The sequence below is a fragment of the Streptomyces sp. NPDC006476 genome (assembly GCF_040612015.1).
In the GTDB taxonomy this organism is placed as follows: domain Bacteria; phylum Actinomycetota; class Actinomycetes; order Streptomycetales; family Streptomycetaceae; genus Streptomyces; species Streptomyces griseorubiginosus_B.
This window is the reverse complement of the sequence record NZ_JBEXPK010000006.1, coordinates 1-112,945: the sequence shown is the minus strand read 5'-3', so window position 1 is coordinate 112,945 and position 112,945 is coordinate 1. Positions and strand designations below refer to the sequence as shown.

Genomic DNA, 112,945 nt, shown 5'->3' with positions numbered 1-112,945 from the left:
CATGTCGCCCTCCCGGTGCTGCTGCCGTCGCTGCTGGGCGGGCTGGTGCTGCTGTTCGGCAGCGCCTTCGCCGCGTACGCCACCGCCGCGGCCATGGTGGGCAGTTCGGTGCCGCTGGTGACCCTGCAGATCGCCGACGCCATCTCCGGGAACGTGCTGGTCGGCCAGGAAAATGTGGCGCTCGCCCTCAGCCTCGACATGGTCCTAGTCGCCGGTCTGGTCATGGCCGTGTATCTGCCCCTGCAACGACGGAGTGCGCGATGGCTCGACGCCTGAACGTGTGGCGGTGGGTCGTCCTCGGCCTGGCCGCGCTGTACTTCCTGGTCCCGCTCGCCGCGTCGGTGGTGTTCACGGTCGACGTGCCGGGGCAGGGCGTCACCTTCGACGCCTACTCGCAGATCGTCTCCACCGCCGGCTTCGGCTCCAGCCTGCTGCTCTCGCTGGAACTCGCGCTGGCCACCATCGCGATCGTCCTGCTGCTGATGGTGCCCGCGATGGTCGCGCTGCGCCTGGGCGCGCCCCGGCTGCGGCCGGTGGTGGAGGTGGTGTGCTCGCTGCCGCTGGTCGTGCCGCCGATCGCGTTCGTCGCCGGGATCGCCACGGTGCTCAAGTGGGGCCCCGATCATCTGTCCCGTACCCCGCTCTTCGAGACGTTCGTGGCCATCCAGAACCCGACTTTCCCGTTCGTGCTGGTCCTGGCGTACGTGGTGATGGCGCTGCCGTTCGTGTACCGGGCGCTGGATTCCGGGCTGCGGGCCGTCGACGTGCGCACGCTGGTCGAGGCCGCCCGCAGCTGCGGGGCGGGCTGGCCGCAGGCGCTGGTGCGGGCGGTGCTGCCCAATCTGCGCGGGGCGCTGCTGAACGCGGCCTTCCTCACGCTCGCCCTGGTGCTGGGCGAGTTCACGGTCGCCCAGCTGCTGGGGTTCCAGCCGTTCGCCGTGTGGATCTACAGCGTCGGCGGATCGCAGGCCCAGCTGTCCGTCGCCGTGTCCGTGCTCAGTCTCCTGGTGACCTGGGCCCTGCTCCTCGCGCTCGCCGGTGTCGGTGGGCGCACCCGTACCGCTTCGTCCCGAGGGTGAACCATGACCGCCACCACGCTTGAGCAGACCACGGTCGGCAAGGCCGCCACCGTCGAATTCCAGGGGCTGCGCCGGGAGTTCGGGGCGACCGTCGCCCTGGACGGGCTCGATCTGACCGTGCAACCCGGGGAGTTCCTGGCGCTGCTCGGCCCCTCCGGCTGCGGCAAGACGACCGCGCTCCGCATGCTCGCCGGGTTCGAACACCCCGACTCCGGCGCGGTGCTGGTAGACGGCGAGGACGTCACCCGGGTCCCGGCCCACCGCCGGGACGCCGGGATGGTCTTCCAGTCGTACAGCCTCTTCCCGCATCTCAACGCGCTCGACAACGTCGCCTTCGGGCTGCGGATGCGCAAGGTGCGCACGGCCGAACGGCGGTCGCGGGCCGCCGAGTTGCTGGAGCTGGTCGGTCTCGCCGACAAGGGCGACCGGTTCCCGCACCAGCTCTCCGGCGGCCAGCAGCAGCGCATCGCGCTCGCCCGGGCCCTCGCCCTGCGTCCGCGTGTCCTGCTGCTCGACGAGCCGCTCTCGGCGCTGGACGCCAAGGTGCGGCTCACGCTGCGCGAGGAGATCCGCCGGCTGCAGCAGGAACTCGGCATCACCACCCTGTTCGTGACGCACGACCAGGAGGAGGCGCTGTCGATCGCCGACCGGGTCGCCGTGATGCGAGCCGGGCGGCTCGAACAGTGCGCCGAGCCCGGCGAGTTGTACGGGCGGCCGGCCACCGCGTTCGTCGCCGAGTTCGTCGGCACGATGAGCCGGATCCCCGGGCGGCTGTCCGGGGAGAGCGTGGAGGTGCTCGGACTGCGGCTGCCCGCCGAGGGAACGCTGCCCACCGCGGCGGAGGTCGACGTCCTGGTACGGCCCGAGGCCGTGCACGTGACGGCAGACGAGGGCGGCGACGCCCAGGTGATCGCCACCGCGTTCCTCGGCGCGACCACCCGGCTCACCGTGCGCCTGGCGGACGGCACCGAAGTGAAGGCCGACCTGCCCACGCACGAGGCGACCGCCCTCGGCGCGGGAGCCGCCGTACGGGTCTCGCTGCCGCAACGCCCGGTGCTGGTGGCCGAACGAGCGGCCTGAGCCCCGACCCGCCATCGATTCCCGGCGTCCCGGCGTCCTTGGACTGCGGACGCCGGTACCTGTCCCCCCCACCGAAAGATGAGACCGTGACCCAACCCCCGCTCCAGGCTGTCCTGTTCGACATGGACGGCACGCTCGTCGACACCGAGCGGCTGTGGTGGGAGGCGGTGCAGGACATCGCCACGGGCCTCGGCCGCCCGCTGACCGAGGCCGACCAGCCGGAGGTGCTGGGCAGACCGGTCGAGCACACCGCCGCCTGGCTGACCGCGCTCACCGGCGCGCCGGGGCTCGCCGACCGGCTGCACCGCGAGTTCACCGAGCGGGTGCGCACCGGCATCGTGCCCCGCCCCGGCGCGCTGGACCTCCTCGACGCCCTCGCCCGCGAAGGCGTACCGACCGCGTTGGTCACCGCCTCGCCGCGCGCCGTCACCGACAGCGTGCTGGCGGTGCTCGGCGCCGACCGCTTCCGGGTGTCCGTCACCGCCGACGACACCGCGCGCACCAAGCCCGACCCGGAGCCCTATCTGACCGCCTGCCGCGCCCTCGGCGTCGACCCGGCCGGCTGTGTGGCGGTCGAGGACACGCCGACCGGTGTCCGCTCCGCCGAGGCCGCCGGATGCGCCGTGCTGGCGGTACCGTCGCTCGCGCCCATCGAGACCGTGCCCGGGCGGACGGTCGTGGCCAGTCTGGAGGAGACGAGCGTGAGCCGGTTGCGCGGTCTGCTGGGAACGCGGCTGCGGGTGATGAGCTGGAACCTCTGGCACGGCGGTGCGAAGGTCGACGACCACCGGGCCAAGCAGCTGAAGGTCGTCCTGGACACCGAGGCCGATGTCGTGGGCCTGCAGGAGACGGCCGGTACGGCGGCCCGGGAACTCGCCGAGGCGCTGGGCTGGCACCACCATCAGGCGGGCGAGAACCTCGGCATCATCAGCCGCCACCCGATCACGGCAGGTCACGGCGATCTCGAGGTCGGCTTCTACGGGGCCACCGGCGCCCGTATCCGGGTCGACGGCACGCACGAGGTCGACGTGTGGACGGCCCACCTCCACTACACGCCGTACGGCCCCTACGAAGCCGCCTTCGACGGGCTCCCGGCGGCCGAGCTGATCGCCCACGAGGACATGCGGCTCGCCCAGATGAGGGACGCGCTGCGGCAGATCGCCGAGGCCGCCGGGCCGACCACGCCCGTCGTCCTGACCGGCGACTTCAACTGCCCCTCCCACCTGGACTGGCCGCAGGTCGCCTGGCCGGTCACCCGGGCCGCCGAGGAGGCGGGACTGCGCGACTCCTACCGCGAGGCCCACCCCGACCCGGTGCGCGCCCCCGGACACACCTGGTCGCCGATCCACGCCCGGCACGAGAACGATCCCGCGCGCGAGGAGCCGCAGGACCGGATCGACTACGTCCTGCACAACGGGCGCGGCCTCACGGTCACCGACTCCCGCACGGTCGTCACGGGCGTGCCGCGCGCCTGGCCCGACATCGCCGGCAACGACTGGCCGTCGGACCACGCGGCGGTGCTGACGACGTTCACGGTGCACCGGGTGGAGTGACGGGTCAGGGGCTGTCGCCGTGCCAGTCGAAGCGGCGGGCGTCCTCGGGGCGCGGTACGTACAGGGCCCGGCCGCCGGTGCCGTACCGGCCTATCTCCGTGCGCAGGGGTATCCCCTCGCGCAGATCGCCCTCGCTGCGGCCGGTGATGTCCAGCAGCAGGCCGTCCAGCGGGCCGCCGATGAGCTCGGCGTAGGTGCGGCCGGGGCGGGGTGCGGCGTCCTCGTGGTCGGCGCCGTAGACCCGGCCCCGCATGAACTCTGTCTCGTCCATGGCCTCAGCGTCGCATCCGGCACTGACAACGCGGGGCCGGGCGTCAGCCGGCGGCGTTGTCGACGCGCATCCGCACCTGTTCCTCGAGGCGCTCGAGGCTGGTGTCGAGGGCTTGCCGGACCGCCGCCTCGCCGGGGTCGTGGGTGTCGTCGGCGAAGGACAGGTGCACGGTCACCCGGCTGGTCGCGCTGTCGGTGCCGTCCACCTTCAGCCAGCCGGCGTAGCCGCTGTCGTCGCTCGTGCCCCATTCGAGCCGCATGTCGTCGGGGTGCGGCCGCAGGACGGCGGGCGTGTCCTGGTCGGCGTGTTCCTCGTGGACGGTGACGGCCGGCAGCCGCTCGGGCCGCACATGGAGCGTGTTCGGCAGCCAGCCGTCCAGCTGGCCGACGTTGGCCGCCTGGTCGAAGACGTGCTCGGGCAGGGCCGGCATGGCGCGGGAACGCTCGTACTCGGTCATCACTCATCACCTCCGGTTGGGTGGCGCACAGCCGACGCGTGCCCTTTTTGCGGTGGTTGAACCGACGATCAGGGGGGTGACCGCCCGGGCCGCGGGGCGGAGCGCCAACTTCGCGGCCGGTCGGGGCAGTTCCCGCCGCGGAAACGGACCGTGGGCGCATCTGTTCGGCCATCATCCGTCAGTCCCGGAGACACCGGCCCGCGGCCACCGCGCCACGCCTACGGTCCGTGCATCGGACGGAACGGCGGACGCCGGTCCGCCGCAGCCGACGGACAAGGGGAGGCGCTATGGCGAGTGTGGAAGTGTCGCTGAAGGAGATGATGACCGCGGTCGAGGGGTCGGTGGGAGCCGCGGTCGTCGACTACACCAGTGGCATGGCCCTGGGCACCCTGGGCGGGGGCAAGGACCTGGACCTGACCATCGCCGCGGCCGGCAACACGGACGTGATCCGGGCCAAGGTGCGCACGATGGAGCAGCTGGGCCTCAAGAGCAGGATCGAGGACATCCTGATCACGCTGGAGAAGCAGTACCACCTGATCCGGCTGATCACCGGACGTACGGGGAACGGGCTGTTCCTGTACCTCGTGCTCGACAAGGAGCGCTCCAACCTGGCGATGGCCCGCCACCAGCTCAAGCGGGTCGAGGAACAGCTGGAGATCTAGACCGGGCCGAAGTCCCTGGCCGTCGTGCGCCCATGATGTGAAGACTTCTTCAAGTCACCACATCAGCATGGTCCCAATTCGTGTCTGCACGCTGCCCGGGGGGACGAGGATCGGCGCGACAGAGAGTGTGCGGCGGCGCCCCGGGGCGCCGCCGCACCCCGGCACCCCACCCGACCCGGCAGGGAGCGAGCACTCATGCAGGTCCCCCTCTACCAGGCCAAGGCGGACTTCTTCCGCATGCTCGGGCACCCCGTGCGCATCCGGGTCCTGGAACTGCTCCAGCACGGGCCCGTGCCGGTGCGGGACCTGCTCGCCGACATCGAGATCGAGCCGTCCAGCCTCTCCCAGCAGCTGGCCGTGCTGCGCCGCTCCGGCATCGTGGTGTCCATCCGGGAGGGCTCCACCGTCCGCTACGCGCTGGCCGGCGGTGACGTCGCCGACCTGCTGCGCGCCGCCCGTCGTATCCTCACCGAACTGCTGGCCGGGCAGAACGAGCTGCTCGCCGAGTTGCGGCAGGCCGACTCCGCTCCCCCGGTACCACCACCGGCGGCGCACATCGGCGGGCAACTGGCTCGTTACTCCGCCGGAGTGGTGGAACCCGGCGGCCGGTCGTAGCGTCGGATGCAGTACTACTGCTGGGCGCCGGGAGCCGACATGCGCCGTCACGCACTCACCATCGTGGTCACCCTCTGTGCCGTCGCGTCCCTGGCCGCCGCGGCCGGGGCGCCCTCGGCCGCCCGTACGACATCCGTGCCGGCCGTCCAGGCCACCCGGCACGTCAGGGCGCCGGTGCTCGTGGACTGTCTCTTCCATCCCAAGGTCCGGCCGGCCGACTTCGTGCTCGCCTGCGGCGACGGCAACAGCCGTCTGACGTCGCTGCGTTGGTTCCACTGGGGAACCGCGTCGGCGCGCGCCGTGGGCGTGAACTGGGTCAACGACTGCAAGCCGTACTGCGCGGCGGGCCGCTTCCACGCCTACCCCGTGGTCGTACGGCTGGATCATCCGCGGCCCTGGAAGAAGCGGCCGCAGCTGTCGCACTACGGCCGGATGACCCTGAAGTACACCAACGGCCACCCGGAGGGGTTCTCACGGACGGTGTCCTACCCGCTGTGGGACTGATCCCGCCGGTCCTGAGCGTCCCGCGCGGCCCGCAGCTGGGGTGACTCCCCCGCGGCCAGGTGTTCGAGCACCTCGACCAGCTCCTGACAGGCCTGCTGCACCGAGCGTCTGGTGTTGAGCTGCTCGGTGATCACCGCTGACAGCAGCAGCGCCGTCAGTGCCATCGCGCCGTTGAAGGCCTGAAGCTTGATCATGATCTCGATGCGGGACAGCCGCGCGAACGGGCCGGTCTCCTCGGTCGCCGCGACCGTGGCCAGGACGGAGGCGGCCAGCGCGCACAGCATGCTGCCGGCGAGCTGGAAGCGCAGAGCCGCCCAGATCACCAGCGGATAGACGAGGAAGAGCAGGCTGTCGGAGCTGCGGGTTACGAAGGGCAGGAGGGCGCAGGCGACCACGGTCAGGCCGACGGCCTCCGTCCAGCGGGGCCGGTGCGGCGGCCAGTGCGCGCGGGGCAGCAGAAGCAGGACCGGGGTCACGATCAGCACCCCCATCGCGTCGCCGACCCACCACGCCGACCACACGAGCCAGAAGCTGTGCGCGGCGAGCTTCCCGGTGAACACGAGGCAGCCGGCGCCCGCGGTCGCGCTGATCAGCATGGACGCCAGCGCGCCCAGGAACACCAGCGCCACGCCGTCCCGCAGCCGGGCGAGGTCGGTGCGGAAGCCCACCCTGCACAGCAGGTAGTAGGCGCAGACGGGGGCGGCGGTGTTGCCCACGAGGGTGCCGATCACATCGGGCTGGACGGACGTGATGGACATGACGACGAGGAGGGCCCCCAGGACGATGCCGGGCCAGGCGCGCAGGCCGAACAGCAGCAGACAGGCCAGCGCCACCCCGGTGGGCGGCCAGATGGGGGTGACCACGGCGTTCTCGACGACCAGCTGGCGCAGCAGGCCCAGCCGCCCCGCTCCGACATAGACGGCGGCGACGCCCGCCGTCAGGAAGGCGAGGTCGAGAGGGCGGCGCAGACCCTGGTTACCCACCACAGATGCCATCAGACACCGTCACCGCCCGCTCGGCGAGGCGAGCCGGTCCTACCTCGTCGCGGCCGGGTCGTCGTGGGTGACGACCAGGACGGCCGCGTCGTCCTCGTGCCCGACCCGTTCGGCCACCTTCATCACGGCGGCGGCCAGCGGGTCGGCCGGCATGCCTGCCACGGCGGCGATGCCGGCGAGCCGGGCGACCTGGTCGAGACCCTCGTCGACGCTCAGCGAGGGGCCCTCCACGACGCCGTCGGTGACCAGGACCAACACTCCGCCGGGGGTGATCCGGTGCCGGGTCACGGGATAGCGGACGCCGTCCAGGATGCCGAGCGGCGGGCCGCCCTCGTCCTCGGCGACGCCGGACTTTCCGTCGGCGGTGGCCCAGATGTGGGGGACGTGTCCGGCGCGGGCGCTCTCCAGGGCGCCGGTGGCCGGGTCGAGCCGTATGAAGGTGCAGGTGGCGAAGAGGTCGGTGCCCAGGGACAGGAGCAGGTCGTTGGTGCGGGCCAGCAGCTCCCCGGGCTCGCTCGCCACGGAGGCGAGGGCCCGCAGGGTGACCCGGACCTGGCCCATGAACGCGGCCGCCTCGATGTTGTGGCCCTGGACGTCGCCGATGGACAGTCCGATGCGGCCGTCGGGCATGGTGAAGGCGTCGTACCAGTCGCCTCCGACGTTGAGGCCGTGGTAGGCGGGGGCGTAGCGGACGGCCAGGCGGAGGTGGTGTGCGGACGGCAGGTCCCTGGGCAGCATGCCGCGCTGCAGGGCGACGGCCAGCTCGACCCGGGAGCGCTGCAGCTCGGCCAGCTCGCGCGCCCGGGCGGTCAGCGACCCGAGACGGGCGAGCAGTTCGTCGCCGTCCTCCGTAGGGCGTGTGAGGGACATTGATCACTCCGGCGGGGCCGTGGGCCGTCGCCCCTTCAGGGCAAACCCCCGATTTCGGGTTTAAGAGGATCATAACGACAGAGTCAGGGCGAAGCGGGGTTCCGCCCTGACTCCACCACCACGGTGATCAGCCGCCCAGGGCGGCCATGACGACGTCCTTCGCCTCCTCCTGCACCTGGCGCAGGTGGTCGGGACCGTGGAAGGACTCGGCGTAGATCTTGTACACGTCCTCGGTGCCCGACGGGCGGGCCGCGAACCAGGCGTTCTCGGTACTGACCTTGATACCGCCGATCGCGGCGCCGTTGCCCGGTGCCTCGGTGAGCACCCCGGTGACCGGCTCGCCGGCCAGGGTGTCGGCGGTGACCTGGGCCGATGAGAGCTTGGCCAGCAGTGCCTTCTCCTCGCGGGTCGCGGGGGCGTCGATACGTGCGTAGGCCGGGGTCCCGAAGCGCTCGGTCAGGGCCGCGTAGTGCTCCGAGGGGGTCCTTCCGGTGACGGCGGTGATCTCCGAGGCGAGCAGCGCCAGGATGATGCCGTCCTTGTCGGTGGTCCACACCGAGCCGTCCCGGCGCAGGAAGGAGGCGCCCGCCGACTCCTCGCCGCCGAAGCCGATCGAGCCGTCGACGAGACCGTCCACGAACCACTTGAACCCGACCGGCACCTCGACCAGCCGGCGTCCGAGGTCCGCGGCGACCCGGTCGATCATGGTCGACGACACCAGGGTCTTGCCGATACCGGTGTCGGCGGGCCACTGGTCGCGGTGGCCGTAGAGGTAGGCGATGGCGGCGGCCAGGTAGTGGTTGGGGTTCATCAGACCGGCGTCCGGGGTGACGATGCCGTGCCGGTCGGAGTCGGCGTCATTGCCCGTGGCGATGGTGAAACGGTCCCGCTGTTCGATCAGCGAGGCCATCGCGTACGGCGAGGAGCAGTCCATCCGGATCTTGCCGTCCCAGTCCAGCGTCATGAACCGCCAGGTGGGATCGGTGAGCGGGTTGACCACGGTCAGGTCGAGCCGGTGCTGCTCGGCGATCCGGCCCCAGTAGGCCACCGAGGCCCCGCCCAGCGGGTCGGCGCCGATGCGGACGCCGGCGGAGCGGATGGCGTCGAGGTCCAGCACCTGGGGCAGGTCGGCGACGTACGCGCCCAGGTAGTCGTGGCGCCGAGTGGTCTCGGCGGCGAGCGCCCGGGCATAGGTGACGCGCTGTACGTCCTTCAGACCGCCGGCGATGATCTCGTTGGCCCGGTCCTGGATCCAGGACGTGGCCTCCGAGCCGGCCGGTCCCCCGCTCGGCGGGTTGTACTTGAAGCCTCCGTCGGCGGGCGGGTTGTGGGAGGGGGTGACCACGACGCCGTCGGCGAGGCCGGAGGCGCGGCCGCGGTTGTGGGTGAGGATGGCGTGCGAGACCGCCGGGGTGGGCGTGTAGCCGTCGGCGCTGTCGATGAGCACCGTCACGCCGTTGGCCGCGAACACCTCGAGCGCGGTGACCTGCGCCGGCTCGGACAGGGCATGGCTGTCGGCGCCGAGGAAGAGGGGCCCGTCGGTGCCCTGCCGGGCCCGGTACTCGCAGATCGCCTGGCTGGTGGCGGCGATGTGGTCCTCGTTGAACGCGGTCGCCAGGGACGACCCGCGGTGCCCCGAGGTACCGAACGCCACCCGCTGCCCCGGGTCCGCGGGGTCCGGGTGCAGCGCGTAGTACGCGGTGACCAGCCGGGCGACGTCGACGAGGTCCTCGGGGCCCGCCGGCTGACCCGCTCGCTCGTGCTGCATGTGCCCGCTCCTCCACATCGGTTGACCAAAACGCCTGCCGCCCCCCATCTTCCCTCGTCAAGGGGGCGGCAAGCGAGAGCGGGTCAGTGTCCGGGCCGCCCCAGCAGCGCGCACACGAAGTTCTCCTGGACGGTGCGCAGGCGTTGCAGCAGCTGCGGGTTGGTGGACTGGGTGATCTGTGAGGTGACGGAGAAGGTCAGCGACCGGCGGCCGTCGGGGGTGGCGGCGGCCAGCTGGGTGTAGCCGGCGGTGTTTCCGGTGTGCCCCAGCACGACACCGCACCGGGTCTCGTAGCGGAACAGCGCCAGCCCGGCGGAGTTGCGGCCGGGACCCGCGGGCTCGGACGCCCCGGGGATCCAGCGCCGTTGCTGGCGTACGACGTCCGGGCCGAAGAGGGCGCCGCCCACGTAGCCGCGGATGAAGCGGGTCAGGTCGGCGGGCGTGGAGACGATGCCTCCCGATGCCCATGAGGCGGAGGCGCTGAAGAGTTCGCTGACGTCCTCCGGGGGCGCGGGCGGGGCGACGGCATAGCCGTGCAGATAGGGCCGGGGCATGAGGTAGCCCTGGGGCAGGCTGGTGTCGCGCAGGTGCAGCGGCCGGTAGACGAGCTCGCGCAGCAGTTGCTCGTACGGCGTCCCGGTGACCGCCTCCGCCATCAGGGCGACGGCGATGTTGTCGGAGTTGGAGTAGTGGTACTGGCTGCCGGGACGGAACAGCAGGGGCTCGTCGGCCACGAAGTCGAGCAGGTGATGGGGATCGAAGATGTGGTGCGGGTCGGCCGTGATGATCTGCCGGAACTCCGGGTCGTCCGAGTAGTCGGGCAGGCCGCTGGTGTGGTTCAGGAGTTGACGCAGGGTCACCTGGTACCAGGCTTTGGGAAGCTGGGGCAGTCTGCGGCCGATGGTGTCGTCCAGGCGGAGCGCGTGCCGGTCGACGAGGCTGAGAGCGACCGCGCCGCTGAACGCCTTCGCCACGCTGGCGATGCGCATGTGGTCGTTGATCTGCGGCTTGCGGCCGGTGGCGAGGTCGGCGACGCCGGCTGTGACGACACGCCGGTGACCGTCCTGCTGCAGGACCGCGATGGCACCGGGCGGGCCGCCCGGGGTGTCCACCAGGGCTTCGAGCTGCCGGCGCAGGTCGGTGTCGCGGGGGCCGGGGGTGGCGGCGGTGCTCGCGGTGGCCGGGGTCAGTGCGGCCAGGCAGAGCGCGGCGACACAGGCCGCGCGCAGTCGGAGTCGGCGGGTGCGGGGCTGGGATGAAGGCATGGGGGCTCCGGGGGGGCGGTCGACAGGCCCACCTTTCCCCGCGTCGGCGACGGGAGCGTCCCGGGCTGCTGCATACGGCGCAACGGCGCGGCCATCAGGACTGATCGAATCCGACGAGAGTGCGCACCTCGAACTCGTCGTACGCCTGGGTCTCCTGGCGTCCGCTCAGGAGCGAGCCGAGCCGGCCGAGGAGGACGCCGACCGGGACGGAGACGATGCCGGGGTTCTGCTGGCGGTGTTGGCGCCCCAGGACACCAGGGCCCCAGGACATGCCGAGGACGCCCATGACGACGGCTGCGAGCCGCGCCACCCCACAGCCTGCGAAAGGCACGGATCTCCGCAATGGTCCATGGAGGAAGTGATCAGTCCAATAGTCCGGCTGCGAGCGTCGCGCCCAGTTCCCAGCACGCCTCGACGTCCGCCTTGCGGGGCTCGCCGGTGACCGTGACGGGCCGCGCGGTACGACGCCAGCCGAGTCCGGTGGTGATCGCGTCGATACCGCGCACCGCGCCGGTGACGTCGCTGCCGCCGTGCACGTAGTAGCCGAAGGGACGGCCCTGGGTGGCGTCCAGGCACGGGTAGTAGATCTGGTCGAAGAAGTGCTTGAGGGCCCCCGACATGTACCCGATGTTGGCCGGGGTGCCCAGCAGATACGCGTCGGCCGCGAGCACGTCGGACGCCGAGGCCGACAGGGCCGGGCGGCGGACCACCTCGACACCATCGATCTCCGGCGCGGTGGCACCGGAGACGACGGCTTCCAGCAGCGTCTGGCAGTTGGGCGACGGCGTGTGATGCACGATCAGCAAGGTGGGCACACCGGCACACTGCCGTCGCCTGCCCGCCTCGCGCAAGGCGACGCCGCGCCGGGGCGGGGCGCACGGAGCCGGTGGCTGGTCCGTGCGCCCCGCGAGGTCAGCGCAGGAAGCTGCGCTTGGAGCGGGCCAGCAGGATCAGGCCGCCGATCAGCAGCACGGTGCCGGCCGCGGCGGGCCACAGCGAGGTACCGGTCTCGGCGAGGTTCCCGCCCTGGACGGCCTGGGGCTCGGTCTGGTTCGCGGCGATCGGGGCGTTGCCGCCGGTGGCCTGGGACTGGGCGGAGCCGTCACCGGAGTTGCCGCCGCCGTTGGCCGGGGCGGCCGCTGCGCTGCGGGAGGGCGAGGGCTTCGCGTAGACCTTGGGCACCGACGTGCTGGAGATGGTCGGCTGGTCGTCGTTCGCCGGCTGGGTCTGCGGCGCGGTGGTCGCGGGCTGCGTCTGCTGCTCGCCCGATCCGGAGCCGGAGTTGCCGTTGTCGCCGGAGCCGGAACCCTGGTTGCCGTTGTTCCCTGAGCCGGACGCCCCACCCTGGTCGCCCTTGCCGCCGGAACCGCCCTGGTCTCCCTTGTCGCCGCCGTTGCCCTGGTCGCCCCCGGCGGGCGGGGTGGTGACGGTCTGCGTCGGCTCGGCTGTCGGGTTCTGGGACTGCTGCCCGCCGGGCTGGTCCGTCGGCTGCTCGCTCGGCTGCTGGGTCGCTCCGTCGTCGCCGCCCGGGTCCTCACCGGTGCCGGAGCCACACTGACGGCCGCCGTTGATGCAGGACACCATCTCCTTCATCAGGTTCTCGTCGAAGACGTTGATGAAGTCGCCGTGGTCGGTGACCGGCTTGTGCAGCTGTTCCGGGAAGGAGTCCACCGCGAACAGCGGTGTCGTACGGCCGCCGTCCTGGAGGCTGGGCGCCTTGACGTCGTAGACGATCCGCTGCACCAGCTGGGGTATCGCCTTGAACCCGTTCGCGCAGTTGCCGGAGGCGTCGGCGAAGGCCACGTGGGTGCGGTGGTTGGCGCTGTCGATGTTGCGGCCGTCCCAGCAGCTCTGGAAGCGGAAGGTGCGCACCACGTCGCTGCCCTGCGGGCACAGCGGGTACTTGTCCTTGAGCTGCCGGTCCTCGAACCCGGTGCAGCTCCAGGAGGCGTTGGCGTTGGCCGGACCGTTGACGAAGGCCTTCGCGTCACCGGTGATGATGCGCAGCAGCCGAGGCATTTCCGTGACCTGGCTGCGCGGGCTGCCGATGAACGTCATCGTGACCTGCTTGGGCGTGACGATCTGGCCGGCGTTGCCCTCGATGCCGCCACCGGGCGAGCCCGCGTCCTTCTCCTGTGTGCCGTTCTGCAGACGCAGCACCGGCCAGTAGTACGTGGACTTGTCGCCCTGGTTCTCGCAGCTGGTGTCGGCCTTCGCGAGGTCGTCGTCGCTGGCGAAGGCGTTGTTGGACTGGTTGCCGATGTAGTCGTGGAAGTGGTGGGCGCCGTTGGTGACACCGGGGGCGACGATCACGTTGTCCGAGTTGCGCAGCCCGCCCGCGTTGACACCGCAGCTGGTGGTGAAGGTGCCCTTGGAGACGAAGGAGTTCAGATCCGGCGCCGGGGCGTTGGGCTGGACGGTGTTGATGTCCTGGTAGTCCGCGGTGACCGGCCCGTTTCCGGCCTGACCCCCGTTGCCCGACTGCTGGTTGCCCTGACCCTGACCCTGGCCCTGACCCTGGCCTTGGCCCTGACCTTGCCCCTGGTCCTGTCCCTGGTTCTGGCCGTTCTGCGGGCTGCTGCTCGCGCCCTGCCCGCCGTCCTGCTGATTCCAGGTGCGCAGGGAGCAGCCGGCGAGGTCGTCGAGACCCGAGGGGCGGTCACCGGCGTTGTCGATGGCGTCGGTGATCCGCCCGATGGTCTCGGTCCGCTTCTCCTTCAGCGGGTTCATCACGGTGCCGTCGGTGAACCCGCTGTCCTGCCGCTGTTCCGGGGTCGCCGCCTGCAGCCGCTGGTAGGCCTCCGCGATCTGCTGGTCCAGCTGGGCCAGTTGCTGGTCGACGTCCGGCCGTGCCTGGTCGGGTACCTGCGTCAGCTTGCTGCCGACGTCCGGACAGTCGATCGTGCCGGACATGGCGCTGCGCGTGGTGGCCTGTTCCCCGTCCGAACCGCCCTCGGTGGCGGAGGCGTAGACGTTGGCCGCGACGAGCCCGCCGCCACCCAGGATCAGCGCGAAGGCCGCGAAGGTGGCGCGGCGTGGGCCTGTCGGGCGTCTGCGAGTGCTGCGTCCCACGAGAGTTCTCCTACGTCATGGCGGTCAGGCATGGAAATCCCTCGCCCCATACGGACCGCGGGGCCCGTCCGTTCAATCGCCCCTCGGATTCATAGAAGATTCTCAGTGGAGATCTCACGCCCCTCTTCCTCAGGCCCGTGCCGGCGCCGTGACCTGGTCGGCCGTCAGAGTCCTGCCGTACACGCGGAAGTCGTCGACGGAGGCCTTCAGGTACGGGTCGGCGTACTGGGCCCTGCCCAGGTACTCGGCCCGGGTGAGGTTGCCGAAGTACCCCGGCTCGACGGTGACCCGGGAGTTGCGGCCGACCTCCGCCGCGTCGACGCAGAACACGGCCGTGCCGCTGCCGTAGGTGACGGCCACGTGCACCCAGCGGTAGGTCGGCATCGGATCGGCGTCGATGCGCTGTTCGGCTCCGCCGCCGCCCGCGGTGATCGCGTACCGGAGGGTCCCGGCGTCGCTGCGCGGGGTGAGGGACATGTTGGCGGTGACGCCGGTGCCGAAGTCGAAGATCCGGTCCAGTGGTCGGGTTGGCCGTCGAGCCTCACCCATGTGGCCACCGAGTCTGCCGTTTCCGGTGGCTCGGCGGCGGTCGTGCCGGTGGTCCCGTCGAAGCGGTACCAGGCGGCGAACTCCGGCGGCGGGGCACGCCGACGGCGGCAGCTGGGTCGACAACAGTCACCGGCAACGCCCGGATCGAGGGTCTGGCCTGGGTCAACTCCGGTGCCGGCGTGAGCGGGAACGTGGTGGATCAGGCGCTGCTCCGGCACCTACCTGCCGCACAACCCGGACCGCGGCCCGGCGGGGGCGGCGAGAGCGACGTCGATCCGGCGTACTCGGCGTGACGGACGCGGAGCCGGCGATCGCCGTCCAGCCGGACACGCGGCGGGGCGCAACCGTGAGTCGGTGCGCCCCGCAAGGTCGTTGTCGCCGACAGCGGCGCCTCGGTCCTCGGATCCGGTGTGGTCAGCCGAGAGGGTCGAGGAAGGTCAGTACGGACGCGTCCTCCTCGATCAGCGGGGCGAGGGCGGTGTTGAACGGGGCACCGTAGGGAGCCTTGAGGTGTGCCTGGAAGGCGTCCTCGTCCTGGTACACCTCGAAGATCCAGAAGGCGCGCGGGTCGGCTGCCCTGGTGTAGGCCTCGAAGGCGAGGTTGCCCTCCTCCTCGCGCACCTTCCGGGTGTAGTCCCGCAGCAGGCCGGCGACCTCGTCCTCAGCCCCCTCGCGGGCGGTGAACTCGGCGAACAGGGTCTTTTTCACGATGGGGTGTCCTTGTGTGGGGTGCGGTGCGGCTGTCCGACGCCGGGCGTCAGAGACGTGGCGGCCATCCGGCCGGAGTTGTCAACCGGCCTTCGGGAGGAGCTTTTTGGCCCCGGTCATGATGGCGACCGCGTCCTCCATGGAGTGGGACTGCGGGGTGATGACGCCGGCGCAGCCGCCGAGACGCTGGATGTGGATGCGATCGGCGACGTCGAAGACGTTCGGCATGTTGTGGCTGATGAGGATGACGCCGAGGCCCTGGTCGCGCAGGTCGCGGACGAGCTTGAGGACCTGGCCGGTCTCCCGGACGCCCAGGGCGGCGGTGGGCTCGTCGAGGATGACGACCCGGCCGCCGAAGGCGCCCGCGCGGGCGACGGCCACCGACTGGCGCTGGCCCCCGGAGAGGGTCTCCACGGCCTGGTTGATGTTCTGCAGGGTGCTGATACCGAGTCGCTTGATGTGCTCGGACGCCTGCTTCTTCATCTCGCCGGTGTCGAGCATGCGGAACACCGAACCGAGCACGCCCTTGCGGCGGATCTCGCGAGCGAGGAACAGATTGCTGGCGATGTCCAGTGCCGGGGCGACGGCCAGGGTCTGGTAGACGGTCTCGATGCCGGCGTCGCGGGCGTCCTGAGGGCGCTTGAAGCCGACCTCCTTGCCGTCCACGAGGATGCTGCCCTGGTCCGGAACAAGGGCTCCGGACAGGCATTTGATCAGGGTGGACTTGCCGGCGCCGTTGTCGCCGATGACGGCGAGGACCTCGCCGGGGTACAGGGTGAGGTCGACGTCGTTGAGACCGACGACCCTGCCGAAGACCTTGACCAGGCCCTTGGCTTCGAGGACGGGGGCGGTGGGGGTTGTCACGACTTCACGCTCCGGATCCACTGGTCGACGGAGACGGCCGCGATCACCAGGATGCCGACCGCGAGGACTTGGTAGTTGGGGTCGATGCCGGCCAGCGCGAGGCCGTTGACGAAGACCTGGACGATGAGCGCGCCGATCAGTGAGCCGATCACCACGCCGCGTCCGCCGAAGAGGCTGGTTCCGCCGATGACGACGGCGGTGATGGACTGCAGATTGGCGTTGAGACCGCTGTTGGGGTCGCCGCCGCCGACCCGGCCGACCAGGATCCAGGCACCGACGGCGATGGCGAAGCCACCGACGACGTAGGCGCTCAGCAGGACCCGGTTGACGGAGATGCCGGCCAGTCGGGCGGCCTCGATGTCGTCTCCCACGGCGTACAGGTGCCGGCCCCAGGCGGTGTACCGCAGGGCATAGCCGATCACCACGTACAAGGCGATCATGAGCAGGACACCGTAGGTCAGGTTCAGCTGGCCGATGGAGATCGTCTCGCCGCTCCACATCAGGATGTTCCCCGGCTGCAGGGAGACGGTCTGCCCCTTGGCGTAGATGAGCGTGATCGCCGTGAAGACGCTCAGCGTGCCGAGGGTGACGATGAAGGGCGGCAGCTTGATCTTGGTGACCAGCAGTCCGTTGACGGCCTGGGCGGCGATGGCGACGACCGCCCCGGCGAGCAGGGCCGTCACACCCGGCCAGTGGTTGTCGGCGACGAGCTTCGACATCAGCAGCGAGGCGAGCACCATGACCGCGCCGATGGACAGGTCGATGCCGGCGGTGAGGATGATGACGGTCTGGCCGACGGCGAGCGAGCCGATGACAGCGACCTGCTGGGCCACCAGCGACAGGTTCTGCAGGGCGTAGAAGCGGTCGTTGACCAGGGAGAACACGATCGCGGCGAGTACCAGGACGATCGCCGGGCTGAGGGCCGGCTGGCGGTGCAGCACGGAGTGGATGCGCTGGGCCGGGGTGGCGGGCCGGTTGAGGAACTCCTCCGCCGGTGCCGGTGTGGCTTGACTGTCCACGTGGGTGGTCACAGGGGGTCCTTCCGGATTGTCCTCGTGCGGGCCTTCATTCGGGCGCCGGGGCTCATGACGTGCGGGTGCGCCGCCGGGGGTCGGGGGCCGGCGGCGCACCGGCTCGGAGGGGATCAGCTGCCCCAGCAGGCGGATGCGGCCTGCGACGGGGACTGGACGGTCAGACCGTCGAGGGCCTTGGCGGCGACCAGCGCGGTGCCGGTGTCGTAGAACGACTTGCCGTTGGTCACGCTGGGCTTGCTGCCGCCGCGGGCCAGCTTGGCGATGGAGCTGACGCCGAGAGCGGCCATCTTGCCGGGGTACTGCACGGCGTCGGCCGCGAACTTCCCGCTGGTGACGTTCTTCAGGCCGGAGCAGCTGCCGTCGATCGCGTAGATCGCGACGTTCTTCTCCTTGCCGGCCGCCTTCAGGGCGTTGTAGGCGCCCTCGCCGGCGGGCTCGTTGATGGCGTATACGACGTTGATGTCCGGGTTGGACGACAGGCAGTTCTCCATCGCGGTGCGTCCGCCGTCGATGGCACCCTGGGTGGGCTGGTGGCAGGCGATCTTGTACGTGCCGCCCTTGCCGCCGGTGTACTTGCCGGACTTGGCCTCCTTGCCGTTCTCCGTCTTGCTGCCCGGGTCGATGCCCATGCCCTCCAGGAAGCCGTGGTCCCGGTCGATGTCGACGGAGACGACCTGGTTGTTGAACAGGTCGAGCATGGCGATGACCGCGGGCTTGCCGTTCAGGGCCGCCGCGGCGTACTGGCCGTCGAGCTTGCCGGCCTGCTCGTTGTCGGTGGCGTAGGTGATGTCGGCGACGTCGGCCGGGTTGGGCGCGGTGTCCAGGGCGATCACGAACAGGCCGGCCTGCTTGGCGCGCTTGAGCGCGGCGTTCACCGCGTCGCCGTTGGTGGTGATCAGGATGCCCTTGTCGCCGCGTGAGATGGCGTTGTCGATGGCCGTGATCTGCGTCTGGGTGTCGCCGTCGGTGGTGCCCGCCGCCACGGTGAGGCTCACCTTGTCCTTGGCGGCCTGGGTCTTGGCGTCCTTCTCCATGCTCACGAAGTAGGGGTTGGTGAGCGTCTTGAGGATCAGCGAGACGCCCACCTTGCCGCCGCCGCCCGACCCGGACGCGGAGCTGCTCGAGTCCGAGGAACCGCAGGCGGTGAGGGTGACACCGAGGCACACGGTGATGCCGACGGCTGCCGCCCGGATGCGCCGACTGCGAAGGCTCGATGCCTGGCTGGTGGAGAAGTTCATGGCTTGATCCCTTTCGGAGCCGTCCCGTGGTCGACGCTGAGACAACGTTGACTGGGCGAGATACTGGGCCTGTATGGACGAGCCCGTCAAGACGCTGATAGACATGCGTGGGCAACGAGTAGGTAACGCGGAATTGGTTGGAGACAACGATGACTCAGGGTGAGGCGCCGCCCCGGACCCCTCGCAGCCGCCCCACCATGCGTGAGGTGGCCGCGTTGGCCGGCGTGGCCATCAAGACGGTCTCGCGCGTCTTCAACGGCGTCCCCACCGTCGATCCGGCGATCGTCACCCGAGTCCGCGAGGCCGCCGACAAACTGGGCTACCGGCCCAACCTCACCGCCAGCAGTCTGCGCCGGGGGGACGGCCGTACGGCCACCATCGGGATGCTCGTCGAGGACGCGGCCAACCCCTTCTCTGCGGCCCTGACCCGCACCGTGGAGAACGTGGCCCGCGAGCGCGGAAGTCTGGTGCTGGTCGGCAGCCTGGACGAGGACCCGGCCAGGGAACGCGAGTTGGCCCAGGCCCTGATCGACCGCCGGGTCGACGGGCTGGTGATCGTGCCGGCCGGCCGCGACCACAGCTACCTGATCAGCGAACAGCGCTCGGGCACCTGCATGGTCTTCGTCGACCGCGAGCCCAGCCTGCTCGATGCGGACGCCGTCGTCTCCGACAACCGGCAGGGCGCCGTCACCGCCGTCGACCACCTACTCAAGGCCGGCCACCGCCGCATCGCCTACCTCGGCGACCGGGCGACCATCTCCACCGCGGCCCAGCGCTTCGACGGCTACCGGCACGCCCTGGAAGTCGCGCACATCGCGTATGACGACGAACTCGTGCACCACACCGGGGCCAGCGAGGAGGCGGCCATCGACGCGACCAGGCACGTCCTTGCGCTGCCGGACCCGCCCACGGCGCTGTTCACCAGTCAGAACCTGGTCACCATCGGTGCCGTTCGCGCGCTGCGCGCCCTCGGCCGGCAGCACTCGGTCGCCCATGTGGGCTTCGACGACTTCCCTCTGGCCGACATCCTCAGCCCGGGGATCTCCGTCATCGCCCAGAACATCGAGCAGGTGGGCAAGACGGCCGCCGAGATGCTCTTCCGCAGGCTGGACGGCGACGAGTCGGCCGCGACCACCATCACTGTGCCGACCCGGCTGATCGAGCGGGGCTCCGGCGAGATCCGAGCCGGAGGACATCATGACTGAGGCGACGCACGGCACGGGCCGGGGGCCGGCCGTGACCGTGATCGGCGAGGCCCTCGTCGACATGGTCCAGCTGGAGGCGCCCGGCGACTACCGCGCCCACCCCGGCGGCAGTCCGTTCAACGTGGCCGTCGGTCTCGCCCGTCTGGGCCACCACACCGCCCTCATGGCGCGGCTGGCCGACAACGCCTTCGGCCGGATGCTGCGCGCCCACGCCGTGGCCGAGGGCATCGACCTGGCCTTCTCCCCGTACGCCGCCGAACCGACCACGCTGGCCGTGGTCTCCATGGACCCGCAGGGACGGGCCAGTTACGACTTCTATCTGGACGGCACGGCGGACTGGCAGTGGACCGAGGCGGAGACCGCCCGCGTGCCCGCGGGCACCGGCGTACTGCACTTCGGCTCCGTCGCGTCCTGGACACCACCGGGCGGCGAGCACATCCACGCCGCCGCCGAGCGGCTGCGGGCCGACGGCAGGACGCTGATCAGCTACGACCCCAACATCCGCCCGGCCCTGCTGGGTGACCCGCAACGCGGCCGGCACGCCGTCGAGCGCAGCGTCGGTGTGGCCCACATCGTCAAGGCCAGCCGCGAGGACGTGGAGTGGCTCTACCCGGATGCGCCGATCGAGCGGATCGCCGCCCGCTGGCTGGACCTCGGTCCGCTCCTGGTCGTGATCACCGACGGCCCCGACGGCGCCCACGCCTTCCACGCCGGCGCGGGAAGCTTCAGCCGCGCGGGCCGGAAGGTCGCCGTGGTGGACACCGTCGGTGCGGGCGACGCCTTCACCGCAGGCCTCCTCGGCGCCCTGCTCCGCCGCGGGCTGCACACCCCGCACAGCCTCGCCGCCGCGGCGGCCGCCTCCCTGGCCGCCGCCGTGGACGACGCGGTCCTCGTCTCCGCCCTCACCTGCGAACGCATGGGCGCCGACCCGCCCACCGCGCTGCCGCGCCCCGACCGACCCGCCGACGCGCCGCTCACCCCGGGAGACTTCGCCCGCACCGACGACGGCGCCCGCACGGTGGGGCGGGACCGGACACCGGACGCGGTGCAGACGCCCGAGCCGATCCGCACCTGACACAGACGCCCCGAGCCTGTGACCGGGCCCGCGGCGAACCGTGGACCCGGCAGACATGCCCGGGCACGCTCACTTCCAGATGGACTCCAGTCGCCACGCCTGCAGACGGGTGAGGGTGGCGCTCCCGTCCTCGGCGAAGACGTCGACGCCGGTGCTGGAGGGGTCGGGGAAGATCTGGTCGGTGAGCACGACCTGTTCACCGCGTGCGTTGTCGGCGTAGACCTCCACGGACGACGCGTCGACGAGGACGTGCAGGCGCAGCTGCTTGCCGTGGAGGGCGAGCGGGGCGCGGTCGACACTGGAGAAGGTGGGGTCGAAGCCGGTCGCGCCGGAGCCGGTGCGGTCCAGGTAGACCTCGCCGGTGGTGGTGTCGTAGCCGATCCGGGTGCGCTGTCCGGCCCCGGTGCGCACGTCGAGGCCGAAGCGGGCGGCGGTGCGTGGGGCCAGTTCCGCCTGCAGCTCCAGGGGGCTGCCGTCGACGCCGAGCGCGGTGACGCCGCCGGTGACGGTCGTGGCCGGAACGGTGGTGCCGGCCTGACGCAGGGTCTTCAGCTCGCCCACCGGCTGCTGGGCCAGCTGGATCGTGCCGTCGACGGTCCTCAGGGTGAGCCCGCGGGGGAAGGTGTCGGCGCTGCGCCAGGGGCTGGTGGGGATGCTCTGGCCGTAGTTCCAGCTGTTCATCCAGGCGATCATGACGCGCCGTCCACCGGGGACGTCGTTGAAGGTGTTGGCGGCGTAGAAGTCCTGACCGTAGTCGAACCAGTGGGCGCGCCGGGTGGCGGACAGAGCGGGCTTGTCGGCGGCCGTGAACTGGTCGGCCAGTACGTGCCCCCAGCCGCCGGTGTTGGCGTCCACGAGCTGGATCCTGGCCTGCTTGCCCTGGTAGGCGGTGGTGTTGAAGGAGGCCCAGTCCAGGTTCTCGGAGTCGGCGCCGGTGGCACTCTGCACGACCTTGCCGTCCACCAGCAGGTTGACGCCGGTCTCCTGGGAGCGGGGCTGGGCCTGGGTGTCGGACAGGACGACCTGATCGAGGTTGATGTGTCCCCAGCCGCCGGTGTTGGCGTCCACCACCTTGATCCGGGCCTGCTTGCCCCGCAGATCCGACAGGTCCCAGGAGGCCCAGTTCAGGGCCTCGGCGTTGGCGCCGGTGGCGGAGCGCACCACCTTGCCGTCGACGACGAGTTCCACGGCCGTGGGAGCGTCGGAGCCGGCGGCGTGGTAGCCGCCGCCGATGAGGAAGTCCAGATACCTCTTGTCGATGGTGAAGCTCGGTGAGATCAGGGTGCCGGTGGAGGCGTCGCCGTTGAGATAGCTGTTGACGAGGCCGTGGCCGAGGAAACCGGAGACCTGCTGCTGATCGGGCAGGGTGCCCTGGGCGGGACCGGTCCCGAAGGCGTCACCGGTGGCGGTCCAGTCGCCGATGGGGCTGGCGTAGGTACCGCCTTCGAAGTCGGCGAGGGTCTCGCCGGCCGGCGTGGGCTCGTCGCCCACCACGGAGCCGGGCTGGTGGGGGTGGTTGCCGCCGCCGACCTTGAAGTTGATGTAGTCGCTGGTCACCGTGAACGCGGGCGACGTCAGAGTGCCGGTGGAGGCGTCGCCGCCGTGGAAGCTGTTGGCGAAGTCCTTGCCCTCGAAGCCGGTGACCGGGCTCTGGCCGTCGAGGGCTCCGGTTGCCGGCGCGTCGGCGAAGGCACTTCCGGCGGCGGTCCAGTCGCCGAACGTGCCGGACTCGAAGTCCTGCACCACCGGGCCGCCGGGCGGGGTGTAGGTGCCGTCGTCGTCCGCGGTGAAGTGCGTGCCGTCGAAGTCGCCGACGAAGTACTGGGCGCCGGAACCTCCGGCGACGGCACCGGGGTTGAGGTTGACGGCCAGCACCCACTTGGTCCTGTCCGGGTTGCCGTCCACGGGCAGCGGGAACAGGTCCGGGCACTCCCACACCCCGCCGGTGGCGCCGGCCGGGCCGAAGTCGCTCAGGTGACTCCAGTGCTTGAGGTCGGCAGAGCCGTAGAAGGAGATCTTGTGCTGGTCGGAGAGCGCGACGGCCATCAGCCAGCTCCTCGTGGGGGCGTACCAGAAGACCTTCGGGTCACGGAAGTTGACCGAGTCGAGGTCGAGGACCGGATTGCCGGAGTACCTGGTCCAGGTGGTGCCGCCGTCGGTGCTGTAGGCCAGCGACTGCCGCTGGATCCCGGTGGACTTCACCAGGCTCGTGTAGACAGCGACCAGCGGCGGGTTCTTCCTGCTGCCCAGGCCGGAGGTGTTGTCCTTGTCCAGCACCACACTGCCGGAGAAGACCATCTCGTCGTCGTCCTGCGGAATGGCAACCGGCAGTTGTTTCCAGTGGACCAGGTCGGTGCTGACCGCGTGCCCCCAGGACATGTTGCCCCAGGTGTCACCGGACGGGTTGTACTGGAAGAACAGGTGGTATCGGCCCTTGTACCAGATCAGGCCGTTGGGGTCGTTCATCCAGTTCCGGGCCGGGCTGAAGTGGACCTGAGGGCGGTACTGCTCGTGGTACAGCGAGTCGGCCGAAGCCGGCGCGGCGGCGACCAGACCGAGCCCGGACAGAACGGCGAGGGCGGCGACAAGTCTGCGGCGGGGACGAGACGTTGAGGACATGACGCTCCTTCACAGGCGTGCGAGCTTCGGCGCAGCCGTGGGGCCGGGAGACCCGCGTGGGAGGCGGGCGCGGGCGGGGCTGTGCCCCGGCCTCGTCCAAGGCCGTGAGCAACCCCTGCCCGGCGGGAAAGGTGCGGCGCCGAGCGTCTCCAGTCAGCGTTTGGAAACGTTTCGCCGCAACGTACGGCGGCCGTCTCGGCCGTGTCCAGACGCTGTACGGCAAAACGGTTGCGTGCAAGGATCGTTGGAGTCGACGACAGGCCACAGCAGGAGGTGGAAACGTTGCCCAGCCCGGAGCGCGACACCGGTCGGCGGTCGGCCACCATGCGTGACGTCGCCACGGTGGCCGGCGTGGGCATCGCCACCGTCTCCCGGGTCGTCAACGGCAAGCCCGGCGTCACCACGGACCTGGCCGAGCGGGTGACGCGCGCGGCCGAACTGCTCGGCTACCGCCACGATCTGACGGCCAGCAGCCTGCGGCGGGCCGACCGCCGCACCAACACCATCGGGCTGATCCTGGAGGACGCGGCCAACCCCTTCTCCGCCGCGTTGCACCGCGCCGTGGAGGACACCGCCGCCGACCGCGGCCTCCTGGTCCTGGCCGGCTCCACCGACGAGGACCCCGTCCGCGAACGCGGCCTGGTGAAGACCTTCACCGCACGCCGAGTCGACGGCCTCGTCGTCGTACCCACCGGACGCACCGACACCGAACTCGACGCGGCCCGCCGCGCCGGCACCCCCGTCGTCTGCGTGGACCGCCCCACCACCGCGCCGGGAGTGGACACCGTCACGGTGGACAACCGCACCGGGATACGGGCCGCGGTGACGGCGCTGCACGCGGCAGGCCATCGGCGCATCGCCTTCCTCGGCGATCTCCCCACCATCTGGACCGCGGAAGAACGCTACGCCGGATTCGTCGAAGGACTGGCCACCACCGGGTGCGTCCTGCACGCCCCCCTCGTACGCCGAGGTCTGCACGGCACACACGCCGCCGAGCAGGCCGCCCTCGACCTCCTCACCCTCCCCCAGCCGCCCACCGCACTCGTCTCCGGACAGAACCTCCTGACCGTCGGCGCTCGCCGGGCCCTGCAGGAACTCCGGCTGCAGCACCGCGTCGCACTGATCGGCTTCGACGACCTGCCGCTGGCCGAGCTCCTCGAACCCGGCGTCTCCGTGATCGCCCAGGACCACGCCGCCATCGGCCGGGAAGCCGCGACCCTGCTCTGCGACCGCCTCGACGGGGAGCAGGGCCCCGCCCGCCACCGCGTCCTCGCCACCCGCTACCTCGCCCGCGGCTCCGGCGAACTCCCCGCCGTCGACGACGGCTGAGCCGGGCGTTCGTCATGGACGCGCAGGGTGTTCCCCGACCGGCCCGGCGCAGGGAGACAGCTCCTCACACCTCCAGCCAGAAGCCGGTGCGCGTCCGCCAGAGGTCGAGCAGCGCCTGGTCGCCGTGGGTCTGGACGGCGGGCGCGGGGCGGCGGTACAGGAACAGGAGCAGGTCCGTCACCGGGCCGCGGGCCGACGCGGAGGCCGCTCCGCTGCCGGTGCGCCAGACGGGGCGGTCGCCGCGCAGATCGACGAACCACTCCCCGACGCCGGGCGCTTCGAACCGCAGCGCACGATCGGGCCCGAGCAGACCCGGCGCGTCCGGCCGCTCCTCGTACGCCTCGGGAACCGTGGCGAACTCCAGCCACTCCAGCACCGCGCCGACCGCGAGATCCTCGTCGAGGGTGAACTCGGCGCCGGTCGCCAGCGCCGCGTCGGCGCGGTGGACGACCGTCTCGTACGTCATCCTCCGCGCCCAGAACATCGCCGACTGCTCGATGGACTCCTCGTCGCTCGGGGTCCATACGGCGGTGTCGGGCCCGGCGCCGCGCAGGGTCGCGGCGAGTGCCCGGGCGCCCTCGCCGAGCCAGGCGCCCAGCGCGTCGCCGTCCAAGTGGGCATACACGGCCGGGTCGTTGACCGAGTCGTCCGGCACGGGTGCGATCGCCCGGGTCCGTACGACCTCCTCCGCCCACCGGTGGTCCCCGCCCACGTGCCGCAGCAGCCGGGCCAGGTCCCAGCCGGGGCAGGTGGGCACCGGGGTGGTCGTGTCCGCCCCGGCGACCCGGGCTCTGAGCAGGTCCGTCTTACGGACGATCTCGTGACAGAAGCGTTCGAAGGTCGGCGAGGTCACCCGATCAATCATGCACCAGCCGCTCCCGCCACCGCCCTTGGTCGCCGCGGTCCGCGACCGCCATGAGTCACGGGGCGACCCGCACGGGCGTTCCCTACGATGAACCGGTGACGAGTGACACCCCCACACGGACCGCCACCGACGACGACGCCGGCCGGAGCGCCGAGGCCACCGCCTGGTCGCAACGCCTGCGCCGGTTCGGGTACCCGGGAGGTCCTCGGACCGGTCCGCGCGAGCGCCTGGTTCCGCCCTTCCCCCAACCGGGCGTCCGCGTCTGGCAGTTCGTCGGCATCGGCCCCGATCTCTCGTCCCGCCTCGCCCGGTCGACGGGGTGGGCCGCTCCCCTGCTCGTCGCCGTGTTCGCCGGTGTCCTGCGGTTCTGGCGGCTGGGGCAGCCCCGCGCGGTGATCTTCGACGAGACGTACTACGCCAAGGACGCCTGGTCGTTGCTGCGGCTCGGCTACGAGGGCACCTGGCCCGACCGCAAGATCGCCGATCCCGAGATCCTCGCCCATCCGCAGGTCGTCCCGCTCTCCGATCCCGGCAGCTTTGTCGCGCATCCGCCCATGGGCAAGTGGGTGATCTCCGTCGGTGAGGGGCTGTTCGGTCTCGATCCGTTCGGCTGGCGGTTCATGACGGCGCTGCTCGGTACGGTCTCGGTGCTCATGCTGTGCCGGATAGGCCGCAGGCTGTTCCGCTCGACGGCGCTGGGCTGTCTGGCCGGGGTCCTGCTCGCCGTGGACGGCCTGCACCTGGTGATGAGCCGTACCGCGCTGCTGGACCTGGTCGTGATGTTCTTCGCCCTGGCGGCGTTCGGCTGCCTCCTCGTCGACCGGGACCGGACACGGGCCCGCCTCGCGGCCGCCCTGCCCCTCGCCGCGGACGGCTTCGCGCGCCCCGACCACGACGCCGGTTCCCGCACGAGCACCGGCCCGCGTCCCTGGCGCCTGGCGGCGGGCGTCTTCCTGGGACTGGCGGCCGCCAGCAAGTGGAACGGCCTGTACTTCCTGGTCTTCTTCACGGCCCTGACCGTCCTGTGGGACGTCGGCTCCCGCCGTGTGGCCGGGGCGCACCGCCCGTACCGCGCGGTGCTCCGCAGGGACCTGGGCTGGTCCGTGCTCTCCCTCGTGCCGGTCGCCGTGGTGACGTATCTGCTCACCTGGACCGGATGGTTCCTGTCCGACCAGGGCTACGGCCGGCACTGGGCGGACGGCCGCGGTGGCACCTGGGCGTGGATCCCGGCGCCGCTGCGCAGCCTGTGGCACTACGAGTACCTGGTCTACCAGTTCAACGTCGGCCTGCACACCCCGCACAAGTACCAGTCCAACCCCTGGAGTTGGCTGGTCATGGGACGGCCCGTGGCCTTCTCCTACGAGTCGCCGAGGTTCGGGCAGGAGGGCTGCCGTGCCACCGCCGGCTGCTCCCAGGAGATCCTCGCCCTGGGCACACCGCTGCTGTGGTGGACGGCGTGCGCGGCGCTCGTCTATCTGCTGTTCCGGTGGGCGCTGCGCCGGGACTGGCGGGCGGGCGCGGTGCTGTGCGCGGTGGGAGCCGGCTATCTGCCGTGGTTCCACTACCAGGACCGTACGGTCTTCTCCTTCTACGCCGTCGCGTTCGTGCCGTACCTCTGTCTGGCCGTGGCCATGCTCATCGGCGCCCTGCTCGGGCCACGGTCGGCGCCGGAGAGGCGCAGGGTCGCGGGCGCGGTGGGCGCCGGGGCGCTGGTGCTGCTGATCGTCTGGAACTTCATCTACTTCTTCCCGATCTACACCGGCCTGACGATCCCCTACACCGGCTGGCAGTCCCGGATGTGGCTGGACACCTGGATCTGACGCCGGCCGTCACGCGTCGGCCCAGTCGCCCGTCGACCGCCCGAGATAGGTGACCGGTCCCGGGTCGGGCACGTCGATCTCGTGGAAGCCGAGGCGGTCGTAGAAGGCCCTGGCCCCGGTGTTGGCGGTGACCATGCACAGGTGCACGGCCTTCGTGCCCCGCTCGTGCAGCGCCCGCAGGAAGGTGCGCATCAGGGCGCGGCCGTGGCCCTGTCCCTGCCGGTCGGGGAGCAGATCGATGTGCAGATGGGCGGGGTAGGCGGCGACTTCGGGGACGAGCATGCGCTCGGGGTCGTGCAGCAGCGCGATCATGGCCGCGTCCGGGGTGGTCGCCGGGCCGGCGGGCTCGGGGTAGCGGTCGGCGACCAGGGGCAGCCACGCGGCGCGGAACTCCTGGACGAAACGCGGGGTGTCGGCGGTGCCCAGGACGTAGCCGACGGCCTGCCCCCGGCCGTCGTCGAGGACGAAGGCCAGCTCCGGCTCCAGGTGGACGTAGGGAGCGGCGAAGTTGACCGGGAAGATCGTGGGATCGGCGTACACGGGCCGGCTGTCTCCGCCGTTGTGTGCGGTGCGTACGCAGATGTCGTCGAGGGCCTCTCGGTCCTCGGGGCGGTAGGAACGTACGAAGGCAGCCTCGGTCACCGCAGCATCCTGACCCCTTGGGAGCGCTCCCACAAGTCCTTGTCCCCGAAGAGCGCACTTCGGCCATGATCATTGCCATGCCTTGGCGTGCCCGCACATCCCCCACATGCGGAACAGGGATTGTTCGTGATGGTCTGGTCCGCCCAGGTGCGCCACAGGCCCCTTGTGGCGCATTCTTGCTGTGTCACCCCGCTGGGCGGGCACGGACGAGGTAGGGCCGATGACTGGGAGCGCGGAGGACGCACGGCACACGCCCGGACAGCTGGCCGCGCTGCTGCTGGACACCTCGACGGAGGCGATCGGGGCAGCGGGAGGCTACGCGGGAGGGGTCTATCTGCGGTCCGGCACGCCCGGACTGCTGCGGCTCGCCGCGCTCGCCGGACTCCCCGGCCCGCTGTTCCGGCCCTGGTGGCGGATGCACGTGGACCGGCCGTTCCCGGTGGCCGACGCCTACCGGCTCGGTGTCCAGGTCGTCCTGCCGAACGCCACCGAGACGATGCGCCGCTACCCGCAGTTCGCGGCCGGGCTGCCCTTCCAGTTCGGCTCCCTGTACGTGCCGGTGGTGGCCGGGTCCACCACGTACGGGGTACTGACCGTGTTGCGTCCCTCCTCCGCCGACGCCGCCGAGCTTCAGCACCACCGTGATCGCATGGTGCGCCTGGCGGAGGAACTCGGCGCGGCCCTGCTGCGGCTCGAGGACGGTGGTGCGCGCACCCCGGTGGCCTGGGACGGTGAACCGGTGTGCGTACGGCCGCCGGGCGCGCGTCCGTCGGCAGGGCGGACCGGGGGCTTCGCCTGGGACCCGGTGACGGACATCGTGACCGCCGACGAACGTCTGCCCGCCATGCTGGGCGCGCCGGCGGAGGAGTTCGCTGCCTGTGTCGAGACGCTGGCCCGGGCCGTGGCGCCGTCCGATCCGCAGCGGCTGCTGGCCGCCCTGCGGGAGACGGCCACGGGCAGACCTCCGGCCCTGCCGCTGTACGTGGCAGCACAGGACGGCGCGCCCCGGCTGGTGGAGCTGTGGAGCCCCTACGCCGCCCCCGCCCCGCCCGGCGCCCCCTCGGGCGCGCACCCGGTCCGCGGCTTCGTCGTCGACCCCGGACCCGGCGGGCTCGCCGACGCCGCGGCCGACCTGCTGCCCGACGGCGTGCTGTGCCTGGACCGGCTCGGCATGATCCTCTACGCCAATCCGCGCGCCGCCCAGCTGCTGCGCTGCCCACGGTCGCGGCTGCTGGGCCGGTCGCTGTGGGAGGGCGTGCCGTGGCTGAGCCAGCCGGCCTTCGAAGACCATCTGCGCGGCGCGCTGCTCTCCCCGGACCCGGTGCGCTTCCACGTCGGCAGGCCGGCCCCGGAGACCGACGACGATGACACGGCGCCGTACGACGGTGCGTGGCTCGACGTGTCCGTCTACCCCGGTCCGTCCATCCTGACGTGCACGTTCCGGCCGGCGACCCGGGTGGCGGACTCGGCCGCCGACCTCGCGCCCGAACCCGAGGTGCGGCCCGGGACATCCTCGGCCCGGATGCCGTCAATGGCGCCGCTGTACCGGCCCATCGTCCTCGCGATCGCGCTGACCGAGGCGGTCACGGCGCGGCAGGTCTCGGCGGTGGTGATGCGGGAGCTGCTGCCCGCCTTCGGCGGCCGGCGACTCGCCATCTACCTGCTGCAGGACCGGCATCTCTACCTGGCCTGGGAGAGCGGTTTCCCCACCGGGTTCCTCACCCCGTTCGAGGGCGTGGGGCTGGACGCCCATCTGCCCGGTGTGGAGACGCTCACCAGCGGCCGGCCGCTCTTCTTCGACTCCATGGACCAGCTCGCCGCGGCCTATCCCGGCATCGCCCTGGACGCCAAGGAAGGCGCCCGTGCCTTTCTGCCGCTGATCGCGTCGGGGCGGCCGGTCGGCTCCTGCATCCTGGGCTTCGACGGGCCCCGGAGCTTCAGCACCGAGGAGCGCACGGTGCTCACGGCGCTGGCCGGGCTGATCGCCCACGCCATGGAGAAGGCGCAGCGCTACGAGAGCGAGGCCGCGCTCGCGCGGGGGCTGCAGCAGGCCCTGCTGCCGCGCCGGCTGTCCGCACATCCGCTGGTGGAGACCACGGGGCGCTATCTGCCCGGCACCCAGGGCATGGAGGTGGGCGGGGACTGGTACGACGTGGTGGAGGCCGGGGACGGGCTGGCACTGGTGATCGGGGACGTGCAGGGGCACGGTGTGCAGGCCGCCGCCACGATGGGGCAACTGCGCAGCGCCGTACGGGCGTTCGCGCTCGGCGACCGTCCGCCCGACGAGGTGCTCAGCGGGACGAACCATCTGCTGATCGACCTCGACCCGGGTCAGTTCGCGAGCTGCTGCTACATCCGGCTGGATCCCGAGACGGGGCTGGCCCGGGCGGCCCGCGCGGGACATCCGCCGCCTCTGCTGCGCCGTCCCGACGGTCACACGGAGGTCGTGGACCTGCCCGGCGGGGTCGTGCTCGGCGTGGACCCGCAGGCGCAGTACCCGGTCGCGGAACTGCGCATCGAGCCCGGTGCCGTGCTGGCCCTGTACACGGACGGACTGGTGGAGCGCCCCGGACTGGACATCGACGAGGGCATCTCCGCCCTGCGGGTCGCCCTGGCCCGAGCCGGCGCCCCGGCCGCCCGCCCGGGCCGCCGCCCCCTCGCCGGCGTCGCCGACCGCCTCACCGCGACGGCTCGCCACACGGCCGACCGCCCCGACGACATCGCCCTCCTGCTCGCCACACGACGGATGGTGCGGCGAAACGGGCGGTGAGCCGGGGCGGGGTCGTCCGCACAGCCCGAGACGCCGCCGAGCCTCTGACCCGCACCCACCCGAGATCGGCGGGCGCCAGGCGGCGCGGTCAGGTCGAGCAGACGCGGGCCCACGGCACACGGGAGGACCGGTGGTGCCCGGACCTCACCGGCCCGGGATCGGCCCCAGCCGTCCGCGCCCCACACCATCGGTAGGTGCCGCGCGGCCCGGCGAGCCGAACCGACGAGGGGCCCCCAGCAGCAGTCGGACCCGCGCCGCCCCCAGCCCCCGGCCCGACCCCGACCCGCCGGGCCGACCGCACACAACCCGCGCGACACGCGCCGGGCAGACCGCCGCCCTGCCTCCCGGGCCGCCGCGCCCCGTCCGGGGGCTGACGGGGTGTGACATCGCGGTGCTCGTGCGGCGGGCCCGTCCTGTGGCGGGGTGGAGTCGGCGGCGGGCGCGGTGGCCGCGTCCGCGGCCGGACGTGGGCTGTCACCCTCTGTGACGCCTCTCGCCTCCTGGGGCGCGGCAGTGTAGACATGGGCACATGGTCCGACTTCTGGGCCGTCACGGGGCGCGCTCTGCCGGTCGTCCCGGCGGTGCCCCTGCCCGACGCGCGGCCGAGCGCGCCCGCGCGGCGCACGAACGGCGCAGGGCGGCCCGGCCGGGCGGGCAGCCGGAGGCTCGGGAGCCGGGGCGGCTGCGGTCCGCGCTGACCGGTCGCAGCGTCGCCGGGCAGGTGTTCCTGCTGCAGGTCGTGATCGTGCTGCTGCTGGTGGTCGCCGCGGTGGTCTCGCTGTATCTGCAGGTACGGCACGACAGCACGCAGGAGGCCCGCAAGCGCTCGGTCGCGGTCGCCGAGGCGTTCGCCAACGCGCCCGGCACCCGTGAGGCGCTGAGCGCCCCGAACCCCACGGCGGTGCTCCAGCCGAGGGCGGAGGCGGCTCGCAAGGCGACCGGCGTGGACTTCATCGTCGTCATGAACACCGACGGCATCCGCTACACCCACCCCAAGCCGAACCGTATCGGCAAGAAGTTCGTCGGCACGATCGCCCCCGCGCTGGCCGGGAAGACCGTGGTCGAGGAGGTCAACGGCACGATCGGGCGGCTGGTGCAGGCGGTCGTACCGGTCACGGCACCGGACGGCAAGGTCGTGGGCCTGGTGTCGGCCGGAGTCACCCTGAACAACATCGACGTCGCCGCGAACCGGCAGCTGCCGCTCGTCCTGATGGCGGCGGCGGTCGGCCTGGGCCTCGCCACCGCGGGTACGGCGCTCGTCAGCCGCCGTCTGCTGAGGCAGACGCACGGTCTGGGCCCGCACGAGATGACCCGGATGTACGAGCACCACGACGCGGTGCTGCACTCCGTCCGCGAGGGCGTCCTGATCACCGACGACGACGGCCGGCTGCTGCTCGCCAACGACGAGGCGCACCGTCTGCTGGACCTGCCCGAGGACGCGGAGGGCCGGCACGTCCTCGACCTCGGGCTGCCCGACGACACCGCCGACCTGCTGGCGTCCGGGCGCATGGCCACGGACGAGGTGCACCTGGTCAAGGACCGGCTGCTGGCGGTCAACCAGCGCCCCACCAACGTCGAGGGCGGCCCCGCGGGCAGCGTCGCCACCCTGCGCGACTCCACGGAGCTGCGGGCCCTGTCCGGCCGGGCGGAGGCGGCCCGGGAGCGGCTGAACATGCTCTACGACGCCGGGGTGGGCATCGGCACCAGCCTGGACGTGGCCCGTACCGCGCAGGAGCTGGCGGAGCTCGCTGTGCCCCGGTTCGCCGACTTCGCGACGGTCGACCTGTTCGACTCGGTGCTGGGCGGGGGGCAGCCGGAGGCGGTGACGCCGTTGCGCCGCACCGCCTTGAGCGGCATCCGCGAGGACGCCCCGCTGTATCCGGTGGGCCGGCAGATCCGGTTCGTCGACTCCTCGCCGCAGGCCCGCAGCCTGCGCTCGGGGCAGGCGGTGCTGGAGCCGGACCTGGACGTGGCGCCGGGCTGGCACGCCCAGGACCTGGAGCGGACCGCGCAGGTCGTCGACTACGGCATCCACTCGCTGATCACGGTGCCGCTGCGGGCGGGGTCGCTGGTCCTGGGCGTGGTCAGCTTCTGGCGCTCGCAGAAGCCGCAGCCCTTCGACGTGGAGGAGCTGGCCCTCGCCGAGGAGCTGGTGGCCCGGGCCGCGGTCTCCATCGACAACGCGCGCCGCTACACGCGCGAGCACAGCATGGCCGTGACACTCCAGCGCAGTCTGCTGCCGCGCAGGCTGCCCGAGCAGTCGGCGCTGGACATCGCCTACCGGTATCTGCCGGCGCAGGCGGGGGTCGGCGGGGACTGGTTCGACGTGCTGCCGCTGTCGGGAGCGCGGGTCGCGCTGGTGGTGGGCGACGTGGTCGGGCACGGGCTGCACGCGGCGGCCACCATGGGACGCCTGCGGACGGCGGTGCACAACTTCTCGTCGCTCGACCTGCCGCCCGACGAACTGGTCGCGCTGCTGGACGAGTTGGTCGGCAGGATCGACCAGGACGAGGCGGCGGAGGACGGCAGCGCCCCGGTCACCGGCGCGACCTGTCTGTACGCCATCTACGACCCGGTGTCCCGCAGGTGCACCGTCGCGCGGGCCGGTCATCCCCCGCCGGCGCTGGTGCGGCCCGACGGCAGTGTGACGTTCCCGGACGTGCCCGCCGGGCCCCCGCTGGGCCTGGGCGGTCTGCCGTTCGAGACGGCCGAGCTGGAGCTGGCGGAGGGCAGCCGGCTCGTGCTGTACACCGACGGGCTGGTGGAGGACCGGGAGCGGGACATCGACGAGGGTCTGGAGCTGCTGCGCGGGGCGCTGGAGGGGGCCGGTGAGTCACCGGAGGAGACCTGCCGGGCGGTGCTCGAGTCGCAGTTGCCGGCGAAGCCCAGCGACGACGTGGCCCTGATCGTGGCCCGCACGCGGGCGCTGTCGGCCGACCGGGTCGCGGAGTGGGAGGTGCCGTCCGATCCGGCGGCGGTCGGCAAGACCCGCGCCGCGGTCACCCGGCAGCTCACCGGCTGGGGCCTGGAGGAGCTGACCTTCGCCACGGAGCTCATCCTGAGCGAGCTGGTCACCAACGCCATGCGGTACGGCGCCGATCCCATCCAGGTACGGGTGCTGTTCGACCGCACGCTGATCTGCGAGGTCTTCGACAGCAGCAGCACCTCCCCGCATCTGCGGTACGCGGCGATGACGGACGAGGGCGGGCGCGGTCTGTTCCTGGTGGCGCAGCTCGCCGAGCGCTGGGGCACGCGCTACACGCCGGAGGGCAAGGTCATCTGGGCCGAGCAGTCGCTGCCCTGAGTCGCCCCCTTTTGGTCCGGACCTTCTTCGTGCGACCGTACGAACTTTTTCCGCAACGGGTGTTCGACGCCGTCCAGTTCTGATAGGAAACCTTCCTATCAGAGTGACGCACGGCCCAACTCCCCACCCCCCACCCCTCTTTGGAGCACCCGTGAGGCACCCCTCCAGCGATTCCGCACCCACCGTCACCTCGCGCCGCACCCTCCTGACCCTGATCGGCGCCTCCCTGGTCGCCGCCCCGCTCCTGCGGCCCTCGCACGCCTCGGCGACCGTGAGCGCCGCGGGCTGTGTCGGGCTCGACGACCCGGCGAAGAAGGAGATCGCCATGCAGCTGGTGTCGAGCGCGGAGAACTCCTCGCTCGACTGGAAGGCGCAGTACAAGTACATCGAGGACATCGGTGACGGCCGCGGCTACACGGCCGGCATCATCGGATTCTGTTCCGGCACCGGCGACATGCTCGACCTCGTCCAGCTCTACACCGACCGCAAGCCCGGCAACGTCCTCGCCAAGTACCTGCCGGCCCTGAAGCGGGTCAACGGCAGCGACTCGCACGACGGCCTCGACCCGAACTTCCCCAAGGACTGGCGCAAGGCGGCCCAGGACAGTGCGTTCCAGCAGGCGCAGAACGACGAGCGCGACCGGGTGTACTTCAACCCGGCGGTCAAGCAGGGCAAGGCGGACGGCCTCGGGACGCTGGGCCAGTTCACCTACTACGACGCCATCGTGATGCACGGCGACGGCGACGACCCGACCAGCTTCCGCAACATCCGCAAGCGGGCCCTGAACAAGGCGAAGCCGCCGTCCCAGGGCGGCAACGAGACGACGTACCTCAACGCCTTCCTCGACGCCCGGGTGTGGGCGATGAAGCAGGAGGAGGCCCACAGCGACACCACGCGGGTCGACACGGAGCAGCGGGTCTTCCTGCGCAACGGCAACCTGTGCCTGAACACACCCCTCAACTGGAAGGTGTACGGGGACAGTTACCACATCGGGTGACGCGTCCGGTGAGCACCTGTGGGCTCATAAAGCTGATTTATGAGCCCATAGACCGGACCCGTGTACCGACTTAGGCTTGCCTTAGCTTAGGCTTCCCGTTCGAGTCGATCTGTCGCCGCTCGAAGGGAACCTGATCATGCCCCGCCCCCTGCGGGTAGCCATCGTCGGAGCCGGCCCCGCCGGGATCTACGCCGCCGACGCGTTGCTCAAGTCCGACGTGGCCACCGAGCCCGGTGTGTCCATCGACCTCTTCGAGCGCATGCCCGCGCCGTTCGGACTGATCCGCTACGGCGTCGCCCCCGACCACCCCCGCATCAAGGGCATCATCACGGCCCTGCACCAGGTGCTCGACAAGCCGCAGATCCGGCTGTTCGGCAACGTGGACTACCCGAACGACATCAGCCTGGACGACCTGCGCGCGTTCTACGACGCGGTCATCTTCTCCACCGGAGCGACGGCCGACCGCGAGCTGCGCATACCCGGCATCGACCTGGACGGCTCCTACGGCGCCGCCGACTTCGTCTCCTGGTACGACGGCCACCCGGACGTGCCGCGCACCTGGCCGCTGGAGGCCGAGAAGGTCGCCGTGCTCGGCGTCGGCAACGTCGCCCTCGACGTGGCCCGCATCCTCGCCAAGACGGCGGACGAACTGCTGCCGACGGAGATCCCGCCGAACGTCCACGAGGGCCTGAAGGCCAACAAGGCGCTGGAGGTCCACGTCTTCGGCCGCCGCGGCCCGGCGCAGGCGAAGTTCTCACCGATGGAGCTGCGCGAGCTGGACCACTCCCCCAACATCGAGGTCATCGTCGACCCGGAGGACATCGACTACGACGAGGGCTCGATCGAGACCCGACGCGGCAACAAGCAGGCCGACATGGTCGCCAAGACCCTGGAGAACTGGGCGATCCGCGACGTCGGCGACCGCCCGCACAAGCTGTTCCTGCACTTCTTCGAGTCCCCGGCGGAGATCCTCGGCGAGGACGGCCGCGTCGTCGGCCTGCGCACCGAGCGCACCGCCCTGGACGGCACCGGCAACGTCAAGGGCACCGGCGAGTTCAAGGACTGGGACGTCACCGCCGTCTACCGCGCGGTCGGCTACCTCTCCGACAAGCTCCCCAAGCTCCCCTGGGACATCGACTCGGGCACCGTCCCGGACGAGGGTGGCCGGGTCATCCAGGAGAGCGGCGAGCACCTGCAGTCGACGTACGTCACCGGCTGGATCCGGCGCGGCCCGGTGGGCCTGATCGGCCACACCAAGGGCGACGCCAACGAGACGGTCGCCAACCTGCTGGACGACCACGCGAACGGACGTCTGCGCACCCCGGCCTCGCCCGAGCCCGAGGCCGTGGACGCCTTCCTCGCCGAGCACCAGGTCCGTTTCACCACCTGGGACGGCTGGTACCGGCTCGATGCCGCCGAGAAGGCACTGGGCGAGCCGCAGGGCCGGGAGCGCGTGAAGATCGTCGAGCGTGAGGACATGCTCCGCGCCAGCGGCGCCTGACCGCCCCTCAGGCGGGCTTCCAGGACGACAGGCCCGAGACGGTACGCCGTACCGTCTGCGCGTGGCCGAACAGTCCCGGAAGCCCGCCCGTGTGCAGGAACACCGTGCGCCGCCCCGGCCGGATGTCACCGTCCTCCACCGCCGCCAGCAGCCCGGCCATGGCCCGCCCCGTGTACACGGGGTCCAGCACGATGCCCTCGGTGCTCGCGGCACGCCGCATCGCCGCCAGGACCGGTGCGTGCAGGATGCCGTATCCCGCGCCGACCTGATCGCTACGCACCCGCAGCCCGCGCGGCTCAATGCCGGAGCCGAGGAGTGCGGCCACGGTGGCGGCCGGATCCGGCACCGCCCCGCAGTGCACGCCGAGCACCCGCCGCTCCCCCAGCGCGCCGACCAGTCCGGCCATGGTGCCGCCGGAGCCCAGCGCCACCACCACGTGCTCCACGTCGGGCAGTTGGGCCAGGATCTCCTCGCCTCCTTCGACATACCCCCGCGCGCCGAGCGGGCTGGAGCCGCCGAACGGGATGAGGAAGGGACGCGCCCCCTCCCCGCGCAGCCGGTCGCAGACCTCCTCGGCGATGTCACCCAGGGCGTTCGGATCCGCGTCTCCGGCCCAGTGGACACGGGCTCCGAAGAGGCTGTCGAGGACGAGATTGCCGGAGGCGTCGGCCGCGCCGTCGGGCGCACCCGGAAAGACGAGGACGACGTCCAACCCCAGGCGGGCGCCGGCGGCGGCGGTGAGGCGGGCGTGGTTGCTCTGCGCGGCGCCGGTCGTGACCAGGGTGTCGGCACCCTCGGCGAGGGCGGCACCGGTGAACCACTCCAGTTTGCGGACCTTGTTGCCGCCGCCCCCGAGACCGATCAGATCGTCCCGCTTGACCCACAGGTCGTCCTCGCCCAGGCCCAGCGCGGCGGCCAGCCGGGGCATGCGCTCCAGAGGCGTGGGCCAGGCGGCCAGGGTGATCTTTCCGGTCACGGTGTCTCCTCGAACTGGAACCGTCGCTGCCGGTGAGACGTTCCCACAGACGCGGGTACGGTCACGGGGGCCGTACCGACACGGACGGGGCGAGCGTGACACGCGTACTGGTCATCGGCGGCGGGATCGCGGGCACGGCGACGGCGCTGGCCCTGCACAAGGCGGGGTTCGGCGTCGAGGTGCGCGAGGCGCATCCCGGTTCGGCCGAGGACATCGGCGCCTTCCTCACTCTCGCGAGCAACGGCATGCGCGCGCTCGCGCAGTTCGACGCCTCCGCCGCCGTCACCGCCCTGGGCTTCCCGCTGACCTCGATGCGGGTGCTGGACCACACCGGCACGGAGCTGGCGCACGTGCCGCTCGGCGAGGCGGGCGATCCGCTGCTGCGCTACCGGTGCCTGCGGCGCGGGGACCTCAACTCCGGGCTGCAGGAAGAGGCGGCGCGCCGGGGCATCGGCTTCCGGCACGGCGCCCGGCTGACCTCCGTGGAGCAGGGCGCGGACGGCGTCACCGCGCACTTCGCGGACGGCGGCACCGCCACGGCCGACCTCCTCATCGGCGCCGACGGCCTCAACTCCACCGTTCGGCAGGCGATCGCCCCCGGCGTCCGGCCCTTCCACGCCGGCGAGCGCGTCTTCTACGGCTACACCGATGCCGGGCCCCGCTCCGCCGACGACGCGTGCATCACCATGATCCGCGGCAGCCGCGCGGCCTTCGGCCATGCCGTCTCGCCGGGCGGGGAGACGTACTGGTTCGCGCGCGTGGCCGGCGATCCGCTGCCCGCCGAGGAACTCGCCGACGGCACACCGGACCGTTGGCGCGAACTGCTGCTCCCCCTGCTGCGCGAGGACGCCACGCCCGCCGCGGACATCGTCGCGGCCACCACCGACGACGCCCTGGTCACCAACGCCACCGAGATCCCGACCGGCACCGCCTGGCGCTCGGGCCGGATCCTGCTCGTCGGCGACGCCGCCCACGCGGCCTCCCCCGCGACCGGCCAGGGCGCGTCGATGGCTCTGGAGGACGCCGTGATCCTCGCCAAGTGCCTGCGCGACACCCCGGACCCGGACTCCGCGCTCTCGCTCTACGAGGAACTGCGCCGCCCGCGCGTGGAGCACAACGTCACCGTGAGCGGCAACATCTCCCGGGGCGTTCGGTCCACGTCCCCGGCGCGCGGGGGCCGGGCTCCTTCGCGGCCCGGAGAGGAAGAGCTGATCCGGCTCCTGGACTGGGAGTCGGACATCCGGTCGACAGGGCAGGAGCCTCGCGAATCCGTGGGCCAGGAGCCGCGAAAAGGCCTCTGACCGCAATCCGTCGGGGCTCCCGGTTCGGCGTTGGACAGACCGCGGGCCAGCAGCCGCAGGGCCTCCACCTCGCGGGCGGTCAGGATCTCCAGGTGCTGCGGGGTGGCCGAGGCGGCGGACTCCTCCCGGCGGCGCGGGACGACGTCCGCGACCAGGCGCCGGGTCACCGTGGGCGCGAGCAGGCAGTCGCCGGCCGCGACCACGCGCACGGCGCCTCGTACCCGTGCTCGTCGATTACGGTCCCTCGGCATTCTCCCGCGCCGGCGGCGCTGACCGGGCATCTCGGCGGTGTGGACGCCCTGTTGCTGGTGGACACCACATTTGAGCGAAGACGGCCCTCGAAAGCCCCGAGTTGTATACGCTCCAGACTCTTCACCGAAAATCCACATCGGGGGGTCATTGCTCCATGCGTATACGTTTCTTCGCCGCCGCCACCACCGCCGGCGCACTCGCCGTGCTGGCCGCCGTCCCGGCCCACGCCACCGAGTACTCGTCCGCGCTGAAGATCAAGGGCGTTCAGTACGACGCGCCCGGCCGGGACTCCAACAACTGCGCGACCGGGAACACCAAGGACGAGTATCTGACGATCAAGAACTACTCGTCCCACACGACGGTGAACCTCAAGGGGTACGTGGTCAAGGACAAGGCCGGCAACCGGTTCACCTTCTCCAAGAACCACTATCTGCAGCCCGGTGACTACGTGAAGCTGCGCGGCGGCCACGGCACCGACTCCGACGCAAAGAACGTCGTCTACCGCCAGAACTGCAACTTCATCTGGAACAACGACAAGGACACGATCTACGTGTACAAGCCGTCCGGCGCGGGCGCCGACTCGCACGCGTACACCAAGAGCGGCAACGACCCGGACGGCAACGGGTACATCACGTTCCACGGGTGAGCCCGGGTGCGAACAGGACCCGCCCCTAAGCGGATGGTGGGCGGGCCCCGTTCGCGGGCGCCATTGTGGCGGGCGCGCCGAACGCGGGACACGTGTGAAGCGGTGTGTCCTGGAGCGTGTCGCGCGCACCCCGAGTGCGCCGCGCGCATCCCGTGCGCCCACCCCGCGTGATCTCCGCAGCCGCCCGCGGACGATACTGGTACATACACGTGCCCCGTCTGCAGATGGACCCCATGCGCATCCCACCGACCGCCCGCCCCACCCCGTCCCCCACCCTGTGGCTGGCCCGCGGCCGCTACACCGGCACCGACGCGCCGGACGTCGTGCGCCGGACCCTGAAACGCCTGCGGGTCGGCGAGGTCCTCGACGACGAGCACGAGCTGCCCGGTGCCGAGGGCGTCCTGGAGCAGGTCTTCGAGGTGCGCTGGACCGTCGCCGCGACGGTGACGGTGCGGGCGCGGCTGACCCTCCGTCCCCTTGCCGACGACGCGCAGGAGTGGGTGCTGGCGGCGGAGGCGGAGCGCGCCTGGGACCAGGAGTGGCCGTCTCCGGCAACCATGTTCTGGCCCGACGACGCCGATGCCGCCTGGGACCACGAGCCCGGAACGGGACTGCGCCTGCGCGGGGTGAACCGGCTGCCCACGGAGGACAAGGACATCCGGCGGCTGCTGCGCGCGTCGGTGCGCGGCGGCTGGTGCGTCAACCTCGTGGTGCACGAGGCGATGACGCCGGACGAGCGCGGCAGCGGGCCGCTCGGTCCGCTGCTGCCGCCCGCTCTGCGCGACCGCGTCCTGGAGCACCGCGCGGCCCCGGACCAGCTGCGCATCGTCAACAGGGCGCTGCGCGAGTTCGACGTACAGGTTCCGCGCGGCGGCGCCGTGCTGCTGCCCACCCATCCGGCGCCGGACGGCTTCGACGGGGACGACTTCGCGGTACGGACCGTCTTCCTCGACGGTTCACGGCCGGCCGAGCTGGTCGACGCCCTCACGCGTTTCGTGGCGCTGCCCCTGCCGCTGCCGGACGGCGCCGAGGAGGCCGTGGCGGCGCTGCGGGACGACTGGCAGCTGATGACCCTCGAGGAGGAGCTGGCCCGGGAGCGCAGGCTGGTGGCGATGTACGCCGAGGCCCTGGAGGCGATGACGAAGTCCCGGGACCTGTACCGGGAGGCCGCCGAGCGCGCGCACGAGGCGCTGACCGCCTACCGCGAGGCCGACACCGGTGCGCCCGCCCCGCCGCAGCAGCAGCCCGCCGCGCCTGCCGCCTCCCCGTTCCAGCAGCTGACCCGGACTCTGGAGCGCCTCAAGGGCTCGGCCCGCACCCGGCGCCCCGAAACCGACGGCAAGCAGGACGGGGACACGCCCGAGGACTGAGACGCCCGTCGCCGCGCGTGGCGGACGTGTCAGCTGGCGCAGGCTGGATACGCGGTGGGGACGGCACATCAGCCCGTCCGGAAGGGCCCCGCCATGGACAGCAGTCAGCACCCGCACAGCGACCGTCACCGCTCCGACACGACCCTGCGGGTCAACGGCAAGCCGCACACGCTCACCGTCGACCACCGACGGGTCCTGCTGGACCTGCTGCGCGAGGACCTGGGCCTGTTCGGCGCCAAGAAGGGCTGCGACCACGGGCAGTGCGGTGCGTGCACGGTGCTGGTGGACGGGCGGCGCGTCAACAGCTGTCTGCTGCTCGCGGTGTCCCTGGACGGCCGCGAGGTCACGACCGTCGAGGGGCTGACCGGCGACGCGGAGCGCCTTCACCCGCTGCAGCAGGCCTTCCTGGACCGGGACGCCTTCCAGTGCGGGTACTGCACACCCGGCCAGATCTGCTCCGCCCTGGGAGCGATCGCCGAGGCCGCCGCAGGCCATCCCTCCCACGTCACCGGCCCGGACACGCCCTCGGGGCGGCCGGTGCCCCTGGACCGGGCCGAGATCCGGGAGCGACTCAGCGGGAACCTGTGCCGCTGCGGGGCCTACCCGCGCATCGTCGAGGCGGTCGAGGACGTGATCCCGTGAGGCCCTTCGCCTACGTCCGCGCCACCGGCGTCGAGGACGCCTGTGCCGCCCTCGCCTCCCTGCCCGGCGCCCGCCCTCTGGGCGGTGGCACCAACCTCGTCGACCTGATGAAGCTCGGCGTCGAGGAGGCCACCACCCTGGTCGACGTCAGCCGGCTGCCCCTGGACACGGTGGAGGAGCTGCCCGACGGCTCGCTGCGCGTCGGAGCCACGGTCCGCAACAGCGACCTCGCGGGGCATCCCGCCGTGCGCGACCGGTACCCCGCCCTCTCCCAGGCACTGCTCGCGGGTGCCTCGGGCCAGCTGCGGAACGTGGCCACCACCGGCGGCAACCTGCTGCAGCGCACCCGCTGCCCCTACTTCCAGGACGTCTCGAAACCGTGCAACAAGCGTGCGCCGGGCAGCGGTTGCGGCGCGCGCGAGGGCGTTCACCGCGACCACGCGGTGCTCGGACACTCCGAGCAGTGCATCGCCACCCACCCCTCGGACATGGCGGTGGCCCTGGCGGCCCTCGACGCGCGGATCGAGCTGTACGGCCCCGCGGGCGCCCGTGACGTCGCTGCCGACGAGTTCCACCGGCTGCCGGGCGACCATCCGGAGCGGGACACGGTGATCCGGCCCGACGAGCTGGTCACGGCCGTGGTGCTGCCGCCGGTCACGGCGGGGCTGCCGTCGCTGTACCGCAAGGCGCGCGACCGGGCCTCGTACGCCTTCGCCCTGGCCTCCGTAGCCGGGGTGCTGCGGATCGCGGACGGTGTCGTCGCCCACGCCGGTCTCGCCTTCGGGGCGCTGGCCCACCGGCCCTGGCGGGCGCAGGCGGCCGAGGAGGCGCTGCTCGGTGCCGCGCCCACCCCGGCCGCGTTCGAACACGCCGTCGACCTGGAACTGTCCGCCGCCCGGCCGCTGCGGGACAACGCCTACAAGGTGCCGCTTGCCCGCGGCCTCGCCGTGGACGTCCTGACCCGGCTCGCCGGGATGTGAACCGTCAGCCGAGGAGGACCACATGGCCGCCGCCCTGGGCGCCCCCGCCGAGCGCCGGGAAGGTCTGCAGAAGATCACCGGCAGTGCCCGCTACGCCGCCGAACACGTGCCGGACGGCCGGGCGTACGCCTGGCCGGTGCCGGCCACGGTCCCACGCGGCACGGTGACCGCCGTCGACGCCTCGGCCGCGCTGCGGCAGCCCGGGGTCCTGGCCGTGCTCACGCCCGAGAACGCGCCCCGCCTGGCCGAGCCCGACGACCCCACGCTCGCCGTGCTGCAGAACCCCCGCGTTCCGCACCGGGGTTGGTTCGTGGCCCTGGTCGTCGCCGAGACACTGGAGGACGCACGGGCGGGTGCCTCGGCGGTGCGGGTCTCCTACGACGTCGAGGAGCACGACGTCTCCCTCGCCGAGGACCACCCGGCGGCGTACGCCCCCGAGAAGGCCAACGCCGGATATCCCGGCAGCACTCGACGCGGGGATCCCGACGGTGCCTTCGGCACGGCGGCCGTGCGCGTGGACACCCGTTACCGCGTTCCGCCGCTGCACAACCACCCCATGGAACCGCACACGAGCACCGCGCACTGGGACGGCGAACGGCTCCTCGCGCACACCTCCAGCCAGGGCTCGACAGCGGTACGGGCCACGCTCGCCGAGCTCTTCGGCCTGCCCGAGGAGCGGATCGTCGTCGTCGCCGAGCACGTCGGCGGCGGCTTCGGCTCCAAGGGCACCCCTCGTGCCGACGTGGTGCTGGCCGCGATGGCGGCCCGGCACACCGGCCGGCCCGTCACCCTCGCCCTGCCCCGCCGTCAGCTGCCGGCGGTGGTCGGGCACCGGGCGCCGACCCTGCACCGGATCCGGCTCGGCGCCGGAGCCGACGGCCGTCTGACGTGCCTGGTCCACGAGGTCACCACCCACACCTCCCGCGTCAAGGAGTTCGTGGAGCAGGCCGCCGTACCCGCCCGGGTCATGTACGCCGCGCCCCACAGCCGTACCGTCCACCGGGTGGCGGCCCTGGACGTGCCCACGCCGTCGTGGATGCGGGCGCCCGGCGAGGCGCCCGGCATGTACGCGCTGGAGTCCGCCATGGACGAGCTGGCCTGCGAACTCGACATGGATCCCGTCGAGTTGCGGATCCTCAACGAGCCGGAGACGGAGCCCGACAGCGGCAAGCCGTTCAGCAGCCGGCATCTCGTGGAGTGCCTGCGCGAGGGCGCGCGCCGCTTCGACTGGTCCCGGCGCGATCCACGGCCGCGGACCCGGCGCGACGGCGCTGTGCTGATCGGGACGGGGGTGGCTGCGGCCATGTATCCCGTCAACGTCTGGCCGTCGACCGCGGCGGCGCGAGCGCTGCCCGACGGGACGTTCCTGGTCCGGGTCAACGCCACGGACATCGGCACGGGCGCGCGTACGGTCCTCGCGCAGGTCGCTGCCGACGCCCTCGGGGTGCCGCTGGAACGGGTGCGTACGGAGGTGGGCCGCAGCGATCTGCCGTCGGCCTCGCTGGCGGGCGGTTCGTCCGGCACGGCCTCCTGGGGCTGGGCGGTCCACGAGGCTTGCGTCCGGCTGACGGCGCGTCTGGCCGAGCGCACGGGTCCGCTGCCCGCCGAGGGGGTCGAGACCCGCGCCGACACGGCGGGAGAGGCCGACTCCGACAGCCCGTGGGCGCGCCACGCCTTCGGCGCCCACTTCGCCGAGGTGGCCGTCGACACGGTGACCGGTGAGACGCGGGTACGGCGGCTGCTGGGCGTCTACGCCGCCGGGCACATCCTCAACGCCCGTACCGCGCGCTCCCAGTTCATCGGCGGCATGACCATGGGCCTGGGCATGGCGCTGACCGAGGGAAGCACCATGGACGCCGCGTTCGGCGACTTCACCGAGTCCGACCTGGCCTCCTACCACGTGCCGGCGCACGCCGACGTGCCGGAGGTCGAGGCGCACTGGATCGACGAGGACGATCCGCATCTCAACCCCATGGGCAGCAAGGGCATCGGCGAGATCGGCATCGTCGGCACGGCGGCCGCGATCGGCAACGCCGTCCACCACGCCACCGGCGTCCGTCTGCGCGAGCTGCCGCTCACCCCGGACCGGGTGCTGACCGCCCTGACCTCGGTCTGACGCCCCGGGATCAGTCCGGGATGCGGCGGGCGGCGGCCGGCGGGCGCGGCGGCGCCGCGGCCTTCGGCTGCTGTGCCGCCAGCCCTACGAGCACGCCCGTCAGCGCGGCGAGTGCCGCGCACACGGCGGCGACGCCGGCGATCCAGCTCGGTGCGAGCGTCAGGTCGAGCGCCCTTGACAGCGGTTCCGAGTGGAACCGCCCCTCGTACAGCTGGCCCGCCGCGAGCACCGACGGCACCACGGCGGCGACCGCGAAGGCGGGGAGCGTGGGCCGCAGGGTCAGCAGTACGGCCAGGAGGGTGCACAGTGCCGACGCGCCGAGCGTGAGGCCGTACGGCTGCGGGGGCGCGCCGTCGCGGTGGAGCGGGAACCAGAGCATCCCGCACAGGAGGAGGACGGCGGCGGCGAGGACGCCGAGCCACGAGTGCTGTACGGGGCGGTGGTTCGGCGTACGCGGGAGTATGCGGGGTGTGAGGTCGACTTGGGCGGCGGCCTGGGCGTCGGATTCGGGCTCGGGCTCGGGCTCCTCAGGCATGGCCGGGACGCCGTGCGGCTGTTGCTGAGCCTCCGCCGTCAACCGGTCGGCGTGTGCGTCCCGTTCCTCGCTGAGGCGGCCGATGAGCTCCACGAGTTCCTCCACGGGCCGCGCGGCGGCGGCCCGGGCGGCCTCCTGACCGCAGTGGGCCTCCAGCGGGGCCTGGTGCAGCAGGGCCATCAGCCGGGTCACGTCCTCCACGGGGCGGCTCTCGGCGGCGGCGCGGATCGCCTCGTCCGCGCAGTCGGCGTCGCGCGGCGGCCGGGTCAGCAGCGACACGAGTCGGGTCACGTCCTCCACGGACCGGTCCGTGCCGACCGCGCGCAGCGCGTCGACCGTGGCCCGCGCGTACTGCGGAGACTGCTCCAAAAGCGTGATCAGGCCGGCCACCTCCTCCAGCGGACGGTCGGCGAGCGCCGCGTGCACCAGGGCGCTGACCGGCGCGGCTATGGAGGTGTCGTCGGGTTGGGGTGATGAAGAGCGGATGCTCACTTTCTGCTCCAGGGGAGAGGTGGGAGTGCGGCAGCTCTCGCCGCCCCGCGACGCGATGCACGTGACGTTACCTTGCCATTACTAAGCGCTATGGGCACGCGGAGCCACTCGGCGTGCGCCACCGGTATGAGCCCCCTGTCGCAAGCCTGTGGACGTACCGGCGGCGGATGGGGGAATCCGTGAAGAAGGGCGCGCCGTTCGGCACGCCGGACGGAGGAAGGTCCGTGGATACGACCACAACGGTGATCGTCGTCGCCGCAGTCCTGGCGGCACTCCTGCTCGCTGCGGCCGTAGTCGTTCTGGTGCGGCTGGTACGCACCCGGCGCGATCTGCGCCGGGCCGGTCTGCCGACCGGGCCGCGCTGGGTCTTCTGGGGCGCCGTCCTGTACTTCGTACTGCCGACGGACCTGCTGCCCGATCCGGTCTACCTGGACGACATCGGCGTTCTTCTTCTCGCACTGCACAGCCTTCGGGGACCTCTGCGTGGGGCGTATGGGCACAAAATCCCCACGATTACGCAGAGTAAGGAAACCAATCACTCGTTCGATTCGTATAAGTGACTGGAAGGGCAAGGCAGTCGGCGGACCAAACGGCGCCCGAGGGGGGCGCAGCGCTTGGTCGGCGCAGACCGACGAGGGAGACACGATGCAACCGTTCGCGCTCAACTACGCACGTCCGGCGGTGGAGTTGGAGGCCACGACTCCGTATGTCTACGACACCGGACTGCAGTTGAACGTAACCATGGACGGCCGGATCGCCGCCGGTGACTCGGCACTGCTCAGAGAACTGGCGACCACGACGTCGACCGCGGGCTCCAAGACTCACTTCGACGACTGAACGCGGAACCGCCCACAATGACCGTACTGATCCTGACCTGTGAAGAGGATGTGACGGCCGACATGGTGGTCGTCCACCTCAACGCCTCCGGGGTCCCTGTGGTCCGTCTCGACCCGGCCGACCTGCCGGGTGCCGTCGCACTGTCCGGCGAGTACGTCCACGGCGCCTTCCGCGGGCATCTGCAGTCCGCGGGGCGCCTGGTGAGCATCTCCGGCCTGCGCTCCATCTGGGTCCGCAGGCCGGGCACCCCCGCCACCCGGGCGCCCGAACCCTCGGACTGGCTCACCGAGGAGTCCTCGCAGGCCCTGTACGGCATGCTGCGCGGCAGCGACGCCCGCTGGATGAACCACCCCGACGCGGCCCGGCGCGCCCGCCACAAGCCCTGGCAGCTGCGGCTCGCCCAGCGCTGCGGGCTGCCGGTCCCCGCGACATTGATCACATCGTTCCCGCAGGCGGCGCGGGAGTTCGCCGAGCGGTATCCGGACCTGGTGGTCAAACCGGTCTCCGGGGCGCATCCGCAGGACCCCCCTCGGGCGGTGCCGACCAGCCGGGTCGCACCGGACACGGACTTCTCCGCCGTCGCCTTCGGCCCCACCCTGCTGCAGCGACGCGTGGCCAAACGCGCCGACATCCGGCTGACCGTGGTCGGTGAGCGGATGCTGGCGGCCCGCAAGACGGCCGACGAAGCCGACGAGGTCGACGTGCGGTTCGCCGCTCCGGACGTCCCGTGGCAGGCCACCGAGGTGCCGCCGCGCATCGCCACCGCCGTCAGCGCCTATCTGCGCGCCGCCGAACTGGCCTACGGAGCCTTCGACTTCGCCGAGGACGCGGACGGGACGTGGTGGTTCCTGGAGTGCAACCAGTCCGGACAGTTCGGCTTCATCGAGATCGAGACCGGCCAGCCCATCGCGCGGGCTGTCGCGGACTGGCTGGCGAGCCCCGGCACCGAGCCGTCGTCCCAGGTCAACGGGGCGAGCAGCACGGTGCGTTGAGTACGGTCAGTGGGGCAGCGTGCCGGGCAGCAGCGCGGTCCGCTGCCACCCGGTACCCGGGGAGGCCTGGCGGTCGGGGGTCGGGCCGGCACCGAAGGACTGCAGCGGTCGCATGACGTACTCCAGTTCCCGGCTGACGCGCTCGGCCTCTCGGCGGGTCTGAGTGGGGACGTCGCCGCGTTCGGCGACGAGTCGGTCGTAGATGGGGGAATCCTGGAACACCCGTCAACGCGCCTTTCGTGTGGTGGCCCATCACTTGGGCACAGCTGACGAGTGTATGCGCCCCCGCATACCAGGGTGTGAATTCACCAAGAGCGCTTGACGCTCGGAAGGGCGGTGTGAGCGACCGGTCAGGCCCCTGTGGTGGATCCGGGACGCACGATCATCAGAACGGTGACGGTCGCCCACAACAGGTTGAACAGGCCGGTGAACATGGCGAGTCGGACGGTGCCCGACCGCTCCACCGTCTGCCCGCCGTCCAGTTGGCCGAGGATCTCGTCCTGACGGGGCAGGACGAAGGCGATCAGGAGGCCGGCGGCCACGGCCGTCAGCGTGATGGACGCGATCAGCCAACCGCTGCCCAGCACCCCCATCGCCGCCGCGGTCGCGAAACCGAAGGCCGGAACCACCGCGCCGACAGCCGAATAGAGCCGGCAGATCCGGTGCAGCAGCCGCAGGGTGCCGACCGCGGACTCCTCCTCACCGGCCCGGCGGGCCGCGGCCGGGAACATGCTCGCCGCGACGGTGACGGGGCCCACGGCCACGATGGCCGCCAGGACATGGAGGGTGAGCAGGAGCTTGGTCATGGGGAGCCTTCCGCAACGCGATCGATCAGTCGAGCGCGGCTCACGCTAGGGATCTTCGAGACGACCGGAACAGGGGCTGAAACGACAGCTTCCAACGGATTCCCGCCAATGACCTCACCTGTGGCTTTGCACGGAGACCCAGCTGACGGCACTGGCAGGAATCCGCCTATCGTGGCGCCATGCACACAGTGGCGATCCTGGTTCTGGACCATGTGGTGCCGTTCGACATGGCGGCACCCCTGGAGGTGTTCGGCCGCACCCGGCTGCCCGACGGACGCCGGCCCTACCGGCTGCGGGTGTGCGCGGAATCACCCGAGGTCAGGACGGACGGCTTCACCATCCGGGTCGACCAGGGCCTCGAAGCGGTGGCCGACGCCGACACCGTGATCGTGCCGGGATGCTCGGAGGCGGCCGGAGCGCCCTCGCCCCAGGCCCTCGACGCCCTGCGCCGGGCGGCCCGGGCCGGCGCCCGGATCGCCTCCGTCTGCTCCGGCGCCTTCGTCCTCGCGGAGGCGGGACTGCTGGACGGCCTGCGCGCCACCACGCACTGGGTGGCCGCCGCCCAACTGGCCCGGCGATACCCACGGATCACGGTGGACCCGGACGTGCTCTACGTCGACAACGGCCGCATCCTCACCTCGGCCGGCGCCGCCGCCTCCCTGGACATGTGCCTGCACATGATCCGTACCGACCTTGGCTCGGCCGTCGCCGCCGACGCCGCCCGCATGTCCGTCATGCCCCTCGAACGCGAAGGCGGCCAGGCCCAGTTCATCGTGCACGAGCAGCCACCCGTACCGCGCGGCTCGACCCTGGAGCCGGTGCTGGAGTGGATCGAGGACAACCTGGGCGGCGAGATCACCCTCGGCGCGATGGCGGCCCGTTCCGGCATGAGCGAACGGACCTTCAGCCGCCGCTTCCGTGAGCAGACCGGCACGACCCCACTGCAGTGGCTGCTGCGCGCCCGGGTGCGCCGGGCACAGTACCTGCTGGAGAACAGCGACCATCCCGTCGAACGGATCGCGCGCCAGGCGGGGTTCGGGTCCCCGACGGCGTTCCGGGAGCGGTTCCGCCGCGTGGTCGGCACCACCCCGCAGGCCTATCGCGGCTCCTTCCAGGGTGGCGCGGCCATGGCCGCCGTACGGGCCTGAAACCGACGGCCGGTCAGGCGGCGGACTTCACGCCGTCCTCGCCGCGCCACTGCCCACGGGTCATCCCCCGCGCGGCACGCAACAGGGCGTCGGCCCGGGCGATCGCCTCGTGCAGGTCCGTGGTTCCCATCGTGTCGCACAGTTCGCGGCTGACCTCCGCCAACGCGCGCGCCGTGTGCGGCCGGTCCCGCTCCGCCTGCGCGATGCGCAGCGATGCGTACGTGGTGAGCAACGTTCTGACGACCTTCGGGTCCGGAACGAGCACGAAGCGCCCCTCTCTCGATTTTCGCCTCGTATTCCCGGACAGGGCCGGACCATTCCCGTCTTCCTCCACGGCGCCCGGAATTGACGCAATACCGTCGCTCGACCCGATTCCCTCACGCCCTCCCACGCGTTGAACAGAGTGCAACCATCCCTGCACGAACGGTGACCATCATGAACCGATCCGGCCGCCTCCTCTGCGCCCTCTATCTCGTCACCACCGGCGGGCTCGCCGCGACGGCGGTGCTCGACCTCGCTCATGGCCCGCTCTGGGTGGCGTTCCTGTTCGCGGCCGCGAGCGTGGTCCCGGTCATCGCCGTCGTGCGCGAGACACTGATCCGCGATCTGCTGGCAGCGGGCAGCGGGCCGCGTCGGCCGGTGCGCTCGGCGGCCGACCAGTTCGTCCGGGAGGAGCTGTACGCGGCCTGCTGCGAGCGGTGGTGGACGAGCCTCGGGACCGACCACGACGACGGCTGCCCGCACCGGATCCCGCGCAGCAGCGCCGCCTGACCGGTAGCGGACCGGGGTCAGACGGCGTCGAGCTGGGCGAGTTCCTCGGTGCTGAGTTCGAGGTCGGTGGCGGCGAGGGAGTCGCGGATCGTCTCCGGGCGGCTGGAGCCGGGGATGGGCACGACCACCGGGGACTTGGCGAGCATCCAGGCCAGGCACACCTGCTGCGGGCTCACCCCGTGGGCCTCGGCGATGCGGGCGAACGGCGCGTAGGTGGAGCCCAGTTCACTCGCCCGGGAGATGCCGCCGAGCGGGCTCCAGGGCAGGAAGGCGATGCCGAGTTCGTCGCAGAGGTCGAGTTCGGGCTCGCTGGAGCGGAAGGCCGGGGAGAACTGGTTCTGCACGGAGACCAGGCGCCCGCCGAGGATGTCGTTCGCCTGCCGGATCTGGTCGGGGTTGGCGTTGGAGATGCCGGCCATCCGGATCTTGCCCTCGTCGAGCAGGTCCCGCACGGCGCCGACGGACTCGGCGTAGGGCACCTTCGGGTCGGGGCGGTGGAACTGGTAGAGCCCGATCGCCTCGACGCCGAGACGGCGCAGGGACGCCTCGCAGGCCTCCTTCAGGTGACGGGGGCTGCCGTCGAGGGTCCAGCTGCCGTCGCCGGGGCGCAGATGGCCGCCCTTGGTGGCGACCAGGACGTCCTTGCCGCGGTCGTGGGAGGCGAGGGCCTTGGCGATGAGGGTCTCGTTGTGGCCGACCTCGTGGGCGTCACGGTGGTAGGCGTCGGCGGTGTCGATGAGGGTGACGCCGGCGTCGAGGGCGGCGTGGATGGTGGCCAGGGAGCGCGCCTCGTCCGGTCGCCCCTCGATGGACATGGGCATCCCGCCCAGTCCGATCGCGCTGACGTCGACGTCCCCGATGCGGCGGGTGTGCATGGGCTGGTGACCTCTCTCGGCTGTCGCGGGACCGGATGACGTCCGGCCCGTCGGACATGGACCACGACGGTGTCGGACCGTCCTCCAGCCTGACCCGGCCGGGGCCGAAGGTCCAATAGAGGAAAGCGAACGCATTCAGCAGCGGGTCCGCTGAATCGCGCGGCACCGGCGACCGCCTCGTGCGACGGTCCGGTCGGTGTGCGAGGCTCGCTGCCGTACAGCGGTGTTGTGGAGAGGTGGCGGCATGCGGATCGGACTGCTCGGTACCGGCCCCTGGGCGGAGATGGCTCACGCCCCCGCCCTGAGCGAGCACTCGGGGCTGGACTTCGTCGGCGTGTGGGGCCGGCGCCCTGAGGCGGCCAAGGCACTGGCCGATCGGTACGGCACGCGGGCGTACGACGACGTGGACGCGTTGCTGGTGGACGTGGAGGCGGTCGCCGTGGCGCTGCCGCCGGCGGTGCAGGCGGAGCTCGCGGTGCGGGCCGCGCGGGCGGGGCGGCATCTGCTGCTGGACAAGCCGCTGGCGACGACGGTGGAGCAGGGGCGGGCCGTGGTCGACGCCGTGCGGGAGGCCGGGGTGGCGTCGGTGGTCTTCTTCACCAGCCGCTTCGTCACGGACACGGAGGCGTGGATCACCGAACAGGCCGCTGCCGGGGGCTGGTTCACCGGTCGGGCGGCGTGGCTGGGGTCGCTGTTCGGCAGCGACAGCAGCAGTCCGTTCGCCGACTCGCCATGGCGGCAGGAGAAGGGCGCGCTGTGGGACGTGGGGCCGCACGCGCTGTCCGTGCTGTTGCCGGTCCTGGGCGACGCCCGTCGGGTGGCCGCGGCCGCGCCCGGTCCCGGCGACACGGTCCACCTCGTCCTCGATCACGCGGGCGGGGCGTCCAGCACGCTCACCCTCAGCCTGTCGGCGCCGTCCGCGGCGGCGGGCGCGACGGTCGAGCTGCGCGGCGAGACGGGGGTGGCCGTGCTGCCGGACAGCACCGAGGGAGCCGTCACCGCCCTCCTCCACGCCGCGGACGCCCTGATCGACGCCGCCGCGACCGGACGCCCGCATCCCTGCGACGCGGCCTTCGCCCTGCGCGTCACGGAGATCCTGACGGAGGCGGAGGCGTCGCTGGACCGCACAGCGGACTGACACCCCGTCACGTCCGGTGGACGTCCTCGAAGGGCTCGTCGCTCCAGCGGAACCAGGCCCGGTCGTTCTCGATGTGCAGCAGGAACTCGGGGACCGGGCCGTCCGGTGAGGACAGGGACACGCGGCGTCGGATCTCGTCGTACGCCGCTTCCCACTCCTCCCAGTCGTCGTCCTGTTCGGCGAGGGCGAGTTCGCGGAGGAACAGGTCTCTGACGGCGTCGTACGCCTCGCCTGCTGTGAAGCGGCCGGACAGCCAGGGGAAGTCCGCGTCGTCGATCAGGATCTCCCCCACCGGGCCCGCCTCGCTGCCCACCCGCCAGACTCCTCCCGCCCAGCCCATCGCGCCTCCCCACCACGTTGATCAGGTCTGCGGCCAGCATGCCAGTCGGCACTGACAGGGCGTGGTCGGCATGCGGGGCGCGCCCCGGCGTAGGAGCGTGGTGGTGTGGGAAGAACGATCGTGCTGTGGCCGCACCGGGACCAGGCCCGGCGGAGCTGGCTGCGGGGTGCGCCGCCGCCGTGGTGGGTGAAGGCGCTGCCGGTCGCGCTGATCGCGGGCGTGTGCGTGGCGACGCTGGTGAGCCCGAACCGGCTCGACATCGGTTTCCTGCTGGGCGCGATCCCGCCGCTGGCCGTCCTGTCGTACGGTCCCTGGGCGACCGCGCTCCTGGGCGCCGGCGTGGTCGTCGTGCTCAACGTCCCCGCCTTCCAGCTCAACCGGCCCGGCAACACCGACCTGTTGACCATCGCCTTCGTGGCGGTGCTGAGCGTGTTCGTGTCGTATGTGCGCAGTCACCGCGACGCCCAGCTGGACCTGGAACGGACCGTGGCCGAGGCCGCGCAGCGGGCGGTCGTGCCGCCGCTGCCCGAGCGGGTCGGCCACGTCCACTGCGTGGGCCTGTACCGGGCCGCCCAGCGCGGGACGCTGGTGGGCGGCGACTTCTTCGACGTGCGGGAGGGGCCGTACGGCGTCCGGGCCGTGCTGGGCGACGTCCAGGGGCACGGGCTGTCGGCGGTCGCCACGGTCGCCTCACTGCTGGGCGCCTTCCGGGAGGCGGTGCTGGACCAGCCGGACCTGGAGTCGGTCGCCGCCCGGCTGGACCGCAGGCTGGCGGTCGACTCGGCGTCCTCCCGCTATGCGGAGCTGTTCGCGACGGCCGTCCTGGTGGAGTTCTCGCCCGACGCCCGGTCCGTGCGCCTGGTGTCCTGCGGGCATCCGGCGCCGCTGCTGCTGCGCGGCGGTCACGTCAGCGAGGTCGAGCTGACCGCGTGGACGCCGCTCGGGCTCGGTCTGGCCGACACCGGTCCGTCCGCCGGGCCGGCGCTGCGGCTGGAGCCGGGCCACACCCTGTTCCTCGCCTCGGACGGGGTGAGCGAGGCCCGTGACACCTCGGGCACCTTCTACCCGCTGCCCGACCGCCTCGCCGCCCTCGCCGACGGCGACCCGGCCCTGCTGGCCGACCGGGTCTGGGGCGACCTCGTACGGTACTGCCCCGACGTCGTCGACGACGTGACGATGCTCGTGCTCACCTCCGCGTCACCGGACGCTCGCTGACGTCCTCCTGGACGCTCTCCTCGTGGTCTCCCTCGGCGTCGATGTGCGGCAGCACCCGGTCCAGCCAGCGCGGTGTCCACCAGGCGCGCGGGCCCAGCAGCGTCATCACGGCGGGCACCATCAGCAGCCGTACCACCGTCGCGTCGATCAGCACGCTCACCGCGAGGCCGAGTCCGAGCATCTTGACCACGATGTTGTCGCTGACGATGAAGGCCGCGAACACGCTCACCATGATCAGTGCGGCGCAGGTGATGACCCGGGCGGTGATCTCCAGGGCGTGCGCGACCGAGGCCTTGGCGTCCCCGGTGCGCAGCCAGGCCTCGTGGACGCGGGAGAGCAGGAAGATCTCGTAGTCCATGCTCAGGCCGAAGATGATGGCGAACATCATCATCGGCACATAGCTCTCGATGGGCACCTTCCCGTTCACCCCCAGCGCGGGCCCGCCCCAGCCCCACTGGAAGACGGCGACCACGACACCGTACGAGGCCCCGATGGACAGGACGTTGAGGACGGCCGCCTTGACGGCGACGAGCAGCCCGCGGAAGACGGCGAGGATGATCAGGAAGGCGAGGCCGACCACGACACCGATGATCAGGGGCAGCCGGCTCGCGACGATGTCACGGAAGTCCACCTGGGCCGCGGTGGTGCCGGTGACGTATCCCTGGGCGCTCGTACCGGAGACCGCGTCCGGGAGGGTGTGGTGGACCAGCCGGTTGCTCAGGTCCGTGGTGGTGGCGTTCTGCGGGGAGTCCTTCGAGTAGACCGTGCCGATCAGGACATCCCCGTCCTGGGTGGGTTTCAGCGGGGTGACGGTGGAGGCGCCCGCGACCCCGTTGAGGGCCTTCTGTGCCTGGTCGGACAGGGAGGAGCGCTGGGAGGAGGGAACGGTGGTCTGGTCGATGACGACGGTCAGGGGGCCGTTGGAGCCGGGCCCGAAGGCGTCGGTCATCAGGTCGAAGGCGCGCCGGTCGGTGAAGGAGGTGGGGTCGGCGCCGTCGCCGATGTGGCCGAGCTGGATGGAGAACACCGGGATGGCGAGGACGACGACGGTCACGACTCCGGCCGCGAGGAACTGCCAGGGCCGGTGCTCCACGCGCTGGGCGTAGCGGTGCCAGGTGCCCTGCGGCTCGGCCCCCGGCTCGGCGTTCGTCTCTGCGACGGGACGGCGGACGTGGTAGCGGTCGATGCGTCTGCCGACGAGCCCCAGCAGTGCCGGTACGAGGGTCAGCGCGCCGATGACCGCCGAGACGACCGTCATCGCGGCGGCGAGACCGAGCTTGCCGATGAAGCTCACGCCGGAGGCGTAGAGACCGGTCAGCGCGATGATCACGGTACAGCCGGAGACAAGGACGGCCCGGCCGCTGGTGGCGGTGGCGTGACCGGCGGAGTGCACCGGATCGGCGCCGTTCATGAGGTTCTGGCGGTGCCGGGTGATCTGGAACAGGGCGTAGTCGATGCCGACGCCGAGACCGATCATCGTGGCCAGGGTCGGGGAGACGGTGGCGAAGGTGAACGCGGCGGCGAACAGTCCGAGGATCGCCAGTCCGCCGACCACGCTGACCAGGGCCGTCAGCAGCGGCATACCGGCGGCGATGATGCTGCCGAAGCCGATCAGCAGGACGACGATGGCGACGCCGAAGCCGATCAGCTCGCTGACCCGGTCGTCGGCGGCGGGCCGGGCGAGTTCGCCCAGCGGTCCGCCGTACTCGACCTGGGCGCCGGCCGACCGCAGCGGCTGGACCGCCGTGTCGACGCCGTGCAGATAGCCGTCGCCCAGGGTGGAGGGCTGGACGTTGAAGCGGACCGTGATGTAGGCCGTCTTCCCGTCGGAGGACAGGGGTCCGACCTTGGAGGCCTGTACGGACAGCGGGTTCTGGGCGGACAGCACGTGCGGGAGCTTCTGCAGGTCCCCGACGGTGGTGGACATCTGGGAGCTGAGCGAGGTCAGCGACTTCTGGCCGTCGTGCATGACGATCTGGCTGCTGTAACCGCCGGCCGCCGGGTCGTGCTTCTTCAGTACCTCCAGGCCCTTCTGGGACTGCGTTCCGGGCAGGGAGAAGTTGTCGGAGTAGTCGCCGCCGAAGGAGCGGTTGAGGACCTGCAGCGCCACGATGGCGACCAGCCAGGCGACGATGACGATCACGAAGTGGTGGGCGCACCACTCTCCCAGGCGTCGCAGGAGACCACCGCGGCTGGTGCTCTTCCCCCCTGTGCTGGTGCCGGTGGTATGTGACATAGCACTGGCCCTCTCCCGCGGCAGGGTCGCTCGTCCTCCCCATTAGACGCCCGTTGGATCACGTCGGCATCTCCGCCGGGACGGCCGATGCCCGCCCCTCCGGGTGCGGCGCAGGCTCGGGCATTGAATGGTATTTACAGAAGCGTTCCGGACCCGAGGAGCACTGATGGAGATGTCACAGCCCGATGCGTCCGGGCCGTCCGAGGACCGCTGCACCCCGGACGCCCTGCTCCACACCAGCACCGGCACCGAGGTGTCCCCGGAGGATCTCGTCCTTGCCACGGGCAGGGACATCACCCCGCACAGCCTGGAATGGGCCAGGCGCAAGCTGGAGACGGAGGGCCCCGTCGCCCTGGAGAAGCTGCTGCCCTAATCGCCACTGTCCGCTTCGAGGCACAGCACCGGTACCCGCTGGACCAGGTTGACGGCGAAGCCGCCGCGGTTCCAGGGCTGCGTCAGCGGCTGGGTGCGGCCCTCGGCGTCGGCGGCCCGGGCCGTCAGTTCGTGCTCGCCGGGTGTGGCCGTCCAGTCGAGGTGCCAGCGGCGCCATGCCCAGCGGCGGCCGCCGTCGGGCTCCAGTTCGGCCTCGCGCCAGGTGTGCCCGGCGTCGGTGCTGACCTCGACGCGCGTGACGGGCGCCCGTCCCGACCAGGCTCGCCCTTCCAACGTCACCGGTCCGGGCCGTACCACCCGGGCCCGTGACATGAAGTCCGGGAAGCCGGGCGGCAGGAGCAGGGCGCGTGGTTCGATCCGGGTGACGGGCTCGCCCTCCTCACCGGACTCCTGCCGCAGCCGGTAGGCGACGCTCTGCTGGAAGCCGGTGAACGGCTCGTCCAGGACGTCGACTTGGCGCAGCCACTTCACATGCGCCATGCCGTACCAGCCCGGCACGACCAGCCGCAGCGGATGTCCGTGCTGCGGCGGCAGCGGGGCCCCGTTCATCGCGTACGCCAGCAGCACCTCGGGCTCGGTGCCCGTGGCCACGTCCATGGGGAGGGAGCGCTGGTAGTCCTGTTCGACTCCGCGTTCCACGCCGTGGTCGGCGCCGGTGAACAGCACGTCGACGGCGTCCGCCTCGACACCGGCCTCGGCGAGGACCAGGCGCAGCGGCACGCCCGTCCACTCGGCGGTGCCGACGGCCTCGACGAGCCAGGGCTGGCTGACCGGGCGGGGTGTGAGCAGGGCCCGTCCGTTGCCCGCGCACTCCAGCGTCACCCGGGTGGTGACCTGGGGGAACGCGCGCAGATCGGCCAGGCTCAGCTGCAGTTCACGGCGGACGCGGCCTGCGACGGTCAGCTGCCAGGGCGTGCCGTCGGGGACGTACGGGATGTCGTAGTGCGTCAGTACGTAGTGCAGGCCGGGCGGGGTGACGTCGTAGCGCAGGGCCTCCAGCGGGAGGCCGTGGTTGCGGGTGGCCAGCGCGAGTTCGTCGCGGCCGATGCCCTCGTCGGGGGCGGCCAGCCGGGCGGGAGTGCTCGTGTCGGCGAGTCGATGACCCATGGGCGCATTATCACGCCGGGTGGCCGCTCGGGCACCTGGTTCACGACGGCGGGCAACCGGCCGCCGGTCGAGGGGAGTTCGATTCGATCAGCGGGCGCCCTGTTGCCCGTTCACCCTTTCGAAGAGGGCCTTCGTGCTGACAGACTTCCGAGGGTGCCCGACTTCGACATGCTCGTCATCGGATCCGGCCCGGGCGGCCAGAAGGCCGCCATCGCCGCGGCCAAGCTCGGCCGCCGGGTCGCCGTCGTCGACCGCCCCGACATGGTCGGCGGGGTCTCCATCCACACCGGGACCATTCCCTCCAAGACCCTGCGCGAGGCGGTGCTGTACCTGACCGGCCTCACCCAGCGGGATCTGTACGGCCAGAGCTACCGGCTGAAGGAGGACATCACCGTCGCCGACCTGACCGCGCGCACCCAGCACGTGGTCAACCGCGAGGTCGACGTCATCCGCAGCCAGCTCTCCCGCAACCAGGTGGCCCTGTACGCCGGCACCGGCCGCTTCGTCGACCCGCACACCGTCGCGCTGCGCGAGGTCACCGGCAACGAACGGCTGCTGAGCGCGGAGAACATCGTCATCGCCACCGGCACCCGGCCGGCCCGGCCGGACAGCGTCGAGTTCGACGGCCGTACGATCATGGACTCCGACAACGTCCTCGCACTGGAACGCGTCCCGCGCTCCATGGTCATCGTCGGCGCCGGCGTCATCGGCATGGAGTACGCCTCCATGTTCGCCGCGCTCGGCAGCAAGGTGACGGTGGTGGAGAAGCGGCCCGGGATGCTCGACTTCTGCGACGTCGAGATCATCGAGTCGCTCAAGTACCACCTGCGGGACCTCGCGGTGACCTTCCGCTTCGGGGAGACGGTCGCCGCCGTCGAACGCCATGCGCGCGGCACGCTGACCATCCTGGAGAGCGGCAAGAAGATCCCCGCGGACGCCGTGATGTACTCGGCGGGCCGGCAGGGCCTGACCGATGAACTCGACCTCGCCAAGGCCGGGTTGACGGCCGACCGGCGTGGCCGGATCACCGTCGACGAGCACTACCGCACCGAGGTGCCGCACATCTACGCCGTCGGCGACGTCATCGGCTTCCCGGCGCTGGCGGCGACCTCGATGGAGCAGGGCCGCTCGGCGACCTACCACGCCTTCGGCGAGCCGGTCAGGCAGATGTCCCACCTGCAGCCCATCGGCATCTACACGATCCCCGAGATCAGCTTCGTCGGCGCCACCGAGGACCAGCTCACCGAGGACAGCGTGCCGTTCGAGGTCGGCATCTCCCGCTACCGCGAACTGGCCCGCGGCCAGATCATCGGCGACTCCCACGGCATGCTGAAGCTGCTGGTCTCACCCCAGGACCGCACGCTGCTGGGCGTGCACTGCTTCGGCAGCGGTGCCACCGAGCTGATCCACATCGGGCAGACCGTGATGGGCTGCGGCGGCACCGTCGACTACCTGGTCGACGCGGTGTTCAACTACCCGACCCTGGCGGAGTCCTACAAGGTCGCCGCCCTCGACGCCACCAACAAGCTGCGGCAGATCGACCACATCGGCGACTGACGTCACAGGTCGGGCAGTTCCCTGTCCTCCACGACATGGACGGCGGCCTCCTCGGCGCCGGCCGCACCGCCGTCGATGCCCACGTCCGAGGCGACCTCCTCCTTCGTGGTGTCGCCGTGGGCACCCTCGTCCGGGGCGACCAGGCGTCCGGCGCGGTCCGCGCCGGCCTCGGGGTCGACGGGTTCGCCCTCGCCACCGGGAAGGTCGCCGACCTCGTCGCCCGGGGGCACGGTCACGTCGGGGACCTCCTCGGCGAGCCGCTCGTCGAGGCTCTCGCCGTCGTGCTGTTCGGCGGCCGTGGTGCCGTGCCGGGTGACGCCGAGCGGCTTCTCCGGCGGCGAGTAGCCCTCGTCGAGGGTGTCGTCGTAGTCGCGCTCGTCGACGGCGTCCTGCAGGTCCAGCGGCGCCGCGTCCTCCTGCTCCTCGTTGCTCCCGGTGGGCTGGTAGACGTCGTCGGCCATCGGGTCGGTGCCCATGGATACCTCCTGGCGCCCTTGCGGCGGTTCGTCGTCCGTACGGTGTCCCGATCCGCGTTTCCCGTTGCGCGCCGTCCAACCTCCTCGGTCCCGGGCGGCCCAGGAGGTTACCCCCTGGTCAATCTTGAAACGTCAATGAGTGCGGCTATCATCACTCGCACACACGCTGTGACCGCCCGGCAACGCATCCGCCGAGCGGATTCCTCCACGCCTTCCCCCACTTCCTGCCCGAGGCCAACCCTCTTCGGCCGGAGGTGAGTTCGCCACACCCCCACCCCCCAGCGTCGTCGGGGCCAGGTCGTCCTCGCGTCGTGCACGACGGAAAGCAGCGCACCATGAGCAACATCAGGGGCAGAGGGCTCCAGGCCAATGCCCTCGGTACCTTCGACACGGTGGTGATGGCCGTCGCGGGCAGCGCCCCGGCCTACTCGATCGCCGCCACCACCGCGGTCCTCGTCGGCGCCGTGGGACTGGCCAGCCCCGCGGCGCTGCTGTACTGCGCGATACCCATGCTGGGCATCGCCCTGGCCTTCAGCTATCTCAGCCGCATCGACGTCAACGCGGGCGCCAGCTACTCCTGGGTGGGCCGCACCCTCCACCCCTTTCTCGGCTTCATCAGCGGCTGGGCGCTGGTGATCTCGGCGACCATCTTCATGGTGGCGGGCTCGCTGCCGGCCGGCTCCATGACCCTGTCCCTGTTCGACGCGAAGCTGGCCGGCAACACGGCGCTGTCGACGGTGGTCGGGGCGGCCTGGTTCATCGTGATGCTGCTCGTGGTGCTGGGCGGCGCCCGGCTCACCGTCCGCGCCCAACTGGTGATGTCCGGCATCGAGATCGCGATCCTGGCGCTGTTCGCCGTGCTCGCGCTGTTCCACACCGGCAACGTCCGCACCTTCGAGTGGTCCTGGCTGGGCTTCTCCCACTTCGACGGCGTCTCGGGCTTCGCCTCGGGCGCCCTGGTCGCCGCCTTCTACTACTGGGGCTGGGACGTCACCAGCAACCTCAGCGAGGAGACCCGCAACAGCCGTCGTACGACCGGACTCGCCGGTCTGATCGGGGTGGGCATCGTCTTCCTGCTGTTCGAGGTGTTCACCATCGCGGTCAACGTCATGCTCACCTCGAAGCAGATCGACGCCAACGACGCCAACGTGCTGGGCGTGCTCGGTGAGGAGATCTGGCCGGGCCTGGGCGGAAAGCTGCTGATCGTGGCGGTGATGCTGTCGACCATCGCCACCCTGGAGACCACCCTCATCCAGGTCACGCGCTCCCTGTTCGCCATGGGCCGCGACCGTACGATGCCCCCCGCGCTCGGCCGGGTGCACCGCACCTGGAACACGCCCCATGTGGCGATCGTCGTGGTCGGCGGGGTGGCGCTGGCGATGTTCATCGCCTCCAACGCCCTGGGCTCGGTGGGCGACATCCTCGCCGACGCGATCTCGGCGATCGGTCTGCAGATCGCCGTCTACTACGGCCTGGCAGGCCTCGCGGTCGTCGTCGCCTACCGCAAGATGCTGACGAAGTCCCTGGGCAACTTCCTCCTGGGCGGGCTGTGGCCGCTGTTCGGCGCGCTGTTCATGTTCTGGATCTTCGTCGAGTCGCTGGGCGAACTGGACACCGCGGCCATCTCGATCGGCATCGGCGGGCTCGCCGTCGGCCTCGTCCCGATGCTCTGGTACTGGAGACAGGGCAGCGACTACTATCGCCCCGCCCGGCTGGACGCCACCCGCACCGTGGAGGCGGAGTACGTCCTCGACCCGTACGCCGCCGCGAACTCCCGTGCCCACGAAGGTCTCTCCACCGACTTCTGAGGACTGCTGAGGGAGACCCCCGATGGCGCGCGACCGTTTCGCCCCCGACTTCGACCCCGACTGCGGGGACGGCGTCCTGACCAATGCCACCCACGACATCGTCATCGGCCGCTGGCAGGGCCTGCGGGACCTGCTGCGGGTCACCGGCGCGGACTGGCTCGCCCGCGGCCACCGCATCCGGCTGCTCGCCCAGGCCTGTGCGAGCACCTCGACGGCGGAGTCGTGGCTGGCCGCCGAGCCGTACAGCGCCGACGCGCTGGTGCTGCGGGCGGCGACGGAGACGGCCAGGGCGTTCAACCTGGCGATCGCCGCGGGCCGGGGCGCGCCGATCGACCAGCACCGCATCGACACCGCGGTGACGGCGTGTCTGCAGGCGGCGGAGGCGTATCTGGACGATCCGACGCCGTGGATCTCGCTGATCTCGGTGGCCCGGCTGTACCCGGCGGGGGTGCGGCGGCAGGAACTGGCGCGCTGGTGGGACGAGTTGCACCGGCGCGACCCGTACAGCGTGGAGGGCCATCTGCAGGTCCTGCACTACTACTCGGCGCGCTGGCACGGCTCGCACGGCCTGATGTACGACTTCGCGCGCGACGCGGCCGGTGTGGCACCCCAGGGCTCCGCGCTGCCGGTGCTGGTGCAGTACGCGCGCGTGGAGGAGTACCGCTACGCCCTCGACGCGGGCCACGCCGGCCAGAGCGCCGTGGGCCTGGGGCAGCACTGGAGCCACGACGGCGCCGTCAACGACGTGCGCCGGACCTGGCAGCGCTGGATCATCGGCCGCACGGACAACGAGGTCGCCCCCGGCGAACTGCGCGACCTCAACTACCTGGCGCACGCGGCCTGTCACGCGGGCGACAAGGAGGTCGCCGGTGCCGTGCTGCGAATGCTGGGGTCCCGGGCCACCCGGACCCCCTGGTCCTACACCGGTGATCCGGAGCTGCAGTTCGTCAAGTGGCGCAAGGAGATGCGGGTGCGCGGCTGAGGGCGGGCGGGGCTACTCGGCGGGCTGTTCGGCCGGCCGGGCCAGGCCCGCCGTCCACTTCTCCTCGATCCGGCCGAACTTCCACACCAGCAGGGCCACCACCCAGGTGGCGAAGAACAGGCCGACGATCACGAACCCGACGACGTTGAGGTCGAGTCCGGCCACCCAGTCCCAGAAGAAGCCGTGCAGGTCCAGCTTCTCGGCGAGCAGGCCGAGGAGTTCGACGGTGCCGATGAGCAGGGCGACGGCGACCGACAGGCCGGTGATGGTGAGGTTGTAGTAGACCTTGCGGACCGGCTTGGAGAAGGCCCAGCCGTAGGCGAAGTTCATGAACGAGCCGTCGATGGTGTCCAGCAGCGACATGCCCGCGGCGAACAGCACGGGCAGGCACAGGATCGCGTACCAGGGCAGGCCCGAGGCGGCCCCGGAGCCTGCCAGCACCAGCAGGGCGATCTCGGTGGCGGTGTCGAAGCCCAGCCCGAAGAGCAGGCCCAGCGGGTACATCTGCCAGGACTTGGTGATCGACTTCATGACGCGGCCCAGCAGCCGGTTCATGAAGCCACGGTTGTTGAGCTGCTCCTCCAGGGCGGCCTCGTCGAAGTGACCGTGGCGCATCTGCCGGAAGACCTTCCAGATGCCGGCCAGGATGACGAGGTTGATGGCGGCGATGACGTACAGGAAGGTCCCGGAGACGGTCGTGCCGATCAGGCCGGTGACGTCGTGCAGCTCGGAGTTGTCGTCACGGACCGGTCCCGCCACCGCCCGCACCCCGAGGGAGAGCAGCAGCGCCAGCACGAAGACGACGCTGGAGTGGCCGAGCGAGAACCAGAAGCCGACCGACAGCGGCCGCTTGCCCTCCCCCATCAGCTTGCGGGTGGTGTTGTCGATCGCGGCGATGTGGTCGGCGTCGAAGGCGTGCCGCATGCCGAGCGTGTAGGCGGTGACGCCGATGCCGATGCCGAAGGACTTCTCGCCGATGCTGTAGTGCTGGGGCGCCACGATGCCGACGAGCGTGAACCAGCCGATGACGTGCAGGGCGATGACGAAGGCGGCCATCCCGCCGACCCTGGTCCACTCGTCCCGCGTCATGGAGGTGCGGAGGCGGTGCCAGGTCATACGGGACGTTCCTTCTCTCGATCCAAGGCAGCTGCCATCAACCACCTTGTGCCATCCTCCCGTACTTGCAAATCATGTGCAGTAAAGCGCGCGACAGCTCTTCATCATGGAAAGGCAAAGGGCGGTGCGCCGGTCAGGGCGTGGCGTTCGGTCCGTCCGGGCGGCTGCGGCGCTGCTCGACCATCTCGCGGCTGAGCTGCTCGGTCTCCTGTTCCGGCAAGCGCTCGAAGCCCTCCTCGGTGATCACCGATACGATCGGGAAGATCCGCCGGCTGATGTCCGGACCGCCGGTCGCGGAGTCGTCGTCGGCCGCGTCGTACAGCGCCTGGAGCGCGGCCAGGGCGGACTCGCGCCGGTCCATGCCCGGCCGGAACAGCTTCTTCAGCGCGCCCCGGGCGTAGGGGGAGCCGGAGCCGTCGGCGTGGAAGTCCTGCTTCTCGTACAGACCGCCGGCCACGTCGAAGCTGAAGATGCGTCCCCTGCGGCCCTCGGGCGCCGCCGGGTCGTAGCCCGCCAGCAGCGGTACGACGGCCAGGCCCTGCATGGCCTGTCCCAGGTTCTGGCGGATCATCCCGGCCAGCCGGTTCGCCTTGGCCCCGAGGGTCATGGGGATGCCCTCGACCTTCTCGAAGTGGACGAGTTCGACCTGGTACAGCTTCACCATGTCGAGGGCGAGACCGACCGAGCCCGCGAAGGCGACCGCGGTGTGGTGGTCCGCCGGGTGCACCTTCTCCAGGTCGCGCTGCGCGATCAGGTTGCCCATGGTCGCCCGGCGGTCACCGGCGATCATCACTCCGTCGCGGTAGGCCAGCGCGAGCACGGTGGTGCCGTGCGGGAACCGGTCGGGCGCGGCGCGGACGCCGTCCGGGAAGGGGCGGCGGGTGGGCAGCAGCTCGGGGCGGTGGGCGGCCAGGAACTCGGTGAAGGACGAGCCGCCGGGGGTGAAGAACTCCTCCCCCAGCCGGCCTTCGCTGTCACTCGCCGTCATGCCCGTCCCCCTCCGGTCGTCCCGCGCCGACACTCCACTCCTACCTGAAGCCGTCCGCCGGGAAACGCCACAAGCCGCCGAAAGCTAGCGGTGGGCGTTCGGCCTGCGGTGCGGCGGCTGTTCCGGGGCCGGGCGCGAGGGCGCGGGCGGGACGACGAGCACGGCCGGGGCGTCGGCCCGTACCGTCACCGGGGTGCCGTGGTGCTTGATGGTCAGCGGCGGGCCCGACAGGAGCGTGTACGTGGCCTTGTCCGGACCGATCTCCACCCGCAGCCGGCTCTCCAGCAGCTGGAGGCTGAAGGCGAGGCGGCTGAACCGCTCGGGCAGCCGGGGCGCGAAACACAGTCCCGTGCCGTTGCGGCGCAGTCCGCCGAAGCCGGCGACCAGGGCCGTCCAGGTACCGGCGAGCGAGGCGATGTGCAGTCCGTCGCGGGTGTTGTGCTCCAGGTCCGCCAGGTCCATCAGCGCGGCCTCGGCGGTGTAGTCGTAGGCGAGCCGCAGATGACCGGCCTGCGCCGCGATGACGGCCTGGCAGCAGGCGGACAGCGAGGAGTCGCGCACCGTCAGCGGCTCGTAGTAGGCGAAGTTGCGGGCGATGTGCTCCTCGTCGAACCAACTGCCGCAGGTGTACATCGCCAGCACCAGGTCGGCCTGCTTGATCACCTGCTTGCGGTAGAGGTCGAAGTAGGGGAAGTGCAGCATCAGCGGGTACTGGTCCGGGCCGGTGGCGGCGAAGTCCCAGCGCTGGTAGCGGGTGAAGCCCTCGTGCTGCTCGTGCACCCCGAGTTCGTGGTTGTAGGGGATGTACATGGCCTCGGCGGCGTCCCGCCAGGCGGCGCTCTCCTCGTCGTCCACGCCCAGCTGCGCGGCCCGGTCCGCATGGCGTTCGCAGGCGTCGGCGGCGGCGAGGAGGTTCGCCCGGGCCATCAGGTTGGTGTACGTGTTGTCGTCGGCGATCGCGCTGTACTCGTCGGGGCCGGTGACGCCGTCGATGTGGAAGGCGCCCCGGTGGTCGTGGTGGCCCAGCGAACGCCACAGCCGGGCCGTCTCCACCAGTAGTTCCGTGCCGGCCTCCCGCTCGAACTGCGTGTCCCCGCTCGCCGCCGTGTAGCGCACGACGGCGTCGGCGATCGCGGCGTTCACATGGAAGGCCGCCGTGCCGGCCGGCCAGTACGCCGAGCCCTCCGAGCCCTCGATGGTGCGCCAGGGGAACGCGGCCCCCTTCAGGCCGAGTTGGGCCGCGCGCTCCCGGGCGGCGGGCAGGGTGCTGTGCCGCCAGCGCAGCGCCTCGGCCACGGCGCCGGGCGAGGTGTAGGTGAGCAGCGGCAGGACGAAGGCCTCGGTGTCCCAGAAGGCGTGGCCGTCGTAGCCGGAGCCGGTCAGGCCCTTGGCGGGGATCGCCCGCTGTTCGGCGCGGGCGCCGGCCTGCAGGACGTGGAAGAGGGCGAACCGGACAGCCTGCTGGATCTCCTCGTCGCCGTCGACCTGGACGTCGGCGCGGGCCCAGAAGTCGTCGAGATAGCCGCGCTGCTCCTCCAGGAGCCCGTCCCAGCCGCTGTGCCCGGCGGCCGCCAGGGCAGCCTCCACCTGGTCGCTCATCGCGGGCCGCGAGCGCACGGCGGACCAGCCGTGGGCGACCAGCTTCTCCACCCGCAGCTTCTCCCCCGGCTCCAGCACCGAGGTGACCGTCAGCCGGGCCACATCCACATTGCTCTCGCTGGCGGACGTGGTCCGTTCCGGACCGGACACGCTGTGGTCGGCGGCCACCGCCACCCGCAGTCCGCTCCGCCTGGTCCGGTGCACCAGCCGCAGCCGGTGCCCGACGGCGACGTCCTCCTCCGCCTCCAGCGGGGACCCCAGCGCCTTGGCGCCGCGCGGATCGCCGTTGGATCCGGGCAGGCTCTCGTTGGCGACGAGCTCCGACTGGATCACGACACGGGAGCGGCTGTCGACGGCCTCCACCTCGTAGGCGACGGCCGCGATCGCCCGCTGGGTCAGCGAGACCAGGCGGGTGGAACGCACCCGGACGGTGGACCCGGCCGGCGACGTCCATTCGCACGTCCGCTCCAGCACCCCCCGTCGCAGGTCCAGCAGCCTCTCGTGCGAGGTCAGCCGCCCGTAGCGCAGGTCGAAGGGCTCGTCGTCGACGAGCAGACGCAGCACCTTGCCGTTGGTGACGTTGATGACGGTCTGCCCCGACTCCGGATAGCCGTAGCCGGCCTCCGCGTAGGGCAGCGGGTGCAGTTCGTACACGCCTCCCAGGTAGCTGCCGGGCAGGCCGTGCGGCTCACCCTCGTCGAGGTTGCCGCGCCAGCCGACGTGGCCGTTGGAGAGCGCGAAGACCGACTCGCTCTGCGCGAGGACGTCCAGGTCCAGACGGGTCTCGCGCACGGCCCAGGGCTCGACGGTGTAGGAGCGGTGAGTGATCACGCCCGGCCTCCCAGTTCGGACAGGTCCTTCACGACGACGTCCGCACCGTGCGCGGACAGCGCCTCGGCCTGTCCGACCCGGTCGACGCCGACGACGTAGCCGAAATGGCCGGAGCGGCCCGCGTCCATCCCCGCCAGGGCGTCCTCGAAGACGGCCGCCTGCGACGGCTCGACCCCGAGGTCGCGTGCGGCCGCGAGGAAGGTGTCCGGGTGCGGCTTGCCCGGCAGTTTCCGCTCGGCGGCCACGACACCGTCGATGCGGACGTCGAAGAGGCCCTCGGCCTTGATCGAGCGCAGCACGTCCCGGGTGTTGGCGCTGGAGGAGACGATCGCCGTGCGCAGGCCCTGGGCCCGCACGTCCTCGATGTAGCGCAGGGTGCCGTCGTACGCCTCGACGCCTTCGGTGCGGATCTTCTCCAGCACCAGGAGGTTCTTGCGATTGCCGACCCCGTTGACGGTCGCCGCCTCCGGCAGGTCGTCCGGCCGCCCCTCGGGCAGTTCGATGCCGCGGGAGGCGAGGAAGGTGCGCACGCCGTCGGCGCGCGGGCGGCCGTCGACGTACTCGTCGTAGTCGGCGCCGGCGTCGAAGGGCCGGAAGTCCGCGCCCTCACGCTCGCGCAGGAACGCGTCGAACGTCTCCTTCCAGGCGGCCGCGTGCACCACGGCCGTCTTGGTGACGACCCCGTCGAGGTCGAAGAGACAGGCCTGGATGTTTTCGGGCAGACCGAGTTGCGTCATAGAGCTACGGTTCCCCGCACACGCGACACACACCTTGTGGCGCACGCCACACGGGTCAATCGTGCGGGAACAGCGGGTGACACACTCTGCGGTGTGCCACTGACACCGACCTTCGACGACCTGCTCCTGCGTGCCCGCGACCTCACCCGTTCAGGACGGCGCGCCATCCTCGGGATCGCCGGCAGCCCCGGCGCGGGCAAGACGACGCTGGCCGAGCGGCTGGTGCGGGAGCTGAACGGCGCCGGGCGGCCGTGGGTGGCGCAGGTGCCGATGGACGGTTTCCATCTCGCGGACGTCGAGCTGGACCGGCTGGGACTGCGTCGGCGCAAGGGCGCGCCGGAGACGTTCGACGCGGCGGGGTACGCGGCGCTGCTGCGGCGGCTGCGTGACGAGACGGAGAGCGAGGACATCGTCTACGCGCCCGGGTTCGAGCGGGTGCTGGAGCAGCCGATCGCGGGTGCGGTCCCGGTGCCGCCGACGGCCCGGCTGATCGTCACGGAGGGCAACTACCTGCTGCTGGACATGGGGGCGTGGAAGCGGGTGCGCGAGCAGCTGGACGAGGTCTGGTACTGCGAGCTCGACGAGGAGGAGCGGATCCGCCGGCTGGTGGCCCGGCACGAGGAGTTCGGCAAGGGCCACCAGGAGGCGGTGGACTGGGTCCTGGGCAGCGACCAGCGCAACGCAGAACTGGTGGCGGCGACTCGCGAGCGGGCCGACCTGGTGGTGCCCGGCGGGTGAGGCGGCCGGCTCAGGGCCGCAGTGTCAGTGCCGGTTCCCCCCGGTCGTCGTCGGCCCCGAGCACGGCGGTGAAGGCGTCCGTCCGTACGGTCAGCCCTTCCCCGGTGCGTTCGACCGCCACGGTCAGCGGCTCCGCGGAGCCGTACCGTACGGCGAACACGTGCAGGTCTTCCGGCGCGTCCGGCACCGGGCCCGCTTCGAAGGCGGTGGAGCTGACGAGGTGGCGCCAGCCCTCGTCGGGGTTGCCGTAGCCGCGGGGGTCGGCGGCGAGGGCGAACGCCGCCTGTTCCTGGGTGAGTTCGGCGCGGGCGTCGAAGTGTTCCGGGCCCTTTGCCCGCGGGTGGGTCAGTCGCAGGGTCCCGGCCGACGCCACCGCGCCGGTCGCCGTCCGGCGGACCCGGTCGCCGTCGTCGGCGGCGTAGGGCAGTCCGGCGAGCAGGTACGGCTCCCCGGGGAGGCGTTCGAGGGCGACCGTCGTCCACAGCCGCGTGCCGTCGGTGACGTACAGGGAGCGCACGTGCCGCAGCACGTGGTCGCGGCCGACGACCGGTTTGCTGACGAGTTTCGCCGTCAACGTGTCGGTGCGCACGTCCCGGACGCGGACCTCGCCCATGGGGCGGCAGAAGACGAAGCCGTCGAGCACCGGGCCGAAGCCGTGCTGGCGGTTGACGGCAGCGGGCAGGTAGTAGGTGCCGTCGGCCTCGACGACGGACGGGGTCATCCGGTCGTCGAAGGCCACCGAGACCGTGCCGGCGCGCAGTTGATGGCGGGTGGATGCCGTGGACGGTTCGCGGTGCCAGCCGGTGGTGTCCTGGATCTGCCAGACGAGCATCCAGGCGAAGTGGCCGTCGACGCCGCCGTCCGGTTTGGCGGCGTACCGCGCCCAGCGGCTGTCGCCGCGGTAACGGCCGAGGTCGGAGCCGACGCGGGCGCTGAAGTAGCGCAGCCCGAGCACCGACTCGAAGGCGGAGTGCTGTTCGCTGTAGCGCGGTCCGCCGTTGTCGAAGCCGCCGCCCGTCAGACGGGCGTCGATATAGCGGGCGAGCGCGTCGCCGTCCTCGGCGAAGACCGGATCGCCGCTGATGCGGTGGGCCTGGGCGAGGAAGGACAGGGAGATCGGACCGTAGTTGTTGTCGTAGGCGCCGCGGTGCTCGGGCGGCAGCAGCGCGCCCCGGTCCGGGACCCGGTGGGCGCGGATCTCGTCGAGGTACAGCCGCAGGGCGCGCTCGCGCATCGCGTCCGCCGGGGCGTCCGGCAGATGGCGGGCGAGCATCAGTCCGCCGACCACGCACCCGATGGCCTGGTTGCCGGCCTCCTGCGGGTTGAAGAAGGTCGCCTCGGTGAGCCAGCGCCAGTAGCCCCGCGCCACCTCCAGCAGCTCGGTCCGCTGCTCCTCCTCGACGAGTCCCTCGGCCAGGTCGAGGAGGTTGACCGCCTGCAGCAGCGCCCACACCGTGCTCGGCCAGTCGCCGATGGGGTGCGCGCCGGCCTCGAGGACGTAGCGGGCGTACGGCAGACCGGAGTTGCGGACCCTGAGGTTCGGGTAGCCGGGGTTGTCCTCGCGGTAGACCCGCTCGCGCAGATGGAAGGCGAGGCTGCGGTGCACCGCCTCGGGCAGGCGCGGATCCTTGGAGCGCTGCCAGGCGAGGGCCAGCAGGGAGGTGACGCCCAGCGAGGTGTCGCCGATGTCGTCGTCGGCGTCCGGGTGCTCGAGGTTGCCCTCCGGGGTGATCCGGGCGAGGGCCTGCTCGACGACGTCGGCGAGGACGGCGTCGTACGCCTCGGGGGTGTCGGGCAGGTCGTGGAGCGGGCCGCGCTGGTGGAGGAGGTGCACGGAGATCAGCCCTTCATGCCTGAGATGTGGCGCGAAGTGTGAGGGTCAGTGTCTGCGGTCCGTGCCCACCGAGGTAGACGCGGTTCCCTGTCGTCGCGTCGGTGCCGCCGGCCACGGTGTAGTCCTCCCCCGGGTCGTACCGCAGTACGTCGCCCCGGTCCGGTCCGGCCAGCGGCTCGCCCGCCTCGACGGCGGCCTCGACCCGGATCTCGTCGTCGCCGACGCGGTAGGTCAACGGCCCGTTCGTCAGGCACCAGCGTCCGTCGCCGAGCGGTACGGCGCCCTGCGGCTCGCCGCCCGGCCGGAAGGTCAGTTCGAGGGCCCAGGGCACCGGTGGGCCGCTGATGTCGATCCTCAGGTCGGCTCCGTCCGACCGCAGGTCGACCTCGACTCGGACCCTGTGGGAGACCTCGTCCTGAGGACGATCGGGGAAGGCCATCGCCGCGGAGAAGCGGCCCTCGTCCACCAGACGATAGGCGCCGTCGTCGCGCCTCCGGTCCTTCGGGAGCGGCTGGTAGTAGGCGGCCGTGAGGGTTTCGGTGAGCCGGTACCGGTTGGCGGCGAGCTGTTCCATGTCGGCGGCGCGGAACGGGCCCAGGTCGAAGAACCCTCGTGAGAGGCGCACCGCGTCGAGGACGGCGGCACCGGCGAACAGGCGCAGGAACGTGGGATTGCAGGCGAGACCGGAGCGGATGCGCCGGTGCTCGGGGACGTCGGAGCCGCCGTACACCACGGTGTGCGCGGTGGCCGAGGCGTGTGCGGCGAGGCGTGCGGTGGGGAGGTACCGGTCGCGCGGGAGCTTCTCCGCGTCCGGGGCCGGCAGGGCGCGGCACAGATCCGGGGTGAGGAGGGTCTGGGCGAGCAGGTCGGGGTCGTGGATGCCGTCGGCGGCCGCCAGGCGGGCCGCGCGGGCGAAGTCGCCCCGGCCGGTGCGGATCGCGAGCAGCCGGTAGTGCGGCAGGTACGGCCAGAGCGCGAACGACATCCTCTGGTCCTGGCGGCGCGAGTGGACGGTCTCCACCGTGCCGTCCGGCCTGATCAGGTCCAGGGTCGCATCGAGGTTGCGTTCGACGGCGTCCAGCAGGTCGGTACGCCCGAGCACCTCGGCCAGCAACAGCAGCGACGGGTTGGTCACGAGGGACGCGTAGACGGCACTGCGTTCCGAGTACAGGCCGTCCGCGTCGATGTCGACGCCCTCGGCGAGCCACTCCTCGGCGCGGGCGAGCAGCCGGTCGTCCGGGAACGAGCGGTGCAGCCGGGCCAGCGCCGCGGACAGCTCCCAGCGGTGGTTCGGGGTGTGCACCCCGCCGGTCAGAAGAGGGTTGGTGGTGGCGGCCGCGATGTCGGCGAGCGCCGCCGTGACGTCAGCCAGTTCCGGCCCCGCGCCCGCGGCGAGGACGTGGGCGTCGCACACGTCGTTGACGGTGAACGCGGAGTCCGGCGGCGACTGCACGTTGTCTCCGCCCGCGAAGAGGCCGGAGGCCGTCTGCAGGGACCGCAGGGCACGGAGGTGGGTCAGCGCGGCGGCGACGACCCGCTCGCTGCCGTGCTGGGCCGACTCCGGCGAGCGGTACGCCGCGACCAAGGTCTTCACCCGCCGGGCCAGGGCGCGGTGCGGCCCGATGAATTCCGCCGACGGGTCGGCCGACCCGTCGGCGGCGAGCGCCGCTGCGCGGACGAACTCGCGGTCGAACGAAGCGGGCAAGGGTCAGTCCTTCAGTCCGGCGTTGATGTCGGCGCTCATGACATAGCGCTGGAAGACCAGGAAGATCACGATCAGCGGGATCATGGAGATGACCGACGCGCCGAGCAGGACCGACCAGTTGATGTTCTGTGCGCCGACGATGCTCTGGATGCCGATCTGCACGGTGAACTTGTTGGGGTCGTTGAGCATCAGCAGGGGCCAGATGTAGTCGTTCCACCGCCACTGGAAGGACAGGATGGCGAGGGTCAGCATGATGGGCCGGGAGAGCGGCACCATGATCCGCAGGAAGATGGACAGTTCGCGGGCGCCGTCGATGCGCGCGGCTTCCACGAGTTCGTCGGGCACCGTCAGGAAGAACTGGCGGAACATGAAGCATCCGGTCGCGGTGAGCACGGCCGGGAGGATGATGCCGGCGAAGGAGTTGTAGAGGCCGAGGTTGCGGACCACCAGGAACTCGGGGGCGAGCATGACCTCGCCGGGCAGCATCGTGGTGGCCAGGATGCAGATGAAGAAGGCCTTGAGCCACCTGTTGTCGTACTTGGCCAGCGCGTATCCGGTGCAGCAGCTGACTCCCACGGTGAGGATCGTCGTGATCACGCACACGAGGGTCGTGTTGATGAAGTACTGGGAGAAGTTGGCGCTGCGCCACGCCGTCAGGTAGCCCGACAGGGTGGGGTGGTGCGGGACCAGCGTCAGCGGATAGGAGAACAGGTCGCTGGCCGGCTTGAGGGAGCTGAGGATGAACCACAGCACCGGCAGCCCGTAAAGGCAGGCGAGGATCCACAGCAGTGTCGTCGCGGACACCGCCTGCCGCAGCCCACCGGTGGCGGTGCCGCCGGACCGCTTCTTGGAGGCGGCCGGTCCGGAGCCCTTCTCGACCGGGCGTGGGATGTCTGTGGTTGTCATCGGTTCTCCACCCGCCGGTTGACGATCAGCTGGATGATCGCGACGGCCATCAGGATGAGCATGAGCACGAACGACGCGGCGCTCGCGTAGCCGATCTGGCCCCGTTTGAAGCCGGTCTCATAGATGTACTGGACGAGCAGGTTGTTCGAGGTTCCGGGTCCGCCGTTGTTGAGGGCGACGAACACCGGGTACTCCTTCATCGCGTTGATCGTGTTGAGCAGGATGACGATGAACGAGGTGGGCGCAATGCTCGGCAGCGTGATGCTGATGAACTGGCGCCACGGCCCGGCGCCGTCGAGCGAGGCCGCCTCGTAGTACGACACCGGCACGTTCTTGATCGCCGCGATGAACAGCAGCATCGTGAAACCCGTCCACATCCAGGATGCCGCCATCACCACCACCACCAGCGACAGGTCCGCGTTCGACTGCCATGGAACGGCGCTTCCGCCGAGCTTCTCGATGACGTAGTTGACCAGGCCGAAGTTCTCACCGAACAGCCACCGCCACAGGACACCCACGACGATGGGCGACAGCAGCCACGGGATGAAGAAGATGACGCGGGCGACCGACGCGCCCTTGGCGCGCTTGTTCACCACGAGGTTGGCGGCGAGCAGGGAGAGCGCGAAGTTCAGCGGGACGAAGAGGACGGCGTACAACACCGTCCGGGTCAGGGCGTCGTAGAAGGTGGAGTCCCCGAACAGGTGGTGGTAGTTGTCCAGGCCGATGTACTGGAACGCCCCCACACCGGTGTAGTTCGTGAAGGAGTAGACGAGCCCGATCACCGCCGGCCACACGAAGAACAGCCCGAAGAGCACGACATTGGCCGCGATGAGGACGAGCGGCGCAAGGGTGTACTTACTGCGTCTCCTGGGCGGACTCACGGACACGTCCGAGGCGCTTTTGGTCATCTTCCTGACTCCGTGCTGGTGGAATGGATTCCTGTGGGCTCACGCCGATGAGCCCGACATCACGTGGGCACGCGCGGGGGCCGGGCGGCGGAGTCTCGGTCCGCCGCCCGGCCGACTGTCCTACGATGCGCCGCCGACCTGCTGGTTGTAGCCGGCCACGATGTTCTCCAGGGCCTTGTCGGACGACTGCTGACCGTTGATCGCCTTGCCGAGCTCCGTCTTGGTCGGATCCTCGGTGATGCTCTTGCCCTTCAGCGCCCACGCGGTCTGCGCGCTGTTGAAGTAGCCCGAGATCGGGGCGTAGAGCGGGATCTCCTGGTTGTACAGCTTGAACGCCGCCTGCGCCGCCGGGGAGGTGAAGGGGTACTTCGGGTTCAGACCGCTCTCGACCGGGAGGAACCCGGAGGACTCCACCAGTTCGGTGTACTGCTTCGGGTCGTAGATCCAGTTCATGAACTTCTTCGCGGCGGTGGCCGCGGCGCCGTTGTTGTTGAAGCCGACCATCATGCCGCCGCTGTTGACGTCACTGGCCTGCACCGGCTGGGCGGGAGTCGGGACGCTCGCCCAGTCGAACTTCTTGATGCTCTCCGCGAAGGACGCGACCTGCCAGACACCGGACCAGTAGGCGACCACGTCACCGCTCTGGAACATGGCGGACGGGTCGGCGCCGCTCGTCCACACCGACTTCGGCATGGTCTTGTCGTCGTTCCAGCCGACGAAGGTCTTCACGGCCTTCTTCGTCGCGTCGTCCACCGAGAACTTGCCGGAGGAGTCCGCGTGGACGTACTTGCCGCCCATCTCGTACACCATGGCGCGCAGCCGGGAGGGCGACTGGTCGAACGCCAGGGAGTACTTGGCGCCGGTCTTCTCGCGGACCTTGTTGGCCGCCGCGATGAAGTCGGTCCACGTCCAGGTCTTGTCGGGCGAGGCCGGGAAGGAGACGTTCGCCTTCTTGAACAGCGACTCGTTGATGAACAGGCCGGAGGCGGTGACGTCCGAGGGGATCGACAGCACCTTGCCGGAGGAGTCCTTGGCGAGGAAGTTGGCGTTGATGTTGTAGCTCTTGTTGTCGGCGATGGACCTGAGGTCGATCAGCTTGTTCGACCAGATGGGGTCCAGCGCCGGCACGGCCGCCACATCGGGCAGGGAGTTCGCCTGCGCGGCGTTGTGCAGCTTCGTCGTGTAGCCGTCGTAGGGGATGTTGACGAGCTTGACGGTGACGCCGGCTTCCTTCTTGTACTGGGAGACCAGCTTCTTCCAGCCCGCGTCCTGGCCCGGAACCGTGGAGATCCAGAACGTCAGCGACTTGGAGTTGCCGCCCGAGCCGGAACCCGACCCGCAGGCGGAGAGCAGCAGGGCACCTGCCGTGGCCACGGCAGCGAGGGGAACCAGGCGGCGTATACCGCCGCGGCCGAGTCGGCGGGAGCGCCGCACACCCACACGGGTCATTTCGATCCCTTTTCGTCGTAGCGGACGGAGCCCGGCGCCGGCCGCTGGTTGTTGCAGGTCCCCGTTTCCTATCACTGCGATTGAATACCCACAAGGGTTATCGCACCCCGTTGCGGATCCGAAATCCTCGGCCACCCTTGGCAACGGGCCGAAGACTGGTAACCTCCGGACAGCCAGGGAAGACGTATACGGACGGGACTTATCCTCAGTCCGATGGATTATGGGGGAGGGTTGTGAAGCGACCGGCGCCACGTACGGCGACAACTCGGCACGTCACCCAGATCAACCGGACCGCGATACTAGACGTCCTGCGGGAGCACGGCCCACTGTCCCGGCGTGACATCCAGCAGCGCACCGGCCTCGGCTCGGCCACCATCGAGCGGCTGTGCTCCGCCCTCCTGGAGGAGGGCGCGGTCGAGGCCGCGGGCCAGGTGCGCCAGTCGGTCGGCCGGCCCTCGACCCTGCTGCGCTTCGCGTCGTCGGCCCGGGCCATCATGGCCGTCGACGTCACCGAGTACACGGCCCGCGGGCGCCTTGTCGACCTGGGCGGAAGCACCCTCTACGAGGAGAGCCACACCTTCGCCCTGGAGGGCCAGGACGCGGGCGCCGCGCGCATCGACGGACTGCTCGCGCTCGTCGACCGGCTGACCTCGCCCGAGACGGGGGTGACGGCACCGATCGTCGCCGTCGGCATCACCGTTCCCGGCATCGTGCACGAAGGCGTGGTGACCAAGGCGGTCGAGCTCGACTGGCAGGAGGTGCCGCTCGCCGACATCGTCTCGGCCCGCAGCGGACTGCCGATCCTCGTCGAGAACGACGCCAACGCGACGGCCTACGGCGAGTGGCACAGCGGCGCCCTCGCGAACGCGCACAGCGCCGTCGCGCTGGTGCTCGGCGCCAGACTCGGCGCGGGCATCATCAACGAGGCGCGCCTGCACCGCGGGCACCGCTCGGCGGCGGGCGAGATCGGTTTCCTGCTGACCTCCAGCGCGTCCTTCTCCCGCTACTTCACGGAACAGGGCGACGTCGACTCCACCCTGGCGGCGCAGGTGCTTCCGTTCGCCGCGCGGGAGGGCCTGCACGGCAAGCGCATCGGTCCCGCGTTCCGCGCGATGATGGCCTGCTGCCGGGCCGGTGACAGCGAGGCCGAGCAGGCCCGCGACGAGTTCTTCGACTCCATCGCCCTCGCCCTCGTCGCCACCTCGGTCGTGCTCTCGCCCCAGGTCATCGTGCTCGCCGGCGCCTTCGCCCAGTACAGCGAGGAGTCGGCGGAGCAGCTGACCCGGCGCCTCGTCGGCCGGATCCCCTGGGTGCCGCGCATCGCGGTGAGCGACCTGGGCTTCGACGCGGCGATCACCGGCGTGAGCGCGCTGACGATCGAGCACGCCCGCTCCGCGACCTACCTCGCATGAGCCGCCCTCCAGCCCCCCACAAGCCCGATCAAGACGGAGCACGCGTGAAGGACGAAGAGATACGGATAGCGGTCGTGGGCACCGGCGACGTCGCCATGGACCACGCGGCCGCCCTCACCGCCCCGGGCCCGGTCCCCGCGAGGATCGTGGCGGCGGCGGACACCGACCGGACCCGGCTGGAGGCCTTCCAGGCCAAGCACGGGGCCCCGGCCGGCTACGACGACCTGGACGTGCTGCTGGAGCGGTCCCGCCCCGACCTGGTGTACCTGTGCACACCTCCCGGTCTCCACCGCGACCAGGCCCTCGCCTGTCTGCGCGCCGGTGCCAGCGTGCTGGTGGAGAAGCCTCCCGCGCTGTCCCTGCGGGAGTTCGACGAGATCGCCGGTGCCGCGAGCGGACCGCCGTGGTTCGCGACCGTGTTCCAGCACCGTTTCGGCCGCGGCCAGGCCGCGCTCAAGTCCCTGGCCGCCTCGGGAGTGCTGGGCCGCCCACTGCTCGCGGTCTGCCACACCACGTGGTTCCGCGACCAGTCGTACTACGACGTGCCCTGGCGCGGCCGCTGGGACACCGAGGGCGGCGGGCCCACCATGGGGCTCGGCATCCACCAGATGGACATGATGCTGGACCTGCTCGGCGACTGGACCGGGATACAGGCCCTCACCAGGACGCAGGCACGCCGTACCGAGACCGAGGACGTCTCGATGGCGCACGTGACGTTCGCGAACGGCGCCGTCGCCTCGGTGGTGAACAGCTCCCTCTCCCCGCGCCAGGAGTCCTATCTGCGCTACGACTTCGAGTACGCCACCGTCGAGGTCACCCACCTGTACGGCTACCGGGACGAGGACTGGCGGGTGACCCCGGCACCGGGACACGACCACGTCCTCACCGAGTGGAAGGCCGCCATGGCCGGCGCCGGGCACGGGGCCGGCGCCCAGAACTCCCGCAGCGGTCACTGGGCGCAGTTCGCCAAGGTGCTGACCAGTCTGCGCGAGGGTACCCCGCCGCCCGTGCCGCTGGCCGAGTCCCGCCGCACCCTCTCCCTGGTGGCCGCCCTCTACGCCTCCGGCGCCGTCGGCCGTCCCGTCAAGCCCTCGGACGTCGCTCCCGGTACGCCGTTCTACGACAGCATGTCCGGCCGGCGTCCCGACTGACACCGCGTTCACCCGCACGACAGGTCCCGGCCGCCCAACCCCCTCCGCCGGGACACGAACCGGCCGTAGATCTTCGCACGGACGCATCGGTCGACCCGGGCGGCTCACGCGCCGTCCACCAGTCCCCCACGAGCGCACGCCATGTCACCCCCTTCGGCCGCACGGCCGCAGAACTGAAGAGAGGCACACGCATGCCGTCATCTGCCGGGCACCGCTCCCCCTCCGTCGGCAGACGGGGCTTCCTGAAGACCTCCCTGGGCGTCTCGGCGGGTGTGCTGGCCGCGCCCACCTTCGCCTCCTGGCTGGCCGCCGCGGACGCCAAGGCCGCCACGGGCCCCGCCGCGTTCGTCGACGACTACAAGACCAACCTCCCGACGAACCTCACGCCGGAGACGAACGCGGTCGTCCGGATCCTCGGCGGCTTCGCGCAGGTGTGGAAGACGGGCGGCGCCTGGAACACCGGCATGCCGCTGCAGCCCGACCTGCTGCGCGCCAACGTCCGCTACAGCATCCGCATCACGCGTGCGCGCACGGAGGAGCAGGCCAAGGAGGCGTTCATCTACGACCGCCAGCACCAGAGCTACGCGATGATCGCGGGCCTGGGTCCGCTCGCCGCCCTGTACAGGGCCGGCGCCAAGGCGGTCACCTCGATCACCAGCGCCCCCGACGGCACTCCGCCCACCACCGTCAGCGACGCCGTTCCGGCCGACGCCCCGGCGGGCTCGGCGCAGGGCGCCGGTTCGCACGACTCCGATCTCGGCAAGGTGGCCGAGCTGGTCGACATCGTCCGCGGCACCTGGGCGTCGGGCAACCCGTCCAAGTACGCATACCAGTACCCGCGGCCCTGGCGCATGAACGAGGACAGCCAGGTCGTCGACACCGGGAAGACGGACGCGCTCGGCTACCCCGTCTACGACTCCCAGGTGATCGTCGCGCCCCAGCTGCTGCGCCAGCGCAACACCTCCCCCACGGACGACGCCGGCTTCCCCAGCGGCCACACCAACGCCTTCCACCTGGCCGGCCTCGCCTACGCGTACGCCGTGCCGGAGCGCTTCCAGGAGCTGGTGACGCGGGCCCTCGAACTCAGCCACACCCGGATCGTGGCGGGCATGCACTCCACGGTCGACGTGATCGGCGGCCGCATCATGGCCACCGCGCTGGCCGCCGCCACCCTGGCCGACCCGGCGAACGCGAGCCTGAAGGCGGCCGCCCGCGCCCAGGCCCTGGCCTACTTCACCCAGAAGACCGGCACGAATGCCGACACCCTCTTCGCCTACGCGCACTCCGACGCCTCCGACGCCTACGCCGACCGGGACGCCAACGCCTGCGCGGTGGCGCCCCGCCTGACGTACGTGCTCACCCGCCGGGGCCGGAGCCTGCCGCTGACCGTGCCCAAGGGCGCGGAGGTGCTGCTGGAGACGCGGCTGCCCTACCTGGACGCCGACCAGCGCCGGGAGGTGCTGCGGACCACCGCGCTGCCCTCCGGGTACGTGCTGCTGGACGGCTTCGAGCAGTGGGGGCGGCTGAACCTGTTCGCCGCCGCCGACGGTTACGGCGCCTTCGACTCCGACGTGACGGTGACGCTGGACGCGGCCGCGGGCGGCTTCGGCGCGGCCGACAGCTGGCGCAACGACATCGACGGCGACGGCGGGCTGACCAAGCAGGGCACCGGCACGCTCACCCTGACCGGCCACAACACGTACACGGGCGGCACCGTGGTGAAGGACGGCACGCTGGTCGCCGCCTCGTCCCACGCGCTGGGTCACGGGGACGTGCGGGTGTCCGGCGGCACGCTGCGGGTGCAGCGTCCGGTGCAGGTGCACGGCGTCTACTCCCAGGAGTCCGCCACGCTGGCGCTGACGCTGCGGTCGGGCCACGAGCCCGCCCTGGAGGTGACGCGCCGGGCACTGCTCGGCAAGGGCAGCGTGCTGTCGCTGCAGCTCGACGCCGACCGGCCGCCGGCTGCGGGCCGGACGGTGCGCGTCCTGGCGGCTCCGTCGCTGCGCGGCCAGTTCGACCGCGTGGAGCTGAACTCCGACCGGCTGCGGGCCGTACCCGTCTACACGACGGAAGGTCTGTCGGTACGACTCCTGAAGCGGTGACGCCCGAGGGCGGGAGCTGATGCGAGAGTAGGGCCCATGAGAAGCGCCCGGATCGCTCCCGCCCGCCCGCGGTCCCCGTCACCGCGGGGCGGATGATGGCGCACGAACAGCACTCGGTCCTCGATCCCCGGGCACCGGACGGCGAGGAGCGGCCGCCACCCCCGGTGACGGTCGCCCCGCCGCCCGGCCGGCCCTGGCGGCGCCTGCTGCTGCCGCTCCTGGTGGTGGTGCTGCTAGCCCAGATGGCCGCCGCCATGGTCACCGCCGCCGTACAGCAGACGCCGACGATCGACGAGCCGATCTATGTCGCCACGGCCGCCGACTATCTCCACGAGCACCGCGTCCGCCTCAACCCGGAGCACCCCCCGCTCGGCAAGCTCGTCATCGCCGCCGGGGTGGCGATCGCCGACCCGCACCTGGACACGTCCTACAAGGGCGACCAGAGCCGGTTCGCCCAGCATCTGCTCTACGCCTCCGGAAACGACCCCTGGCGGCTGATGTTCTGGGCCCGTCTGCCGGTGATCGTGCTGACGCTGCTGTTCGGGCTCGTGGTGTTCGCCTTCGCCCGTGAACTGGCGGGCGCCGCGGCCGGGTTGGCGGCCCTGGCCGTGTACGCCTTCTCCCCCGACCTGATCGCCCACGGCTCGCTGGCCACGCTGGACGTGCCGGCCGCGGGCTTCGTGCTGACCTCGGCCTGGCTGCTGTGGCGGGCCCGCGGGCGGCCCCGGCTGTACGTCCCCCTGGCCGGGCTGGCCCTCGGGGCGGGCCTGGCGACCAAGATGAGCGTGCTGCCGGTGGTTCCCGTGCTGGTGGCGCTGGCCGCGTGGGCGGTGTGGCGGCCGGGGTCCGCGGACCGGCGCCGGGCCCTGGCGCGCTCGCTCGGGGCCGCCGGCGTCGTCGCGGTGGCCGCCGTGGCGGTCGTATGGGCGTCGTATCTCGTGGTCGATCCGCGGCTGCGGTGGTCGCCGGCCGGGCAGCAGGTGCCCGCCGTGCACGGGCTGAAGGGGCTGCTGGTGCGGCTCATGCCGGTCCCCGAGTCCTACCGGGACGGGATGCGCATCCAGTTCGGGCTGGAGAAGTACCCGTGGCAGGGCTTCCTGTTCGGGCATCTGTACACCGGGTCCCGCTGGTACTACCTGCCGGCCGCGCTGCTGGTGAAGACACCGCTCGGCATGCTCGCGCTGTGGGCCGCCGGTGCCGTCGTGATGGTGACCGTACGGCGGCTGCGGCCCGCCGCGCCCTATGTGCTGGTCCCGGCCGCCGTGCTGATGGCCTCGGCGATGACCGGCTCGCGGGACTTCGGGACCCGCTACGCCCTCTTCATGCCGATGTTCCTGGCGGTGGCGGCCGGGTGTGTGCTCCTGGTGCGGTGGCGGTGGGCGCCGCTCGCGACGGGGGCGCTGGTGGTGTTCGTCGCGGTCAGTTCGCTGCGGACGTTTCCCTACTACCTGCCGTACTCCAACGAGGCGTTCGGCGGTCCGTCCAAGACGTATCTGCGGCTGCACGACTCCAACGTGGACTGGGGGCAGGACCTCGGCCGGCTCGCGGACCGGCTGCGCGAGCGGTACCGGGGCGAGCGGGTCTGGCTGGTGTACAAGGGCAGCGGTGTGCCGGCGTACTACGGCATCGACGCGTCCGATCCGCGCAAGGTGCCGGCGCGTCAGGTGCACGGACTGCTGGTCGTGTCGGACACGGCGGTCGACAAGGCGCGCGGGCAGCTCGGGACCCTGATCGACAGCAGCCGCCCGGTCGACGAGGTCGGTCATTCGATCACGATCTACCGCCGGTGACACGGCGTCCCGGCAGGCCATCCGAGGGTTCGTCTCAGGGTGCCGGATGCGCCCGCACAAGCCCTGGTCACGACGGTGTGTGAGCTATGTTGAAGCACTGTGGGAGACAAAGGAGGCGCACCGGTGCCATCGCCGCAGCAGGCACGCGCACAGGCATCCGCGATCACCTCGGGCAGGACCGCCCCGGAGGCCGAGGCCGCACCGGCGTCCCAGCTCAGAACCCTCTTCGACCGGCCCCGGCTCTCCCCGGGCCAGCGGCGCATCGCCCAGTACCTGATCGAGCACATCACCGAGGCGGCGTTCCTGTCGATCACCGATCTCGCCGAGCGCGTCGGCGTGAGCCAGCCGTCGGTGACCCGGTTCGCCGCGGCGGTCGGCTTCAGCGGTTATCCGGCGCTGCGCGAGAAGCTCCAGTCGATCGCGCTGGGCCACCTGGCGGGCGGGCCCGGAGCGCCCGAGGAGAACGGCAGCAACGAACTGCAGTCGGCGGTGGACGCCGAGATCGAGAACCTGGAGAACCTGCGGCGCGACTTCGCCGACCCGGACCAGCTGATCGACGTCGGCCGCAAGCTGTCGGCTTCCACTCCGCTGACCGTCCTCGGGCTGCGCATCTCGGTCTCGCTCGCCGAGTACTTCGCCTATGCCGCCCGCCGGATCCATCCGGACGTGCGGCTGGTGACGCGGGGCGGCAGCGTCGCCTACGACGCCCTGCTGCAGTCCCGGGAGGCGGGCGGCACCTGGGTGCTGGCGTTCTCGATGCCCCGGCACGCCCAGGAGACCCTGACGGCCGTGCAGGTGGCGCGCAGCGCCGGACTGAAGGTCGCCCTGGTGACCGATCTGGCGCTCGGTCCGGTCGCCGACGAGGCGGACGTAGCCTTCGCCACAGGTACCGGCTCCCGGCTGGTCTTCGACTCCTATGCCGCGCCCGGGGTGATCGCCGCAGCGCTGCTGCAGGCCATGACGGACGCCGACCCGGAGCGCACCCAGGCCCGGCTGGAGGAGTACGAACAGATCTCCGACCAGCACCAGTTCTTCCTGCGGGACTGACGGCGGAGCGGGGTCGGCGCCGGGCTCGCCGTAACCTTCGGTAACACCTTCCCCACGCGCTGTCTCGAATTACAAAGGGACCTTTCACAACATATCGCGCATGAATGTTTTCATACGTCTTGCAAACCGGACGGCATATATAAATACTTCTCACGCGTCACCCGGACATCCGTAGCCGCCGTCTCCTACCCGCGTCGGCGCGCGGGCTTCCGGGCGGGCCTCGTCCGTGCGAGCGCCCGTGGTGGCCCCGGTCATCCCCTAGGCCGGGGCCGCCCGCACGCACCCGTCGGACCACCCCTCACGACGCCGTACACCCGGAAGCGATCACCGATGCAACTGACGACCACGCGCCTCAGTCCGGACTGGCCGTGCCAGGTCAAGCAGCCCGGCTCCTACGACTGGGAGCGCTCGGCGGCCAAGTGGCTGCGGGAGCTGGTTCCGGCGCGCTACGCCGGCTACCCGGCCATGCTCCGCCACCCCGTGCTGCTCGCCCGCCACGCGCAGATCCAGGTCCAGCACGAGATCCGGGTCGCCCGCACCGCGCTGCAGACCGCCCGCGCCGACCTGCCCCGCCTGGGCCTGCCCGAGTCGGTCATCGAGCACACGATCAAGCTGTACGCGGCCGAGGTGCTGCAGCTCCAGCACATCGCGCGCAGCGTCCGCGCGGTCACCCAGGCCCTGGTCGAGGCCGGACGCTGAACACCGGCCCGGCCCCTGGTGCATGATCCGCGCCGCGCGTGGCACACGTGGTGACCATGAGCACCACCGAGCTGCGCAGAGGGGAACCGGTCACCACCGTCCTGACCTGGCAGGTGCGCCCCGGCCACGAGCGGGAGTTCGAGGAGTGGACCGAGGGCGTCACACGCTGCGCCAGACGGTTCCCGGGCAACGAGGGCGTCTCCTGGCTGCGGCCCGAGGACGGCCACCGCTACCACGCGGTGCTCCGCTGGTCGGATCCGCACCGGCTGACCCGCTGGCTGGAGTCCGCCGAGCGGGCGGAGTGGCACGAGCGGATCGAGGGCGTCGCCACCGAGGTCGGCAGCGAGCGGCAGTCGACCACCGGCCTGGAGACCTGGTTCAGCCTGCCGGGCACCACGGTGCAGTCCCCGCCGCGCTGGAAGATGGTCCTCACCACCTTCCTCGGCGCCTACCCGTTCACCCTCCTCGTCCAGGCCCTGGTGACGCCCCGCACCACGGCCTGGCCGCTGCCGTTGCGGGCGGCCGTCTTCCCCCTCGTGCTGCTGCCGGTGCTGACGTACGTCGTCATGCCGCTGCTGAGCCGCATGGTGCGCCAGTGGCTGTACCGGCAGCCCGTCGAGTGACCGGAGCACGAGCGTCCGGGATGTCCACCACGACACACCCGCGGTCCTCTTTCGAGTGAAGCCCGGGCAGGCAAGGGTGCGATCGGAGCGCGTCCGATGTGCGATGCTCGACGCGTGACGAGCGAGCCCGCCACGCCAGCGGAGTCCCCGACCGCGGCTGACACCGTTGCGCTGGCCAAGATCGTCGCCAGGCAGCGAGCGGAACTGGACCGGTTGCGCGACCTGGCGGCGACGTCGGCCGTCCTGGAGCGGGCCAAGGGTGCCGTCATGGCGCTGACCGGCTGCTCTCCGAACGCCGCCGAGGAGCAGTTGCAGAAGCGGGCCGAGGCGGGAAGTCACACGCTCCTGGAGGAGTGCTGGATCACGCTCGGCTCCCTGGCGCCGTCGTCCGCCCCGGCCCCGGAACCCGACACCGCCGCCTTCACCGCCTCCCTCTCCCTGCCCCTCAGGGAGCCGGCCGCGGTCGAGGAGAGCTCCGCCATCCTGGCCACCCTCGGCAGGAAACTCGTCCATGTGGCCACCCCGCAGGAGCTCGCCGGCTGTCTGCTGGAGCACCTCGGGCCCGAAGTGGGCGCCGACGCGGTGATGCTCTACGCACTGATGCCCACGGGCGGACTGGACCTGATCGGGCACGCCGGTGTCGACGAGGAACTGGCCGCCCAGTGGCAGCACGTGCCGCCGCTGAGCGGGGTCGCCGCGCTCGACTCACTGCGCGCGGGCGAACCGCGCTGGCTGGAGGACCTGGAGTCGGACGGCAAGCGTTACCTGCTCATCGGGGATCCGCCCAGCCGCTGGCCCACCCGCGCCTGGCTGCCCGTACCGGCCCACGGGTCGACGGTCACGCGCACGGCCACCGTCGCGGCACCGGGCGACGTGTGCATCGGCGTGCTGCGCGCCCGTGGCGGGCCGTTCGCCGACGAGACGCGCGAGCATCTGCGGGCGGTGGCCCGGCTGTGCGCCGGCCGGCTGCGCGCCCTCGACATCCGGCCCCCCGTCTCCCCCGACGACGCCGTGGACGTCGTACGGGCGGTGTTCGAGGCGCTGCCCGGCGCCACCATGCTGCTCACCCCGCTGCGCACCCCCTCCGGGGACGTCAGGGACTACCGCATCGACGCCGCCACGGCCCACTCCCCGGACGTGGTCGGCCACGCGGGACGCGAACTGGTCGGCCGCGGGTTCCGGGAGTGCTGCCCGACGCTGTTGGGCGAGCCGGTGTGGCAGGGCTTCCGGCGTGCGCTCACCACCGGAGAGCCGTACGAGAGCGAGCAGTTCGCGCACCAGGAGGTCGTGGACGGCGTCGCGGAGCTGTCCACCTACTCGGTGCGGGCGGCACGGCTGGACGAACGGCTCGTCGTCACCTGGGTCCGGCACGGCTCCTCGGACCGGCAGGAACAGCGGCTGGCCGACGTGCAGCGGCTGGGCAACCTGGGCTGGGCCAGCTGGAACCTGCTCACCCAGGAGGTCACCTGGTCCTCCCAGGTCTTCTCCCTGCTCGGCCGGGACCCGGCGGACGGCCCGATCGGCCTGACCCGGCTGCCCGACCTCGCGCTGCCCGAGGACGCGTCCGCTCTGACCCAGGCCATCGCCGAACTCCTGCGTGCGGGGCGGTCGTTCGACGTGCCCTTCCGCATCCGGGTGGCGGGCAGGCTGCGGCATCTGCGCGCCGTCGCGGAGGCCGTGCCGGACTCCCACGGCGCGACCGTCGAGGTGCACGGCGTCATCCAGGACCTCACGGCCCAGCGCAGCGCGGAACTCGCCCTCATCGAGAGCGAGCGGGCCATCCTCACCCAGCACGACGTGCTGCGGGTCGAGCGGACCCTGGCCGGCCGGCTCCAGCACGCGCTGCTGCCGCTGCCCACCCGTCCGGTGCCGCTGGCCGGGCTGCGGGTCGACGTCGCCTATCTGCCGGCCCAGTCGGGTATCCACGTGGGCGGGGACTGGTTCAGCGCCATCGAACTGCCCGACGGGGACGCCCTGTTCGTAGTCGGCGACGTCGCCGGGCACGGCATCGACGCGGTGGCCTCGATGGCCCTGCTCCGCTTCACCGCCAAGGGCATGGTCATCACCGGCTCCTCGCTGACCGGCGCGCTGGCCCGGCTCAACACCCTGCTGCTGCACTCCCGGGACTCGCACGGCACCGCGACCATGGTGCTGGCCCGCTACACCGCCGCCGAGCGGCGCCTGGTGTGGGCCCAGGCCGGCCATCCGCCGCCCCTGCTGCTGCGCGACGGAGTCGTGCGGTACCTCGACCGTCCCCGCGGCATGCTGCTGGGCGCGAGCCCTAAGCCCGCCTTCGAGGAGGCGGAATGCCGGCTGGAGCCCGGCGACCGCGTCGTCCTCTACACCGACGGTCTGGTCGAGCGGCCCGGGGAGGGCATCGACAAGGGCCTGACACGGCTCTCCGAGGCGGTGCTGGCCCACCACACCGAGGAACCCGGCTCCCTGGCACCCCTGTTGGCGGGGATGCTGGAGGGCGACCGGCGCGACGACGTCTGCATCCTGGACATCCGGGTCCCGGTCGACCCGGAGTAGCCCCGTCCTGGTCCCACGGTGTCAGCCGGTGGCGGCACCGGTCCGGGATTCGAGGGCCTGCCGGGTGTCGTTGCCGTAGACGCCGGTCTCGTCGCCGCGGATGCCGTACCAGAGCTGGAAGCGGGCGACCGCCGCCTCGAGGGTGGCGTCGTAGCGGCCGTCGGTGGAGCCGTTGTCGTAGACGTTCGGGATGTCGCGCAGGCGTTGCTGCAGGTCGATGACGGCGGGGCCGCTGTCGCCCTCGCGCAGGGTGCCCGCGCCGTCGGGGTCGGCCGCGCCGGACGCCGTCGGCGTCGGCGTCGGTTCGGCCGAGGCCGTCGGGCTGGATGACGGTGCGGGGGTGGCGGCCTCACCGCTGCGGCCGGGCAGCAGCAGGGCGCAGCCGAAGCCGACGAGGGCGGCCGCGCCCACGGCGACCGTGACGGCGGCGCGGCGCAGTCCCGACCCGAAGCCGAACCGGCGTCCGCCGTCCGGGGCGGGGACGCGCACCGGTGGGAGTTCCTGGGTCTCGCCCTCGTCCCAGGAGTGCGGGTCGGGCACGGCGATCGGCTCGAGGCCGGGGGCGCCCTGCTCCATCTCCTTGAACAGCTCCGCCAGGGCGTCGGTGCGGCGCGGGCGCAGGACGACGATGGGCTCCAGCGGCGGGCGGTCGTCGGGCGATCCGGATGCCGGCGGTGCGGGCACAGTGCTCTCCTTCCGTGCCGGGACGGGACTCTTCGCCGTTCCCGGGGAGTGATACGCGCCCGCGTCCCCGGCAGTTCAGCCGGAGGCCTCCCTCATCCCCCGGGCGACACCGAGTTCCCTGTCAGGAGCGCACTGAGTGTCATTCGCCTCGCTCGGATGCTACGTTCGCGGTCATGAAGACGGAGCCGGCGGCCACACGGCCACCCATGCGGGACGCCCTGGTCGCGGCGGCCTTCCAGCTGTTTCTCGAGCGGGGCTACGAACAGACGACCGTGGACGACATCGTGGCGCTCGCCGGCGTCGGACGGCGGTCGTTCTTCCGCTACTTCCCCTCCAAGGAGGACGTGGTCTTCCCCGACCACGAGCGGTGCCTCGCGGAGATGACGGCGTTCCTCGCCGAGAGCACCGACGACCAGGATCCGGTACAGCGGGTGTGCGACGCGGTCCGGATCGTCCTGCGGATGTACACCGAGAACCCCACCTTCTCCGTGCAGCGCTACCGCCTGACGAAGAAGGTGCCCGGGCTGCGCGCCTACGAGCTGTCGGTGGTGTGGCGTTACGAGCGGGCCTTCGCCGACTATCTGCGCGGCCGCCTGGCCGGCCGGCAGGACGGGACACTGCGCGCCGACGTGATCGCGGCGGCGGTGGCGGCGGCGCACAACAACGCGCTGCGCTCCTGGCTGCGTTCGGACGGAGAGGGTGACGCGAGCGCCGCGCTGGACCATGCCCTCGGATACGTGCAGTCGGCGTTCTCCGCCCCCTCGACGCCGGACGGCGAGGAGGAGACCGAGGACGTCGTGGTGGTCGTCTCCCGGCGCGGCGCACCCCTGTGGCGGGTCGTCCAGGAGATCGAGGGCGCCCTCGAAAAGGAGTGACCGAGAGCGAGTTCATATTGAGGGTACGCAGTGCCTTTACGGACGACACTGAGTGTCATACATTGATGCCGTGCACGGTGGCACGGCGAACCGCGCACGTGGGATTCCGGCCGAGCGCAGGGAGTTGACCAGCGTGTACCACCACTCAGTAGGCGTCGCCCGTCAGACCGCCGGCTCTGCGGCGGGCCTCCTCGATCCGGCCTCGCGCGACGCGGACACCATCCTCTTCCAGCGCTGCACCTGGTGCGGCACCGCCATGTACCACCGGCTGCTGTGTCCCGTCTGCCAGGGCAGCGACCTCAGGACGGAGCGCAGCGAGGGCACGGGCACCATCCGGCACGCCACGGTGGTGCACCGCAACACCCCCGCCGCGCGCAATGTCTCCCTCGTCGAGATGGCCGAGGGGTTCGTCGTCCGGGGCCGCGTCATGGGCCCGCTGATCGGCATCCACAGCGGCGACCGGGTACGCCTGTCGACGGTGAAGGACCCGGTGCGCGGTGAGCCCGTGTTCCAACTGGTCGACGAGCCGTACCGCGCCTGGACCTGACCTCCGGCACTCCGACGGCCTGATCCTGTTCGCGCCGGTGATCGAATCCGCGCACACAGGCAACCCACAGCTCCCACCCGCCGTCCTCAGGTACACGAGAGGCCCCCGCTGACCAACGGGGCGCCTGTGCTCGGTACTTGAGGAGGAAACACCTTGTTCCGTGCCCGGCGAATAGCGGTGACCGCGGTGGCGGTGCTCGCGGTGGCGGGGGGATCGCCAGGGCTGGCGCAGGCGGCCGGACCGCCCGACGCCAGACCGCTCACGACGACGGCAGACAGCGACAGCCCCCTCCCGCCCGGCTGGCGGATCGCCGGTCAGGGGGCGGCGCGGCAGCTGGTGTGGCGTTCGACCGCGCCCGTGCCGATGGGGGACGCGCGCGTCGACTTCTACGCCGGCGGCCGGCTGCTCGGCCATCCGGCCCCCGGCAAGGACGGCAGGACCTTCCGGCTCGCGCTCGGCAAGACCGCCGGTCACCTGACGGGCCTTCAGGTACGGGCCGCGGGACGGCAGTTGGACGCGGCGGGCCGCACCCGGGCGCCGGGCCGGGCTGACACGGCGGCCGCCCAGCCGCCCGCGCAGTTGCCGGCGAACTCCGTCGATCCCGGGAAGCCGGGCCCGTACCGTACGTCCACCGGCGAGTACGACCTGGACCCGGTGAAGCTGCCCGACTTCCCGCAGCCCGTCGAGATGAAGGCCGTGGTCGTCGCGCCCCAGGGCACCACCGGCAAGCGTCCGCTCGCACTGTTCCTGCACGGCCGCCACAGCACCTGCTACAACGGCGACGACATCAGCGGCGACTGGCCCTGCCCGGCCGGCACCAAGCCGATCCCGAGCTACCGCGGCTACCTGCGCGACCAGCAACTCCTGGCCTCCCAGGGCTATGTGACCGTCTCCATCGCCGCCAACGGCATCAACGGCCAGGACTGGGCGGCCGAGGACGGCGGCGCCCAGGCCCGCTCCTCGCTGGTGCGGCAGCACCTGGCCCGCTGGGCCGAGTGGGCCGCCCACCCCGCCTCGGCCCCCGCGATCGTCCGCGACGCCCCGCCGGCGGATCTCTCGCACGTCCTGCTGGTCGGCCACTCCCGCGGCGGTGAGGGCGTCAACCGGGCGGCGATGGACAGCCTCTACCCGCCGCCGTCCGCGCAGGACGGCTACCACGGGCCGGTGCGCTGGCACATCAGCGGCACCGTGCTCATCGGACCGACGATCTTCGGCCAGAATCCGGTCGCGGACGTCCCCTCGACGACGATCCTGCCGGGCTGCGACGGAGACGTCTCCGACCTGCAGGGCGAGGTGTACGTCGACGGCACCCGCTCGGTCAGCCGCGGCAGCGCGCTGCACAGCGCCGTCTACGTGGTGGGCGCCGACCACAACTTCTTCAACACCGAGTGGACTCCGGGCCAGTCCCAGGCGCCCTCGGAGGACGACTTCTTCGACGACGACGAGCACCGGGACCCGGTGTGCTCGCCGGGCACCGCGACCCGGCTGACCGCCGACCAGCAGCACCGGGCGGGCAGCACGTACATCGCGGCGGCGGCGCGGCTGTTCGTCGCCGGGGACGACCGGGTACGGCCGCTGCTGGACGGTTCCGGCCGGCGGGCGCCCTCGGCGGACCCGGCGCGCGTGCTCACCCACGCCGTCGGGGCGAACCGCGTCGGGGGCCTCCTGCCGGACGGCAAGCTGTCGGTGACCGGGGGGCGGCTGTGCTCGGCCGTCGACCCGGACCAGCACGTGGCCTGCCTCCCCTCCGGTGCGAAGGGCGTCTCCCCGCACTTCGCGACGTGGGAGCCCACCCGTGAGGTCGGCCGTCGCGCCGTCGCGCTGAAGTGGTCGGCGGCCGGTTCCCCGGCGCGGATCCGTCCTGGCGCCCCGGTCGCTCTCACCGGCTCCAAGGATCTGGCGCTGCGGCTGATCGTTCCGCCGAACTCGACCGGCACCCGCATCGACGTGTCCCTGACCGACACCCACGGCAGGCGGGCCGCCCTCGGCGCGGTCAAGGTCGACGGGCTGCCCGGCACCGAACGCACCGCCTCCTACTGGGCCCGTGAGGTCCGCGTCCCGCTGACCGCCGCGTCCCGGGCGGGCCTGGACCTGAAGCACGTCAAGTCCCTGGAGCTGACGCCCCGGTCGGCCCGGGGCCAGGCCTGGCTGATGGACGCCTGGGGCTGGCGCCCCGGCACTCCGGCGGTGCGGGAGGCCGCGCTGCCGCGCGTCGACATCGGGCGTACGACGGTGAAGGAGGGCGACTCGGGCGTCCGCACGTACCAGGTGCCCGTACGGGTGTCCGGGCGGGGCGACGGACAGGTGCGGGTGTACGTCATCGACCCGGCCACCGGCAAGGAGAAGCAGAGCCTCGTCACGGTGCGGCCCGGCGGTCACGACATCGATGTGAAGGTGCAGGTCAAGGGCAATACGAGGTTCGCCTACGACGTCGACAACGCGGTGCTGGTCAAGGCCGTGCATGGCGCCGTCGTCGGCTCCTACCGCGGTGGGGTCACCGTGCAGAACGACGACCCGATGCCGACGGTCACCGTGACGCCGGTCGCGGACCGGGTGACCGAGGGGCAGACCCTGAAGTGGAAGGTGACGCTGTCCGCCGCGGCGGACGTGGACCTCTTCGAGTCCTTCGGCGTGGTGCCTATAACCGGGGGGCCGGAGCTGTCCACGAAGGACGTGGATCCGCAGTGGCTGGAGAACGTCTCGGGCGAGCAGCCCGATCCCGAGCGGCCGCTGTCCTCGGTGCAGTACCTGGCCGTGGCCGCGGGTCTGCCGCCCGGACAGGTCAGCGCCGAGGTGTCCGTGCCGACGGTCACGGACCAGGTGGCGGAGCCGGCGGAGTCGGTGCGGTTCCAGCTGAGCGACGAGGTCGGCAACCCGCTGCCGGGCGGGCCGGTGCTCAACGGCACGGTGCTCGACGCCTCGTAACACGGGACGTGCCGTCGTGACGGCCGCGCGGTTCCTTCACAGGACCGCGCGGCCGTCCGTGTCTCAGGGCTGCGGTGTGACGCGGATGCCGACGGTGCCCTTCAGGCCCCGGCGCAGTCGGCTGCCGAGCAGGGTGAGCCGGCCGACGATGCCGTACTTGCGGGCGATGAGTTCGCGGTAGTGAGCGACGGTCGCCTCGTCGGTGATCTCGGCTGTGGCGGGAATCTGCGCCCCCGTGGGGTTGCCGCGCAGGTCGCAGGGGCCGACGAGGACGTCGCCGCGGGCCCTGATCCGCTTGACCTTCCAGGAGTCGGCGGCCGTCCAAACACCGAGCGTGTCACCGTCGCGCACCACCCACACCGGGGTGGCGACCGGGGTGCCGTTCTTTCGGTAGCTGGTGATCAACAGGTACTTGCCCGAGCCGAGCCGTTCCAGCTGTCTGTCCTCCATGCCGGAAGTCTAGGCACGGCGTGCGGCAGCGAGGAGTCCGAGGACGCGAGGACCGAGTGCTCGGCCCCGTCGGCCGGGCGGGACCGCCGGATCGACCGACCGCGAGCCGCGCGGGTCAGCGCAGCGCCGCGGCCATCCGCCGTACGCCTTCCGTGATCACCTCGGGCGAGGTCGCCAGGTTCAGGCGTACGTGCCCCGCGCCCCCGGTGCCGAAGGGGATCCCCGAGTTCAGGGCCACCCTGCCGCGCTCCAGGAAGACGTCCGCCGGGTCCTGGTCGAGGCCCAGCGCACGGCAGTCCAGCCAGGCCAGGTAGGTGGCCTGGCCGGGGCGACAGGTGATGGCGGGGAGGTGTTCGGCGAGCAGGTCCGACAGCAGTCGCCGGTTGTCGTCGAGCCCGGCGAGCAGGGCGTCCAGCCAGGGCGTGCCCTCCGTCAGGGCGGCGGTGTGGGCGATGACACCGATGTGGCTGGGGCCGTGACCGACCTCTTCCGGCAGGCGCGCCAGATCGGCCGCGGCCTCCGGGCCCGCGATCGCGAGCGCCGCCTTGAGGCCCGCCAGGTTCCACGCCTTGGACGCGGACATGAGCGACAGGCCGTTCTCCCCGCCAGGGACGCTCAGGTACGGCACGAAGTCCACGCCAGAGGCGGTCAGCGGCGCGTGGATCTCGTCGACGACCACCCGGACGCCGTACCGGTCGGCGAGGGCGGCCACGGCGGCCAGCTCCCCGGCGGTGTGCACGACACCGGTCGGGTTGTGCGGGCTGCACAGCAGGTAGGCGGCCCGGCGCCGGCCGGCGGCCGACCGCTCGAAGGCCTCCTCCAGAGTGCCGAAGTCGATGCGTCCGTCCGCGCCGAGCGGGGCCTCGACCACCCGCCGGTCCATGTGCGCGATGAACTGGTGGAACGGCGGATACACCGGCGAGTTGACGACGACCGGGTCCCCGTGCCCGGTGACCAGCTTCAGCATCTCGACGACGCCCAGCATCACGTCGGGCACGATCGCCGTGCGCTCCACGGCGAGCCCGTCCCACCCCCACCGCTTGTCGGCGAAGGCGGCGAGCGCCTCGGCGTAGGCGGTGCCCGCCGGATAGCCGGTGTCGCCGAGCGCGAGGGCGTCGGTGACCGCCCGGACGATCGGCTCGGCCAGCGGAACGTCCATCTCCGCCACCCACAGCGGCAGTACGTCGGCCGGGTAGGTGCGCCACTTCATGCTCGTGCGGCGACGGAGCCGGTCCAGGGACAGGGCACGCAGGGGGTTCGGTTCGCCGGACGTGTCGTGCGGGATCCTGTTCATGTCGCACAAGATAAGGGGGCCGTGCTGTGACCTGGAACGACCGTGAAGTCGCCTGCGACGAGTCGGGTTCGGACGGCGAGAACCTCACCGGCGGGAACACCGACGTGTTCGCGCACGCCGGGGTCGGGCTGCCGGTGGACGCCGCGGCCGCGTGCGTGCGGGAGATCCGGGACCGCATCCGCTCGCCCGCGGAGGAGTACAAGGCCAACCATCTGCTGCGGGAGAAGCACCGGGCGGTGCTGGAATGGCTGCTCGCGCCGGGGGGTCCGATCCACGCCAGAGCCCATGTGCACCTGGTCGAGAAGGAGTTCTTCGTCGTCGACCGGACGGCCCATCTGCTGCTCGGCGACACGGCCGAGGCGCTGTTCCTGTACCGGGCCGGGCGGCGGACGTTCGGGGAGGCGGGGTGGCGGGAGTTCGTGCGGGCGGCGAACCGGCTGCTGCGGGTACGGCACGACGGGGAGCCCTCGGAGCCGGCGGACCTGTTCTCCCGCACGGTGGACGACCTGCGGCGCGCGCATGCCCGTACGGCCGTCGCAGCGGTCCTGGACAAGCTGGCGGCATCCCGTTCCCGGGCGGACGACTACCGGGCCGGACTGCTCGCCGGACCGCCGTTGATTCCGTTGCTCAATCCGCTGCTGCCGGCGATCGTGCGCACGGCCGCGTACTGGGGCGCGGGCGGCCAGGAGGTCCGGCTCGTGCACGACCGGCAGAACCTGCTGACGCCGGAGCGCATCGCCTGGATCGAGGAGTCGGCCCGGCGGGCCGGGATCCGGCTCGGCGGGCTGCGGCTGGTGGTGGCCGGCGAGGATCCGCGGGTGCAGCTGGCCGACTTCCTCGCCGGGATCGCCCGCAAGCTCGCCTCGGACGAGCTGAACCGCCGGGCGGACCCGGCACTGACCGCGCTGCTGCGGCCTTACGTCGATCCGGCGTCCGTGTGGGGCGACGAGGCCGGCCGTGCGGCACTTCTTGGGAAAATCTCTCCCGCCGTACCCTCGGCAGACATCAACTCCGCCGTCTAGATTGCCGGTTGCCCCCCGCGCCCGACCACCAGGCCCTCCAGGAGCTGAGCACGTGACGGACAACCCGGCAGCCACCGAAGATCCCGCCGAGGCGCTGCGCAGACGCATCGACACCCTGCGCCCGCACACGGCGCGGATCTGGAACTACTGGCTAGGCGGCGGCGACTACTACGAGGTCGACCGGGTGGCCGGCGACCGCATCCGTGAACTGCATCCCTCCATCGGCGAGTACGCCCGCGCCGACCGGCTCTTCCTGGGCCGCGCCGTGCGTCATCTGGTCGCGGACGCGGGCATCCGCCAGTTCCTCGACATCGGCACGGGGCTGCCGACCGCCGACAACACCCACGAGGTCGCCCAGCGGCTGGCCCCGGAGTCCCGGGTGGTGTACGTCGACAACGATCCGCTCGTCCTGGCGCACGCCCGCGCCCTGCTCACCAGCGCGCCGGAGGGCCGTACCGACCATCTGGACGAGGACCTGCGCAATGTCGAGGCGGTCCTGGAGCGCGCCGCCGCCACCCTGGACCTGTCCCGGCCGGTCGCGCTGATGCTGCTCGGGGTGGTCATCTTCGTCGGCGACGACGAGGACCCGTACGGCATCGTGCGGCGGTTCATGGAGGCCTTGCCCGCGGGCAGCCACCTGGTGCTGTCGCACACGATCACGACTCCGGCGCTGCCCGAGGTGGACGAGGCGGTGCGGTTCTGGAACCAGCACGGCACGCCGGCGCTGACGCAGCGCACGCCCGAGGCGGTGGCGCGGTTCTTCGACGGCCTGGAGCTGCTGGAACCGGGCGTGGTGTCGTGTTCGCGCTGGCGTCCGAAGGAGGGGGACGAGCCCCTGGAGGTGGCGATGTACGGCGGGGTGGGGCGCAAGCCGTAGAAGATCACCGGCGCGCTGAACGCGGTCGGCTCCCGGAACGTATGGAGAGAGGGTGCTCAACGACCGGAGGGCCCCGCGGTGTTGGCACCGCGCGTACTGGTTCGGGAGCCATGCATGAGGCACGCACGACGACGGATGGTCCGGCGAGTGACACGACTGGCGGCCGTCGGCGGACTCCTCCTGGGGGGAGCCATGGTGACGCAGGCCGCCATGGCGAGCGAGTCTCCCGGTACCTCCGCCCTTCCGTTCAGCGCCAAGGGGGACACGCCCGGCACGGGTGCCTCGCTGGTGGCGCAGCTGGGTACCGCGCGTACGGCGGGGACGTGGGTCGGCGCGGACGGGCGCACGGTGGTCGCGGTGACCGACCAGAAGGCGGCGGCCGAGGTCGAGCGGGCGGGCGCCGAGGCGAAGATGGTCGGCCACAGCATGAACGAGCTCAAGGCGGCCACGGCGACGCTGCGTTCGGCGCCCCGGGTGGCGGGCACGGCCTGGGTGATGGACTACCGGACGAACCAGGTGGTGGTGCAGGCCGACAGCACCGTCTCGGCCTCCGACTGGTCGGACATGACCAAGGTGGCGTCCGGCATCGGCCGCTTCGTGCGGATGGAGCGCACCAAGGGCACGTTCACCACCCGGCTCAACGGGGCGGCGCCCATCCTGTCGACCGGCGGGCGCTGCTCGGCGGGGTTCAACGTGACCAACGGGCAGACCGACTTCATCCTCACCGCCGGGCACTGCGGGCCGAACGGTTCCATCTGGTTCGCCAACAGCCAGGGCAATCAGCAGCTCGGCACCACCGTGCAGCAGAACTTCCCCGGCAGCGACTTCTCCCTCGTGCAGTACGCGAGCGGTACGGCGGGGCAGGGCGCGGACATCGTGGCCATCGGCAACGGAAACGGGGTGCGGATCACCGGCGTGAGCGATCCGGTGGTCGGGGAACGTGTGTTCCGCAGCGGCAGCACCAGCGGTCTGCACGACGGTGAGGTCAAGGGGCTGGACGCGACGGTGAACTACCCCGAGGGCACGGTGACCGGGCTCATCGAGACGAACGTGTGCGCCGAACCGGGCGACAGTGGCGGTCCGCTGTTCTCCGAGGGCATCGCGCTCGGCATCACCTCGGGCGGCAGCGGCGACTGCACCTCGGGCGGTACGACGTTCTTCCAGCCGGTGACGAAGGCGATGCAGGCGCTCAACGTGCAGCTGATCGTCTCCAAGCAGGCGGCCGCCCAGCAGGGCGCCTCACCGGCACCGTCCGCGTCGGCCACGCACAGCGCGATCGCGCCCAACACCACGTCCCCCGGTTCCACCACCCCGGCGACGGGCACCTCGACCGGCACGACCCTGCTGGCCCGGCTGAGCGACCCGCGGAACATCGGCCCCGGGATGCTGGTCATCGGCGGCAGCATGATCGCGCTGGTGGCCACGCGGTGGATCCGGGCGGAGCAGGACCGCAAGGACTACCGGCGCGCCTACTCCGCGAGCTGGGGCTGACGGGTCAGCCGAGGGTGAGCAGGACGGTGGCCGCCGCCGCGCCGAGCAGTCCGGCGGTCTGCCGGGCGGTGATGCGCTCGTGCAGCAGCGCGAGGCCGAGGATCACCGGGATGGCCGGATAGAGCGAGGCGAGGACGACGGCGACGGCCAGCAACTGCCGCTGGGCGGCGAGCAGATAGAGGATCAGGCCGAGCGCGGCCCCGGCCCCGACGAGGAGCGCCTGGGCGGCGATCCGGGGCGGAAGTCGCAGGGGTCCGTGCCGCAGGGTGGTCGGCAGCAGCAGGAGTACGGCGGCGACACGGCCGGCGACGACCGGCCACAGCCCGGCGGACGCACCTGCCAGGCCGAGGGCGACGTACTGCACGGCGACGCCCGCGCTGGCGAGCAGCCCGTCGCCGGCGCCGGGGGCCGCGCCGGCCCGGCCCCCGGAGACGAACCAGAGTGCGGGCACCGCCAGGGCGATGCCCACCCAGGCCGACGGGTCGGGCCGGTCGCCGAGGAGGAGGACGCCGCACAGGACGGACAGGGCGACGCCGGTCACCGCGCTCAGGGGGACGACGACGGTCATGGCCCCGCGGCTCAGGCCGCGGTTGAGGAAGTGCATGGCGGTGCCGCTGCCCAGGCCGGACAGGGCGCCCCACAGCAGGTCGGCGGGGTGGACGGCGTCGGCGGGAACGAGGTGCGCGGCGACACAGGCGAGCGCGAGACCGCCGATCTGGCCGAGGAAGGTGACGGCCGTGAAGGAGGCCCGGCGGGAGAGGATCCCGCCGCTGAAGTCGACGACGCCGTAACAGACGGCCGAGGCCAGTGCGAGGAGGGGACCCATTCGATCAGGGGTGCCCCGGACCGGCGCGCCGATGCGCGGCGGGCGTCAGATGAAGCTAGGCCGCCCGCGCGGGCTGGGGAGCCGCGGCGGCCCACTCCAGGACGAGCCGCTGGTACTCCTCGCGCTGCTCGACGCTCAGTGTCCCGCCCGACCGGCGCCACAGGGCCCGGATCTCCTCGTTGACCTCGTCCGCCGAACGCTCGGAGACGGTTTCAACAGTGGTGGACATGGTGTGAAGCATACGGCTCCGGAGGTGAAGGCGCCGTGAGTAATCAGGCTGGAAACGGGCATATCAGACCGTGTTACTGATCACGTCCATCTGTCAAGATCCACCGGCCAGTTCGGACTCCGCCGCTCCCAGCACCAGCACCTGGATCGCCAACACGGCCGCACCGCGGGCCCAGTCGTGGAAATCGGACACCTTCGTCTCCAGGGCGACCGGGGCGGCCATCGGGTGCCGGAGCGTCCTGATCGTCTCCCCCACCGTGTTCCCCGCCACATCCATCAGCCCGACCCCCTCTCCGGCGAGCAGGATCTTCTGCGGCATCACGAAGTTGGAGATCTGCGCGACCAGCGTGCCGAGGGCGCGCGCCGCCTCGTCGATGACGCGGGCGGGCATGGGCTCCCCGGCGGCGGCCCGGGCGAGGATCTCCTCGTAGGTCCAGTCCCGGCCGGTGGCGGCCCGGAGCTGGTAGCGGATGCTCGGGATGGCGAGCAGGGAGACGGCGCTGCCGCGCTCCCCCTCCGGGGTGAGCGGGCCGTGGGGGTCGACGATCCAGTGGCGGCCGAACCCGCGGTCGCCCTCGGCGTTCGGCACCCGTCTGCCGCCCAGCACCAGCCCGTAGCCGATACCGGCGCCGATGGTCAGGACGACGAAGCGGTCCAGGCCCCGCCCGGCACCGAACCAGGTCTCGGCCTCCACGAGGGCGGCGACGTCGTTCTCGACGACGACGGGCAGCCCGGTGCGTTCCTCGACGAGCCCGGCGAGCGGCACGCCCCGCCAGCCCAGGAAGGGGGACTCGGCGACCACGGCCCGGTCCGCGACCCGTCCGCCCACGCCGATGCCGATGCCCGCCGGGCACGGGTGCGCGGCGGTGAACTCGCCGGTCATCTCCGCGAGCACGTCGGCGACTTCGGTGGGGTCATGGGTGGTGAGCGGGCGGTCGTGGCGGGCGACGATGTCGCTCCGGAGGGTGGTGACGACGCCGTAGACCATGTCCTCGGTGATCTTGAAGCCGATGAAGGACCAGGACTCGGCGACGACGTCGAGCGGCTGCGAGGGCCGCCCCTGGCGCACCTCAGCCGGGGCGCCGGCCTCGGGCACCTCGACCAGCAGGCCGGACTCGATCAGCGGCTTGGTGAGCCGGGTGAGGCTGCCCGCGGAGAGGTCGAGCCGCCGGGCGAGCTCGGTGCGCGACAGGGGGCCGTTGACGAGCACCTCGATCGCCACCGAGCGCTCGCCGGGGCTCAGGGGAAGCCAGCTGGCGGCAACTGTGGTCATGGAGGTCAGGCTCCCACATGATTTTTTTCGTCACGGAATCAACGTGCTCACTCTAAGGCGCCGCAGGCTCTGGCGAAAACATGTCCACCGGGCTCTTGACGCCAGGATTCTTTCATGACGAAAGTAAGTGTCCGATCCTCTCCCAGTGAAGGGCACGCCTTTCATGACGTTCTCCCTCGGCATCGTCGGCGCCGGCCAGTTCTCCGGTCAGTTCGCGACGCTGTTCCAGGCCCACCCCGGTGTCGGCGACGTGCACGTCACCGACCTGCTGCCCGAACGAGCCGAACAGCTCGTCGCCGCGCAGGGATTGGCGGGAACCTTCCCCAGCTACGAGGAGATGCTCCAGTCGCCGGCTGTCGACGCGGTCGCGATCTTCACCCAGCGGTGGACGCACGGCCCGCTGGTCCTGCAGGGCCTGAACGCCGGCAAGCACGTGTACTCGGCGGTCCCCATGGCGATCACCACGGAGGAGATCGCCGCGATCATCGACGCGGTCAGGACGACCGGACTGACGTACATGATGGGCGAGACCAGCCAGTACAACCCGGCGACGGTGCACGCCCGCAACCAGATCGCGGAGGGCGCCTTCGGGCGGCTCTTCTACGCCGAGGGCGACTACGTCCACGACATGGACCTCGGCTTCTACGACGCCTACCAGTACAGCGGCGGCGAGAACTGGAAGGCCACCGCCAGCTATCCCCCGCTGCTGTACCCGACGCACGCGGTCGGCGGGGTGCTCGGCGCCTGGCAGACGCACGCGGTGAGCGTGTCGGCGATCGGCGTCCGCGACGACCGCGGCGACGGCGTCTTCGACCGCTCCGTCAGCCAGTTCGACAACGACGTCTCCAACGCCACCGCGCTGTTCGAGGTCGCGGGAGGCGGATCCTTCCGTACGAACGAGTTCCGTCGCGTCGGCTACCCCTCGCACATCCGCGAGTCCCGGTTCCGCTTCTTCGGCACCGAGGCGAGCATGGAGCAGCTCGCCACGGTGGCCCTGTGGCAGGACAAGAAGGGCGTGAAGGACATCAGCGAACTGCTGGAGCCCAAGCCCACCATGTCCCCCGACGACCCGTCGCTCCAGCACATCGCGCCGGAGCTGCGGGCGGCCTTCACCTCCGGTTCGGCACCCGTGCACGACCGGGCGCGGCTGCCGCGGGCGTTCGACAACCTGCACAACGGGCACGAGGGCAGCCACCACTTCCTCGTCGACGACTTCGTGACCGCCGTCAACACGCGGTCCCTGCCGTCGGTCAACGCATGGGTGGCCGCCCGCTACACCCTGCCGGGCATCATCGCGCACGAGTCGGCGCGGCAGGGCGGGGTACGGCTGGAGATCCCGGACTTCGGGGACGCCCCGCAGTAGGCGGGACGCCGGGCCGGGTGCCTGCTCAGGTGCCCGGCTTGCGCCCGTACACGAAGACGTCGTCGCCGGTCTTCAGCAGGGACCAGTACTTCTTGGCGGTGGCGGTGGTCATGTTGACGCAGCCGTGCGAGCCCGGCGGGTTCCACATGCTGAGGTTGACCGAGTGGAAGGCCTGGCCGCCGTCGAAGAACTGGCTGTAGGGCATCGGCACGTTGTAGATGTTCGAGACGTGGTTCTTGTCACGCCAGTAGATCTTCTTCAGACCGGTGCGGGTGACGTACCCCTTGCGGCCCGTGCGGACCGGAACCGGGCCGTAGACCAGCCTGCTGCCGTCCTGGATCCAGCTGAGCTGGAGCGTGAGGTTCACGCAGGCTATGCGCCCCTTGTTCGTCGGGCACTTGCCTTCCTTGTTCGGGTTGTTCCCGACGGCCTTCTGCTTGTTCATGAGGTCCATCACGCCCCAGGTGACGGAACCCGCGTACCCGATGTTCGGGGTGATGCCGTGCTTGGTCTGGAAGGCCTTGATGGCCTGGCAGTCGGCGGCGGACTGCTTTCCGTCGACCGGCCGGCCGAGGAACCTCTCCACCTGCTTCTGATAGGGCCCGGCCTGCGTGGTGCAGCTCGTGGCCGCCTGGGCGGAACCGGTGCCCAGGGCGAGGGTGAGCGGTGCCACCAGTCCGGTGATCCCGAGTGCGACGGCTCCCCGTCTGCGGATGTCCCCCATGGTCTGCCTTTGCCTTTCGCGCGGAATGGTCGTCCGATCTGCGATCTCTGCCAGCTAGACCGATGTCCGCCGCGATCGGTTGTAAGTCGCCGCACGTTACGACGAAACGGTGACATTCGCAGTGCGCCAGGTCACAGCGGTCGTCCCCTGCCTACCCCGAGGACACGCACCGCACACGCGCCCCAGGGCCTGCCTCGGTCCCCCAACTCCTGCCTTCCTCACGGGACTTCGTAGGCGCCGCCGCATCGGGGCTGCGCCGACGGTGAGGGGCAGGTGTCGCTTCGTACCCCCGTCACCGCGTTGAACCCCGTGTGGACCGCGGTCAGGCCGCCGTCGACGGTCAGTTCTGTGCCGGTGATCCAGGCCGCGTCGCGGGAGGCGAGGAAGGCGACGGCCGCCGCGATGTCCTCCGGTTCCCCGACCCTGCCGAGCGGGTACAGCGGGCGCAGCGCCTCCAAGTCGTCCTCCCGGCCTTGCCACGCGGACGTGCGCACGGTGCCCGGCACGACGAGGTTGACGCGGACTCCCCGTCCGGCCGCCTGTCCGGCCAGGGTGCGGGTGAGGGAGGCGAGGCCGGCCTTGGCGGCGCTGTAGGCCTGGTTGCCGAAGTCCATCCGGCCGTTGACGGAGCCGATGCTGACGATGGCGCCGCGCCCGGAGGCCGCCAGGTGCGGGAGCGCGGCCCGGCAGCAGCGGTAGGCGCCGGTGAGGGTGATGTCGAGGTCCCGGGCCCACGCCTCGTCCGGGCCGTCCTCGAAGAGCGGGGTGTCGGGAGTGCAGGAGGCCGCGCTGTTGACCAGGACGTCGAGGGAGCCGAAGGCGTCGACGGCGTGCGCGACAGCCGCCTCCACCGCCGCCCGGTCCCCCACGTCGCACGCCAACGCCTCGGTGGCCAGGCCCCGTTCGCGCAGTGCCCCCGCCGTCTTCTCGACCTCGGGCGGGTCCGCGTCGGTGAGCAGGACCCGCGCCCCCTCCTCGGCCAGGCGCCGGGCGACGGCGGCGCCGATGCCGCGGGCCGCGCCCGTGACGAGAACCCCGTACCCCTCGAAGCGCTTCATGTCAGCCATGGCCCGAACCTACTCCCCGCAAGATCCACGGGACAGACAGCGTGCGTCCATGTCGATTTCCGCGGGAGCGGGCCGCTCGGTGGGAGGAGCGCCGCTGTCCCTGCAGGAGGCGGAGCCGCTGCTCGCCGAGGCGCTGGCGGGCCGGAACCCTGCCTGGGAAGCACTGCTGGAACAGCAGCGCGTCACCCGGGACGCCTACTACGCGGCCGTACGCGAACGATCTGACGCTGCCACCTGGCCATCCGGCGCGTTGGTCACCCCCGATGCTCCATCCCTGACCTCACCGGTACCCGGTCACGTCCGCCGGTTTCCCCGCGTCCTGCACCTCCACGAGATAGCGCCAGGCGTCCGGCCGGCTGCCGTCGAGGTCGGTGAAGCCGTAGACCTGGGCGAGGCCGCCGCTGGACAGGGAGCGGCCGTTGAAGCGGGCCACCTCCGGGTCGGCGGCGAGGGCGGCGACGGCGCGGCCGACGTAGCGCGGGGTCTCGGAGATCGCGAAGTGCGGGACCTCGGTGAGGGCGTCGCGCCAGTTGTCCTCGCGCACGCCGAACTGGTCGAGCATGATCTCCGAGCGCAGCCACCCCGGTGTCAGCGCGACGGCCGTGGCGCCGCGCGGGCCGAGTTCGTGGCCGAGGGCGAAGGCCATGCGCAGGACGGCGGTCTTGGCGAGGTCGTAGAAGAAGGAGACCCGGTAGGTGTCGCGGTTGTACTCGGCGGTGCCGTCGGTGACCTCCACGGCCAGGCCGCCGGGCCGGCGCAGCAGCAGGGGCAGGGCGTGATGGCTGGTGACGGCGTGCGTCTCGACGGCGAGCCGCAGCAGCCTGAGGCCCTTGTCCAGGTCGTGCTCCCAGACCGGACGGTCCCACTCGAAGAGACTCTCGCCGCCCCAGATGTCGTTGACGAGGACGTCCAGGCGGCCCTGCTCGTCGGCGATGCGGTCGACCAGGGCGCGGACCTGGTCCGGTTCGAGGTGGTCGGTGGGTACGGCGATGCCCCGGCCGCCTGCTCGGGTGACGAGGTCGGCGGTGTCCTCGATGGTCTCGGGGCGGTCGTACTCGGAGCGCCGTGCGCGGGTGCTGCGTCCGGTGACGTACACGGTGGCGCCCGCCGCGCCGAGTTCCACCGCGATCCCGCGGCCCGCCCCCCGCGTCGCCCCGGCGACTAGCGCCACCTTGCCGTTCAGCGCTACGGACATGTCCGGCCTCCCGTTGGCTGGCCTCGGTTGTCGGTCACTGCCGAGGGTGCCGTGGAAGCCGGACATCTGCTGTCGCCTTTTTCCTGCCGGTTCTCAGCGTGCGGCGACCGCGCCGTCGTAGACGTGGTCCGGGGTGACGATCGCCGTGACCGCCCGCGCGAGGAGGGTGGAGGGTTCCTGGCCCTGGACGGTCGAGTCCGTGTTGATCATGATGACCAGGGTGGCCCGCTGCGCGGGCAGGTACACGGTCACGGTCTCGTAGCCGGGGATGGAGCCGTTGTGCCCGATCCACCCGTTGGCGTCGAAGAGGCCGAGGCCGTAGCTGAGGCCGGGGAGACCGGTCGGCAGCATCCTGAGCCGCTGCGCCTGGGTACGGGGGCTCAGCAGTCTCCCGGTGGCGACGACCCCGGCCCAGCGGCGCAGATCGTGCAGGTCGGAGATCATCGCCCCGGCCGCCCATGCCCAGCTGGGGTTCCAGTGGGTGGCGTCGGCGACCGCGCCGGTCAGCGTCTGGTCCGTGTAGCCGTGCGGATGCGGGTCGGGGAACTCCGTCCCCCGCGGCAGCAGCGTGTGGTGCAGCCGGGCCGGCCGCAGGATCCTCGCGTCGATGAAGTCCGCGAGCCGCTGACCGGAGACCTTCTCGATGACCAGCCCGAGCAGGACGAAGTTGGTGTTGGAGTACTGGAACCGCGTGCCCGGCGCGAAGGTGTTCTTGTGCTTGAACGCGTACGCGAGCAGTTGCCGGGGAGTGAAGGAGCGCTCCGGGTCGCTCAGCAGGTCATGCACGAAGTCCGGGTCGGAGCTGTACGGGAACAGGCCACTGCGCATCTCGGCGAGGTGGCGCAGCGTGATCCGGCCGCCGCCCGGCACGCCGTGGACGTAGCGGGAGATGGGGTCGTCCAGCCGGACACGCTGGTCGTCGACGAGTTCCAGCAGGGCGGTGGCCGTGAAGGTCTTGGTCTCGCTGCCGATCCGCTCGTAGACGTCGGGGGTCATCGGCCTGCCGGTCGCCTTGTCGGCGACGCCGCTCGCCCGGACGTAGCACCCCTTGCCCGGCATCCACAGTCCCACGACGGCACCGGGGATGCCCGCCTGCCGGCGGACGTCCTCGATCGTCCGGTCCAGCCGTGCGGTCACGCCCGGCCCGAGACCACCCGGCGGACAGTGGTGCCGACCGGACGGGTGGGCGGTCCCGGCCGGGACGGCGGTGGCGGGGGCCACGGCCGTCGGAACCAGCAGGGACGCCACGAACAGTGTCACGGCGAGCAGTCGGCGGCGGGGGGTACGTCGCATGCGGGGAGGCGCCTCTCCAGTCACGGGCCGGGACGGCAACATCACCATCGGCGGCCGATCGGGAAGGCGCCCTTCCCCGGGCATCGCGGCGAGTCCACTCGTTCGGAGCCACACACCCGCACACCTACCAGGGAGGCGAACAGGCTCAGTGGCCCCGGGCGATCCACTCCTCCAGGTGCGGTGCCTCGGCGCCGATCGTGGTCGGATCGCCGTGACCGGTGAGGACCCTGGTCTGCGGTGGCAGGGTGAGCAGGCGGTCGCGGATGGAGTCGATGATCGTCGGGAAGTGGGAGTAGGAGCGGCCGGTGGCGCCCGGTCCGCCCTGGAAGAGGGTGTCGCCGGTGAAGACCGTGGCCAGGCCGGGGTCGTGGAGGCAGACCGCGCCGGGCGCGTGCCCCGGGGTGTGGATCACCGTGAGGTCGGCGCCGGCTGCCTCGATGACCTGGCCGTCGACGAGATGGGCGTCGGGGTCCCGGTCGGGGTGGGTGAGCTTCCACAGCGGCAGGTCGTCCGGGTGCAGCCAGATGGTGGCACCGGTGCGCTCCGCGAGGGCGGGTGCGGCATTGACGTGGTCGTTGTGGGCGTGGGTGCACACGATCGCCGTCAGCCGGCGGTCGCCCACCGCCTCGGCGATCGCGTCGGCGTCGTGGGCCGCGTCGATGACGACGACCTCGTGGTCGTCGCCGACGAGCCACACGTTGTTGTCCACCTCCCAGGTGCCGCCGTCCAGGGCGAAAGTGCCCGAGGTGACCAGGCGTTCGATGCGGGCGGCCATCACAGCACCACCACCGAGCGCAGCACGTCACCGTGGTGCATCCGCTCGAACGCCTTCTCCACCTCGCCGAGTTCGATGGTCTCGGTGACGAACTTCTCCAGCGGCAGACGGCCCTGGAGGTGCAGGTCGATCAGCAGGGGGAAGTCCCGGCTGGGCAGACAGTCGCCGTACCAGGACGACTTGAGCGCACCGCCACGGCCGAACACGTCCAGCAGGGGCAGTTCGAGTTTCATCTCCGGGGTGGGAACGCCGACCAGCACCACCGTGCCGGCCAGGTCGCGTGCGTAGAAGGCCTGGTGGTACGTCTCGGGGCGGCCGACCGCCTCGATCACCACGTCGGCGCCGAAGCCGCCGGTCAGCTCGCGGATCGCCTCGACGGGATCGCCCTCGCGGGAGTTGACGGTGTGGGTGGCGCCCAGTTCCCGGGCGGTGGCCAGTTTGCGGTCGTCGATGTCCACGGCGATGATCTTCGCCGCCCCCGCGAGCCGGGACCCGGCGATCGCCGCGTCGCCCACCCCGCCGCAGCCGATGACCGCCACGCTGTCCCCGCGCCCGACGTTGCCGGTGTTGATCGCCGCACCGATTCCGGCCATCACACCACAGCCCAGCAGGCCGGCCACCTGCGGGGCCACGCCCGGGTCGACCTTGGTGCACTGTCCGGCGGCCACCAGCGTCTTGTCCGCGAAGGCGCCGATGCCCAGCGCCGGGGACAGTTCCTGACCGGTCGAGGCGAGGGTCATCCTCTGCTCGGCGTTGTGGGTGTTGAAGCAGTACCAGGGCCGCCCGCGCAGACAGGCCCGGCAGTTCCCGCACACGGCACGCCAGTTGAGGATCACGAAGTCGCCCGGTGCCACGTCGGTGACACCCTCGCCCACCGACTCCACCACACCCGCGGCCTCGTGACCGAGCAGGAAGGGGAAGTCGTCGCTGATGCCGCCCTGCTTGTAGTGCAGGTCGGTGTGGCACACCCCGCACGCCTGCACCTGGACGACCGCTTCCCCCGGGCCGGGATCGGGCACGACGATCGTCTCCACCCGCACCGGCTCGCCCTTGCCCGGTGCGATCACGCCGCGTACTTCCTGCGCCATGGTGCTGAACCCTTTCATCGGCCGCTGTCGGTCCGTTCGACCCTACGCGTGACTGATCAGTAACGACACGACATCGGTCAGTGGCGGAACCGCTGGCCGCGGCTGGGGGTGGGCGCCGACGTAGCCTGAATGCTCCACGACCGTCGAGGAGCGCCGTGAGCATCGCAGACACCGGGACCCGTCCACCCGCCTGGCGGCTCCTCCTCGGCTATGTACGCCCGCACCGCTGGGCCCTGTTGGCCGGCGCGCTGCTGTCACTGCTCACCGGTGCCGCCGGGCTGCTGCTGCCGCTGGTGGCCAGGGGATTGATCGACGACCTGTCCCACGACCGGGCGATCACCGGCGCGCTGCTCGCCATGTCGGCCCTGGTGGTCGCCAACGCGGCGCTGGGCGCGCTGGGTTCGTACGTGCTGCGGCGCACGGCGGAGTCGGTGGTGCTCGGGGCGCGGCGCGCGCTGTCGTCGTATCTGCTGCGGCTGCGCATCACGGCGGTCGACCGCAGCGAGCCCGGCGATCTGATGGCCCGGATCACCTCCGACACCACCTTGCTGCGTGAGGTCACCACCGACTCCCTGGTGGGCCTCGGCACGGGCGGGCTCACGTTGGTGGCGACCGTGGTGATGATGGGTCTGGTGGACCCGGTGCTGCTCGGGGTCACGCTGGCGGTGATGCTGGGCGCGGGCACGGTGCTCGGCGTGATCGTGCCGCGCATCAACCGGGCCAGCCGGCAGGCGCAGGACGCGGTCGGGGTGATGGGTGCCTCGCTGGAGCGCATCCTCGGCGCGCTGCGCACGGTGAAGGCGTCCGGCGCGGAGCACCGGGAGGAGCTGACGCTGCACGAGGCCGCCGAGGAGTCGTGGCGGCAGAGCGTGCGGGCCGCCAAGTGGTCGGCCGCGGCGGGCAACACGGCCGGTCTGGCGATGCAGATCGCCTTCATCACGGTGCTGGCGGTGGGCGGGGCGCGGGTGGCGACCGGCGCCATCCAGGTCGGCACGCTGGTGGCGTTCCTGCTGTACGTCTTCTACCTGATGTCCCCGATCCAGCAGGTGGTCGGCGCGATCACCCAGTACCAGACGGGCGCCGCCGCCCTGGCCCGTATCCAGGAGGCGCTGGCCCTGCCGGCCGAACCCCCGGCCGAAGAGGCGCCGTTGCCCGCGGCCGGCGCCGAGCCGGCCTCGCTCGCCTTCGACGAGGTCCGCTTCCGGTACGCCGACGACCTGCCGTACGTCCATCACGGGGTCACCTTCGAGGTGCCCGCGCGCGGTATGACGGCGTTCGTCGGTCCGTCCGGCGCGGGCAAGACCACGGTGTTCTCGCTCATCGAGCGGTTCTACGACCCGGAGTCCGGGACGATATCGCTCGACGGCCGTGATCTGGCCGAGTGGGAGCTGCCCCGGCTGCGCTCCGCGATCGGTTATGTGGAGCAGGACGCCCCGGTCCTGTCGGGTTCGCTGCGGGACAACCTGCTGCTGGGCAATCCGGAGGCCGACGAGGCGATGCTCACGCGGGTGCTGAAGACGACCCGGCTGGACGGGCTGGTCGCCCGGCTCCCCAAGGGCCTTGACACCCTGGTGGGGCATCGCGGCACCAAGCTCTCGGGCGGTGAGCGGCAGCGGGTCGCCATCGCCCGCGCGTTGCTGCGCCGCCCCCGCCTGCTGCTCCTGGACGAGGCGACCTCGCAGCTGGACGCGGTGAACGAGGCGGCCCTGCGCGACACCGTCGCGGACGTCGCCCGGACGACCACGGTCCTCGTCGTCGCCCACCGGCTGTCCACGGTGACGATGGCCGACCGGATCGTCGTCATGGACGCGGGCCGGGTACGGGCGGTGGGCACCCATCGTGAACTGGTGGCCGCCGACCCGCTCTACGCGGAGCTCGCGGCCACGCAGTTCCTGGCGACGGCGGGCTGACTGGCGTGGCTGAGACGCGACGAGGGCCGCCCGGATCCGGGCGGCCCTCGTTCCGCTGTACGCGGTCGGCTACTCGATGCCGCCGAGCAGACCGGTCACGGGCGCGGCCAAGTCGGTGAGCTGGTGCAGCTGGCCGAGGTCGTTGAGCCTGTTCAGTTGCTGCAGTTGCCCGGACGGCCGCGGAATCTCCGCCTTGTGCGCCGCGGGCAGGTCGCTCACGGTGAGTGAGTCGAGGGTGGCCATCGGGTTGACCGCGCCCGTGCCCGGTGCCGCCGCCTCGGCCGCGGAGGCCAGCGGCGCCGCCAGCCCGCTCAGGCCCGCGGCGAGACCGACGGCGGCGACGATACGTCGTGTTGAGATCATGCTGTGAACAACGGCACCGCGGCCCGCCGGACACGGGCGCTCGCCTCCACTCACCCGCGAGGCGGAGCGCGCGGTTGCGCTTGCCGAGCCCGCCGGGGCGGAGGAGTCTCGAAGGTGGGGCCTTCGCGGCCCGCTCCCGACCGGGTCGCGGCCCTCGAAGGAGGTCACCATGGGCACTGCGGCAAGCAGCAGCTTCAACGCCGACACGCTGAAGAGGGGCGTCGAGGGACATACGGCGGCAGACCTTCTGTCGCTCTACGCGGACGACGCGCAAGTGCGCATCGTGGACCGCAACACCCAGCCCAGCAAACCCCGGGTCCTGCACGGCCGCAACGAGATCGGCGCGCTGTTCGAGGACATATACAGCCGGGACATGACGCACAGGGTCGACCAGTGCATCGTCCAGGGCGACCACGCCGCCTACAGCCAGTCGTGCGAGTACGCGGACGGGACCCGGGTCCTGGCCGAGTCGATGATCACGCTGCGGGACGGGAAGATCGCCGAGGAAATCCTGATCCAGGCATGGGACGAATAGGAGCCAGAACCGCGAGGGTCCAGGTCAGCTCCCGGTTGACCTGGACCTTTTCGGCTCGAGCGGCTCTGGGCCGGACTCGGCGGAGACGACCAGCCTCCGCAGCAGGTCGGCTAGTGTCCGCTGTTCTTCTGCGGTCAGTACGGAGAGCAGCGCGACCTCGCCCGCTTCCTCCGACGCGGCATGCTGCTCGAAGGCGGCGTCTCCTGCCTCGGTGAGCCGCACCCGCACCCGCCGACGGTCGCCCTCCTCGTGGGTACGGCGGATCAGGCCCGCCTCCTCCAGCGGTCCCAGCCGGGCCGACAGCGCGCCCCGGGTCAGCCCCAGCCGGTCGGCGAGCTGTGACGGGCTCGCGGTGTAGGGCGGGCCGAGCCGGCGCAGGGTGAGCAGCACCTTGTACTGCCAGTGCCGCAGCCCGTCGGAGTCGAGCGTCTCGCGCCGGGCCTTGGACGCGTGCCGGGACAGGACGGCCAGGCGGACGAAGATCGCCTCCTTCACCGGGTCCATCCAGTCGAGTTCCTTCACCCATTCCTCGACATGCCGGTCTGCCGAGTCCTCCATCGTCTGTCTCCCGCAGTGGTTTTCTTGTGGATGGTTTTCCGCATAACTAGCTTCTCTCGTCATGACGAACGCGACGAGCGCTTTGCGCACATCCGTCACCATCGACGAACTGGTCGCCTCCGCACAGGAGTTGTCCCTCGCCGGCCGCTGGCCCAGAGCCCTGCGGCTGCTGGACTCGGCCGTCCCCGACGACCCGGCGGACCGAGCCCGGCTCGCCCGGGCGGCCGCCGAAGTCGCCCTGGAGAGCGACTGGTTCACGGGCAGCGACATCGCCGGGCCCCGCCTCGAGACCGCGGCCGAGCTGCTGCCCGAGGGCGACTGGGACCTCGGCTTCGCACAGCTGCGGCACACCTACGGCCGTCTGCTGGTCGTCGACGGCGCCCTGCGCCTCGGCCCCGAGGGAAAGGACCCGGAGGTCCTCGCAGGGCTCAGGCGCCAGGCGCGGGACCTGCGCGACGGCGCGCCCGACGAGGTGCGCGGCGGCTGGACCTCGATGTACCTGGGGCTGATCACCGACAACCTCTTCGCCGACCTCGCCGCCGCGCCGGCCCACTACACGGCGGCCCTGGCGGCCGGGGAGTCCGGCCCCGATCCGCTGCTGGCCCGGGAGGCACTGCGGCACCTCGGCATGCACGACCACGACGGCGGGAACCACGAGCGCGCCCTCGAACGCTGGCGGCGGGCCACCGCGCTCGGCGCCGGCGCGGGCCTCGTCGCGGGCACGCTGTCCCAGCAGCTGCTGCTGGCCGTGGTGGCCCGCGCCACGGGTGACGAGGCCGGGGCCAGGGCCCTCGCAACCGAGGTAGCCCGCTGGGCCGGCGCCGTCGGCGCTGGCCGCCTGCACACCCAGGCGTCCGGCTTCCTCGACGGTACAGATCCCACGGCGGCACCTCCGGTACGGGAGGAGCCGGTCGGTCAGCACGTCGGAGGTGAGGCCGGCGGGCAGCCCGGGGTGTGATCAGCTCATCCAGGCGCTGTACGACATCACGTCGCCGGTCTTGACGCCGTACTCGGGGTCGGGCCGGGAGAAGGTGGTCTCCAGGCCCAGGACGGCACCCTTGGACGGGTCCATGATCAGCATCGTGCGGGTGCCGGGCCCGTCGTACACGTAGGCCTGTCCGCGCCGACCGAGGCGGTCGGTGACCTCGCCGACCGGCCGCAGTCCCCGGGTGCCGGCCAGCAGCCGGGCGAGGGTGGCGTTCTCGCGGGCGCCCAGGGTCCAGTGGTCGAGCAGGTCGTCGACGGCGTCGAGGAGTTCCGGGGTCGTGAGGGCGGTGCGGGTGTACGCGGAATCCTGCAGATAGGCGCGCAGGCCGGCCACGTCGTGCGGTGGCGGCGACTCGGGCGGGGCGTCGCTCCAACTCGGCGGATAGGTCCGCCGTTCCACGACATGGCCGTCCTCGACCAGGCGTGGGTCGCCGCCCGCGTCGCTGAGGACGGGCCGTCCCCGGTGGCGCGGATCGGTCGCCACGACGAGCTCCGTGTGGCTGCCGTCGGCCCTCCAGCGCACGACGCGCTCCTCGGGAAGGGTGACCGGGGGCTTGTCGTCGCTCATGCCCAGGCTCCAGGACTGCACATGGGTGCCCTTGCGCAGCTCGGGCGAGCCGTCGGCGGCGGCCGTCTCGGCGCGGTCGGCCAGCTGCTCCAAGGGCAGCGGGGTGGAGTCGGCCAGCACCACCAGGGGGCGGGGCGCGGCGACGGCGGGCTGTGTGCCGGGGCCGCTGACGACCAGGGTGAGGGTGACGGCGGAGACGACGGCCGCGGCGACGAGTGCCCAGGTCAGCCGGGAACGCCGGGCGTTGAGCACGCGGGTCCGGCGCTCGGCGGTCCGCTCGCTCAACAGGCCCGCGAGGTGCCGTTCGGCGCGGTGGTCCAGTGGTCCGTCGCCGAAGTGGGCGCCGTCGACCGGAACGGGGTCGGCCCGGCGCAGCAGGTCGAGTTCGTCAGCCATGGTCGTGCTCCTTCGTGGCCGCACCGGTCTTGAGCGGGGGACGCATACGGTCTATCTCGGCTCTCAGCCGGCGCCTGGCCCGGTGCAGCCGCATCGTCGCGGCCCGTCTGCCGCAGCCGAGGGCGACGGCGACCTCGTCGATCTCCAGTTCCTCCCACGCCGTCAGGCGCAGCACCTCCTGATCGGCCTCGGACAGCCGGGCCAGTGCCTCGTGCACCCAGGCACCGGGCGACTCCGCGTCGGGACTGTCCACGACGTGCCGGCCGTGCGCGCTCTCGTCGTTGCCCAGCCGGTCCACCAGCCGGCGCCTGCGCCCGTGTCCGCGTACCGCGTTGGCCAGGCAGTTGCGGGCCACGCCGTACAGCCAGGGCAGCGGGGACCCCGGCAGGTCGGCACGGCGTCGCCAGGCGACCGTGAACACCTCCGCCACCACTTCCTCCACCTCGCTGGTCCGCCCGTCCAGTCGCCGCGCGACATAGCGGCTGACCGCCCAGTAGTGCTCGCGATAGGCAGCGGCGAAGATCTCGTCGTTGCTCATGTCCCGTTCGTGTCCGGCACCCGCCGGATCGTCACACCCGTCTCAGTGATTCTCGTCGCGTCACTGGAGTGTGACCGACGGGCCGGGCCCGGACACAGGCGGGGCATGAGGCACCTCAGACGGCTTACGACCACTGACCACAAGACGATCGGGACGCTCTACCTCGTCACGTCGTTCGCGTTCTTCCTGATCGGCGGCGTGATGGCGCTGCTGATGCGCGCCGA

General features: G+C 71.7%; 103 protein-coding genes and 1 pseudogene (1 of these 104 cut by a window edge). 51 read left to right on the top strand and 53 right to left on the bottom strand.

The genetic code is table 11. The features are described 5' to 3' along the window. From ABZZ74_RS08910 to ABZZ74_RS08895, 4 genes are all read left to right on the top strand, one after another. Positions 1-276, top strand: partial view of an ABC transporter permease subunit gene (locus ABZZ74_RS08910; protein ID WP_356762608.1) — the final stretch only. 627 nt of this gene lie to the left of the window's left edge; only the last 276 of its 903 coding nucleotides appear in the window; the start codon falls outside the window, past its left edge; the stop codon is at positions 274-276. Beyond that, positions 261-1,079 (top strand): ABC transporter permease subunit, encoded by an 819-nt coding sequence (locus tag ABZZ74_RS08905; RefSeq protein WP_208778625.1) that lies wholly within the window; start codon positions 261-263, stop codon positions 1,077-1,079. Before ABZZ74_RS08910 ends, ABZZ74_RS08905 begins: the two co-directional genes overlap by 16 nt. A gap of 3 nt (positions 1,080-1,082) precedes the next feature. Beyond that, on the top strand, positions 1,083-2,159 hold the full coding sequence (locus ABZZ74_RS08900; protein WP_356762607.1) for an ABC transporter ATP-binding protein: 1,077 nt from the start codon (positions 1,083-1,085) through the stop codon (positions 2,157-2,159). Positions 2,160-2,245: 86 nt separating this feature from the next. Beyond that, entirely contained in the window at positions 2,246-3,712 is a 1,467-nt protein-coding gene (locus ABZZ74_RS08895) for an HAD-IA family hydrolase (RefSeq protein WP_356762606.1), read from the top strand. Between the two features lie 4 nt (positions 3,713-3,716). Here ABZZ74_RS08895 and ABZZ74_RS08890 read toward each other — a convergent pair whose 3' ends face one another. Next, entirely contained in the window at positions 3,717-3,983 is a 267-nt protein-coding gene (locus ABZZ74_RS08890) for a hypothetical protein (RefSeq protein ID WP_133043791.1), read from the bottom strand. Between the two features lie 43 nt (positions 3,984-4,026). Continuing rightward, positions 4,027-4,440: an SRPBCC family protein gene (locus ABZZ74_RS08885; protein ID WP_356762605.1), complete on the bottom strand. Its 414-nt coding sequence runs from the start codon at positions 4,438-4,440 to the stop codon at positions 4,027-4,029. A 287-nt stretch (positions 4,441-4,727) separates the two neighbouring features. Here ABZZ74_RS08885 and ABZZ74_RS08880 point away from each other — a divergent pair, with 287 nt between their 5' ends. The 3 genes from ABZZ74_RS08880 to ABZZ74_RS08870 all read left to right on the top strand — a co-directional run bounded on the left by ABZZ74_RS08880 (position 4,728) and on the right by ABZZ74_RS08870 (position 6,221). After that, positions 4,728-5,102, top strand: coding sequence for a hypothetical protein (locus ABZZ74_RS08880; RefSeq protein WP_133043789.1), 375 nt, complete (start codon positions 4,728-4,730; stop codon positions 5,100-5,102). A gap of 195 nt (positions 5,103-5,297) precedes the next feature. Next, complete coding sequence (locus tag ABZZ74_RS08875) at positions 5,298-5,717, top strand: metalloregulator ArsR/SmtB family transcription factor (RefSeq protein WP_356762604.1); 420 nt, start codon at positions 5,298-5,300, stop codon at positions 5,715-5,717. 39 nt (positions 5,718-5,756) lie between these two features. Beyond that, complete coding sequence (locus ABZZ74_RS08870; RefSeq protein WP_356762603.1) at positions 5,757-6,221, top strand: hypothetical protein; 465 nt, start codon at positions 5,757-5,759, stop codon at positions 6,219-6,221. On the opposite strand, the gene ABZZ74_RS08865 is transcribed toward ABZZ74_RS08870, so the two are convergent. The 12 genes from ABZZ74_RS08865 to ABZZ74_RS08810 form a co-directional block, all read right to left on the bottom strand. Beyond that, positions 6,203-7,216, bottom strand: a complete 1,014-nt coding sequence (locus ABZZ74_RS08865) for an MASE1 domain-containing protein (RefSeq protein ID WP_356762602.1) — start codon at positions 7,214-7,216, stop codon at positions 6,203-6,205. The two genes, ABZZ74_RS08870 and ABZZ74_RS08865, sit on opposite strands and share 19 nt — an antisense overlap. 39 nt (positions 7,217-7,255) lie before the next feature. Further along, positions 7,256-8,086, bottom strand: a complete 831-nt coding sequence (locus tag ABZZ74_RS08860) for a PP2C family protein-serine/threonine phosphatase (RefSeq protein WP_356762601.1) — start codon at positions 8,084-8,086, stop codon at positions 7,256-7,258. 127 nt (positions 8,087-8,213) lie between these two features. Next, the gene (gene pgm, locus ABZZ74_RS08855; protein WP_356762600.1) at positions 8,214-9,854 is read right to left on the bottom strand and encodes a phosphoglucomutase (alpha-D-glucose-1,6-bisphosphate-dependent); all 1,641 of its coding nucleotides are present in this window, start codon (positions 9,852-9,854) and stop codon (positions 8,214-8,216) included. Between the two features lie 83 nt (positions 9,855-9,937). Continuing rightward, positions 9,938-11,119 (bottom strand): serine hydrolase domain-containing protein, encoded by a 1,182-nt coding sequence (locus tag ABZZ74_RS08850; protein ID WP_356762599.1) that lies wholly within the window; start codon positions 11,117-11,119, stop codon positions 9,938-9,940. Positions 11,120-11,213: 94 nt separating this feature from the next. Continuing rightward, a complete protein-coding gene (locus ABZZ74_RS08845; protein ID WP_356762598.1) occupies positions 11,214-11,450 on the bottom strand; it encodes a hypothetical protein in 237 nt (78 codons plus the stop codon). 31 nt (positions 11,451-11,481) lie between these two features. Next, positions 11,482-11,934: an NAD(P)H-dependent oxidoreductase gene (locus tag ABZZ74_RS08840; protein ID WP_356762597.1), complete on the bottom strand. Its 453-nt coding sequence runs from the start codon at positions 11,932-11,934 to the stop codon at positions 11,482-11,484. Between the two features lie 97 nt (positions 11,935-12,031). Further along, complete coding sequence (locus ABZZ74_RS08835) at positions 12,032-14,191, bottom strand: DUF1996 domain-containing protein (protein ID WP_356762596.1); 2,160 nt, start codon at positions 14,189-14,191, stop codon at positions 12,032-12,034. 129 nt (positions 14,192-14,320) lie between these two features. After that, positions 14,321-14,740, bottom strand: coding sequence for a LamG domain-containing protein (locus ABZZ74_RS08830; protein WP_356762595.1), 420 nt, complete (start codon positions 14,738-14,740; stop codon positions 14,321-14,323). Between the two features lie 414 nt (positions 14,741-15,154). Next, the gene (locus ABZZ74_RS08825) at positions 15,155-15,448 is read right to left on the bottom strand and encodes a putative quinol monooxygenase (protein ID WP_356762594.1); all 294 of its coding nucleotides are present in this window, start codon (positions 15,446-15,448) and stop codon (positions 15,155-15,157) included. Positions 15,449-15,529: 81 nt separating this feature from the next. Continuing rightward, entirely contained in the window at positions 15,530-16,312 is a 783-nt protein-coding gene (locus ABZZ74_RS08820; RefSeq protein ID WP_356762593.1) for an ATP-binding cassette domain-containing protein, read from the bottom strand. Further along, a complete protein-coding gene (locus ABZZ74_RS08815) occupies positions 16,309-17,343 on the bottom strand; it encodes an ABC transporter permease (RefSeq protein ID WP_356762592.1) in 1,035 nt (344 codons plus the stop codon). The genes ABZZ74_RS08820 and ABZZ74_RS08815 overlap by 4 nt, the downstream gene beginning before the upstream one ends. Positions 17,344-17,456: 113 nt before the next feature. Further along, positions 17,457-18,584, bottom strand: coding sequence for a substrate-binding domain-containing protein (locus ABZZ74_RS08810; protein WP_356762591.1), 1,128 nt, complete (start codon positions 18,582-18,584; stop codon positions 17,457-17,459). Between the two features lie 149 nt (positions 18,585-18,733). Between ABZZ74_RS08810 and ABZZ74_RS08805 the strand changes: the two genes are divergently transcribed. Next, a complete protein-coding gene (locus ABZZ74_RS08805; protein WP_356762590.1) occupies positions 18,734-19,789 on the top strand; it encodes a LacI family DNA-binding transcriptional regulator in 1,056 nt (351 codons plus the stop codon). Beyond that, positions 19,782-20,864, top strand: coding sequence for a carbohydrate kinase (locus tag ABZZ74_RS08800; RefSeq protein WP_356762589.1), 1,083 nt, complete (start codon positions 19,782-19,784; stop codon positions 20,862-20,864). Before ABZZ74_RS08805 ends, ABZZ74_RS08800 begins: the two co-directional genes overlap by 8 nt. Positions 20,865-20,933: 69 nt before the next feature. Here the strand turns inward: ABZZ74_RS08800 and ABZZ74_RS08795 are convergent, their stop codons facing one another. Continuing rightward, positions 20,934-23,483, bottom strand: a complete 2,550-nt coding sequence (locus tag ABZZ74_RS08795; protein ID WP_356762588.1) for a GH32 C-terminal domain-containing protein — start codon at positions 23,481-23,483, stop codon at positions 20,934-20,936. A 282-nt stretch (positions 23,484-23,765) separates the two neighbouring features. Here ABZZ74_RS08795 and ABZZ74_RS08790 point away from each other — a divergent pair, with 282 nt between their 5' ends. After that, positions 23,766-24,812 carry a LacI family DNA-binding transcriptional regulator gene (locus ABZZ74_RS08790; RefSeq protein WP_356762587.1) on the top strand — a complete coding sequence of 349 codons (1,047 nt, stop codon included), beginning with the start codon at positions 23,766-23,768 and terminating at the stop codon, positions 24,810-24,812. A gap of 64 nt (positions 24,813-24,876) precedes the next feature. Here the strand turns inward: ABZZ74_RS08790 and ABZZ74_RS08785 are convergent, their stop codons facing one another. Next, on the bottom strand, positions 24,877-25,665 hold the full coding sequence (locus tag ABZZ74_RS08785; protein WP_356762586.1) for a maleylpyruvate isomerase family mycothiol-dependent enzyme: 789 nt from the start codon (positions 25,663-25,665) through the stop codon (positions 24,877-24,879). Positions 25,666-25,727: 62 nt separating this feature from the next. Between ABZZ74_RS08785 and ABZZ74_RS08780 the strand changes: the two genes are divergently transcribed. Beyond that, positions 25,728-27,497, top strand: coding sequence for a phospholipid carrier-dependent glycosyltransferase (locus ABZZ74_RS08780; RefSeq protein WP_356762585.1), 1,770 nt, complete (start codon positions 25,728-25,730; stop codon positions 27,495-27,497). Positions 27,498-27,506: 9 nt separating this feature from the next. Here the strand turns inward: ABZZ74_RS08780 and ABZZ74_RS08775 are convergent, their stop codons facing one another. After that, the gene (locus ABZZ74_RS08775) at positions 27,507-28,139 is read right to left on the bottom strand and encodes a GNAT family N-acetyltransferase (protein WP_356762584.1); all 633 of its coding nucleotides are present in this window, start codon (positions 28,137-28,139) and stop codon (positions 27,507-27,509) included. 220 nt (positions 28,140-28,359) lie between these two features. On the opposite strand from ABZZ74_RS08775, the gene ABZZ74_RS08770 reads away from it, so the two are divergent. The 4 genes from ABZZ74_RS08770 (at position 28,360) to ABZZ74_RS08755 (ending at position 36,711) form a co-directional block, all read left to right on the top strand. Beyond that, positions 28,360-30,909 carry a SpoIIE family protein phosphatase gene (locus ABZZ74_RS08770; RefSeq protein ID WP_356762583.1) on the top strand — a complete coding sequence of 850 codons (2,550 nt, stop codon included), beginning with the start codon at positions 28,360-28,362 and terminating at the stop codon, positions 30,907-30,909. A 529-nt stretch (positions 30,910-31,438) separates the two neighbouring features. Next, on the top strand, positions 31,439-34,213 hold the full coding sequence (locus ABZZ74_RS08765) for a SpoIIE family protein phosphatase (protein ID WP_356762582.1): 2,775 nt from the start codon (positions 31,439-31,441) through the stop codon (positions 34,211-34,213). Between the two features lie 151 nt (positions 34,214-34,364). Continuing rightward, complete coding sequence (locus ABZZ74_RS08760; RefSeq protein ID WP_356762581.1) at positions 34,365-35,210, top strand: chitosanase; 846 nt, start codon at positions 34,365-34,367, stop codon at positions 35,208-35,210. A gap of 136 nt (positions 35,211-35,346) precedes the next feature. After that, positions 35,347-36,711 (top strand): FAD-dependent oxidoreductase, encoded by a 1,365-nt coding sequence (locus ABZZ74_RS08755; protein ID WP_356762580.1) that lies wholly within the window; start codon positions 35,347-35,349, stop codon positions 36,709-36,711. A 7-nt stretch (positions 36,712-36,718) separates the two neighbouring features. Here ABZZ74_RS08755 and ABZZ74_RS08750 read toward each other — a convergent pair whose 3' ends face one another. After that, a complete protein-coding gene (locus tag ABZZ74_RS08750; RefSeq protein ID WP_356762579.1) occupies positions 36,719-37,687 on the bottom strand; it encodes a D-cysteine desulfhydrase family protein in 969 nt (322 codons plus the stop codon). 95 nt (positions 37,688-37,782) lie between these two features. Here ABZZ74_RS08750 and ABZZ74_RS08745 point away from each other — a divergent pair, with 95 nt between their 5' ends. Next, positions 37,783-38,988 carry an NAD(P)/FAD-dependent oxidoreductase gene (locus ABZZ74_RS08745; RefSeq protein ID WP_356762578.1) on the top strand — a complete coding sequence of 402 codons (1,206 nt, stop codon included), beginning with the start codon at positions 37,783-37,785 and terminating at the stop codon, positions 38,986-38,988. A 23-nt stretch (positions 38,989-39,011) separates the two neighbouring features. Here the strand turns inward: ABZZ74_RS08745 and ABZZ74_RS08740 are convergent. After that, positions 39,012-39,200, bottom strand: a pseudogene (locus ABZZ74_RS08740) (DNA-binding response regulator); the annotation flags it as partial. Positions 39,201-39,394: 194 nt separating this feature from the next. Between ABZZ74_RS08740 and ABZZ74_RS08735 the strand changes: the two are divergent. From ABZZ74_RS08735 to ABZZ74_RS08715, 5 genes are all read left to right on the top strand, one after another. Then, positions 39,395-39,886, top strand: coding sequence for a lamin tail domain-containing protein (locus ABZZ74_RS08735; RefSeq protein ID WP_356762577.1), 492 nt, complete (start codon positions 39,395-39,397; stop codon positions 39,884-39,886). A 233-nt stretch (positions 39,887-40,119) separates the two neighbouring features. Next, entirely contained in the window at positions 40,120-41,256 is a 1,137-nt protein-coding gene (locus tag ABZZ74_RS08730) for a hypothetical protein (RefSeq protein WP_356762576.1), read from the top strand. A 93-nt stretch (positions 41,257-41,349) separates the two neighbouring features. Next, on the top strand, positions 41,350-41,898 hold the full coding sequence (locus tag ABZZ74_RS08725) for a 2Fe-2S iron-sulfur cluster-binding protein (RefSeq protein ID WP_356762575.1): 549 nt from the start codon (positions 41,350-41,352) through the stop codon (positions 41,896-41,898). Next, complete coding sequence (locus tag ABZZ74_RS08720) at positions 41,895-42,878, top strand: xanthine dehydrogenase family protein subunit M (RefSeq protein WP_356762574.1); 984 nt, start codon at positions 41,895-41,897, stop codon at positions 42,876-42,878. Before ABZZ74_RS08725 ends, ABZZ74_RS08720 begins: the two co-directional genes overlap by 4 nt. Positions 42,879-42,900: 22 nt before the next feature. Then, complete coding sequence (locus ABZZ74_RS08715) at positions 42,901-44,994, top strand: xanthine dehydrogenase family protein molybdopterin-binding subunit (RefSeq protein WP_356762573.1); 2,094 nt, start codon at positions 42,901-42,903, stop codon at positions 44,992-44,994. 10 nt (positions 44,995-45,004) lie between these two features. Here the strand turns inward: ABZZ74_RS08715 and ABZZ74_RS08710 are convergent, their stop codons facing one another. Then, a complete protein-coding gene (locus tag ABZZ74_RS08710) occupies positions 45,005-46,021 on the bottom strand; it encodes a hypothetical protein (RefSeq protein WP_356762572.1) in 1,017 nt (338 codons plus the stop codon). A 224-nt stretch (positions 46,022-46,245) separates the two neighbouring features. Here ABZZ74_RS08710 and ABZZ74_RS08705 point away from each other — a divergent pair, with 224 nt between their 5' ends. The 3 genes from ABZZ74_RS08705 to tgmB all read left to right on the top strand — a co-directional run bounded on the left by ABZZ74_RS08705 (position 46,246) and on the right by tgmB (position 47,850). Beyond that, positions 46,246-46,581: a YkvA family protein gene (locus ABZZ74_RS08705; protein WP_165954831.1), complete on the top strand. Its 336-nt coding sequence runs from the start codon at positions 46,246-46,248 to the stop codon at positions 46,579-46,581. Between the two features lie 85 nt (positions 46,582-46,666). Further along, positions 46,667-46,858, top strand: coding sequence for a putative ATP-grasp-modified RiPP (tgmA, locus tag ABZZ74_RS08700; RefSeq protein ID WP_356762571.1), 192 nt, complete (start codon positions 46,667-46,669; stop codon positions 46,856-46,858). 17 nt (positions 46,859-46,875) lie between these two features. After that, a complete protein-coding gene (gene tgmB / locus ABZZ74_RS08695) occupies positions 46,876-47,850 on the top strand; it encodes an ATP-grasp ribosomal peptide maturase (RefSeq protein ID WP_356762570.1) in 975 nt (324 codons plus the stop codon). Positions 47,851-47,856: 6 nt separating this feature from the next. Here tgmB and ABZZ74_RS08690 read toward each other — a convergent pair whose 3' ends face one another. Together ABZZ74_RS08690 and ABZZ74_RS08685 are read right to left on the bottom strand one after the other, a co-directional pair. Continuing rightward, entirely contained in the window at positions 47,857-48,072 is a 216-nt protein-coding gene (locus ABZZ74_RS08690; protein WP_356762569.1) for a hypothetical protein, read from the bottom strand. 128 nt (positions 48,073-48,200) lie between these two features. Continuing rightward, positions 48,201-48,656: a DUF2269 family protein gene (locus ABZZ74_RS08685; protein ID WP_356762568.1), complete on the bottom strand. Its 456-nt coding sequence runs from the start codon at positions 48,654-48,656 to the stop codon at positions 48,201-48,203. Positions 48,657-48,835: 179 nt separating this feature from the next. On the opposite strand from ABZZ74_RS08685, the gene ABZZ74_RS08680 reads away from it, so the two are divergent. Next, a complete protein-coding gene (locus ABZZ74_RS08680) occupies positions 48,836-49,804 on the top strand; it encodes a helix-turn-helix domain-containing protein (protein ID WP_356762567.1) in 969 nt (322 codons plus the stop codon). A gap of 13 nt (positions 49,805-49,817) precedes the next feature. On the opposite strand, the gene ABZZ74_RS08675 is transcribed toward ABZZ74_RS08680, so the two are convergent. Continuing rightward, positions 49,818-50,069: a DUF5133 domain-containing protein gene (locus ABZZ74_RS08675; RefSeq protein ID WP_356762566.1), complete on the bottom strand. Its 252-nt coding sequence runs from the start codon at positions 50,067-50,069 to the stop codon at positions 49,818-49,820. 170 nt (positions 50,070-50,239) lie between these two features. On the opposite strand from ABZZ74_RS08675, the gene ABZZ74_RS08670 reads away from it, so the two are divergent. Next, positions 50,240-50,575 carry a hypothetical protein gene (locus tag ABZZ74_RS08670; RefSeq protein WP_356762565.1) on the top strand — a complete coding sequence of 112 codons (336 nt, stop codon included), beginning with the start codon at positions 50,240-50,242 and terminating at the stop codon, positions 50,573-50,575. 17 nt (positions 50,576-50,592) lie between these two features. Here ABZZ74_RS08670 and ABZZ74_RS08665 read toward each other — a convergent pair whose 3' ends face one another. Continuing rightward, positions 50,593-51,450 carry an aldo/keto reductase gene (locus tag ABZZ74_RS08665; RefSeq protein ID WP_356762564.1) on the bottom strand — a complete coding sequence of 286 codons (858 nt, stop codon included), beginning with the start codon at positions 51,448-51,450 and terminating at the stop codon, positions 50,593-50,595. A 244-nt stretch (positions 51,451-51,694) separates the two neighbouring features. Between ABZZ74_RS08665 and ABZZ74_RS08660 the strand changes: the two genes are divergently transcribed. Next, positions 51,695-52,588 (top strand): Gfo/Idh/MocA family oxidoreductase, encoded by an 894-nt coding sequence (locus ABZZ74_RS08660; protein WP_356762563.1) that lies wholly within the window; start codon positions 51,695-51,697, stop codon positions 52,586-52,588. 7 nt (positions 52,589-52,595) lie between these two features. Here the strand turns inward: ABZZ74_RS08660 and ABZZ74_RS08655 are convergent, their stop codons facing one another. After that, the gene (locus ABZZ74_RS08655) at positions 52,596-52,928 is read right to left on the bottom strand and encodes a hypothetical protein (RefSeq protein ID WP_356762562.1); all 333 of its coding nucleotides are present in this window, start codon (positions 52,926-52,928) and stop codon (positions 52,596-52,598) included. Positions 52,929-53,033: 105 nt separating this feature from the next. Here ABZZ74_RS08655 and ABZZ74_RS08650 point away from each other — a divergent pair, with 105 nt between their 5' ends. Continuing rightward, the gene (locus ABZZ74_RS08650; RefSeq protein ID WP_356762561.1) at positions 53,034-54,143 is read left to right on the top strand and encodes a PP2C family protein-serine/threonine phosphatase; all 1,110 of its coding nucleotides are present in this window, start codon (positions 53,034-53,036) and stop codon (positions 54,141-54,143) included. Here ABZZ74_RS08650 and ABZZ74_RS08645 read toward each other — a convergent pair. Beyond that, on the bottom strand, positions 54,115-56,379 hold the full coding sequence (locus tag ABZZ74_RS08645) for an MMPL family transporter (protein WP_356762560.1): 2,265 nt from the start codon (positions 56,377-56,379) through the stop codon (positions 54,115-54,117). The genes ABZZ74_RS08650 and ABZZ74_RS08645 overlap by 29 nt on opposite strands. A 166-nt stretch (positions 56,380-56,545) precedes the next feature. On the opposite strand from ABZZ74_RS08645, the gene ABZZ74_RS08640 reads away from it, so the two are divergent. Then, positions 56,546-56,752, top strand: a complete 207-nt coding sequence (locus ABZZ74_RS08640; protein ID WP_133043748.1) for a hypothetical protein — start codon at positions 56,546-56,548, stop codon at positions 56,750-56,752. Here the strand turns inward: ABZZ74_RS08640 and ABZZ74_RS08635 are convergent. Next, positions 56,749-57,879: a sulfite oxidase gene (locus ABZZ74_RS08635; RefSeq protein ID WP_356762559.1), complete on the bottom strand. Its 1,131-nt coding sequence runs from the start codon at positions 57,877-57,879 to the stop codon at positions 56,749-56,751. The two genes, ABZZ74_RS08640 and ABZZ74_RS08635, sit on opposite strands and share 4 nt — an antisense overlap. A 153-nt stretch (positions 57,880-58,032) precedes the next feature. On the opposite strand from ABZZ74_RS08635, the gene sthA reads away from it, so the two are divergent. Then, positions 58,033-59,436 carry a Si-specific NAD(P)(+) transhydrogenase gene (sthA, locus tag ABZZ74_RS08630; protein ID WP_356762558.1) on the top strand — a complete coding sequence of 468 codons (1,404 nt, stop codon included), beginning with the start codon at positions 58,033-58,035 and terminating at the stop codon, positions 59,434-59,436. Between the two features lie 2 nt (positions 59,437-59,438). Here the strand turns inward: sthA and ABZZ74_RS08625 are convergent, their stop codons facing one another. Further along, complete coding sequence (locus ABZZ74_RS08625; protein WP_356762557.1) at positions 59,439-59,912, bottom strand: DUF5709 domain-containing protein; 474 nt, start codon at positions 59,910-59,912, stop codon at positions 59,439-59,441. A 335-nt stretch (positions 59,913-60,247) separates the two neighbouring features. Between ABZZ74_RS08625 and ABZZ74_RS08620 the strand changes: the two genes are divergently transcribed. Next, the gene (locus ABZZ74_RS08620; protein ID WP_356762556.1) at positions 60,248-61,720 is read left to right on the top strand and encodes an APC family permease; all 1,473 of its coding nucleotides are present in this window, start codon (positions 60,248-60,250) and stop codon (positions 61,718-61,720) included. A gap of 22 nt (positions 61,721-61,742) precedes the next feature. Further along, positions 61,743-62,702 carry a hypothetical protein gene (locus ABZZ74_RS08615; RefSeq protein WP_356762555.1) on the top strand — a complete coding sequence of 320 codons (960 nt, stop codon included), beginning with the start codon at positions 61,743-61,745 and terminating at the stop codon, positions 62,700-62,702. Positions 62,703-62,714: 12 nt separating this feature from the next. Here the strand turns inward: ABZZ74_RS08615 and ABZZ74_RS08610 are convergent, their stop codons facing one another. The 4 genes from ABZZ74_RS08610 to ABZZ74_RS08595 form a co-directional block, all read right to left on the bottom strand. Then, positions 62,715-63,791, bottom strand: coding sequence for a HoxN/HupN/NixA family nickel/cobalt transporter (locus ABZZ74_RS08610; protein WP_356762869.1), 1,077 nt, complete (start codon positions 63,789-63,791; stop codon positions 62,715-62,717). 160 nt (positions 63,792-63,951) lie between these two features. After that, the gene (gene prcB, locus ABZZ74_RS08605; protein ID WP_356762554.1) at positions 63,952-64,806 is read right to left on the bottom strand and encodes a proteasome subunit beta; all 855 of its coding nucleotides are present in this window, start codon (positions 64,804-64,806) and stop codon (positions 63,952-63,954) included. A gap of 84 nt (positions 64,807-64,890) precedes the next feature. Next, positions 64,891-67,236: a glycosyl hydrolase family 65 protein gene (locus ABZZ74_RS08600; protein WP_356762553.1), complete on the bottom strand. Its 2,346-nt coding sequence runs from the start codon at positions 67,234-67,236 to the stop codon at positions 64,891-64,893. Continuing rightward, positions 67,233-67,973 (bottom strand): beta-phosphoglucomutase family hydrolase, encoded by a 741-nt coding sequence (locus ABZZ74_RS08595; RefSeq protein ID WP_356762551.1) that lies wholly within the window; start codon positions 67,971-67,973, stop codon positions 67,233-67,235. The genes ABZZ74_RS08600 and ABZZ74_RS08595 overlap by 4 nt, the downstream gene beginning before the upstream one ends. 93 nt (positions 67,974-68,066) lie before the next feature. Between ABZZ74_RS08595 and ABZZ74_RS08590 the strand changes: the two genes are divergently transcribed. After that, complete coding sequence (locus ABZZ74_RS08590) at positions 68,067-68,711, top strand: nucleoside/nucleotide kinase family protein (RefSeq protein ID WP_356762550.1); 645 nt, start codon at positions 68,067-68,069, stop codon at positions 68,709-68,711. A 10-nt stretch (positions 68,712-68,721) separates the two neighbouring features. Here ABZZ74_RS08590 and ABZZ74_RS08585 read toward each other — a convergent pair whose 3' ends face one another. The 5 genes from ABZZ74_RS08585 to ABZZ74_RS08565 all read right to left on the bottom strand — a co-directional run bounded on the left by ABZZ74_RS08585 (position 68,722) and on the right by ABZZ74_RS08565 (position 75,513). Further along, the gene (locus ABZZ74_RS08585; RefSeq protein ID WP_356762549.1) at positions 68,722-70,545 is read right to left on the bottom strand and encodes a hypothetical protein; all 1,824 of its coding nucleotides are present in this window, start codon (positions 70,543-70,545) and stop codon (positions 68,722-68,724) included. A 13-nt stretch (positions 70,546-70,558) separates the two neighbouring features. Then, entirely contained in the window at positions 70,559-72,250 is a 1,692-nt protein-coding gene (locus ABZZ74_RS08580) for a hypothetical protein (RefSeq protein ID WP_356762548.1), read from the bottom strand. A gap of 3 nt (positions 72,251-72,253) precedes the next feature. Next, positions 72,254-73,156: a carbohydrate ABC transporter permease gene (locus ABZZ74_RS08575; RefSeq protein WP_356762547.1), complete on the bottom strand. Its 903-nt coding sequence runs from the start codon at positions 73,154-73,156 to the stop codon at positions 72,254-72,256. Beyond that, positions 73,153-74,064, bottom strand: a complete 912-nt coding sequence (locus ABZZ74_RS08570) for a sugar ABC transporter permease (RefSeq protein ID WP_356762546.1) — start codon at positions 74,062-74,064, stop codon at positions 73,153-73,155. The genes ABZZ74_RS08575 and ABZZ74_RS08570 overlap by 4 nt, the downstream gene beginning before the upstream one ends. A 120-nt stretch (positions 74,065-74,184) precedes the next feature. Next, the gene (locus tag ABZZ74_RS08565) at positions 74,185-75,513 is read right to left on the bottom strand and encodes an extracellular solute-binding protein (RefSeq protein ID WP_356762545.1); all 1,329 of its coding nucleotides are present in this window, start codon (positions 75,511-75,513) and stop codon (positions 74,185-74,187) included. A 233-nt stretch (positions 75,514-75,746) separates the two neighbouring features. On the opposite strand from ABZZ74_RS08565, the gene ABZZ74_RS08560 reads away from it, so the two are divergent. From ABZZ74_RS08560 to ABZZ74_RS08525, 8 genes are all read left to right on the top strand, one after another. Beyond that, on the top strand, positions 75,747-76,925 hold the full coding sequence (locus ABZZ74_RS08560) for an ROK family protein (protein WP_356762544.1): 1,179 nt from the start codon (positions 75,747-75,749) through the stop codon (positions 76,923-76,925). A gap of 44 nt (positions 76,926-76,969) precedes the next feature. Further along, the gene (locus ABZZ74_RS08555) at positions 76,970-78,076 is read left to right on the top strand and encodes a Gfo/Idh/MocA family oxidoreductase (protein WP_356762543.1); all 1,107 of its coding nucleotides are present in this window, start codon (positions 76,970-76,972) and stop codon (positions 78,074-78,076) included. Positions 78,077-78,267: 191 nt separating this feature from the next. Continuing rightward, the gene (locus ABZZ74_RS08550; protein WP_356762542.1) at positions 78,268-80,178 is read left to right on the top strand and encodes a phosphatase PAP2 family protein; all 1,911 of its coding nucleotides are present in this window, start codon (positions 78,268-78,270) and stop codon (positions 80,176-80,178) included. 92 nt (positions 80,179-80,270) lie between these two features. Continuing rightward, positions 80,271-81,968 carry a phospholipid carrier-dependent glycosyltransferase gene (locus ABZZ74_RS08545; protein WP_356762541.1) on the top strand — a complete coding sequence of 566 codons (1,698 nt, stop codon included), beginning with the start codon at positions 80,271-80,273 and terminating at the stop codon, positions 81,966-81,968. A gap of 123 nt (positions 81,969-82,091) precedes the next feature. Continuing rightward, positions 82,092-83,015: a MurR/RpiR family transcriptional regulator gene (locus tag ABZZ74_RS08540; RefSeq protein ID WP_356762540.1), complete on the top strand. Its 924-nt coding sequence runs from the start codon at positions 82,092-82,094 to the stop codon at positions 83,013-83,015. Positions 83,016-83,345: 330 nt separating this feature from the next. Beyond that, a complete protein-coding gene (locus ABZZ74_RS08535) occupies positions 83,346-83,714 on the top strand; it encodes a hypothetical protein (RefSeq protein ID WP_133043729.1) in 369 nt (122 codons plus the stop codon). A 56-nt stretch (positions 83,715-83,770) separates the two neighbouring features. After that, complete coding sequence (locus tag ABZZ74_RS08530; protein ID WP_356762539.1) at positions 83,771-84,337, top strand: antibiotic biosynthesis monooxygenase; 567 nt, start codon at positions 83,771-83,773, stop codon at positions 84,335-84,337. A 114-nt stretch (positions 84,338-84,451) separates the two neighbouring features. Continuing rightward, positions 84,452-86,869, top strand: a complete 2,418-nt coding sequence (locus tag ABZZ74_RS08525; protein ID WP_356762538.1) for a SpoIIE family protein phosphatase — start codon at positions 84,452-84,454, stop codon at positions 86,867-86,869. Between the two features lie 21 nt (positions 86,870-86,890). Here ABZZ74_RS08525 and ABZZ74_RS08520 read toward each other — a convergent pair whose 3' ends face one another. Continuing rightward, the gene (locus ABZZ74_RS08520) at positions 86,891-87,553 is read right to left on the bottom strand and encodes a peptidoglycan-binding domain-containing protein (protein ID WP_356762537.1); all 663 of its coding nucleotides are present in this window, start codon (positions 87,551-87,553) and stop codon (positions 86,891-86,893) included. Between the two features lie 206 nt (positions 87,554-87,759). Here ABZZ74_RS08520 and ABZZ74_RS08515 point away from each other — a divergent pair, with 206 nt between their 5' ends. From ABZZ74_RS08515 to ABZZ74_RS08505, 3 genes are all read left to right on the top strand, one after another. Continuing rightward, entirely contained in the window at positions 87,760-88,428 is a 669-nt protein-coding gene (locus ABZZ74_RS08515) for a TetR family transcriptional regulator (RefSeq protein ID WP_356762867.1), read from the top strand. Between the two features lie 133 nt (positions 88,429-88,561). Next, positions 88,562-88,975 carry a zinc ribbon domain-containing protein gene (locus ABZZ74_RS08510; RefSeq protein WP_133043950.1) on the top strand — a complete coding sequence of 138 codons (414 nt, stop codon included), beginning with the start codon at positions 88,562-88,564 and terminating at the stop codon, positions 88,973-88,975. A gap of 153 nt (positions 88,976-89,128) precedes the next feature. After that, positions 89,129-91,900, top strand: coding sequence for a hypothetical protein (locus ABZZ74_RS08505; RefSeq protein WP_356762536.1), 2,772 nt, complete (start codon positions 89,129-89,131; stop codon positions 91,898-91,900). Between the two features lie 63 nt (positions 91,901-91,963). On the opposite strand, the gene ABZZ74_RS08500 is transcribed toward ABZZ74_RS08505, so the two are convergent. Together ABZZ74_RS08500 and ABZZ74_RS08495 are read right to left on the bottom strand one after the other, a co-directional pair. After that, entirely contained in the window at positions 91,964-92,350 is a 387-nt protein-coding gene (locus tag ABZZ74_RS08500; protein ID WP_356762535.1) for a PPOX class F420-dependent oxidoreductase, read from the bottom strand. Positions 92,351-92,465: 115 nt separating this feature from the next. Beyond that, positions 92,466-93,644: an aminotransferase class I/II-fold pyridoxal phosphate-dependent enzyme gene (locus tag ABZZ74_RS08495; RefSeq protein WP_356762534.1), complete on the bottom strand. Its 1,179-nt coding sequence runs from the start codon at positions 93,642-93,644 to the stop codon at positions 92,466-92,468. 26 nt (positions 93,645-93,670) lie between these two features. Here ABZZ74_RS08495 and ABZZ74_RS08490 point away from each other — a divergent pair, with 26 nt between their 5' ends. The 3 genes from ABZZ74_RS08490 to ABZZ74_RS08480 all read left to right on the top strand — a co-directional run bounded on the left by ABZZ74_RS08490 (position 93,671) and on the right by ABZZ74_RS08480 (position 97,034). Further along, positions 93,671-94,666 carry a hypothetical protein gene (locus tag ABZZ74_RS08490; protein ID WP_356762533.1) on the top strand — a complete coding sequence of 332 codons (996 nt, stop codon included), beginning with the start codon at positions 93,671-93,673 and terminating at the stop codon, positions 94,664-94,666. 52 nt (positions 94,667-94,718) lie between these two features. Then, on the top strand, positions 94,719-95,543 hold the full coding sequence (locus tag ABZZ74_RS08485) for an SAM-dependent methyltransferase (protein ID WP_356762532.1): 825 nt from the start codon (positions 94,719-94,721) through the stop codon (positions 95,541-95,543). A gap of 114 nt (positions 95,544-95,657) precedes the next feature. Next, positions 95,658-97,034: a S1 family peptidase gene (locus ABZZ74_RS08480; protein ID WP_356762531.1), complete on the top strand. Its 1,377-nt coding sequence runs from the start codon at positions 95,658-95,660 to the stop codon at positions 97,032-97,034. A 4-nt stretch (positions 97,035-97,038) separates the two neighbouring features. Here the strand turns inward: ABZZ74_RS08480 and ABZZ74_RS08475 are convergent, their stop codons facing one another. From ABZZ74_RS08475 to ABZZ74_RS08465, 3 genes are all read right to left on the bottom strand, one after another. Continuing rightward, complete coding sequence (locus tag ABZZ74_RS08475) at positions 97,039-97,860, bottom strand: EamA family transporter (protein WP_356762530.1); 822 nt, start codon at positions 97,858-97,860, stop codon at positions 97,039-97,041. Positions 97,861-97,915: 55 nt separating this feature from the next. Beyond that, on the bottom strand, positions 97,916-98,101 hold the full coding sequence (locus ABZZ74_RS08470) for a hypothetical protein (RefSeq protein ID WP_133043718.1): 186 nt from the start codon (positions 98,099-98,101) through the stop codon (positions 97,916-97,918). 81 nt (positions 98,102-98,182) lie between these two features. After that, on the bottom strand, positions 98,183-99,361 hold the full coding sequence (locus ABZZ74_RS08465; RefSeq protein WP_356762529.1) for an ROK family transcriptional regulator: 1,179 nt from the start codon (positions 99,359-99,361) through the stop codon (positions 98,183-98,185). Between the two features lie 163 nt (positions 99,362-99,524). Between ABZZ74_RS08465 and ABZZ74_RS08460 the strand changes: the two genes are divergently transcribed. Beyond that, on the top strand, positions 99,525-100,724 hold the full coding sequence (locus ABZZ74_RS08460) for a Gfo/Idh/MocA family oxidoreductase (RefSeq protein ID WP_356762528.1): 1,200 nt from the start codon (positions 99,525-99,527) through the stop codon (positions 100,722-100,724). Positions 100,725-100,749: 25 nt separating this feature from the next. Here ABZZ74_RS08460 and ABZZ74_RS08455 read toward each other — a convergent pair whose 3' ends face one another. The 6 genes from ABZZ74_RS08455 to ABZZ74_RS08430 form a co-directional block, all read right to left on the bottom strand. After that, positions 100,750-101,448, bottom strand: coding sequence for a L,D-transpeptidase (locus ABZZ74_RS08455; RefSeq protein ID WP_356762527.1), 699 nt, complete (start codon positions 101,446-101,448; stop codon positions 100,750-100,752). Positions 101,449-101,666: 218 nt separating this feature from the next. Next, positions 101,667-102,515, bottom strand: coding sequence for an SDR family NAD(P)-dependent oxidoreductase (locus ABZZ74_RS08450; RefSeq protein ID WP_356762526.1), 849 nt, complete (start codon positions 102,513-102,515; stop codon positions 101,667-101,669). A gap of 280 nt (positions 102,516-102,795) precedes the next feature. Beyond that, entirely contained in the window at positions 102,796-103,710 is a 915-nt protein-coding gene (locus ABZZ74_RS08445; protein ID WP_356762525.1) for an SDR family oxidoreductase, read from the bottom strand. 93 nt (positions 103,711-103,803) lie between these two features. After that, positions 103,804-105,003, bottom strand: a complete 1,200-nt coding sequence (locus tag ABZZ74_RS08440) for a serine hydrolase domain-containing protein (RefSeq protein WP_356762524.1) — start codon at positions 105,001-105,003, stop codon at positions 103,804-103,806. Positions 105,004-105,148: 145 nt separating this feature from the next. Then, positions 105,149-105,778, bottom strand: coding sequence for an MBL fold metallo-hydrolase (locus ABZZ74_RS08435; protein WP_356762523.1), 630 nt, complete (start codon positions 105,776-105,778; stop codon positions 105,149-105,151). After that, positions 105,778-106,866, bottom strand: a complete 1,089-nt coding sequence (locus tag ABZZ74_RS08430; protein ID WP_356762522.1) for an S-(hydroxymethyl)mycothiol dehydrogenase — start codon at positions 106,864-106,866, stop codon at positions 105,778-105,780. The genes ABZZ74_RS08435 and ABZZ74_RS08430 overlap by 1 nt, the downstream gene beginning before the upstream one ends. Before the next feature lie 155 nt (positions 106,867-107,021). Here ABZZ74_RS08430 and ABZZ74_RS08425 point away from each other — a divergent pair, with 155 nt between their 5' ends. After that, complete coding sequence (locus ABZZ74_RS08425; RefSeq protein WP_356762521.1) at positions 107,022-108,776, top strand: ABC transporter ATP-binding protein; 1,755 nt, start codon at positions 107,022-107,024, stop codon at positions 108,774-108,776. 69 nt (positions 108,777-108,845) lie between these two features. On the opposite strand, the gene ABZZ74_RS08420 is transcribed toward ABZZ74_RS08425, so the two are convergent. Then, positions 108,846-109,139: a hypothetical protein gene (locus ABZZ74_RS08420; protein ID WP_356762520.1), complete on the bottom strand. Its 294-nt coding sequence runs from the start codon at positions 109,137-109,139 to the stop codon at positions 108,846-108,848. Between the two features lie 169 nt (positions 109,140-109,308). Here ABZZ74_RS08420 and ABZZ74_RS08415 point away from each other — a divergent pair, with 169 nt between their 5' ends. Next, positions 109,309-109,674: a nuclear transport factor 2 family protein gene (locus ABZZ74_RS08415; RefSeq protein ID WP_356762519.1), complete on the top strand. Its 366-nt coding sequence runs from the start codon at positions 109,309-109,311 to the stop codon at positions 109,672-109,674. A 24-nt stretch (positions 109,675-109,698) separates the two neighbouring features. On the opposite strand, the gene ABZZ74_RS08410 is transcribed toward ABZZ74_RS08415, so the two are convergent. Further along, positions 109,699-110,232 carry a MarR family transcriptional regulator gene (locus ABZZ74_RS08410; RefSeq protein ID WP_356762518.1) on the bottom strand — a complete coding sequence of 178 codons (534 nt, stop codon included), beginning with the start codon at positions 110,230-110,232 and terminating at the stop codon, positions 109,699-109,701. Positions 110,233-110,293: 61 nt separating this feature from the next. On the opposite strand from ABZZ74_RS08410, the gene ABZZ74_RS08405 reads away from it, so the two are divergent. Beyond that, a complete protein-coding gene (locus ABZZ74_RS08405) occupies positions 110,294-111,190 on the top strand; it encodes a hypothetical protein (RefSeq protein ID WP_356762517.1) in 897 nt (298 codons plus the stop codon). Here the strand turns inward: ABZZ74_RS08405 and ABZZ74_RS08400 are convergent, their stop codons facing one another. Beyond that, positions 111,191-112,183 (bottom strand): CU044_5270 family protein, encoded by a 993-nt coding sequence (locus ABZZ74_RS08400; protein WP_356762516.1) that lies wholly within the window; start codon positions 112,181-112,183, stop codon positions 111,191-111,193. Beyond that, the gene (locus ABZZ74_RS08395) at positions 112,176-112,721 is read right to left on the bottom strand and encodes a sigma-70 family RNA polymerase sigma factor (RefSeq protein ID WP_356762515.1); all 546 of its coding nucleotides are present in this window, start codon (positions 112,719-112,721) and stop codon (positions 112,176-112,178) included. Before ABZZ74_RS08395 ends, ABZZ74_RS08400 begins: the two co-directional genes overlap by 8 nt. Positions 112,722-112,945: the final 224 nt, after the last annotated feature.

What these genes read in the sequence shown, in the direction of transcription:
- ABZZ74_RS08800 (WP_356762589.1), top strand. Translation starts at nt 19,782, where the DNA reads ATGACTGAGGCGACGCACGGCACGGGCCGGGGGCCGGCCGTGACCGTG.
- pgm (WP_356762600.1), bottom strand. Translation starts at nt 9,854, where the DNA reads ATGCAGCACGAGCGAGCGGGTCAGCCGGCGGGCCCCGAGGACCTCGTC.
- ABZZ74_RS08635 (WP_356762559.1), bottom strand. Translation starts at nt 57,879, where the DNA reads ATGGGTCATCGACTCGCCGACACGAGCACTCCCGCCCGGCTGGCCGCC.
- ABZZ74_RS08865 (WP_356762602.1), bottom strand. Translation starts at nt 7,216, where the DNA reads ATGGCATCTGTGGTGGGTAACCAGGGTCTGCGCCGCCCTCTCGACCTC.
- ABZZ74_RS08850 (WP_356762599.1), bottom strand. Translation starts at nt 11,119, where the DNA reads ATGCCTTCATCCCAGCCCCGCACCCGCCGACTCCGACTGCGCGCGGCC.
- ABZZ74_RS08680 (WP_356762567.1), top strand. Translation starts at nt 48,836, where the DNA reads ATGCACACAGTGGCGATCCTGGTTCTGGACCATGTGGTGCCGTTCGAC.
- ABZZ74_RS08770 (WP_356762583.1), top strand. Translation starts at nt 28,360, where the DNA reads ATGACTGGGAGCGCGGAGGACGCACGGCACACGCCCGGACAGCTGGCC.
- ABZZ74_RS08535 (WP_133043729.1), top strand. Translation starts at nt 83,346, where the DNA reads ATGCAACTGACGACCACGCGCCTCAGTCCGGACTGGCCGTGCCAGGTC.
- ABZZ74_RS08450 (WP_356762526.1), bottom strand. Translation starts at nt 102,515, where the DNA reads ATGGCTGACATGAAGCGCTTCGAGGGGTACGGGGTTCTCGTCACGGGC.
- ABZZ74_RS08530 (WP_356762539.1), top strand. Translation starts at nt 83,771, where the DNA reads ATGAGCACCACCGAGCTGCGCAGAGGGGAACCGGTCACCACCGTCCTG.
- ABZZ74_RS08725 (WP_356762575.1), top strand. Translation starts at nt 41,350, where the DNA reads ATGGACAGCAGTCAGCACCCGCACAGCGACCGTCACCGCTCCGACACG.
- ABZZ74_RS08595 (WP_356762551.1), bottom strand. Translation starts at nt 67,973, where the DNA reads ATGACGCAACTCGGTCTGCCCGAAAACATCCAGGCCTGTCTCTTCGAC.
- ABZZ74_RS08655 (WP_356762562.1), bottom strand. Translation starts at nt 52,928, where the DNA reads ATGGGCTGGGCGGGAGGAGTCTGGCGGGTGGGCAGCGAGGCGGGCCCG.
- ABZZ74_RS08550 (WP_356762542.1), top strand. Translation starts at nt 78,268, where the DNA reads ATGCCGTCATCTGCCGGGCACCGCTCCCCCTCCGTCGGCAGACGGGGC.
- ABZZ74_RS08870 (WP_356762603.1), top strand. Translation starts at nt 5,757, where the DNA reads ATGCGCCGTCACGCACTCACCATCGTGGTCACCCTCTGTGCCGTCGCG.
- ABZZ74_RS08765 (WP_356762582.1), top strand. Translation starts at nt 31,439, where the DNA reads ATGGTCCGACTTCTGGGCCGTCACGGGGCGCGCTCTGCCGGTCGTCCC.
- ABZZ74_RS08735 (WP_356762577.1), top strand. Translation starts at nt 39,395, where the DNA reads ATGCGTATACGTTTCTTCGCCGCCGCCACCACCGCCGGCGCACTCGCC.
- ABZZ74_RS08795 (WP_356762588.1), bottom strand. Translation starts at nt 23,483, where the DNA reads ATGTCCTCAACGTCTCGTCCCCGCCGCAGACTTGTCGCCGCCCTCGCC.
- ABZZ74_RS08660 (WP_356762563.1), top strand. Translation starts at nt 51,695, where the DNA reads ATGCGGATCGGACTGCTCGGTACCGGCCCCTGGGCGGAGATGGCTCAC.
- ABZZ74_RS08645 (WP_356762560.1), bottom strand. Translation starts at nt 56,379, where the DNA reads ATGTCACATACCACCGGCACCAGCACAGGGGGGAAGAGCACCAGCCGC.
- tgmB (WP_356762570.1), top strand. Translation starts at nt 46,876, where the DNA reads ATGACCGTACTGATCCTGACCTGTGAAGAGGATGTGACGGCCGACATG.
- ABZZ74_RS08475 (WP_356762530.1), bottom strand. Translation starts at nt 97,860, where the DNA reads ATGGGTCCCCTCCTCGCACTGGCCTCGGCCGTCTGTTACGGCGTCGTC.
- ABZZ74_RS08545 (WP_356762541.1), top strand. Translation starts at nt 80,271, where the DNA reads ATGATGGCGCACGAACAGCACTCGGTCCTCGATCCCCGGGCACCGGAC.
- ABZZ74_RS08575 (WP_356762547.1), bottom strand. Translation starts at nt 73,156, where the DNA reads ATGACAACCACAGACATCCCACGCCCGGTCGAGAAGGGCTCCGGACCG.
- ABZZ74_RS08880 (WP_133043789.1), top strand. Translation starts at nt 4,728, where the DNA reads ATGGCGAGTGTGGAAGTGTCGCTGAAGGAGATGATGACCGCGGTCGAG.
- ABZZ74_RS08830 (WP_356762595.1), bottom strand. Translation starts at nt 14,740, where the DNA reads ATGGGTGAGGCTCGACGGCCAACCCGACCACTGGACCGGATCTTCGAC.
- ABZZ74_RS08415 (WP_356762519.1), top strand. Translation starts at nt 109,309, where the DNA reads ATGGGCACTGCGGCAAGCAGCAGCTTCAACGCCGACACGCTGAAGAGG.
- ABZZ74_RS08685 (WP_356762568.1), bottom strand. Translation starts at nt 48,656, where the DNA reads ATGACCAAGCTCCTGCTCACCCTCCATGTCCTGGCGGCCATCGTGGCC.
- ABZZ74_RS08565 (WP_356762545.1), bottom strand. Translation starts at nt 75,513, where the DNA reads ATGACCCGTGTGGGTGTGCGGCGCTCCCGCCGACTCGGCCGCGGCGGT.
- ABZZ74_RS08405 (WP_356762517.1), top strand. Translation starts at nt 110,294, where the DNA reads ATGACGAACGCGACGAGCGCTTTGCGCACATCCGTCACCATCGACGAA.
- ABZZ74_RS08500 (WP_356762535.1), bottom strand. Translation starts at nt 92,350, where the DNA reads ATGGAGGACAGACAGCTGGAACGGCTCGGCTCGGGCAAGTACCTGTTG.
- ABZZ74_RS08890 (WP_133043791.1), bottom strand. Translation starts at nt 3,983, where the DNA reads ATGGACGAGACAGAGTTCATGCGGGGCCGGGTCTACGGCGCCGACCAC.
- ABZZ74_RS08460 (WP_356762528.1), top strand. Translation starts at nt 99,525, where the DNA reads ATGACGTTCTCCCTCGGCATCGTCGGCGCCGGCCAGTTCTCCGGTCAG.
- ABZZ74_RS08810 (WP_356762591.1), bottom strand. Translation starts at nt 18,584, where the DNA reads ATGAACTTCTCCACCAGCCAGGCATCGAGCCTTCGCAGTCGGCGCATC.
- ABZZ74_RS08395 (WP_356762515.1), bottom strand. Translation starts at nt 112,721, where the DNA reads ATGAGCAACGACGAGATCTTCGCCGCTGCCTATCGCGAGCACTACTGG.
- ABZZ74_RS08400 (WP_356762516.1), bottom strand. Translation starts at nt 112,183, where the DNA reads ATGGCTGACGAACTCGACCTGCTGCGCCGGGCCGACCCCGTTCCGGTC.
- ABZZ74_RS08570 (WP_356762546.1), bottom strand. Translation starts at nt 74,064, where the DNA reads ATGACCAAAAGCGCCTCGGACGTGTCCGTGAGTCCGCCCAGGAGACGC.
- ABZZ74_RS08900 (WP_356762607.1), top strand. Translation starts at nt 1,083, where the DNA reads ATGACCGCCACCACGCTTGAGCAGACCACGGTCGGCAAGGCCGCCACC.
- ABZZ74_RS08730 (WP_356762576.1), top strand. Translation starts at nt 40,120, where the DNA reads ATGCGCATCCCACCGACCGCCCGCCCCACCCCGTCCCCCACCCTGTGG.
- tgmA (WP_356762571.1), top strand. Translation starts at nt 46,667, where the DNA reads ATGCAACCGTTCGCGCTCAACTACGCACGTCCGGCGGTGGAGTTGGAG.
- ABZZ74_RS08885 (WP_356762605.1), bottom strand. Translation starts at nt 4,440, where the DNA reads ATGACCGAGTACGAGCGTTCCCGCGCCATGCCGGCCCTGCCCGAGCAC.
- ABZZ74_RS08905 (WP_208778625.1), top strand. Translation starts at nt 261, where the DNA reads ATGGCTCGACGCCTGAACGTGTGGCGGTGGGTCGTCCTCGGCCTGGCC.
- ABZZ74_RS08470 (WP_133043718.1), bottom strand. Translation starts at nt 98,101, where the DNA reads ATGCTTCACACCATGTCCACCACTGTTGAAACCGTCTCCGAGCGTTCG.
- ABZZ74_RS08435 (WP_356762523.1), bottom strand. Translation starts at nt 105,778, where the DNA reads ATGGCCGCCCGCATCGAACGCCTGGTCACCTCGGGCACTTTCGCCCTG.
- ABZZ74_RS08640 (WP_133043748.1), top strand. Translation starts at nt 56,546, where the DNA reads ATGGAGATGTCACAGCCCGATGCGTCCGGGCCGTCCGAGGACCGCTGC.
- ABZZ74_RS08860 (WP_356762601.1), bottom strand. Translation starts at nt 8,086, where the DNA reads ATGTCCCTCACACGCCCTACGGAGGACGGCGACGAACTGCTCGCCCGT.
- ABZZ74_RS08480 (WP_356762531.1), top strand. Translation starts at nt 95,658, where the DNA reads ATGAGGCACGCACGACGACGGATGGTCCGGCGAGTGACACGACTGGCG.
- ABZZ74_RS08715 (WP_356762573.1), top strand. Translation starts at nt 42,901, where the DNA reads ATGGCCGCCGCCCTGGGCGCCCCCGCCGAGCGCCGGGAAGGTCTGCAG.
- ABZZ74_RS08625 (WP_356762557.1), bottom strand. Translation starts at nt 59,912, where the DNA reads ATGGGCACCGACCCGATGGCCGACGACGTCTACCAGCCCACCGGGAGC.
- prcB (WP_356762554.1), bottom strand. Translation starts at nt 64,806, where the DNA reads ATGACGGCGAGTGACAGCGAAGGCCGGCTGGGGGAGGAGTTCTTCACC.
- ABZZ74_RS08615 (WP_356762555.1), top strand. Translation starts at nt 61,743, where the DNA reads ATGGCGCGCGACCGTTTCGCCCCCGACTTCGACCCCGACTGCGGGGAC.
- ABZZ74_RS08430 (WP_356762522.1), bottom strand. Translation starts at nt 106,866, where the DNA reads ATGGCGCAGGAAGTACGCGGCGTGATCGCACCGGGCAAGGGCGAGCCG.
- ABZZ74_RS08805 (WP_356762590.1), top strand. Translation starts at nt 18,734, where the DNA reads ATGACTCAGGGTGAGGCGCCGCCCCGGACCCCTCGCAGCCGCCCCACC.
- ABZZ74_RS08755 (WP_356762580.1), top strand. Translation starts at nt 35,347, where the DNA reads ATGCCCCGCCCCCTGCGGGTAGCCATCGTCGGAGCCGGCCCCGCCGGG.
- ABZZ74_RS08465 (WP_356762529.1), bottom strand. Translation starts at nt 99,361, where the DNA reads ATGACCACAGTTGCCGCCAGCTGGCTTCCCCTGAGCCCCGGCGAGCGC.
- ABZZ74_RS08420 (WP_356762520.1), bottom strand. Translation starts at nt 109,139, where the DNA reads ATGATCTCAACACGACGTATCGTCGCCGCCGTCGGTCTCGCCGCGGGC.
- ABZZ74_RS08495 (WP_356762534.1), bottom strand. Translation starts at nt 93,644, where the DNA reads ATGAACAGGATCCCGCACGACACGTCCGGCGAACCGAACCCCCTGCGT.
- ABZZ74_RS08440 (WP_356762524.1), bottom strand. Translation starts at nt 105,003, where the DNA reads ATGCGACGTACCCCCCGCCGCCGACTGCTCGCCGTGACACTGTTCGTG.
- ABZZ74_RS08410 (WP_356762518.1), bottom strand. Translation starts at nt 110,232, where the DNA reads ATGGAGGACTCGGCAGACCGGCATGTCGAGGAATGGGTGAAGGAACTC.
- ABZZ74_RS08610 (WP_356762869.1), bottom strand. Translation starts at nt 63,791, where the DNA reads ATGACGCGGGACGAGTGGACCAGGGTCGGCGGGATGGCCGCCTTCGTC.
- ABZZ74_RS08780 (WP_356762585.1), top strand. Translation starts at nt 25,728, where the DNA reads ATGAGTCACGGGGCGACCCGCACGGGCGTTCCCTACGATGAACCGGTG.
- ABZZ74_RS08515 (WP_356762867.1), top strand. Translation starts at nt 87,760, where the DNA reads ATGCGGGACGCCCTGGTCGCGGCGGCCTTCCAGCTGTTTCTCGAGCGG.
- ABZZ74_RS08620 (WP_356762556.1), top strand. Translation starts at nt 60,248, where the DNA reads ATGAGCAACATCAGGGGCAGAGGGCTCCAGGCCAATGCCCTCGGTACC.
- ABZZ74_RS08455 (WP_356762527.1), bottom strand. Translation starts at nt 101,448, where the DNA reads ATGGGGGACATCCGCAGACGGGGAGCCGTCGCACTCGGGATCACCGGA.
- ABZZ74_RS08670 (WP_356762565.1), top strand. Translation starts at nt 50,240, where the DNA reads ATGAACCGATCCGGCCGCCTCCTCTGCGCCCTCTATCTCGTCACCACC.
- ABZZ74_RS08445 (WP_356762525.1), bottom strand. Translation starts at nt 103,710, where the DNA reads ATGTCCGTAGCGCTGAACGGCAAGGTGGCGCTAGTCGCCGGGGCGACG.
- ABZZ74_RS08875 (WP_356762604.1), top strand. Translation starts at nt 5,298, where the DNA reads ATGCAGGTCCCCCTCTACCAGGCCAAGGCGGACTTCTTCCGCATGCTC.
- ABZZ74_RS08665 (WP_356762564.1), bottom strand. Translation starts at nt 51,450, where the DNA reads ATGCACACCCGCCGCATCGGGGACGTCGACGTCAGCGCGATCGGACTG.